General features: G+C 63.1%; 94 protein-coding genes and 1 riboswitch (1 of these 95 running past the window's edge). Of the genes, 43 read left to right on the top strand and 51 right to left on the bottom strand.

Annotated elements, in window-relative coordinates:
- The 14 genes from VWY34_RS07325 to ruvC form a co-directional block, all read right to left on the bottom strand.
- On the bottom strand, positions 1-413 hold the 5' portion of the coding sequence (locus VWY34_RS07325; protein ID WP_340544614.1) for an MOSC domain-containing protein. The gene continues 166 nt to the left of window position 1, outside the view; 413 of the gene's 579 nt are visible here — the first part of the coding sequence; it begins with the start codon at positions 411-413; its stop codon lies off the left edge, out of view.
- A 172-nt stretch (positions 414-585) separates the two neighbouring features.
- Entirely contained in the window at positions 586-2,499 is a 1,914-nt protein-coding gene (gene ftsH / locus VWY34_RS07320) for an ATP-dependent zinc metalloprotease FtsH (protein ID WP_340544613.1), read from the bottom strand.
- 77 nt (positions 2,500-2,576) lie between these two features.
- A complete protein-coding gene (gene tilS, locus VWY34_RS07315; protein WP_340546283.1) occupies positions 2,577-3,782 on the bottom strand; it encodes a tRNA lysidine(34) synthetase TilS in 1,206 nt (401 codons plus the stop codon).
- Between the two features lie 53 nt (positions 3,783-3,835).
- Positions 3,836-4,681 (bottom strand): tol-pal system protein YbgF, encoded by an 846-nt coding sequence (ybgF, locus tag VWY34_RS07310; RefSeq protein ID WP_340544611.1) that lies wholly within the window; start codon positions 4,679-4,681, stop codon positions 3,836-3,838.
- A 6-nt stretch (positions 4,682-4,687) separates the two neighbouring features.
- Positions 4,688-5,197, bottom strand: a complete 510-nt coding sequence (gene pal / locus VWY34_RS07305; protein ID WP_340544610.1) for a peptidoglycan-associated lipoprotein Pal — start codon at positions 5,195-5,197, stop codon at positions 4,688-4,690.
- Between the two features lie 121 nt (positions 5,198-5,318).
- A complete protein-coding gene (gene tolB, locus VWY34_RS07300) occupies positions 5,319-6,659 on the bottom strand; it encodes a Tol-Pal system beta propeller repeat protein TolB (protein ID WP_340544609.1) in 1,341 nt (446 codons plus the stop codon).
- Positions 6,656-7,807 (bottom strand): energy transducer TonB, encoded by a 1,152-nt coding sequence (locus tag VWY34_RS07295; protein ID WP_416544222.1) that lies wholly within the window; start codon positions 7,805-7,807, stop codon positions 6,656-6,658. Before VWY34_RS07295 ends, tolB begins: the two co-directional genes overlap by 4 nt.
- 13 nt (positions 7,808-7,820) lie before the next feature.
- Positions 7,821-8,309 carry a protein TolR gene (gene tolR, locus VWY34_RS07290; protein ID WP_260114293.1) on the bottom strand — a complete coding sequence of 163 codons (489 nt, stop codon included), beginning with the start codon at positions 8,307-8,309 and terminating at the stop codon, positions 7,821-7,823.
- Positions 8,310-8,312: 3 nt separating this feature from the next.
- A complete protein-coding gene (gene tolQ / locus VWY34_RS07285) occupies positions 8,313-9,008 on the bottom strand; it encodes a protein TolQ (protein ID WP_027247939.1) in 696 nt (231 codons plus the stop codon).
- Between the two features lie 114 nt (positions 9,009-9,122).
- Positions 9,123-9,509, bottom strand: coding sequence for a tol-pal system-associated acyl-CoA thioesterase (ybgC, locus tag VWY34_RS07280; RefSeq protein WP_340544603.1), 387 nt, complete (start codon positions 9,507-9,509; stop codon positions 9,123-9,125).
- 40 nt (positions 9,510-9,549) lie between these two features.
- Positions 9,550-10,218, bottom strand: coding sequence for a hypothetical protein (locus tag VWY34_RS07275; RefSeq protein ID WP_340544602.1), 669 nt, complete (start codon positions 10,216-10,218; stop codon positions 9,550-9,552).
- 307 nt (positions 10,219-10,525) lie between these two features.
- Positions 10,526-11,557 carry a Holliday junction branch migration DNA helicase RuvB gene (ruvB, locus tag VWY34_RS07270; protein WP_340544600.1) on the bottom strand — a complete coding sequence of 344 codons (1,032 nt, stop codon included), beginning with the start codon at positions 11,555-11,557 and terminating at the stop codon, positions 10,526-10,528.
- A gap of 111 nt (positions 11,558-11,668) precedes the next feature.
- The gene (gene ruvA / locus VWY34_RS07265; RefSeq protein WP_416544223.1) at positions 11,669-12,358 is read right to left on the bottom strand and encodes a Holliday junction branch migration protein RuvA; all 690 of its coding nucleotides are present in this window, start codon (positions 12,356-12,358) and stop codon (positions 11,669-11,671) included.
- Complete coding sequence (gene ruvC / locus VWY34_RS07260; protein ID WP_340544597.1) at positions 12,355-12,852, bottom strand: crossover junction endodeoxyribonuclease RuvC; 498 nt, start codon at positions 12,850-12,852, stop codon at positions 12,355-12,357. Before ruvC ends, ruvA begins: the two co-directional genes overlap by 4 nt.
- Before the next feature lie 361 nt (positions 12,853-13,213).
- Between ruvC and VWY34_RS07255 the strand changes: the two genes are divergently transcribed.
- Positions 13,214-13,432, top strand: a complete 219-nt coding sequence (locus VWY34_RS07255) for a DUF1127 domain-containing protein (RefSeq protein ID WP_340544595.1) — start codon at positions 13,214-13,216, stop codon at positions 13,430-13,432.
- Between the two features lie 206 nt (positions 13,433-13,638).
- On the opposite strand, the gene VWY34_RS07250 is transcribed toward VWY34_RS07255, so the two are convergent.
- The 3 genes from VWY34_RS07250 to VWY34_RS07240 all read right to left on the bottom strand — a co-directional run bounded on the left by VWY34_RS07250 (position 13,639) and on the right by VWY34_RS07240 (position 16,305).
- On the bottom strand, positions 13,639-13,983 hold the full coding sequence (locus tag VWY34_RS07250) for a hypothetical protein (RefSeq protein ID WP_260086218.1): 345 nt from the start codon (positions 13,981-13,983) through the stop codon (positions 13,639-13,641).
- A gap of 105 nt (positions 13,984-14,088) precedes the next feature.
- The gene (locus VWY34_RS07245; RefSeq protein WP_416544224.1) at positions 14,089-14,961 is read right to left on the bottom strand and encodes a 50S ribosomal protein L11 methyltransferase; all 873 of its coding nucleotides are present in this window, start codon (positions 14,959-14,961) and stop codon (positions 14,089-14,091) included.
- Between the two features lie 108 nt (positions 14,962-15,069).
- Positions 15,070-16,305, bottom strand: a complete 1,236-nt coding sequence (locus VWY34_RS07240) for an MFS transporter (RefSeq protein WP_340544592.1) — start codon at positions 16,303-16,305, stop codon at positions 15,070-15,072.
- 130 nt (positions 16,306-16,435) lie between these two features.
- Here VWY34_RS07240 and VWY34_RS07235 point away from each other — a divergent pair, with 130 nt between their 5' ends.
- Complete coding sequence (locus VWY34_RS07235) at positions 16,436-17,500, top strand: YeeE/YedE family protein (protein WP_416544225.1); 1,065 nt, start codon at positions 16,436-16,438, stop codon at positions 17,498-17,500.
- A 129-nt stretch (positions 17,501-17,629) separates the two neighbouring features.
- Here the strand turns inward: VWY34_RS07235 and VWY34_RS07230 are convergent, their stop codons facing one another.
- A complete protein-coding gene (locus VWY34_RS07230; RefSeq protein ID WP_416544226.1) occupies positions 17,630-19,825 on the bottom strand; it encodes a primosomal protein N' in 2,196 nt (731 codons plus the stop codon).
- A 192-nt stretch (positions 19,826-20,017) separates the two neighbouring features.
- Between VWY34_RS07230 and fsa the strand changes: the two genes are divergently transcribed.
- The 5 genes from fsa to VWY34_RS07205 all read left to right on the top strand — a co-directional run bounded on the left by fsa (position 20,018) and on the right by VWY34_RS07205 (position 23,848).
- Entirely contained in the window at positions 20,018-20,671 is a 654-nt protein-coding gene (gene fsa, locus VWY34_RS07225; protein WP_416544227.1) for a fructose-6-phosphate aldolase, read from the top strand.
- 233 nt (positions 20,672-20,904) lie between these two features.
- The gene (locus VWY34_RS07220) at positions 20,905-21,612 is read left to right on the top strand and encodes a DUF484 family protein (RefSeq protein ID WP_340544586.1); all 708 of its coding nucleotides are present in this window, start codon (positions 20,905-20,907) and stop codon (positions 21,610-21,612) included.
- A complete protein-coding gene (locus tag VWY34_RS07215; RefSeq protein ID WP_416537307.1) occupies positions 21,609-22,544 on the top strand; it encodes a tyrosine recombinase XerC in 936 nt (311 codons plus the stop codon). The genes VWY34_RS07220 and VWY34_RS07215 overlap by 4 nt, the downstream gene beginning before the upstream one ends.
- Positions 22,545-22,641: 97 nt before the next feature.
- A complete protein-coding gene (locus tag VWY34_RS07210) occupies positions 22,642-22,983 on the top strand; it encodes a hypothetical protein (protein ID WP_416540611.1) in 342 nt (113 codons plus the stop codon).
- 169 nt (positions 22,984-23,152) lie between these two features.
- Complete coding sequence (locus VWY34_RS07205; protein ID WP_340544582.1) at positions 23,153-23,848, top strand: CDP-alcohol phosphatidyltransferase family protein; 696 nt, start codon at positions 23,153-23,155, stop codon at positions 23,846-23,848.
- 60 nt (positions 23,849-23,908) lie between these two features.
- Here VWY34_RS07205 and VWY34_RS07200 read toward each other — a convergent pair whose 3' ends face one another.
- On the bottom strand, positions 23,909-24,403 hold the full coding sequence (locus VWY34_RS07200; RefSeq protein WP_416534711.1) for a methylated-DNA--[protein]-cysteine S-methyltransferase: 495 nt from the start codon (positions 24,401-24,403) through the stop codon (positions 23,909-23,911).
- 202 nt (positions 24,404-24,605) lie between these two features.
- Here VWY34_RS07200 and VWY34_RS07195 point away from each other — a divergent pair, with 202 nt between their 5' ends.
- Positions 24,606-25,001, top strand: a complete 396-nt coding sequence (locus VWY34_RS07195; protein ID WP_374015375.1) for a hypothetical protein — start codon at positions 24,606-24,608, stop codon at positions 24,999-25,001.
- A gap of 245 nt (positions 25,002-25,246) precedes the next feature.
- On the opposite strand, the gene ileS is transcribed toward VWY34_RS07195, so the two are convergent.
- The 3 genes from ileS to VWY34_RS07180 form a co-directional block, all read right to left on the bottom strand.
- Positions 25,247-28,177, bottom strand: a complete 2,931-nt coding sequence (gene ileS, locus VWY34_RS07190; protein WP_416544814.1) for an isoleucine--tRNA ligase — start codon at positions 28,175-28,177, stop codon at positions 25,247-25,249.
- Between the two features lie 269 nt (positions 28,178-28,446).
- A complete protein-coding gene (locus VWY34_RS07185; protein WP_416536338.1) occupies positions 28,447-28,935 on the bottom strand; it encodes a DUF2269 family protein in 489 nt (162 codons plus the stop codon).
- A gap of 1 nt (position 28,936) precedes the next feature.
- Entirely contained in the window at positions 28,937-30,244 is a 1,308-nt protein-coding gene (locus tag VWY34_RS07180; protein WP_416544813.1) for an SDR family oxidoreductase, read from the bottom strand.
- A 156-nt stretch (positions 30,245-30,400) separates the two neighbouring features.
- Here VWY34_RS07180 and VWY34_RS07175 point away from each other — a divergent pair, with 156 nt between their 5' ends.
- Complete coding sequence (locus VWY34_RS07175; RefSeq protein WP_416544812.1) at positions 30,401-30,823, top strand: group III truncated hemoglobin; 423 nt, start codon at positions 30,401-30,403, stop codon at positions 30,821-30,823.
- A gap of 107 nt (positions 30,824-30,930) precedes the next feature.
- Here the strand turns inward: VWY34_RS07175 and VWY34_RS07170 are convergent, their stop codons facing one another.
- Genes VWY34_RS07170 through VWY34_RS07160 form a run of 3 tightly spaced genes read right to left on the bottom strand, consistent with a single transcriptional unit; the run spans position 30,931 to position 33,922 of the window.
- Positions 30,931-31,968 (bottom strand): YcjF family protein, encoded by a 1,038-nt coding sequence (locus tag VWY34_RS07170; protein ID WP_416544811.1) that lies wholly within the window; start codon positions 31,966-31,968, stop codon positions 30,931-30,933.
- Positions 31,965-32,510, bottom strand: a complete 546-nt coding sequence (locus VWY34_RS07165) for a GNAT family N-acetyltransferase (RefSeq protein ID WP_340544574.1) — start codon at positions 32,508-32,510, stop codon at positions 31,965-31,967. The genes VWY34_RS07170 and VWY34_RS07165 overlap by 4 nt, the downstream gene beginning before the upstream one ends.
- Positions 32,507-33,922: a YcjX family protein gene (locus VWY34_RS07160; protein ID WP_340544573.1), complete on the bottom strand. Its 1,416-nt coding sequence runs from the start codon at positions 33,920-33,922 to the stop codon at positions 32,507-32,509. The genes VWY34_RS07165 and VWY34_RS07160 overlap by 4 nt, the downstream gene beginning before the upstream one ends.
- Positions 33,923-34,067: 145 nt before the next feature.
- Here VWY34_RS07160 and truA point away from each other — a divergent pair, with 145 nt between their 5' ends.
- Entirely contained in the window at positions 34,068-34,841 is a 774-nt protein-coding gene (gene truA / locus VWY34_RS07155) for a tRNA pseudouridine(38-40) synthase TruA (RefSeq protein WP_416544810.1), read from the top strand.
- A 172-nt stretch (positions 34,842-35,013) separates the two neighbouring features.
- The gene (locus tag VWY34_RS07150) at positions 35,014-35,685 is read left to right on the top strand and encodes a PAS domain-containing protein (RefSeq protein WP_340544569.1); all 672 of its coding nucleotides are present in this window, start codon (positions 35,014-35,016) and stop codon (positions 35,683-35,685) included.
- 55 nt (positions 35,686-35,740) lie between these two features.
- Here VWY34_RS07150 and queF read toward each other — a convergent pair whose 3' ends face one another.
- From queF to VWY34_RS07110, 8 genes are all read right to left on the bottom strand, one after another.
- On the bottom strand, positions 35,741-36,205 hold the full coding sequence (queF, locus tag VWY34_RS07145; protein WP_340544567.1) for a preQ(1) synthase: 465 nt from the start codon (positions 36,203-36,205) through the stop codon (positions 35,741-35,743).
- A gap of 26 nt (positions 36,206-36,231) precedes the next feature.
- Positions 36,232-36,939 carry a 7-carboxy-7-deazaguanine synthase QueE gene (queE, locus tag VWY34_RS07140; protein ID WP_340546281.1) on the bottom strand — a complete coding sequence of 236 codons (708 nt, stop codon included), beginning with the start codon at positions 36,937-36,939 and terminating at the stop codon, positions 36,232-36,234.
- Positions 36,936-37,289 carry a 6-carboxytetrahydropterin synthase QueD gene (gene queD / locus VWY34_RS07135; protein ID WP_260075073.1) on the bottom strand — a complete coding sequence of 118 codons (354 nt, stop codon included), beginning with the start codon at positions 37,287-37,289 and terminating at the stop codon, positions 36,936-36,938. The genes queE and queD overlap by 4 nt, the downstream gene beginning before the upstream one ends.
- A complete protein-coding gene (gene queC / locus VWY34_RS07130) occupies positions 37,289-37,987 on the bottom strand; it encodes a 7-cyano-7-deazaguanine synthase QueC (protein ID WP_416544809.1) in 699 nt (232 codons plus the stop codon). Before queC ends, queD begins: the two co-directional genes overlap by 1 nt.
- A gap of 278 nt (positions 37,988-38,265) precedes the next feature.
- Positions 38,266-39,504 carry an acyl-CoA dehydrogenase family protein gene (locus VWY34_RS07125; RefSeq protein ID WP_416544808.1) on the bottom strand — a complete coding sequence of 413 codons (1,239 nt, stop codon included), beginning with the start codon at positions 39,502-39,504 and terminating at the stop codon, positions 38,266-38,268.
- Between the two features lie 143 nt (positions 39,505-39,647).
- Positions 39,648-42,497, bottom strand: coding sequence for an aminomethyl-transferring glycine dehydrogenase (gene gcvP, locus VWY34_RS07120; protein ID WP_416544807.1), 2,850 nt, complete (start codon positions 42,495-42,497; stop codon positions 39,648-39,650).
- A 142-nt stretch (positions 42,498-42,639) separates the two neighbouring features.
- On the bottom strand, positions 42,640-43,002 hold the full coding sequence (gene gcvH, locus VWY34_RS07115) for a glycine cleavage system protein GcvH (protein ID WP_340544561.1): 363 nt from the start codon (positions 43,000-43,002) through the stop codon (positions 42,640-42,642).
- A 295-nt stretch (positions 43,003-43,297) separates the two neighbouring features.
- Positions 43,298-43,378: riboswitch (glycine riboswitch) on the bottom strand.
- Between the two features lie 223 nt (positions 43,379-43,601).
- Positions 43,602-45,053, bottom strand: a complete 1,452-nt coding sequence (locus VWY34_RS07110) for a glutamine synthetase family protein (protein ID WP_416540622.1) — start codon at positions 45,051-45,053, stop codon at positions 43,602-43,604.
- 406 nt (positions 45,054-45,459) lie between these two features.
- Here VWY34_RS07110 and VWY34_RS07105 point away from each other — a divergent pair, with 406 nt between their 5' ends.
- The 4 genes from VWY34_RS07105 (at position 45,460) to VWY34_RS07090 (ending at position 48,913) form a co-directional block, all read left to right on the top strand.
- Entirely contained in the window at positions 45,460-46,230 is a 771-nt protein-coding gene (locus VWY34_RS07105; RefSeq protein ID WP_340544559.1) for an IclR family transcriptional regulator, read from the top strand.
- Positions 46,231-46,344: 114 nt separating this feature from the next.
- Complete coding sequence (locus tag VWY34_RS07100; RefSeq protein WP_416540623.1) at positions 46,345-47,175, top strand: bifunctional allantoicase/(S)-ureidoglycine aminohydrolase; 831 nt, start codon at positions 46,345-46,347, stop codon at positions 47,173-47,175.
- Positions 47,176-47,292: 117 nt separating this feature from the next.
- The gene (locus VWY34_RS07095; protein ID WP_416544806.1) at positions 47,293-47,778 is read left to right on the top strand and encodes a hypothetical protein; all 486 of its coding nucleotides are present in this window, start codon (positions 47,293-47,295) and stop codon (positions 47,776-47,778) included.
- 145 nt (positions 47,779-47,923) lie between these two features.
- Positions 47,924-48,913 (top strand): type I glyceraldehyde-3-phosphate dehydrogenase, encoded by a 990-nt coding sequence (locus tag VWY34_RS07090; protein WP_416544805.1) that lies wholly within the window; start codon positions 47,924-47,926, stop codon positions 48,911-48,913.
- Between the two features lie 85 nt (positions 48,914-48,998).
- Here the strand turns inward: VWY34_RS07090 and VWY34_RS07085 are convergent, their stop codons facing one another.
- From VWY34_RS07085 to puuE, 3 genes are all read right to left on the bottom strand, one after another.
- Positions 48,999-50,426: a uracil-xanthine permease family protein gene (locus VWY34_RS07085; RefSeq protein WP_340544553.1), complete on the bottom strand. Its 1,428-nt coding sequence runs from the start codon at positions 50,424-50,426 to the stop codon at positions 48,999-49,001.
- A gap of 136 nt (positions 50,427-50,562) precedes the next feature.
- Positions 50,563-51,048, bottom strand: a complete 486-nt coding sequence (locus VWY34_RS07080) for an ureidoglycolate lyase (protein WP_340546280.1) — start codon at positions 51,046-51,048, stop codon at positions 50,563-50,565.
- Between the two features lie 28 nt (positions 51,049-51,076).
- Positions 51,077-52,492, bottom strand: coding sequence for an allantoinase PuuE (gene puuE, locus VWY34_RS07075; RefSeq protein WP_416544804.1), 1,416 nt, complete (start codon positions 52,490-52,492; stop codon positions 51,077-51,079).
- Between the two features lie 155 nt (positions 52,493-52,647).
- Here puuE and uraH point away from each other — a divergent pair, with 155 nt between their 5' ends.
- Positions 52,648-53,019: a hydroxyisourate hydrolase gene (uraH, locus tag VWY34_RS07070; RefSeq protein ID WP_340544551.1), complete on the top strand. Its 372-nt coding sequence runs from the start codon at positions 52,648-52,650 to the stop codon at positions 53,017-53,019.
- A gap of 87 nt (positions 53,020-53,106) precedes the next feature.
- On the opposite strand, the gene VWY34_RS07065 is transcribed toward uraH, so the two are convergent.
- Positions 53,107-54,084 carry a LysR family transcriptional regulator gene (locus VWY34_RS07065; RefSeq protein WP_416535528.1) on the bottom strand — a complete coding sequence of 326 codons (978 nt, stop codon included), beginning with the start codon at positions 54,082-54,084 and terminating at the stop codon, positions 53,107-53,109.
- A gap of 228 nt (positions 54,085-54,312) precedes the next feature.
- Here VWY34_RS07065 and VWY34_RS07060 point away from each other — a divergent pair, with 228 nt between their 5' ends.
- The 3 genes from VWY34_RS07060 (at position 54,313) to VWY34_RS07050 (ending at position 61,287) form a co-directional block, all read left to right on the top strand.
- Complete coding sequence (locus VWY34_RS07060; RefSeq protein ID WP_340544549.1) at positions 54,313-55,545, top strand: urate hydroxylase PuuD; 1,233 nt, start codon at positions 54,313-54,315, stop codon at positions 55,543-55,545.
- Between the two features lie 229 nt (positions 55,546-55,774).
- Positions 55,775-57,628 carry an autotransporter assembly complex protein TamA gene (locus VWY34_RS07055; RefSeq protein WP_416544803.1) on the top strand — a complete coding sequence of 618 codons (1,854 nt, stop codon included), beginning with the start codon at positions 55,775-55,777 and terminating at the stop codon, positions 57,626-57,628.
- Positions 57,625-61,287, top strand: coding sequence for a translocation/assembly module TamB domain-containing protein (locus tag VWY34_RS07050; RefSeq protein WP_416544802.1), 3,663 nt, complete (start codon positions 57,625-57,627; stop codon positions 61,285-61,287). Before VWY34_RS07055 ends, VWY34_RS07050 begins: the two co-directional genes overlap by 4 nt.
- A gap of 25 nt (positions 61,288-61,312) precedes the next feature.
- On the opposite strand, the gene VWY34_RS07045 is transcribed toward VWY34_RS07050, so the two are convergent.
- Entirely contained in the window at positions 61,313-62,263 is a 951-nt protein-coding gene (locus tag VWY34_RS07045; protein WP_416544801.1) for a glucokinase, read from the bottom strand.
- 161 nt (positions 62,264-62,424) lie between these two features.
- On the opposite strand from VWY34_RS07045, the gene VWY34_RS07040 reads away from it, so the two are divergent.
- Both VWY34_RS07040 and VWY34_RS07035 read left to right on the top strand, forming a co-directional pair.
- On the top strand, positions 62,425-63,540 hold the full coding sequence (locus VWY34_RS07040) for a glycosyltransferase family 2 protein (RefSeq protein WP_416544800.1): 1,116 nt from the start codon (positions 62,425-62,427) through the stop codon (positions 63,538-63,540).
- On the top strand, positions 63,537-64,523 hold the full coding sequence (locus tag VWY34_RS07035; RefSeq protein WP_416544799.1) for a glycosyltransferase: 987 nt from the start codon (positions 63,537-63,539) through the stop codon (positions 64,521-64,523). Before VWY34_RS07040 ends, VWY34_RS07035 begins: the two co-directional genes overlap by 4 nt.
- Positions 64,524-64,598: 75 nt before the next feature.
- Here VWY34_RS07035 and VWY34_RS07030 read toward each other — a convergent pair whose 3' ends face one another.
- Positions 64,599-65,351, bottom strand: a complete 753-nt coding sequence (locus VWY34_RS07030; protein ID WP_340544538.1) for a WecB/TagA/CpsF family glycosyltransferase — start codon at positions 65,349-65,351, stop codon at positions 64,599-64,601.
- 164 nt (positions 65,352-65,515) lie between these two features.
- Here VWY34_RS07030 and VWY34_RS07025 point away from each other — a divergent pair, with 164 nt between their 5' ends.
- The 8 genes from VWY34_RS07025 (at position 65,516) to VWY34_RS06990 (ending at position 84,465) form a co-directional block, all read left to right on the top strand.
- Positions 65,516-66,979 (top strand): hypothetical protein, encoded by a 1,464-nt coding sequence (locus VWY34_RS07025; RefSeq protein WP_416544798.1) that lies wholly within the window; start codon positions 65,516-65,518, stop codon positions 66,977-66,979.
- Positions 66,980-67,245: 266 nt separating this feature from the next.
- A complete protein-coding gene (locus tag VWY34_RS07020) occupies positions 67,246-73,737 on the top strand; it encodes a type I polyketide synthase (protein WP_416544797.1) in 6,492 nt (2,163 codons plus the stop codon).
- A 2-nt stretch (positions 73,738-73,739) separates the two neighbouring features.
- Positions 73,740-74,813 (top strand): glycosyltransferase family 2 protein, encoded by a 1,074-nt coding sequence (locus VWY34_RS07015; RefSeq protein WP_416544816.1) that lies wholly within the window; start codon positions 73,740-73,742, stop codon positions 74,811-74,813.
- Entirely contained in the window at positions 74,810-79,447 is a 4,638-nt protein-coding gene (locus VWY34_RS07010) for a MupA/Atu3671 family FMN-dependent luciferase-like monooxygenase (protein ID WP_416544796.1), read from the top strand. Before VWY34_RS07015 ends, VWY34_RS07010 begins: the two co-directional genes overlap by 4 nt.
- A complete protein-coding gene (locus VWY34_RS07005) occupies positions 79,444-80,157 on the top strand; it encodes a 4'-phosphopantetheinyl transferase family protein (protein WP_416537285.1) in 714 nt (237 codons plus the stop codon). Before VWY34_RS07010 ends, VWY34_RS07005 begins: the two co-directional genes overlap by 4 nt.
- A complete protein-coding gene (locus VWY34_RS07000; RefSeq protein WP_416544795.1) occupies positions 80,154-81,056 on the top strand; it encodes a hypothetical protein in 903 nt (300 codons plus the stop codon). The genes VWY34_RS07005 and VWY34_RS07000 overlap by 4 nt, the downstream gene beginning before the upstream one ends.
- Entirely contained in the window at positions 81,053-83,626 is a 2,574-nt protein-coding gene (locus VWY34_RS06995) for a hypothetical protein (RefSeq protein WP_416544794.1), read from the top strand. Before VWY34_RS07000 ends, VWY34_RS06995 begins: the two co-directional genes overlap by 4 nt.
- Positions 83,623-84,465: a glycosyltransferase gene (locus VWY34_RS06990; protein WP_416544793.1), complete on the top strand. Its 843-nt coding sequence runs from the start codon at positions 83,623-83,625 to the stop codon at positions 84,463-84,465. Before VWY34_RS06995 ends, VWY34_RS06990 begins: the two co-directional genes overlap by 4 nt.
- A gap of 18 nt (positions 84,466-84,483) precedes the next feature.
- Here VWY34_RS06990 and VWY34_RS06985 read toward each other — a convergent pair whose 3' ends face one another.
- On the bottom strand, positions 84,484-85,701 hold the full coding sequence (locus tag VWY34_RS06985; protein ID WP_416548957.1) for a glycosyltransferase: 1,218 nt from the start codon (positions 85,699-85,701) through the stop codon (positions 84,484-84,486).
- A gap of 144 nt (positions 85,702-85,845) precedes the next feature.
- Here VWY34_RS06985 and VWY34_RS06980 point away from each other — a divergent pair, with 144 nt between their 5' ends.
- Complete coding sequence (locus VWY34_RS06980) at positions 85,846-87,210, top strand: oligosaccharide flippase family protein (RefSeq protein ID WP_416544791.1); 1,365 nt, start codon at positions 85,846-85,848, stop codon at positions 87,208-87,210.
- 22 nt (positions 87,211-87,232) lie between these two features.
- Here the strand turns inward: VWY34_RS06980 and VWY34_RS06975 are convergent, their stop codons facing one another.
- The 3 genes from VWY34_RS06975 to VWY34_RS06965 form a co-directional block, all read right to left on the bottom strand.
- On the bottom strand, positions 87,233-88,519 hold the full coding sequence (locus VWY34_RS06975; RefSeq protein ID WP_340544519.1) for a DUF874 domain-containing protein: 1,287 nt from the start codon (positions 88,517-88,519) through the stop codon (positions 87,233-87,235).
- A 103-nt stretch (positions 88,520-88,622) separates the two neighbouring features.
- The gene (locus VWY34_RS06970; protein WP_416537279.1) at positions 88,623-89,681 is read right to left on the bottom strand and encodes a CpsD/CapB family tyrosine-protein kinase; all 1,059 of its coding nucleotides are present in this window, start codon (positions 89,679-89,681) and stop codon (positions 88,623-88,625) included.
- Positions 89,682-89,756: 75 nt separating this feature from the next.
- Positions 89,757-90,473, bottom strand: coding sequence for a sugar transferase (locus tag VWY34_RS06965; protein ID WP_416544815.1), 717 nt, complete (start codon positions 90,471-90,473; stop codon positions 89,757-89,759).
- Between the two features lie 873 nt (positions 90,474-91,346).
- Between VWY34_RS06965 and VWY34_RS06960 the strand changes: the two genes are divergently transcribed.
- Entirely contained in the window at positions 91,347-92,201 is an 855-nt protein-coding gene (locus VWY34_RS06960) for a 2-dehydro-3-deoxygalactonokinase (protein WP_416544790.1), read from the top strand.
- Positions 92,202-92,216: 15 nt separating this feature from the next.
- On the opposite strand, the gene VWY34_RS06955 is transcribed toward VWY34_RS06960, so the two are convergent.
- Positions 92,217-93,347 (bottom strand): THUMP domain-containing class I SAM-dependent RNA methyltransferase, encoded by a 1,131-nt coding sequence (locus VWY34_RS06955; RefSeq protein WP_416544789.1) that lies wholly within the window; start codon positions 93,345-93,347, stop codon positions 92,217-92,219.
- Between the two features lie 327 nt (positions 93,348-93,674).
- Here VWY34_RS06955 and VWY34_RS06950 point away from each other — a divergent pair, with 327 nt between their 5' ends.
- The 8 genes from VWY34_RS06950 to VWY34_RS06915 all read left to right on the top strand — a co-directional run bounded on the left by VWY34_RS06950 (position 93,675) and on the right by VWY34_RS06915 (position 101,398).
- The gene (locus VWY34_RS06950; RefSeq protein WP_340544511.1) at positions 93,675-95,408 is read left to right on the top strand and encodes an ABC transporter substrate-binding protein; all 1,734 of its coding nucleotides are present in this window, start codon (positions 93,675-93,677) and stop codon (positions 95,406-95,408) included.
- 153 nt (positions 95,409-95,561) lie between these two features.
- Entirely contained in the window at positions 95,562-96,638 is a 1,077-nt protein-coding gene (locus tag VWY34_RS06945; RefSeq protein ID WP_416544788.1) for an ABC transporter ATP-binding protein, read from the top strand.
- A gap of 7 nt (positions 96,639-96,645) precedes the next feature.
- Positions 96,646-97,749 (top strand): ABC transporter ATP-binding protein, encoded by a 1,104-nt coding sequence (locus VWY34_RS06940; RefSeq protein ID WP_340544505.1) that lies wholly within the window; start codon positions 96,646-96,648, stop codon positions 97,747-97,749.
- Positions 97,749-98,612 (top strand): carbohydrate ABC transporter permease, encoded by an 864-nt coding sequence (locus tag VWY34_RS06935; protein ID WP_340544503.1) that lies wholly within the window; start codon positions 97,749-97,751, stop codon positions 98,610-98,612. Before VWY34_RS06940 ends, VWY34_RS06935 begins: the two co-directional genes overlap by 1 nt.
- 12 nt (positions 98,613-98,624) lie before the next feature.
- The gene (locus VWY34_RS06930; protein WP_008561997.1) at positions 98,625-99,422 is read left to right on the top strand and encodes a carbohydrate ABC transporter permease; all 798 of its coding nucleotides are present in this window, start codon (positions 98,625-98,627) and stop codon (positions 99,420-99,422) included.
- Entirely contained in the window at positions 99,422-99,700 is a 279-nt protein-coding gene (locus VWY34_RS06925; protein ID WP_340544496.1) for a DUF2160 domain-containing protein, read from the top strand. The genes VWY34_RS06930 and VWY34_RS06925 overlap by 1 nt, the downstream gene beginning before the upstream one ends.
- 158 nt (positions 99,701-99,858) lie before the next feature.
- Positions 99,859-100,254 (top strand): BlaI/MecI/CopY family transcriptional regulator, encoded by a 396-nt coding sequence (locus VWY34_RS06920; protein WP_340544494.1) that lies wholly within the window; start codon positions 99,859-99,861, stop codon positions 100,252-100,254.
- Positions 100,244-101,398: a M56 family metallopeptidase gene (locus tag VWY34_RS06915; protein ID WP_416544787.1), complete on the top strand. Its 1,155-nt coding sequence runs from the start codon at positions 100,244-100,246 to the stop codon at positions 101,396-101,398. Before VWY34_RS06920 ends, VWY34_RS06915 begins: the two co-directional genes overlap by 11 nt.
- A 193-nt stretch (positions 101,399-101,591) precedes the next feature.
- Here VWY34_RS06915 and VWY34_RS06910 read toward each other — a convergent pair whose 3' ends face one another.
- From VWY34_RS06910 to VWY34_RS06890, 5 genes are all read right to left on the bottom strand, one after another.
- The gene (locus tag VWY34_RS06910) at positions 101,592-103,871 is read right to left on the bottom strand and encodes a methyl-accepting chemotaxis protein (protein ID WP_416544786.1); all 2,280 of its coding nucleotides are present in this window, start codon (positions 103,869-103,871) and stop codon (positions 101,592-101,594) included.
- 166 nt (positions 103,872-104,037) lie between these two features.
- Complete coding sequence (locus VWY34_RS06905) at positions 104,038-105,288, bottom strand: NAD(P)/FAD-dependent oxidoreductase (RefSeq protein ID WP_416544785.1); 1,251 nt, start codon at positions 105,286-105,288, stop codon at positions 104,038-104,040.
- Positions 105,289-105,344: 56 nt separating this feature from the next.
- Entirely contained in the window at positions 105,345-106,775 is a 1,431-nt protein-coding gene (locus VWY34_RS06900) for an aldehyde dehydrogenase family protein (RefSeq protein ID WP_416544784.1), read from the bottom strand.
- Positions 106,775-107,719: a proline racemase family protein gene (locus tag VWY34_RS06895; protein ID WP_416540647.1), complete on the bottom strand. Its 945-nt coding sequence runs from the start codon at positions 107,717-107,719 to the stop codon at positions 106,775-106,777. The genes VWY34_RS06900 and VWY34_RS06895 overlap by 1 nt, the downstream gene beginning before the upstream one ends.
- Positions 107,710-108,669, bottom strand: coding sequence for a dihydrodipicolinate synthase family protein (locus VWY34_RS06890; RefSeq protein ID WP_340544485.1), 960 nt, complete (start codon positions 108,667-108,669; stop codon positions 107,710-107,712). Before VWY34_RS06890 ends, VWY34_RS06895 begins: the two co-directional genes overlap by 10 nt.
- A gap of 158 nt (positions 108,670-108,827) precedes the next feature.
- On the opposite strand from VWY34_RS06890, the gene VWY34_RS06885 reads away from it, so the two are divergent.
- Positions 108,828-109,490, top strand: a complete 663-nt coding sequence (locus tag VWY34_RS06885; RefSeq protein ID WP_340544483.1) for a GntR family transcriptional regulator — start codon at positions 108,828-108,830, stop codon at positions 109,488-109,490.
- Between the two features lie 28 nt (positions 109,491-109,518).
- Here VWY34_RS06885 and VWY34_RS06880 read toward each other — a convergent pair whose 3' ends face one another.
- Positions 109,519-110,463: a glycosyltransferase gene (locus VWY34_RS06880; protein ID WP_416544783.1), complete on the bottom strand. Its 945-nt coding sequence runs from the start codon at positions 110,461-110,463 to the stop codon at positions 109,519-109,521.
- A gap of 412 nt (positions 110,464-110,875) precedes the next feature.
- Here VWY34_RS06880 and VWY34_RS06875 point away from each other — a divergent pair, with 412 nt between their 5' ends.
- The gene (locus VWY34_RS06875) at positions 110,876-111,286 is read left to right on the top strand and encodes a sugar 3,4-ketoisomerase (protein WP_416535556.1); all 411 of its coding nucleotides are present in this window, start codon (positions 110,876-110,878) and stop codon (positions 111,284-111,286) included.
- Positions 111,286-112,383: a DegT/DnrJ/EryC1/StrS family aminotransferase gene (locus VWY34_RS06870; RefSeq protein ID WP_340544480.1), complete on the top strand. Its 1,098-nt coding sequence runs from the start codon at positions 111,286-111,288 to the stop codon at positions 112,381-112,383. Before VWY34_RS06875 ends, VWY34_RS06870 begins: the two co-directional genes overlap by 1 nt.
- Positions 112,384-112,419: 36 nt before the next feature.
- On the opposite strand, the gene VWY34_RS06865 is transcribed toward VWY34_RS06870, so the two are convergent.
- The gene (locus tag VWY34_RS06865; protein ID WP_416544782.1) at positions 112,420-113,223 is read right to left on the bottom strand and encodes an SDR family NAD(P)-dependent oxidoreductase; all 804 of its coding nucleotides are present in this window, start codon (positions 113,221-113,223) and stop codon (positions 112,420-112,422) included.
- 248 nt (positions 113,224-113,471) lie between these two features.
- Between VWY34_RS06865 and VWY34_RS06860 the strand changes: the two genes are divergently transcribed.
- The coding region (locus VWY34_RS06860) for a calcium-binding protein (protein ID WP_416544781.1) at positions 113,472-115,343 on the top strand (1,872 nt) is incomplete at its 3' end.

Raw genomic sequence — 115,343 nt, 5'->3', positions numbered from 1 at the left:
AAAATGCAGGGCCGGTTCTCAAGATCGACCGTCAGCGTCACCCCGTCCGGCCCCTGCAAGCGGCTGGAGGGTGGCAGATGGCTAAGGTCGGGAATACCGCGCAGCACCAGCGTCGCGCCAAGGTGGACGGGATCAATCCGCTCCATCCCCATATCGGCGGCGATCAACGCCAGCTCTTCTTCCGACAGGATGCTGATCTGGCGCAGGTTTCGGATTTCCGTGCCCTCGGGATGCAGATTGCGCACCCGCACACAGGAGGCGCGCAACGCGCCCGCGTGGCGCTCGCCTTCGATGCCGTCAAACCCCAGCGTCAGCGCGTCCCGCGGCTCCGACCGCAGCCCACCGGTGGCAGCCGGAACATAGCCGATCCAGGTCACTTGTCCCTGAAACTCCGTTTCGCGCATCACTGGCATGGGGCATCTCCATCAGGCTCATTTCATTCAGGAATTTCCGCCACCATAGGGGCAGCATCCGGTTCTGGCCAGCCCCGCCGCTTGGCTTTTCGCGCGCAGTTCAGTCATCAAAAAACCCGGCCACCGCCAGGGTGACCGGGTCTGATATTACACGGTGTTCAGCGCCGCGCCGTCAGGACGACGGTTCCGGTGCCATGCCATCATCCGACGCAGGCTTCTTCGGCTTGGCCTTGGGGATCGCGGTGACCGAGGCGCTACCGGTATCGGTGTCATCATCCTCGTCCTCGCCTGCCTGCGGCGGCTCGCCATTCATAACGCGTTTTATCTCGTCACCGGTGAGGGTTTCAAATTCCAGCAGCCCCTGCGCCAGACGTTCCCATTCCTCGTTCTTGTCCTTGAGGATCTGCAACGCCTGTTCATAGCCCTGCTGGATAAAGCGCTTCACCTCATCCTCGATCAGCTCCTTGGTGTTGGCAGAGACCGAGAAGCCCGCCGTATTGCCGGAATAGCCTTCGTGCGCTTCGGCATAGTCGATGTTGCCGACCTTGTCCGACATGCCCCAGCGCAGCACCATGGCACGCGCCAGCTGGCTGGCCTGCTGGATGTCGCCGGCCGGACCGTTGGAGACATGGTCCTCGCCATACTTGATGACTTCTGCGGCCTTGCCCGCCATGGTCATCGCCAGTTTCTGCTGGCACTCATCGCGGTGGTAGTTCAGGCGGTCCATCTCAGGCAGCGACACCACCATCCCCAGCGCGCCGCCGCGCGGGATGATCGTCGCTTTGTAGACCGGATCGCACAGCGGCAGCGCCATGCCGACAACCGCGTGGCCGGCCTCGTGGTAGGCGGTCTTTTCCTTCTGGTCCTGGGTCAGCACCATCGAGCGGCGCTCTGCCCCCATCATCACCTTGTCCTTGGCGGATTCGAAATCCTCCATGGTGACAAAGCGGCGGCCGACGCGGGCGGCCATCAGCGCGGCCTCATTGACCAGGTTGGCCAGATCGGCGCCGGAGAACCCGGGGGTGCCGCGGGCGATGATGCGCAGGTCCACGTCAGGGCCAAGCGGCGTCTTGCGGGCATGAACGCCCAGGATTTTTTCGCGGCCCTTGATGTCGGGGTTGCCGACGGTCACGTTCCGGTCAAAACGGCCCGGACGCAGCAGCGCCGGGTCCAGCACGTCCTTGCGGTTGGTGGCGGCCAGAATGATGACGCCTTCATTGGCCTCAAAACCGTCCATCTCCACCAGCAGCTGGTTCAGCGTCTGTTCACGCTCATCATTGCCGCCGCCATAGCCGGCGCCACGATGGCGACCGACGGCGTCGATTTCGTCTATGAACACGATACAGGGCGCGTTTTTCTTCGCCTGTTCGAACATGTCGCGCACGCGGGAGGCACCGACGCCGACAAACATCTCGACAAAATCGGAACCGGAGATGGTGAAGAACGGCACGCCCGCCTCGCCTGCAATCGCACGCGCCAGCAGCGTCTTACCGGTACCCGGAGGGCCCACCAGCAGGGCGCCTTTGGGGATCTTGCCGCCGAGGCGCGAGAATTTCTGCGGGTTGCGCAGGAACTCGACGATCTCTTCCAGCTCTTCCTTGGCCTCGTCGATGCCAGCCACGTCGTCAAAGGTGACGCGGCCATGCTTCTCGGTCAGCATCTTCGCCTTCGACTTGCCAAAGCCCATGGCGCCGCCTTTGCCGCCGCCCTGCATCCGGTTCATGAAATAGATCCAGACACCGATCAGCAGCAGGAAGGGCAGCAGGGTCAGCAGGAACGACTGGAACCCGGACTGCTGCTGCTTCTCGGCGCGGACCGGAATGTTGTTGTCGATCAACAGGGCGGTCACCTCGGCATCGCCGGGTTTGATGGTCATGAAATTCTGCCCGTCCGACGTGGTGTAGCGAACCTGTTCACCATCCAGCGTCACGGTGCTGACATTGCCGTTTTCAACCGCGCTGACAAAATCAGAAAAAGTCTTCTCTCGGCTCTGCATCGTGCTGCCCGAACCACTGAACAAGTTGAACAGCGCCAAGACGAGCACAAACAGAACAACCCAAAAGGCGATATTGCGTACGTTGCCCAAGGAAAGTCTCCCAAAATGCGAGGCGCACCTGGCAGGCCGCCTTCGTTGCCTCTAAAATAGGGATACTTCAGTGAGGTTCAATGCGATAAAAGAGCTGTGAAGAACTCTTCGCTGTTCTGAACCAGTTCTGCGGACCATCCGTTGCCAAATCCTGCCAATGGGGCGGCAACCAGCTCACCCCCCCGCCACACGGCCGGCGTGGCATGAAGCACCTCGCCCGGAACCTCGGCACTGCGCCAGTCGGGACAGTGCTGCAGGCCGTCAGAGCCCAGGGCGCGCACCTCATGGTCCTTCACCTCGCCGCCAAAAACCCGCCAGCGCCCATCCCAGAGCCGACCGGGCCGGGTCATCTCATCGGCCACCGGGTTATATTCGCGGCAGACCCATGTGCGCTGTTTGCGGGTGATCATCCGGCAGCCCCCCAATGTGAAGGATCCGCCACGACGCACCGCCTCGCGGGCCTGCACCATCGGCTCACGCCGTGGCGGATGCACCGCCCCGCTGACCCATTGCACGGATCGCACCAGCAGCCGGTGGGCAATTTCGTCCGGCAGCGTGCGAAACTGGCGCTGGTCGATGACAATCGCGCCATCGCGCACCTCGGCCATGTCGCGGGCGGCCAGGAACGTATACCAGTCCAGGGCTTCGCGGGCGGCGCCCATATTGCGGGCAACGGCGGCCAGCCGCTGCACGGTCAGCCCCAGCGGCGCCAGAGCATCCATCGCCTGACGCACCCGCACCCGCTCGAAACGCAGATCCTCGTTGCTGGGGTCCTCAACCCACTGCCCTCCCCGCTCCCGCAGGTAGCCACGCAGCTCTTCGCGCGTCACCTCCAGAAGCGGCCGCAGCAGGGTGATCCCCTCGATCGCGCGGCTGCGCGGCATCGCAGCCAGACCGGACACCCCCGACGACCGCCCCAGCCGCATCAGCAGCGTTTCGGCCTGATCATCGGCCGTATGCCCCAATGCAACCACCGGAATGTCATTCAACTGCGCCCATGCGGTCAGCAGCGTATAGCGCGCGTTGCGGGCCTGCTCCTGAAGATTGCCCGCCTGCTGCGCAGAAGGCCGGTCAACCCATTGCAGGATATCATGCGCCAGACCCAGTTTGGCAGCCACATCCGCCACCATCTGCGCCTCCTCGCCCGAGCTCGCGCGCAGCCCGTGATCAACAGTTGCGACACAGATTTCCACACCCAGATCGGCAAAACACTCATGCAGCGCATACATCAGCGCCATCGAGTCGCCGCCGCCTGACACCGCAACGCCCAGCCGCGTGGGCAAGGCAGACCGGAACTGCTCCTGCACAATGGCGAGGATATCCCGGTCCCTGCGCGTCAATTGCAGGCCAGTTTTGCGCGTTCCGCCTCCGCTGCGGCGGTTTCGGCTGCACCGGGAAAGCGGCTGCCGACCTCTGCCAGGGTCACGCAGGCCTGGCTGGTCTGACCCAGCCGCCCCAGTGCCGCGCCCAGTTCGTACAATGCCTTCGGCGCGGTCTCTCCTGAGGAGTTGCCGGAGAATGACGCCAGATAGGCCCGCGCGGCCTCGCGGGTGTCACCCAGCCCGTCCAGCGCCTTCCCGCGGTTGTATTCCACCGCTGCGGCCAGCGGGCTGCCGGGATAAGCCAGGGTGAAGGCCGCGAATTTCTCCGCAGCCTCCTGATAGGCGCCGCTGTCCAGCGCGGCCTTGGCGGCGTCGAAATCCGTCTGCTCGCCCACCGCCAGCTCCGACGTCGTATCGACCGAAGTGCCCGGCGGCGTGGCGGGCAGCGCAGGTGCCCCGGCTGCGGGCAGCTCACCGCCGCCCAGCGTGCTGGTTTCCCCCAGTTTCGAGACATCGCCGCCTTCCAGTTCCACCAGACGGAACTCCAGGTCACCAATCCGGTTGGTGCCATCCTGCACCACCTGATCGACGCGGTAGGAGAGCTGTTCGGTCTGCGCGGTCAGCCGCTGCAGCTCCGCCTCGATGGCGCTGACGCGGTCCAGCACACTGTCGCCCGCGACATTGGTCTGCGGGCTGCCGGTGGTCGACATTTCCCGCTTCAGCCGCTGGATTTCGACGTGCAGCACGGTGAGTTCCTGCCGGATATCGGCAAGGGTCTGTTGATCCTGCGCCCGGACGGCAAGCGGCGGCACAGCCAGGGTCAGCGCAAGGGCGGCAATCGCAAGAGGACGCAGTCGCATGGTCACTTACCCCGTCAGCCCACCCGCCAGCACGGTGACCGCGCGACGGTTCTTGGTGTAGCAGGCCTCGTTCGAGCAGATCTCCAGCGGGCGCTCCTTGCCAAAGCTGACAACCTGCAGACGACCGCCCGCAACCCCTTGGGAAATCAGGTATTCGCGGGCAGCATTGGCCCGGCGCGCACCCAGTGCAAGGTTATATTCGCGGGTGCCCTGCTCATCGGCGTGGCCTTCGATTGTGACCACATAATCCGGGTTGGCCGTCAGCCAGCGCGCCTGCCCCTGCAGAACGCTCTGGGCGGCAGGTGACAGGGTCGATTGATCGACCGCAAACAGCACCCGGTCGCCGACCGTCTGCTGGAAGTAGGCCGGGCTGCTGGGATCCAGCTGCCCCGCAGCGCCCGCCCCGGCCCCTGCACCAGGCCCACCGGCCCCGGCTGCATCATCCCAGGGGTTGCCCGTACAGGCGCTCAGCCCCAACGCCGCTGCCACCAGCACTGCTTTTGTCAAACCGCTCATGATATCCGCCTCGTCCCATTTCCAATTGTTGCACCAGATTTACCACAGGCCCGATGCCGCTGCCACTTTGGTCTTTGTTAACAGGGCGCGCGCCGGACCATTATGGCAGGCGCGCGACACTTCAGTTCTGCAAGGGCGACCACGCCGGATCCGACGCGCCATCGGGGGTGCGGACCGGTTTCAGGTTGCGCCCCGATACATCCACAGAATAGAGCAGCGCCCGGCCGCTGGCCCCTTGGGTTTCACGGGTGAACATGATCACCCGGCCATTCGGGGACCAGGTCGGCCCCTCATCTAGGAAGGAGGCCGTCAGCAGGCGTTCCTCGCTGCCATCGGTCCGCATCACGCCGATATGGAACCGGCCCTTGTTCTGCTTGGTAAAGGCGATCATGTCACCGCGCGGCGACCACACCGGAGTGCCGTAGCGCCCCGCGCCAAAACTGATCCGCCGGGCCTCGCCGCCGGTTGCCGCCATCACATAGAGCTGCGGCGCGCCGGAACGGTCGCTTTCAAAGACGATCTGGCTGCCATCGGGGGAAAACGACGGGGCGGTTTCGATCGACGGCGCGCTGGTCAGCCGGGTCCGGGTGCCGGTGTCGATATCCATGGTGAAGATATCGGTATTGCCGCCCTGCGACTGCGAGTAGACCACGGTGCGCCCATCCGGCGCAAAGCGCGGCGCAAAGCTCATGATGCCATTGTCCGCCGACAGCACCCGACGCTGCACGCTGCCCACATCCAGCACATGGATCTGCGGAAAGCCGCTCTCGTAGCTGGTGTAGAGCACCCGGTCGCCGGTGGGTGAGAACCGCGGCGCCAGCACGATGGAGGCGCTGTTGGTCAGATATTGCACATTGGCGCCATCGTAATCCATCACCGCCAGCCGCTTGCGCCGGTCGTCCTTTGGCCCGCTTTCGGAAACAAACACCACCCGGCTGTCGAAATACCCGCTTTCGCCGGTGATGCGGCTGTAGATCACATCCGCCACCTTATGGGCCATACGCCGCCAGCCGTCGGTGGTGCCGGAAAACTGCAGACCGGTGCCCAGCTCCTTTTCGGCAAAGACGTCATAGCCCCGGAACCGCACCGTCAGCCGGTTGCCGTTCACGCTGAGGGCGCCGGTGATCAGCGCCTGTGCATTCACCGCTTTCCAGTCGGCATAGCCGATCGCCGCATCGAAATCGGTGACTTTGGCGATATGGGCCGAGGCCGGGACTTCACGAAACAGGCCGGTGCCGCTCAGATCCGCGGCAATCACCCGCGAAATCTCACGCGCCAGTTCGGCGGCGGCAGGGGTTTCCGGCACAAAGCCGGGCACCGCATAGGGCAAGGGTTCGATCACCCCGTCGGTGATTTCGATCCTCAGCGGGCCATCCTGTGCCTGCGCAGGCAAAACCGGTGCCATCACCGCCGCCCCCAGCAGGGTCGCGCCCATCACGAGCGTTGCCAGATATGTCCTCATTTGATCCGCATCCTTTCGGGATTGAAGGTCATTTCGATATTACGCCATTGCGCATATTTGTCAGACGGAAGTTGGAAACCACGCGCACCGCAGCGCAGAATCGCCCGCCGCGCCGCGCCAAAGGCCTGATTGGCCGCAGCCCCCGATCCGCCGGTGCTGGAGAGCATCCGAATACTGCCCTCCTCGGGCCGGCCGTCCGGTGTCAGCGCGACCGAGACCACCACGGTGGTGCGCAGCGCCTCCGATGACAGCGAGCCGACGTTCCAGCATTGCTGCACGGCCACCCGCAGCGCATCCTTTTCGCCACTGGTCAGCGGCGGGCCTGAGGGTTCCGGCGCTGCCACCTCACCACCACCGGCAAGGGCAGCGGCCAGCGCATCCTCCACCGCATCAGAGCGATCCGGCACGGGGTCAGGCTCGGCCGGCTCAGTCGTGGCAGGTTCCGGTTCGGGCTGTGCGACAGGCTCCGGCCGCGTCGGCCGCGCTGGCCGGGTCCGGGGCCGCAGTGACTGCGCAGGTGCAGCGCTGGCCACCTGTTCGGTCTGCGCCTCGACCTCCTCGGTCACGATCCGGTCGTTGGCCGCCGCCTCTGCCGTGGCCTGCTGGGACTCCTGGGCAGGCTCGGAACCAACCTCATCGGAGACCTCTGGCTGGGCCACATCATCAATCCGGGTGTCCGGCTCCGGTGGTGCCACCGGGGTCGGGGCGACGCGGTCCAGCGGGCGCAGCTGCGGGCGCTCGGCCACCTGCGGTGTCACCGTCGTCGTGTCCGGCACGTCGGGCGGCGCGGGCGCGGCCACCGGCGGTGTCGGCTCAACCGGCTGCGGCTCCGGGCGCTCGGCCAGTTCGGTGTCAGGCTCGGGCGGGGTCACCGGCTCAGGCTGGCTGATCTGCGGTTCGGGCTCCGGCTCCGGCGGTGGTGTGACCTGCGGTGCGGGTTCCGGCTCGGGCTGGGTCAGATCGCCGGCGGTATCGGCCACCACTGGCGCGGCGCGCTGCTGGCTCAGCCGGGCGAATTCCTCGGTCGAGATGATCGACACATCCTGCACCGCCATCGGCAGCGGCTCGGACGGGAACCAGGCGCCGAAAACGACCCAGCCCGCCAGCAGCGCATGGCCTGCAACAGAGATCTTGGTTCCGGTCTGCACACCCGTGCCCCGCCTATTGCCCGCTGTCTTCGACAGCCCGCCCATCAAGGGTTGGACCACCCACATCGGTCACCAGACCAACGCTGGAAAACCCACCGGCATTCAGCGCCCCCATCACCTGCATCACCGCCTCATAGGGGATAGCCCCATCCGCACGCAGGAACACCTGATCGGAGGTCCGCTCCGCCGCGATGGCGCGCAGTTTGGCGATCAGCTCATCCGGGGCCACGGCAGTGGTCTGGATCTGGATCTCGCCGCTGGCGGTCATGGTCACGGTCAGCGGCTCTTCCTCATCGCCGGGCAGCGCGCCTGCGGCGGTCTTTGGCAGCTCCACCGGCACGCCCACCGTCATCAGCGGGGCCGCCACCATAAAGATGATCAGCAGCACCAGCATCACATCGACAAAGGGCGTGACGTTGATTTCCGCCATCGGCCGCGCACGGCTGCGCCGCCGTCCCCGGCGGCGCCCGTTGGCGGCATTGGGTTGAACCGAGGCGCCCATGGATCAGGAATCCAGCTGGCGGCTGAGGATGGTGGAAAACTCATCGGCAAAGGCTTCGTAGCTGCCGATGATCCGGTCGCTATCCGCGCTCAGCTTGTTGTAGAAAATCACCGCAGGGATCGCAGCCAGCAGCCCCAGACCCGTCGCCATCAGCGCCTCGGCAATGCCCGGCGCCACAACGGCGAGGTTGGTGTTCTGCTGTTCCGCAATCTCGATAAAGGCAGTCATGATGCCCCAGACGGTGCCGAACAGCCCGACAAACGGTGCGGTGGAGCCAACGGTGGCCAGGATCGACAGACCACTCTGCACATGTTCGCTTTCCTTGGCGATCGCCACATCCATCGACCGCTCGATCCGTGCCTGCGCACCCGCAATCAGCGCCCCGTCGGTGCGATGACTGCGCCGCCATTCGGTCATGCCGGCGGCAAAGATCCGCTGCGACTGCCCCTTGGGCTGCGGGCCGATCTGGTCAAACAGACCATCCAGCGGCTCACCGGACCAGAAGGCACGGTCGAACTCCGCCGCCTCCCGACGGGCCAGACGATAGTTGATCAGTTTCTGCAGGATGATCGCCCAGGACCAAACGGAGGCGACAACCAGCATCAGCATCACCAATTTGACCGTCAGGGTCGCCCGCGCGAATAGCCCCCACATGGAGAAATCAATCTCCTGCGCCAACGCCAGAGTTTCTGCTTCCATGGACCTGCTCTATGTTTTTGGCCGTTTTCCAGCCGTTTTCCGGCTTTCATTTGGCAAAAGGCTATCGCAGTTCAAGGTCAAAAGCCAATGAAACAGCCGTGACAGCAGGAATTGTTACAGCAATGCGCGAATCTCTGCCGGCAGGCGGATCGGCGCGCCGGTCCCGGCATTGACGCAAACCACCGTAACGATGGCGCGAAACAGCTCCGTCTCGCCGCGAAACACCCGCTGCGACATGGTGAGCCGCGCAGGGGTGACCTTCTGCACCTCGGTCTCGATCCGCAGCTCTTCGTCGAATTTGGCAGGGGCGAGGTAATCCGCCTCGATCCGCCGCACCACCCAGATCAGCCCCGCCTCGCGCATGGCGTTCTGATCATTGCCAAGGTTGCGCACCCAGTCGCTGCGCGCCCGTTCGATAAACCGCAGGTAATTGGCGTGATAGACAATCCCGCCCATGTCGGTGTCTTCGTAATATACCCGAACCGGAAAGCGATGGATCATTCTGCCGGGCCTCCTGCCCTGTTTTGCGCTGGCGCGCGGCTCAGTGGCTGGCCTGACCAGAGGCGTCGGCCGAGGGCTCAATCGGTGCCTGCAGCCGGGCAAAGAGCCGCAGCGCATGGGCGCTGTCGGATGCCGCAAGCGGCATCATCCGATCATAGGCCGCCGCAATCACCCCGGCGATATCCGGGCGCAGGATGGTGGCGCCCGTCTCCGGCAGCACCGCCAGCGGCGAGGTCTTGGCAAAAGCGCTGTCGCCCCACATCAGGATCGCCTGCACCGCCTGCGTCAGGGCGAGCGTTTCGGCAGGCAGCTTTGCCATCGCGCCGCCCATGCGCAGAAAAACGAAACAGGCCTGAATGGCCCCCTGATCGTCAAAGCGGAAGGCGCGGTACTGGCTGGCATCCGCCGCCTTCAGCCGCTCAAGCAGCGGATCAAGCCCCGGGATCAGCCGGTCCAGATCCGGCACCCCCATCAGCTCGTCCCAGTCGCGAAAGAAAAACACCATGAGGTTGGAGCCCAGCTCGGGATCGGTCTCCGCCATCTGATGCCCGGCAAGGGTCACCACCGCCTCGATCGCGCCCTTGACGGTCGCCAGCGTGCTGTCCTCGACGCCAAAGACGATCGGCGCAATCGGCCGCCCCCAACGGGCAAAGGCATAAGAGCCATCGGCACGGGTAAACAGGGCTTCGATCTCGGCTGGGGTCATCATGCGGCTCTCTAGTCGGACTGCGGTCTTGAATGGGCTTAATGCCCGCTCACGGGATCAACGGCAAGGGTTGCGACCGGGTATCACTGTGCATCTTCTGGCCCACAATATCCCCGCCGGAGGCAGCGCCGCGTCTGGCGCGGCGCTTCATTCAGGCCTTGTCACTTAGGTCAGCAGGCGTGACCAAATGTTTCGCACGCGAAACATACGCTAAAATTGAGTCCAATTCTTCAAACCCATTTTAACACTTTCAGACTGTTTTGACGCCAATCCGCGACAGCACTGACGCGCCTGCGCGGCAGATGAGCCGCTATAGCAACAGGTCGCCCTGCCCCCGTGGCGGTGTCAGCCCAAGGTGGGTCCAGGCCTTATGCGCCAGCATCCGCCCGCGCGGCGTGCGCTGGATCAGACCCTGCTGCAACAGATAGGGCTCGATCACCTCCTCCAGCGCATCACGGCTTTCGCTCAGGGCCGCCGACATGGTCTCGATCCCGACCGGACCACCGCCATAATTCTCGGCAATCATCCGCAGATAGCGGCGATCCGCGCCATCCAGACCCAGCTGATCCACCCCCAGCCGCGTCAGCGCACCATCGGCAAGTTCCCGGGTGATGGTGCCATCGCCCTCGACAACCGCGAAGTCGACGACGCGGCGCAGGAGCCGGCCGGCGATCCTGGGGGTGCCGCGGGCGCGCCGCGCGATCTCACGGGCGCCGTCGTCATCTGCGGGGGCGCCCAGCTTGCGGGCGTTGCGGCTGACGATCTCAAAGAGCTCGTCGATGGTGTAGAATTGCAACCGGGTTGGAATGCCAAACCGGTCCCTGAGTGGTGTGGTCAACAGGCCCATGCGGGTGGTGGCGCCAACCAGGGTAAAGGGCTGGAGCTCGATCCGCACGGTGCGCGCCGCCGGGCCTTCGCCGATCACCAGATCCAGCTCGAAATCCTCCATCGCGGGGTAGAGCACCTCCTCCACCGCCGGGTTCAGCCGGTGGATTTCGTCGATGAACAGCACGTCGCGGGATTCCAGATTGGTCAGGATCGCTGCCAGATCGCCCGCCTTGGCCAGAACCGGCCCGGAGGTCATGCGGAAGTTGACGCCCAGTTCGCGGGCGACGATCTGCGCCAGGGTGGTCTTGCCCAAACCGGGGGGGCCATGAAACAGCGTGTGGTCCATCGCCTCGCCGCGACGGCGCGCACTTTCGATGAACACACGCAGATTGGCGCGGGCTTCGGCCTGACCGATGAATTCGCCAAGCCCCTGCGGGCGCAGGGCGCGGTCGTTTTCGGCGGCGCTGTCTTCGGGCAGAGGCGCGGGACGCAGGGTGGGATCGGCGTCAATCATTCTGATGACTCCAATCTGGTTTCTTTAAACCCTGCTCCGGTCGGCAGGCCGAACAATGCCCGTCCGCCCGCAGACGGGCACTGTCCTATTTTTTTCAATACTCTCACACCATCAGCCTTTCGGTGCCAGCAGCCGCAGGGCGGCGCGGATCAGCTCGGCCTCATTGGCGTCTGGATAGGTGGCGGCCGCCTCAGCCACGGCGGCAGCGGCATCGGAGGGACCATAGCCCAGATTGCCAAGCGCAGAGAGCGCCCCCGCAGAAGCAGCTGCGGCACCGGAGGGGGCCTTGGGTGGCGCTTTGCGTAGTTTCCTGGCCGTGCTCACCGGCTCGGCGGGTTCGACCACATCCAGCCCCGGCCCATCCATGGCGTCGACGACGGTGCCACCCATCGCCATGACACCCGGCGCCTTGTCTTTGAGATCCAGCACAATGCGCTGCGCGGTCTTGGGGCCGACCCCTTTGGCGGCCTTCACCGCCGCCCAATCCCCCAGCGCGATCGCGCGGCTGACCCCATCGGGGCCAAGCGCGCCGAGAATGGCCAGCGAGACTTTCGCCCCCACCCCCTGCACCGAGGTCAGCAGGCGATGCCATTCCTTTTCAACCAGCGAAGGGAAGCCATAGAGCTGCATCAGGTCCTCACGCACCACCATATCGGTATAGAGCGCGACCGCCTCGCCGACGCCCGGCAGCGCGGCCATGGTGCGGTCGGAGCAATAGACGATATAGCCGACGCCGCGCACGTCGATCAGCACGTGATCGCTGCTGCGGTACTCCAGACGCCCGGTGAGTTTTCCGATCACGCGCGCTTCTCCTTCAGCTGGCGTTGTTGCGTGCCCCCATAAAACGCATGACAGATGGCAATGGCCAGAGCATCTGCCGCATCGGCGTTCTTGGGCAGGCAGCCGGGCAGTTGCAGTTTCACCATATGCAGGATCTGTTCCTTGGCCGCATGACCCACGCCGACCACGGTTTTCTTCACCCGGTTCGGGGCATATTCACCCACCGGAAGACCGGCCTGCGCCAATGTCATCAGGGCGACGCCCCGCGCCTGGCCCAGTTTCAGCGTGCCGGCACCATCCTTGTTCACGAAGGTCTGTTCGATGGCGGCCTGATCGGGGCGGTAGGCCGCGATCACCTCGATGACCTGATTGTGGAGCGACAGCAGCCGTTCGCCCAGATCATCGCCATCGGAGGTGCAGACGCCGTTGGCGATATGGCTGAGACGGGTGCCGCGTGATTCGATCACCCCCCAACCGAGGTTTCGCAACCCCGGATCAATGCCCAATATTCGCATGTCTGCCCTATCCCTGCCCGGTGTGGAGGTCTGATTTTGCTCAGGATTAGCACAAAAGGCGAACATGTCCAATTGCTTTACAGGCCTGTGCGATGTGCCCTGCGGGGATGCCGCGCGGCACCTGTGGCGCAAAAACACGTGAATCCTGTTCCGAAAACGACCCTCTCCGGCGGGGAAACCGACATTCCTTTCCAAGAGGTAAAAACTCGGCCTTTTCCCTTGTTTTTATGGATCATAAGCCATGCAAAAAGCGCATATGACACATGCAATTTCAGCGATTGTCAGCCGTCATGCAGATGACTAAGTGCCGTCCATCGCCACAGGGCGAAGAGTTCAATTCAACCTCCGAAAGGACGAGGACATGGCTGCATTTGACACCACCCGCACCACCTATGGCACCAGCAGCCTGTTTGGCCGCTTCAGCGCCATGATCACCGGCCTTCTGGGCGCGGCTATCGACTGGAACGACGCGCGCGCCACCCGCCAGACCCTGGGTCAGCTGAGCGACCGCGAACTGGCCGATATCGGCCTGTCCCGCGCGGATATCGATCGCGTTGCCGAGGGCAAGCCGGTCTTCTGAGGTTGGCACCTCGGTCTGGATCATCCAGAGCCTATCATCCGAGAGACATGAAAAACGCCGCCTCCTGATGGAGTGCGGCGTTTTCTGGTTGCTTTGGTCTGCACGTCGATGCCGAGGCGTAACCCTGCTGCGTCGGACATGACCGCGCGGCCGGATTGTGTCGGATGCCCCCCAGCGCCCGACACATGGCCCGCCAGCCTGTCCCTCTACCGCAGCACAGGTCCGATCTTCTCGGCCAGGAACTGTGACACTGGATCCCGCTGCATGACAAATGCACCGGCTTTTTCCAGCCCCGTTCCCGCCCGCAGCTGGTCGACACGATAGTCGTAGCTGCCAAATCCCAGCGCTGCCATCAAGAAGCCCTTGAACAGCAGAAACGCCGCGACAAACAGGATCAATGATCGGCCGGAGATCCGCGACTGCACCCGTCGCGGCGCCACCACGATCAACCCATCCGCGCGCACTTTGGCAGTATAGCCGCGCGCCATGGCCCCGTGTTTGCGTTCCAGCCGGTCAAGCCGAGCATAGAAATTGTTACTGTGTTCACCCATAACCAAAACCCTGCAATGGCTCCCACCATCCACATATTAATGTTTAGGTAGGGAATGGGACCATTTTGGGGCGGGTCATTAAAATGCTCAACAAACTTGAACGATTCAGCCCTTTTTCTGCAAAAGCAGCGTCGTCCAGTCACCAATCTCGGTGCGTTCCACAAGATTGATGCCGTTCTGTGCATAAACGCCCTGCACCTCATCGGCCTGTTCGTTCAGCAAACCGGAGAGAATCGCATAGCCACCGTCGCGCAGATGGCCGGCCACATCCGGGGCCAATGCAACCAGAGGGCCTTTCAGGATATTGGCGAAGATGAGATCGTAAGGGGCCGCCTCGGCCAGTGCCGGGGCGTCGAAACCGGCGGCTTCAAGACATTGCACACAGCCTTCCATGTCATTGGCCTTCAGATTGGCCTCGGCAACGTCCACGGCGACCTGATCAATGTCGCTGGCCAGGATCTGCCCATCCCAGACGCGCGCCGCAGCCATCGCCAGCACCGCCGTGCCACAGCCGATATCGGCGACTTTCCCGGCGACGAAGCCGTCGTCGATCAGCTTGTCCAGCGCCTTCAGGCAGCCAAGGGTGGTGCCGTGATGGCCAGTGCCAAAGGCCATCGCCGCCTCAATCAGAAGCGGAATGCGATCAGCGGGCAGCTTGTCGGCATCATGGCTGCCGTAGACGAAGAAACGGCCCGCTTCCACCGGCGCCAGTTCGCGCCGCACATGGGCGACCCAATCGGTCTCGGGCAGTTCAGAGATCACAAAAGGCTGGGCATCGAACATGGTCGCCAGCAGCGCCAGACCGGCCTCATCCGGGGTCTCGGTGAAATAGCCGCCGACCTCCCACAGGCCGGAGCCGTCCTCGACCTCGAACACGCCCAGACCGGTGGGTTCCGGGATCAGGCGCTCCATCGCCTCGCCAAGCGCTTCGGCGGGGGCTTTTCCAGTCAGGGTGGTGAGGGCGGTAAAGGTGGGCATGGCGGTCTCCGGGCAATGGTTGCACAGCGCCTAGGCCCGTCGGCGGCGCAGGTCAAGAGCCGTGACCCTGCCCGCCCCGCTTTGGGACTGGGGCGCGGGCCGCGCGTGTCATTCTGCCGGGGCGGTGCCTTGCCACTTGGCAAAGATCGTCTCATTGCCGGGTTCGGGATGGCGCGGGATCAGCAGCGACAGCATCAGCGAGATCATCGCCATTCCGGCCGCCAGCGCAAAGACCGCAGCAGGAGACACCACCCAGAGCAACCCCAGCGTCACCGGCAGCACCACCGCGGCGATATGGTTGATGGTAAAGGCCACCGCAGCGGTTGGCGCAATATCTGACGGGTCGGCGATCTTCTGGAAATAGGTCTTCAGCGCCAGCGCCAGCCCAAACAGGATATGGTCTACAACGTAAAGCACCCCCGCCAGAACCACGCCCCAGCTGAACCAGTAGAGCCCGCCATAGGCGGCAAAGACCAGCGCCAGCCCGGTGTATTCAAAAATCAGCGTGCGGCGCTCGCCGAAGCGGGCGACAGCGCGCCCCAGCAGCGGTGCCGCAATCATATTGACCACCAGGTTGATCAGATAGAGGCTGGTCAGCTCATGCACGGCAAAGCCGAATTTCTCCACCATCATGAAGCCGGCAAAAACCACAAAGATCTGCCGCCGCGCCCCGGCCATGAACTGCAACGCATAGTAGAGCCAGTAGCGGCGGCGCAGGATCAGGCGTTTGGTCTGCGGATGCGGCGCGTCGAATTGCGGATAGGCCAGCAGGCAGAACAGCGCCATCGCGGTGGTGGTGCCCCCCGCCAGCAGGAAGACGATATTATAGGTCAGACCCAGCGGCTCCCACAGCAGGGCAATCAGGCTGTAGACCACCAGCGTTGCCGCGGATCCCGCCGCCACCAGCCAGCCCAGGATCTGTGGCGCCCGCAGCTTGGGCAGCCATTGCAACTGTAGCGACTGATTCACCGTCTCATAGTAATGAAACCCGATCGAGCTGAGCAGCGTGATGGTCAGCAGCCCGCCAAGGCTGGGAAACCACGCCGTGACGGCGGTCGCCAGCCCCAGCATCATCAACGAGACCAGCCCCAGCACCTGTTCGCGCACAAACAGGATCACTGCGATCACCCCGATGGCGAGAAACCCCGGAATCTCGCGCACCGTATGCAGCAGGCCGATGTCAGCCCCGTCGAAATTCGCGGCCTCGATCACAAAGTTGTTGAGCAGCGCGCTCCAGGTGTTGAAGGCAATCGGCATGGTCAGCGCCATCACAAACAGCAAGGTCGTGGGGCGGCGCCAGAGCGGCAGGGACGCCGCAGCTTCGGTGGGGACAGGTTTGAACATGCCCACGGCTCTACGCCGATCGGCCGCCGCTGGCGAGAAAAAAAGCCACCCGCACATCTGATCTGCATCAATGCACAAGGGTATCGGAAATCATATTCACAAAGCGGAATTTCATGAAAGGTGGCTGCAGGTGGACGGATTTATCGGATTTGTCGAATGGGTTGGCGAACCCGGCGCGGCGGCCCTGCTCGGGGCTTTGACCGGTGGCATCTTTGGCGTGGCGGCGCAGCGCTCACGGTTCTGCCTGCGGGCCGCCACGGTGGAATTTGCCCGGGGCCGGATGGGGGACCGGGTAGCGGTCTGGCTGCTGACGTTTTCGACCGCGCTGGTCTGGGTGCAGGCCGGTCGGCTGCTGGGCTGGATCAATACCGATGAGGCGCGGATGATGGCGGTGCCGGGCAGCTGGTCCGGCGCCATCATCGGCGGGCTGATCTTTGGCATCGGCATGGTGCTGGCGCGGGGCTGTTCGGGTCGGCTGCTGGTGCTGGCCGCGAGCGGAAACCTGCGCTCGGTGGTGTCGGGGCTGATCTTTGCCGTGACCGCCCAGATGAGCCTTTCCGGGCATCTGGCGCCCCTGAGGGATTATCTGGCCGGGCTGTGGATCACCTCCGGCGGGCGCAATCTGGATCTGCTGACCGCAGCCGGTCTGCCGGAGTGGTCCGGGCTGGTCATCGGCCTGCTAACGGCACTCCTTGCGCTGGGTTTGTCCGCACAGAACCGCATCGGCGCGGGTCGGCTGATCTTTGCATCTGGCGTCGGCTTTGCGGTGGCGCTTGGCTGGGCGCTGACCTCGGCGCTGGCACAGGTGACCTTTGATCCGGTGCAGATCGAAAGCGTGACCTTCACCGGCCCCTCGGCACGGATGCTGATGTTTTTCCTCGATCGCGCCTCGGTTCTGGAGTTCGATATCGGGCTGGTTGCAGGGGTCTTTGGCGGCGCGATGCTGGCGGCTGCCGTTGGTGGAGAGATGCGCCTGCAGGCGTTTGACGACGCTGCCACGATGCGCCGGGCGATGATTGGCGCGGCCCTGATGGGCTTTGGCGGCATGTTGGCGGGTGGCTGCGCCATCGGTGCGGGTGTCACCGGCGGATCGATCTTTGCGGGCACCGCCTGGCTTGCGCTGTTTTCCATGTGGGTCGGGGCGGTGCTGACCGATGTGCTGACCGATCAGCGGCGGATGTCGGCGCTGGCCTGACCACATGCGAGGCGCTGCCTCGCGCTCCGGGATATTTGACGCCAGAAGATGACAAGCCGCAGATATCTTCTGGCCGGAAATATCTCGGGGGAGGCCGAGAGGCCGGGGGCAGCGCCCCCATGGGTTTCCTCAGAAGAAATTCTGCGGGTCGATATCGACGGAGAGACGCAGATCCGCCTTGAGACGTATCGGACCAATCCAGCGGGCGATTGCATCCTGTAACGGCGTCCCCTTGTCGGCCTTCACAAGCAGGCGCACCCGGTGGCGGCCACGGATCCGCGCTATGGGCGCCGGTGCCGGACCAAAAACCTGCGCACCGATTTGGCGCAGTGGCATGTCATTGCGCGCCAGTGTCAGGCCAAGATCCATCACCGCAGGCAGATCCGGCCCCGACAGGATGATGCCCGCCATCCGCCCATAAGGCGGTACGCCTGCGGCGTGACGTTCGGCGGCTTCGGCCTTCCAGAAGGCTTCCTCATCGCCGGAGAGGATCGCGCGGATGACCGGGTGTTCGGGCTGGAAGGTCTGCATCAGCGCCTCGCCCGGCCTGTCGGCGCGCCCGGCCCGCCCTGCGACCTGCCGCATCAGCTGGAACGTTCGCTCCGCCGCGCGCAGATCCGACCCTTGCAGGCCAAGATCCGCGTCAATCACGCCAACCAGTGTGAGCAGCGGGAAGTTATGCCCCTTGGCCACCAGTTGGGTGCCGAGGATGATATCGGCCTCCCCTGCGGCGATCTCCTCGATCCGTTGCTTCAGGGCGCGGGCGGAGGCGAAGAGATCGGAGGACAGGACCGCGATCCGGGCCTCTGGGAACAGCGCGGCGGTTTCTTCGCCCAGCCGCTCGATACCTGGGCCGACGGGGGCCATCTTGCCCTCGACCTGGCAGGTTGGGCAGGCGTCCGGTACGGGTTTGGTCTCGCCGCATTGGTGGCACATCAGCCGCTTCATGAAACGGTGTTCGACCATGCGGGAATCGCAATGGTCGCAGGTCACATGGCCGCCGCAGGCGCGGCAGATGGTGACCGGCGCAAAGCCACGGCGGTTGAGGAACAGGAGCGATTGTTCGCCGCGTTCCATGCGGGCTGTCATTGCCTGTTTCAGTGTTGGTGAGATCCAGGTCGAGGCGGGCAGTTTTTCCGCCCTCATGTCGATCGCGCGCATCTCTGGCAGGACGGCTGACCCAAATCGTGCTGCGAGATCCAGACGGCTGTATTTGCCTGCCTCGGCATTGGCCCAGGTCTCCAGCGAGGGCGTGGCCGACGCGAGCACCACCTGCGCCGAACACATGGCCGCGCGCAGCACCGCCATGTCGCGGGCATTATAACAGACCCCTTCGTCCTGTTTGTAAGAGGTGTCATGTTCCTCATCCACAATGATGAGGCCGAGGTTTTGATAGGGCAGAAACAGCGCCGAGCGCGCGCCGATCACCAGCTGCGCCTTGCCCTGCCCGACCATGCGCCAGACCCGGCGACGTTCGGTCATCGTCGCGCCCGAGTGCCATTCGGCGGGCGTCGCACCAAAGCGCTGCTCGACCCGTTTCAGAAATTCTGCCGTCAGGGCGATTTCCGGCAAGAGCACCAGCGCCTGGCGCCCTGCGCGCAAGGTTGCGGCGACCGCCTCCAGATAGACCTCGGTCTTGCCGGAGCCGGTGACGCCCTTCAGCAGCGTGGTGCCGTAGCGGCCACTGGCGACCCCCTCGCCAAGTGTGGCGGCGGCGGCGGCCTGATCGTCGGTCAGGGTCTTGCCGGGCAGGTCCGGGTCGAGGCGCGGATAGGGCAGATCACGCGGCGCGTCCTCTTCGCGCAGGGCGCCCTGTTTCACCAGCCCCTTGACCACCGAGGTTGTGACCCCGGCAAGATCCGCGAGTTCCTTCGCCGTGAAGGCCAGGCCGCCGTATTCCGCCACCGCCGAGAGCACCCGTTCGCGGGCATCGGTCATGCGGTCGGGCATCTGGCCGGTGGGGCGCAGCACCTTGCGCATGGAAACGGGATCCGAGAGGCCCGGTGCGCGGGTCGCAAGCCGCAGCATCGCGGGCAGCGGCGTCAGCGTGTAATCGGCGGATCTGGCGAGGAACTGGCGCATCTCATCGCGCATCGGGGCCACATCCAGCACCCTATTCACCGGGCGCAGCTTGGCCGAATCGAAATCGCCCGCCCCCGGCCCCCAGATCACCCCGAGCACACGGCGCGGGCCGAGCGGCACCTCGACATAGGCGCCGAGATGGCAGCCGCCCTCGGGCGCGCGATAGTCAAGGACGCGGTCCAGCGGCTGTGTCGTCAGGACGCCAACCCGGTCGCCTTGGTGAAAAAATGCCTGCTCCTGCACGCGTTTCTGCCTCTTCTGCCCATCCGCCGGGGCCGGGTGTTTCCCCGCCCTGCTGGTTCTGCCCCGGCCTTGGTGCCTGAGCCCGGGCCTGCTGCTCAGGTCGATCCGGGCGTTACGGGGGGTTTTTAAAGCCCGCCCCATCAGGTAAAGGCTAGCGCAATCAAGGCCAACCCATCCAGAGGACCCTAGCCGATGAAATTCTTCGTAGACACCGCTGAAATCGACGCCATTGCCGAGCTGAATGATCTGGGCATGGTGGATGGTGTGACCACCAACCCCTCGCTGATCAAGAAATCCGGTCGTGACATCATCGAAGTGACCAAGGAAATCTGTGATCTGGTCGATGGTCCGGTCTCTGCCGAGGTGACCGCAACAGATGCCGAGAACATGATCGCCGAAGGCCGCAAGCTGGTTGAGATCGCCGAAAACATCGCTGTGAAAGTGCCGCTGACCTGGGACGGTCTGAAGGCCTGCAAAACCCTGACCGACGATGGCCATATGGTGAATGTGACCCTGTGCTTCTCGGCCAATCAGGCGCTGCTGGCGGCCAAGGCTGGCGCGACCTTCATCTCGCCCTTCATCGGCCGTCTGGACGATATCAACCTCGATGGCATGGATCTGATCGCGGATATCCGCACCATCTATGACAACTACGGCTTTGAGACCGAGATCCTCGCGGCCTCCATCCGCAGCGCCAACCACGTGCTGGAAAGCGCGCGCATCGGCGCCGATGTGATCACCGCACCGCCCGCCGTGATCAAGGGCATGATCAACCATCCGCTGACTGACAAGGGTCTGGATGCCTTCCTCGCCGATATCAAGGCTGCGAACATCAAGATCCTGTAAGGCCGGGGACCGTCGATAGACGGCCACGACACGTTAGAGACAGCAAGGGGCGGCCTGACGGGCGGCCCCTTTTTCTTTGTGCCGCTGGCCTGTGCGGGCGATCGCAGGGCGACCGGTATCTGAGGCGTTCCATCGGCAGGGTTTTGCAAAGGGTGTCCAAAATTTTGCCACCCCTGGGTGAAACCCGTGTTATAACACCGGCAAAACCCATCAGAGGTCAAAAAGAGCAGAGCATGAGCACGACGGCAGAACTGGAAGACACCCTGCGCCAGGCGATCCTGGCCAAACCCGACGCCCTGTTGGAGGACCAAAGCGTGATGAGCGCGCTGGTCAGCGCCAATGAGCGCGCGATGGGGTCCAATATCGTGGACCTGCGCGGCATTGCAATGGAGCGGATGGAGGCCCGGCTGGACCGGCTGGAGGACACCCATCGGTCGGTGATTGCGGCGGCTTATGAGAACCTTGCCGGGACCAATCAGATCCACCGTGCCGTCCTGCGCCTGCTGGATCCGACGGATTTTGAAAGCTACCTCGGCAATCTTGGCGGTGAGCTGGCGGAAATCCTGCGGGTGGATTCGATCACCCTGGTGCTGGAATCGCCGCAGCCGGAACAGGATGCCGCCGTGCAGCGCATGGATCAGGTTCTGAAAGTGGTCGAGCCGGGGTTTGTCGAACAGTATATCAACCCGCAGCGGAGCGGGCCGGACCGTCAGGTCACGCTGCGCCAGATGCAATCCGGCAATCCCCGCACCCATGGGGCAAAGGCCGAGTTCATCCGCTCGGAGGCCTGTCTGAAACTGGAACTGGGCGCAGGCCGCCTGCCCGGCCTGCTGGTGCTGGGAGCCGAGGATCCGCACCAGTTCACCCCGCAGCATGGTACTGACCTGCTGGCGTTTTTTGCCGGCGTTTTTGAGCGCTCGATGCGCCACTGGCTGTCGTGACGCCAGCGGCCACAGTGCTGATCTCTCCGGCCTGCCGCGATGCGCTGGAACACTGGCTGGCCGGTCTGGCGGCGCTACAGGGGGCGGCGGCGAATACCATCACCGCCTATCGCGGCGATGTGGTCGAATTCCTCGCCTTCATGACACAGCATTTTGGTGGCCCGCAGGGGCTGGGGGCGCTGGCGGAGATTTCCACCGGCGACATGCGCGCCTGGATGGCGGCCACCCGCGCCACCGGGACCGGGGCACGGTCACTGGCGCGCAAGCTCTCGGCGGTCAAGAGTTTCTACACCTGGCTGGCTGAACGGCAGGGGTTTGAACCGACCGCCGTGCTGTCCGCCCGCAGTCCGAAATTCCAGAAGAAACTGCCCCGCCCGCTGGCGCAGGAGGCCGCCCGCGCGGTGATCGAGACCGTGGAACATCAATCCACCACCGATTGGGTCGCCGCCCGCGATGTGGCGGTGGTGACGCTGCTTTATGGCTGCGGGCTGCGGATTTCGGAGGCGCTGGGTCTGACAGGTGCAGACGCGCCGCTGCCTGCGGTGCTGCGGATCACCGGCAAGGGCGGCAAGGAGCGGATCGTGCCGGTATTGCCCGTGGCGCGGGATGCGGTGGATCGCTATCTGCGACTTTGCCCGCATCCGCAGGAGCGCGCGGGACCGCTGTTTCGCGGGGTACGCGGCGGCGCGCTGAACGCACGTATCATCCGCAGCGCCATGGCACAGGCCCGCGCGCAGCTGGGTCTGCCTGCCAGCGCCACGCCACATGCGCTGCGCCACAGCTTTGCCACCCATCTGCTGGAGGCCGGTGGCGATCTGCGTGCGATTCAGGAACTGCTGGGCCATGCCTCGCTGTCGACAACACAGGCCTATACGGCCGTGGATACGGCACATTTGATGGATGTCTACAACCGCGCCCACCCCAAAGCGTAAGACCTGCGCAAAAGGTGCATCTGCGTAAGCAGCCTTAACTCCGCGGTAACGGCCATGGGAGAAATTACTGGCGTCAAATCCAGAAGGACCCCCAGTGATGAGTATCGTATCCCAAAGCCATACCTCCGAAAGCGCACCGCTTGGCGCGCCGTATAATCCCGCAAACCGCAGTGCCGCCCATGCCACGACCTCCGATATCGGTGATGTGGATTTCAGCCAGTTCTATGAACAGCTGCTGGCGGATCTGGACAGCGATGGCGACCGCCAGATCTCCGATCAGGAATGGGCCGCCTACCGCGCCGGGAAAGCCGCCCGTGGCGAATATGTCGCCAGCCCCGGACCATCGGAGGCCAGTGCCTACCCGCAGCTGGTGGACAGCCGCAACCTGACCGAGACGCTGTTTCGCAAGGCGCTGATGGAAAACCCGGACCACGAGTGACGCCAATTGCGGTGCCGCGACAGCAGGACGCCAGCCAGCGATGGACGCCGAACCGATCCGTGGCAGCAGGTGGCACCGAGGACACCAAAGGCCTGAATTTCCGCCTATGGATGCAGCGTTTTCCCATTGACCACTTGCGAGATAACGGGAAATTCGCCATCAGGGGCAGATGACACCTCAGTTTCGCGCCCTCTCCGTTCACCTGCTCACCGCCACCGGTGCGGTGTTTGCAATCCTCGCCATGCTGGCTGCGGCTGATGCCAAGTGGAGCCTGATGTTTGTCTGGCTCGTCGTGGCCTTTGCCGTGGATGGTATTGATGGGCCGCTGGCCCGCCACTATGAGGTGAAACGCTATGCGCCGGAGTTTGACGGCGTGCTGCTCGATCTGATCATCGACTATCTCACCTATGTGTTCATTCCGGCCTTTGCCCTGTTCAAATCCGGCCTGATGGCAGGCTGGACCGGCTGGATGGCGCTGATCGTGATCACCTTTGCCAGTGCCTTGTATTTTGCCGACACCCGGATGAAGACCAAGGACAACTCCTTTTCCGGTTTTCCGGGATGCTGGAACATGCTGGTGCTGGTCATCTTTGCGCTGGAGCCGAGCCATTGGACCAGCCTGGTTCTGGTCACCCTCCTGGCGATTGCCATGTTCCTGCCGCTGAAGTTCATTCACCCGGTCCGCACCGAACGCTGGCGCAAGGTGTCGCTGCCGGTGGCGCTGGCCTGGACCTTCTTTGCCGGTTGGGCCGCCTGGGTGGATTTCCACCCGCAGAGCTGGGCACATTGGGGGCTGGTGCTGACTTCGATCTATCTGATCTTTGTCGGTATCGCGCAGCAGATCGTGCCGGAGCGCGAGGCCTGAGCCTCAGCCGCTGACGGGGGCATGCCGCCCTGCGATATTTGCAAAAAATGACCGCTGTGGTCAGATCAGCAGGCCGGCCGCGCCTTCGTGGCGCAGCAGGGCCACCTTTGTTTCCACACCGCCCGCACCGGAAAACCCGCCCAGTCCGCCCGCGCCCAGAACCCGGTGGCAGGGGATGATCACCGGGATCGGATTGGCTCCGCAGGCATTGCCCACCGGCTGCGCGGCGGCGCCAAGCTCCCGCGCGATTTCACCATAGGTGCGGGTCTCTCCCAGAGGAATCGCCGACATGGCAGCACAGACCCGGCGCTGAAAATCGCTGCCCGCCACCGCCAGCGGCAGGTCGAATTCAGTCAGCTCATGGGCAAAATAGGCGCGCAGCTGGGCAAGCGCCCGCTCCGTCAGCGCCGAAGCCGACGCTCCGGCGGGCGCCGTTGACCAGTCCAACCGGACAATGGCCCCGTCCCGCTCGGTCACACAAAGCCAACCGACCGGCGTGTCGAGACCGGCCTGAGCGATATGCTGTGTCGCGGTTGCAGAGAGCTGCCCGGTCACGATGATCCCTTATTGCTGCGGCGGCACGCCTCAACGTCGCTGGCCGCCCGGATCGCAGCACCAGGGGCTGCTGATCCCATCCGCCGACTCTCTGCGCGACGGCCGCCGCCGTCAAGGCAATGCCCGATCCGGGGCCGTCAGGATCCTAACCTTTTGGATAGGAACCTATGCCTTCGGCGCTGTCCGCTACCCACAGGAGCGCATGCAATTTCGCCAAATTTTAGTAAAGATGGGTCTCAAGTTGTTAAGAAGGTCAGTCACCATGCAGATCACCGGTCAATCAAATGTCAGCGTGTACCGTATGCTGAGCGGACATATGAATGGGCAGCAGGCCGCGCAGGCGGGCCAGCCCGGTGAGCAGACGGGTGGCCTGGAGAGTGTCGCATCGGTCGCCAAGAAAGCGGCAGCCACATCGACACAGGCAGCGTTGACCGGACCGAGCGAAGGAGCAAGCATGATGGCAGGCACCCAGTATCTACGTTCAGTGGTTCAACAGAAACTGCAGGATCTGCAGTCGGGCTACCACGCCGGGCCGCTTCCGGTCAGCGAGGTGATCGCCCAGAACCAGTATCGTGCCGCCCAGCGGGTGATCGGCTGAGGCATCCGGGAGGTTCACCCCGGCAGGCCACGCCCCGCCGCGCCGACTGCGGAACAGCAGCACAAAGAGATTTCATAGAAACCCCCGGCGTTTGTTGACAGGGGCCCCTGTCGCGGACGTCCAAAAGAAGCGCGCCGCCCGCCCCATCTAGGAGCGGGCGGCGCGCAGATCCCTGACGGGATCTGTGATCACCACAGGCGAGACGGGCGGACATCAAACCCGCCCGCGCCCAGTCTTAGCGCGGCTCAGCCAAGCGCCGCATCACAGCGGCCGCAGACGCCCGCATGGCTGTGGTTGCCCACATCCGGCAGGATTTTCCAGCAGCGCTGGCACTTATCACCATCGGCCTTCTCGAACACCACCGACACGCCGTCCACCTCGGGCATGCGGAAGGCTTCGGCCGGGGCCGGATCACCGCTGAGCACGATATCGGAGGTGATGCAGACATCGGCGAAATTCACCGATTTCAGCGCTGCCAGAACCTCAGCGTCGCGCACATGCACCACCGGCGCGGCCTCCAGTGAGGCGCCGATCACCTTGTCGACGCGCTGCACCTCAAGAGCGGCGGTAACGACGCGGCGGGCCTGACGGACCTTGGCCCATTTCGCAGCCAGCGGCTCATTCAGCCAATCGGCCGGGGTTGTCGGGATATCCTGAAGATGCAGCGAGCTGTCATCGCCAGGGAACCGCTCCAGCCAGACCTCTTCCATGGTGAAGACCAGGATCGGGGCCAGCCATGTGGTCAGCCGGTGGAACAGGATATCCAGCACCGTGCGGGCCGCACGGGCGTTCAGCGTGTCGCCGTCACAGTAGAGCGCGTCCTTGCGGATATCGAAATAGAAGGCCGACAGATCCACGGTGGCAAAGTTGAACACCGCCGAGAACACACCCTGGAAATCAAAGGCCTGATAGCCGGTGCGGACCTTGTGATCCAGCTCCGCCAGACGGTGCAGAACCCATTGTTCCAGCTCGGGCATATCGGCCGGATCCACGCGCTGATCTTCGGAGAAATCCGCAAGGCTGCCGAGCATGTAGCGCATGGTATTGCGCAGGCGGCGATAGCTGTCGGCGACACCTTTGAGGATTTCCGCCCCGATCCGCTGGTCGGCGGTGTAGTCGGTCTGTGCCACCCAGAGACGCAGGATATCGGCGCCATACTGCTGGACGATCTTCTCGGGCACAATGGTGTTACCGAGCGATTTGGACATCTTGTTGCCCTTCTCGTCCAGTGTGAATCCATGGGTGACCACGTTGCGATAGGGCGCGCGGCCCTTGGTGCCGCAGGCCTGCAAGAGGGAAGAGTGGAACCAGCCGCGATGCTGGTCGGTGCCTTCCATATAGACGTCCGCGATACCGTCCTCGGTGCCGTCCTCGCGGTCGCGCAGCACAAAGGCGTGGGTGGAGCCACTGTCGAACCAGACGTCGAGCACGTCAAAGACCTGATCGTAATCCTCAGGGTTCGCGATGCCGTCGAGCATCTTCTCCTTGAAGCCATCCGTGTACCAGATATCGGCGCCATGTTCCTCAAACGCGGCCACGATGCGGGTGTTCAGCTGGTCATTGCGCAGGAGGAAATCGGGATCTGTCGGCAGCACGTCCTTCTTCACGAAGCAGGTGAGCGGCACGCCCCAGGCGCGCTGGCGCGACAGCACCCAGTCCGGGCGGCTTTCGATCATCGAATAGAGGCGGTTCCGGCCGGTCTGCGGGGTCCAGTGCACCAGCTGGTCGATGGAATTCAGCGCGCGGGTGCGGATGGTATCGCCCATCTCGCCCATGCCGTCGTCCAGCTCGCGGTCCACGGAGGCAAACCACTGCGGGGTGTTGCGGAACACGATCGGTGCCTTGGAGCGCCAGGAATGCGGGTAGCTGTGGGTGATGCGGCCACGGGCGATGATGCCGCCGGCCTCGACCAGCTTGGCGATCACGGCGGTGTTGGCCTTGCCTTCCTTGCCCTTCTTGTCAAAGATCTGAAGCCCGGCAAAGAACGGCACATGCGACAGGAATTCGGATTCCTCGCCCACGTTGTGGGTCATCCGGTCGATCCAGTTGCGCGCGACGAAACACTCATAGTCATCCGCACCATGGCTGGGCGCGGTATGCACAAAGCCGGTGCCCGCATCATCGGTGACATGGTCGCCGTCGATCATCGGCACGTCATAGTCCCAGAAGCCATCTGCTCCGTCGATGCCATTGAAGGGGTGTTTACAGATCAGCCCTGCAAATTCGGAGGCCTCAACATCGCGGACCTTGGTGAATTCGGTGACGCGGGATTTCTCCAGCGCATCCTCGGCCAGCGCGTTTGCAAAGAGATAGAGATCACCGGGGTTGGTCCAGCTTTCCTCTTCGGTGGCGTCCACACGATAGAGGCCGTAAGCGACCTTCGGATTGAAGGCGACGGCCTTGTTCGACGGGATCGTCCAGGGGGTGGTGGTCCAGATCACCACGCGGGCATCGGCCAGATCGCCGGTCGCATTGGCAAAGCCGAAGGGCACCCAGATGGTGTGCGATTTATGGTCGTGATACTCGATCTCGGCCTCGGCCAGCGCGGTTTTCTCAACCGGCGACCACATCACGGGTTTGGAGCCCTGATAGAGCGTGCCGTTCATCAGGAACTTCATGAATTCATCCGCGATCACCGCTTCGGCGTGGAAATCCATGGTGATATAGGGATCAGCCCAGTTGCCGGTGATGCCAAGGCGTTTGAATTCCTCGCGCTGGATATCAATCCAGCCTTCGGCGAACTTGCGGCATTCCTGACGGAAATCGACGACGTTCACCTCGTCCTTGTTCTTGCCCTTCTTGCGGTACTGCTCTTCGATCTTCCATTCGATCGGCAGGCCGTGGCAATCCCAGCCCGGCACGTAGCGCGCGTCAAAGCCCATCATCTGGTGCGAGCGGACGATCATGTCCTTGATCGTCTTGTTCAGCGCGTGGCCGATATGCAGGTGACCGTTGGCGTAAGGGGGGCCGTCATGCAGGGTGAAGGGCTTGCGCTCGGCATCGGTGCCCTTGGCGGCGGCGGCCTTTTCGCGAAGTTTGTCATAGACGCCAATCTGCGCCCAACGCTCCAGCCAGCCCGGCTCACGCTTGGGCAGGCCCGCGCGCATCGGGAAATCGGTTTTGGGCAGATTGAGGGTGTCTTTGTACTCAGGCGTCTGAGGCGTGTCGGCACACATGTGCAGCGTCCTTTGGATGATCTGGTCGTATTTTGGGATATTCGGTTCGGTGCGATGGCTCAAGCACCTTTGCCCGGCGGCTCACGTGGTCAGAGCGCCGGGGATATAATTCGAATAATGATGGCCGCAACATGGGACATGAGGGCCTTATAGGCAGGAGCGGCAGGCGGGTAAAGCGGCAGTTGTGCCGCACTGCGATGAGGGCTGTGCCCGTTCCGCACGGGGTGGGACGGGCGCTGCCCGGCCTGCGGCCAGGCAATAAGTAAGAACTAACGTACCAGCCAGATACCCAGATCCGGACGCGCCAGCATCAGCCAGAGGATCATCAGCACCGCAGCAAAGGCGGGAATGCCGCAAGCAAACCAGATAGCGAACAGCCGGTGATAGCGCGCTGGCAGCGCCTCTCCCGCCGCGGCTGCCGCCCGCGCCAGATTGCGCAGCCGCAGCTGGATCCAGACCACCGGCAGCCAGAACAGCCCGGTCAGCAAATAAAGCCCCAGCGACAGCGCCAGCCAGCCGGCGCTCAGCGGCCAGCCCAACCGCCAGGCCAGAAGCCCGCCGGTGATTGGCTGCGCAATCACGGCTGTGGCGGTGAACAGCAGGTCAGCCAGCACCACCACGCTGGCGGTGTGGGCAATCAGTGCGGCATCCCGTGTCCGGTGTGCCATCAGCATGAAAAAGGCGATGCCCGCGCCGGTACCCAGCAGCACGCAGGCGCCGATCACATGCAGCCAGCGCAAGGCAAGGTCCAGGTCCATCTCAGCGCTCCTGCAGCAGCTGATGGGTGATCAGCGCCAGCAGCAGCCCCGGTAGCACCTTGACCAGCGGCCCCAGCGGATCCGCCCACATCTGCGGGGTGACCACCGTGGCTGCAGTCAGGTAGATCAGCGAAACCGCTGCCATACCCAGGCAGGCCCGCGCCGCCCAGGGCCGCCACAGGATGGCCAGCCCCAGGGCGATGTCGGCAAGCGACCAGAAGGCGACGCTGGCTTTCGCCGGCGGGCTGCCCCAGCCTGCATCCGCCAGCACCTTGGCGGCAGCCTCCAGCTGCCAAAGGCCGACCACGCCCGAGGCCAGCCAGAACAGGCTCAGCACCGCGACGGCGGCCGGCATCAGCAGCGCCATCCGCGCGTCCAGCCGCTGGGCGCGTCCCGAAGGCAGCGGCTGATAGATGGCCTTGAGCGAGGCAATCCCCTGCCCCATGGCGGCCCGGTACGGTGCGGGATCGCCGCGCACACCGCTCCGGATTTCGGCCATTGCGGTGGATCGCAGCGGGGAACGCCAGCCCAGCCGCCCCAATGCGTCAGCACATCCCGCCACCGGCGGCAGCAGCCAGTCCGGCAAACGCAGCAGCCAGCCCGCCGGGGCAAACCCCAGCCACGCCCGGGTCTCTGCCAGCACCTCCGCCAGGGTTTGCGGCTGATCCTCCACCAGATCAAAGGTGCCTTGCGGCAGCTCCCCCCGCAGCGCGGCAACCACCGCCGCGGCCAGATCGGCCATGCCGATGCATTGCACCGGCGCGTCTGCCAGCGCCACGGGCTGCACCAAGGGCACCGCCGCCAGCATCCGCAGCAGACCCGTGCCGCCATAGGCATTTTGCCCGATCACCAGCCCCGGCTTCAGGATCCTCAGCGGCACACCAGCGGCCTGCAAGGCGGCATCCCCGCGCCCCTTGCTGCGCATGAACTCTGTCCCGGCATCCGGACCTGCACCGGCCGCTGAAATCTGCACCACGGCGATGTTCCGCTCTGCACAAGCCACCCCCAGGGCAGCAATGGCCGTGTGATGCACGGCCTCCAGCTCGCCCGGCGCCATATCTTGCAGAATGCCAGCGCAGTTGACCACAGCGTCCGCGCCCTGCAGCAGCGGCACCCACTCTTCGGGCTGCAAAAGCTGCAGCAAGTCACCCTGCACAAACGGCACACCCGGCAGCACCCGGGCAGCCTGCACGGCGCTGCGGCCCAGGCCGGTCACATGCATTCCAGCGGCCCGCAGGGCGCGTACCACCTCAGCCCCGATAAACCCGCAGGCGCCCAGAACCAGCACCCGCTTTGCGCTCCCTGCCATCAATGAATGCCTTTTTCTGAAACATCTCCCGCTCACCATAACGGCAGCAGCCGCAGGCGCCAGCAGAGGCTTGAACAAGCGCTGCGTCAGAGACGCCCCCTTCCGTTGGTCTCTGCTTCAGCATATCTAGCGGCAGATGGCAGGCCGGAGCAGACAATGACCGACACCGGAACACAATACCCGCTGGCGCGGTTCGAGATCACCGCAGAGGAGATTTCCCGCGTGGTCGCGGTGTTTTACATGCAGGTGCGTGCGGACGACGTGCTCGGCCCGGTGTTTGCCGCCCATGTCGAGGATTGGCCCGAGCATGAGGAGAAGATCAGCCGGTTCTGGCGCAATGCGATCCTGCGGGAGAAATGCTATAGCGGCAATCCGATGCGGGTGCATGTCAGCAGGCCGGATGTGAAGGCGGAGCATTTCCCGCTCTGGCTGGGGCTGTTTCACGAGGTGTTGCAGGCGGAGCTGCCGGAACGGACAGCGCTGCAATGGGGCGCGCTGGCGGATCGGATTGGCGAGGGGTTTCGTACCGGGATCGTCGCCATGCGCCAGCCCAAAGATGCGCCACCGAAGCTGTTCTGATCCCGGAGGACGGTGGCTCTCCCGCCTCTGCGGCGGCGCTCTGGCGGGGCCAGAGCCACCTGGCAGCCTTGGGCGTGGCTCATGCTGCGCATGAGCCTCAGGCCTGCCTATTGATCCTTGGAGAACAGGCCGGTCAGGGCGCGCTGGATGACCTTGCGGGTGCTTGGCTTCTGCGCCTTTGAGAAGGCCATCGGGCGGCAGACCTCCATCGCGGCGATGCCGACGCGGGCGGAGAGCGCGCCGTTCACCAGCCCTTCGCCAAAGCGGCGCGAGAGTTTCGACAACAACGATCCGCCCAGCACCGGCTCCAGCAGGTCATCGCCAACGGCCACGGCGCCGGTGGCGACCAGATGGGACAGCACAGCGCGGGTGAGCCGCCAGGAGCCGAGAAAACCGGACCGGCCGCCGTAAATATCGGCAATGCGGCGGATCATCCGCAATGAGGTCACAAGCGCGGTCATCACATCGGCCAGCGCCAGCGGCACCAGTGCGGTGACCGTAGCGACCTGACGTGCGCCACCTTCGACTACGCGCAGGGCGCGGGCATCCAGCGGCGCCAGCAGCTCCGCCTCGGCCAGTTGCAGCAGCGCGTCGGCATCCATGATATCGACCTTGCGCTCGCTAAGCCGGGCCAGCCCCCAGGCGAGATCCTTGCGGCCGCGATAAAACCGTTCCAGTCCGGAGACATAGCTGCGCGCGGCCTTGAGATCGGCGGTGGCATCGGCGGTCCGGGCATCCGCCGCCAGCAGGGGCTGCGCAGCGCGCAGGCTTTCGACCCGGCGCAGGCGCGACAGCGCGGCCAGTTCGCGCAGACCCATCAGTAGCGCCAGCAGCAGGGCGATGGCAAAGCCTGCGCTGATGGCCCATCCCAGAAGCGGCAGGCGGTCGATCAGCCCGGTGGTGAAATCCCAGGCCGCGACGGAGATGACGGCACCGATGAGGGCCGTCAGACAGGCCCAGAACCAGCGCGCCAGCCGGGAGGGGCGACGGCTGGCCAGCTCCGCCGCCTGTGCCAGCGCGGGCTGTGGCAGGTTGCTGCTGGCGCCATCCAGATCGGGCACCGGTGGTGCGGCGGCCACATCCGGTGCGGCATCTGCCGTGGCGCTGTCGGAGAGGTCAAAAAGAACGGCGTCCTTGCGGGTCATGCTCTGTCCTTTGATGTGGCGGACGGTGATGTGGCGGACGGCCGGGCCTGCGCTGCCGGTCGGGGACCAGCGGCGGGCTGCGGCGTCGGCCAGAGATACTGGATATCCGGCAGGCGCTCATCATTGGTGGCCCCATCGCTGCGCGACTGCTCCCCGAAGCCTTCGCGCCGGTAGAACCGCTGCGCCCCCTCATTGGCCTGATGGGTCCAGAGCTGAAGCGGCGACTGCACCGATTTGGCATAGTCCAGCAGCAGGCGTCCCAGCCCCTGCCCGCGTGCACGCTGCCGGATGTAGAGCGCACAGATCGTGGCGCCGTCCCGCGCCAGAAAGCCTTCGATCCGGCCGCCGATCTGCACCACGGTGACCCAGCCGCGATCAATCATGATCCCGCAGAAGCCAATCGCCTCGGCACCGGTATGGCGTTTGGGCATCCATGGCGTGTCGACTTCGAACCCGTGCAGGATTTCGGCAATCTTGCCTGCGTCGGTGCTGCGGGCCGGGCGCAGCGCGGGCGGTGGATCAGACTGTGCGACACAGGTCAAAGGCGGTCTCCGATCAGGAATTCTGCCGCCCGGTCGAGGCGGATGTGAGGTGGGCCGTCGCCCGGACGCAGGGTGAGCGGAGCCGGGGCGAAGGCCATGGCCTGATAATCGCCGTCGAGCCAGGTCTCGGCGCCCTGCCGGGCCGGGGTCAGCAGATGCGAGGGATCCTGCGGCAATGCGCCGGGATAAAAGGCCGCAGGCTTGCCGCTGTCCAGAAGCGTGCCACGCACGCAGGGCAGCTCGATCCCGTTGTGATGGCGCAGCTCCTCCGTCGTGGCGCGCAGGGCGGCAAGCGACAGCGCCGCCGTCTCGGCCCCGGCGAAGCGGGCCCGGTCGCGGGCATCGCGGGTCAGCGCCTCGATGATGGCGGTCAGCTGCGGATGCTGCTGGTGATGCAGGTGATCGGCCTTGGTCGCCGCGAACAGGATCTTTTCCACCCGCTTGCCGCGCAGGATCTGGCGCAGAAACCCGTTGCGACCGGGACGGAAGGCGGCAAGGATATCAGTCATCGCGTGGCGCAGATCCTCGACCGCGCGGGGGCCGGAATGGATCGCGCTGAGGGCATCGACCAGCACAACCTGCCGGTCGATGCGGGCGAAATGATCGCGGAAGAAGGGTTTCACGACCTTTGACTTATAGGCCTCAAACCGGCGTTCCATCTCGCGGTGAAGCGACCGGCGCGGGGCGCTATCGCAAAGCGGGACCGGCGCGAAGGTCAGCACCGGCGACCCGGCCAGATCCCCTGGCAACAGGAAGCGCCCCGGTGTGCAGTCATAGTAGCCGGCGGCACGGGCCGCCTGCAGATAGGCGGCAAAGGCCGCGGCCAGATCCTGCGCCAGCGGTTCGTCATGGGGAGCTGTGGCGTCAACCTTCTGCGCCAGATCCAGAAACGCCGCCGCCTGCGACCGACTGCGGATGCGGGTCAGCACCTCATCGCACCACTGGGCGTATGTCTTGTCCAGCAGCGCCAGATCCAGGAGCCATTCACCGGGATAATCGACAATGTCCAGATGCAGGGTGCGTGGTCCCTGAAAGCCCGACAGCAGACCGTTTGGCTGCACCTTCAGACTGAGGCGCAGTTCAGAGACGGCCCGCGTGCTGTCGGGCCAGAAGGGGCGCGGCCCGGTCAGGGCGCCAAGGTGGTTTTCGTAGTCAAATCGGGGCACGGTGTCATCGGGCTGGGGTTGCAGAAACGCCGTCTCGACCCGCCCTTCGCGCACCGCCGAGAGCTGCACCATCCGCCCCCGGTTCATCAGGTTGGCCACCAGTGAGGTGATGAACACGGTCTTGCCGGCGCGGGCAAGACCCGTGACGCCAAGGCGGATCGACGGTTCAAACAGGCTCTCCGAAAGGGCGGCGCCCGCCCCTTCGACGCTGCGCAAGACCCCGTCTGCCAGTGATGATAATCCCAAAGGTTTGCCCCGTCTTGCCGACCCTTTGCGGGGTCAGATCCTTGTTCGATTTGATCAAGATAAGGGCTGACCGGGTATGATACCACCCCGGCAGGCCGCCATCCGGGACTTGTGCCGCCGCGATTGCCGCGTTACTTGCCCGCTCATGCCGCGTTTTGCTTTGAAAGTCGAATATCACGGCGCACCCTTTGCCGGGTGGCAGCGCCAGAAGGATCAACCCTCGGTTCAGGGGGCGATCGAGGATGCGCTTGCGCGGCTCGAACCCGGCCCCCATACCATTGCCGCAGCAGGCCGCACCGATACCGGGGTGCATGGTCTGGGTCAGGTGGCCCATTGCGACATGGAAAAGGACTGGGATCCCTTCCGCCTGTCCGAGGCGCTGAATTACCATCTGAAGCCTGCGCCAGTGGCGATTGTGAATTGCGCCCGTGTGGACGACGATTGGCACGCGCGGTTCTCGGCCATTGAGCGGCAGTATCTGTTCCGCATCCTGATCCGCCGCGCGCCTGCCACCCATGACGCCGGACAGGTCTGGCAGCTGAGCCATGATCTGGATGCAGACGCCATGCAGGAGGCCGCGCACCATCTGATCGGCCAGCATGATTTCACCACGTTTCGCTCCTCGATCTGCCAGGCGGCCAGCCCGCTCAAGACGCTGGACGAGCTGCGCGTCGAGCGGGTTCAGGGCTTTTCGGGGCCGGAGATCCATTTCCATGTGCGGGCGCGGTCGTTCCTGCACAATCAGGTGCGCAGTTTTGTCGGCACGCTGGAGCGGGTCGGCGCCGGAGCCTGGTCGCCTGAGGATGTGAAATCTGCGCTTGAGGCGACGGACAGGGCCGCCTGTGGACCGGTCTGCCCGGGGCATGGGCTCTATCTTGCGCGGGTCGGATATCCTGACGACCCCTTCTCCGCAACCTGACAAACTGCTGTAAAAGTATCAGAAATCACCTTTCACGGCAGCGGCGGTCCGCTGTTGCGGAGGGCGGCGTATTTTTTCAGTTTTTTTGGCGCCCTACGGGAACCAACCGTTCGGTTACGCGTTTCGTCACAGATCATATGCTTAATCGGTGGGTGATGACGTGGAAAAAGAGATGGAACTTCTTGGTACTTTGCTGCGGCATTCCACGTTGCCGCTGTCGCTGATCAATCCCGAAGCCGAGGAGCTGGAGCTGGTTTTTGTCAACCGGGCCTTTGAACAGGCAACGGGTTACCGGGCGCAGGATGTGATCGACCGGCCGTGTCCGCTGTTCCAGGGCCCTGCGGTTCAGGAAAGTTCGGTGAGCCTGCTGAAACACGCCCGCGATATGTGCAGACGCGGGTCGCAAACGCTGTGGAACTACAATGCCGAGGGCGAGCCCTTTGAATGTCTGACCTATATCGACCCGATCACCGTTTCACCGGGCAATGTGGTCCTGCTGGGCTGTCACTTTCCGCTGTCGCCGCAGCTGTCATCATCACCGCCGCCGACGGCCAACCGCGAGGATGCTGGCGCGCCGCAAGCTGAGGCAGAGAGAGCCGCCGATGGTGGATCGAACCGGGCCGAGGAAGTGATTGGCCTTCAGGATCAGAAAGATGAGCTGCTGGACTATGCCCGCAAGGCGCTGATGCGCTGTCTGGAGATGCGCCGCAACACGCTCTACAGCCGGATTGATCTCTACTTCAATCGCCGTCGCGGCAATCTTCTGGGAGCGGAGCCGCAGGATGTCGATGCCGCCGCCATGGCCCGCGATCCGTTGCTGGGACCACGGGCGAGCCAGGCCTGACGACCCGGCCCGCATTCAGTGATCAGGCCGTCGGCTGACGGCCAGAGCGACGTTTTCAGCCGCGACCGCGATAGGGCGGCACGCCCTGATCCGGGATCCAGACGCCCTCCGGCAGCGGTCCGGTCTGCCAGAAGACATCAATCGGAATGCCGCCACGCGGGTACCAATAGCCGCCGATCCGCAGCCACTGCGGCTCAAGGTAATCGGCCAGCCGACGCGCAATGGACACGGTGCAATCTTCGTGGAAGGCGCCGTGGTTGCGGAAGGAGCCCAGAAACAGCTTGAGCGATTTGCTCTCGACCAGCCATTTGCCCGGCACGTAGTCGATGACCAGATGGGCAAAATCGGGCTGGCCGGTCATCGGGCAGAGTGATGTGAACTCCGGCGCGGTGAAGCGCACGTTGTAGGCGACGTCGGCCTGCGGGTTCTGCACCCGCTCCAGCTCTGCTTCGTCGGGGTTGCTGGGCATTACGGTCGCGCCGCCCAGCTGTTTCAGATCCTTGTAGATATCGTCACTCATCTTCTTTTCTCCTCAGGTCTCTCGGCCTAGACACCGCGTTTGTTGCCCCAGACCAGCACATGAAGCTGTGGCAGCACACGGGGGGTAAACCAGCGGTCTCCGGTTACCTTTTCAATCAGCCATTGCAGACGTTCTGTGGCGGCAGTCAGATCCACCGGTTTATCCGGGTCCACCTCCGGGTTGCCGGGTTGCAGGTAGAGCGGCAGGTCCGGCAGGCGTTTTGCAACGGCCCGCGCCCAGTCATAATCCCGGTCGTCGAAGATCACGATCTTCACCACGGTTTGCCCGCACCCCTTTGCAGCCTGAAGGCAGTGGTCAAATTTCTGCCAATCCACCTTATGGCCGCTGGAGGGCGGTTTCGGGCTGAGCACCAGCGTGTCCAGCTGGGCAAACCAGGGCTGGTTGATCGAGCCCTGCGTCTCGCAGGCAAAGCGATAGCCCTCGGCCTTTCCCCGTGCGATCAGCTCGGCAAAGTCCTGAATGGCCGGGTTGCCACCCGAGAGCGAGACGGTCAGCGGCTGGCCGCCGCTGAGCTGCGTGACCTCTGCCCAGACATCGCTGGTGGTCATCGGGATCCAGGTCTCGCGGTATTTGCTGTCAACCGCGTGGAGACTGTCGCACCAGCTGCATCGGTAATCGCAGCCGCCAGTGCGGACAAAGACGGTTGGCTCCCCGATCAGGGCGCCTTCTCCCTGGATCGTGGGTCCGAAGATTTCGGCAATGCGCAGGCTCATGGTCGGTACTCGGCCCATGTTTTCGGCGTCTCCGATACCCGCACCGCAGCGGTTTCGGGCCAGCGCGCGACACACCATTCGTAGAAATGACGGGCCATGTTCTCGGCGGTCGAGGGGCCGTCCATCACATCGTTCAGATGGCGATGATCAAAGCTGCCGTCGATGTAATTCTTCAGCGGTGCCAGCTCGTGATAATCGCGGACAAAACCGTCGCTGTTCAGCTTGGCGCCGGCCAGTTCGACCACGACGATGTAATTATGCCCATGCAGCCGCGCGCATTGGTGATCGGCTGGAAGATGGGTCAGCTGATGTGAAGCGGAGAAGTGGAACTCCTTGGTAATGCGGAACATCAGGCGGCCCCTTCCTTGATGGCTGTGCGCCAGAAATCGGGGTCCGCGTAGACTGTCGGATCCTCAACGCCTGCCAGATCGAAGGCCTCACGGCGTTCAACGCAGGTGCCGCAGCGCCCGCAATGATGTTCGCCACCCTTGTAGCAGGACCAGGTCTCGGCAAAGGGCGTGTTCACCGCCGCACCTGCGGTGACGATGTCGCCTTTGGAGCGATGCACGAACGGTGTCACCAGCGCCACATCTGCATAGCCGTCCAGCGCCATGCGCTGCATCGCGTCAAAAGCATCGGTGAAGGCCGGGCGGCAGTCCGGGTAAATGAAGTGATCGCCGCCATGCACCGCCGTTGCCACAGCCGTGTCGCCCTTGGCGGCGGCAATCCCGTAGGCAATGGTTAGCATGATGGCATTGCGGTTGGGCACCACCGTAACCTTCATGGTCTCTTCGGCGTAGTGGCCGTCCGGCACATCAATATCGTCCGTCAGGGCAGAGCCGCTGAGCGCGGCACCGATCGAACGCATATCAATGATCTCGTGGGGAACCCCGAGCCGCTCTGCGCAGGCGGCAGCATAGTCGAGTTCCTTGCGATGGCGCTGTCCGTAGTCGAACGAGACCAGGCGCGACAGCTGCCCTTCGGCAGCGAGTACATGGGCGAGGGATACCGAATCCAATCCGCCCGAGCAGATGACAAGTGTTTTCAAGTTTTCAGTCCTTGTTTTGATATCCGGGTAGGCTGCGACCGGAAAGGCGTGCGTATAGCGACTGCCGTTAACTACGGCAAGATATCCACAGTATTTTTCCGCGACGTCAGATCAGCCGATGATCTGACCGGTTCACGCGGTGAAATCTCATTCTTTCAACGGATTGGGCTTAACATGAGAAAGGCGCCCTCCACCGGGAGCGCGCCTGACTATTTCTGGAGGCCTATTTTTTTTCGGTCGGAGCCTCGCCGCTCAGCCCGGATTGGGGGGGGCAAGCGTTAACCCAGATTCTCCTGACTGTAGGCTTTCAGCTCGGCGCGGGCGACCTGCCTGCGGTGCACCGCATCCGGCCCATCGGCAAGGCGCAGGGTGCGCACATGGGTCCAGGCCTGCGCCAGCGGCGTGTCCTGGCTGATGCCCTGCCCTCCGTGCATCTGCACCGCCTCGTCGATCACCTTCAACGCGACACGGGGGGCAACCACCTTGATCTGGCTGATCCAGGGTGCTGCGGCGCGTGCATCGCCCTGATCCATGTACCATGCCGCCTTGAGACAGAGGAGCCGGGCCATTTCGATCTCCATCCGGCATTCGGCGATGATATCGTAGTTGGCGCCAAGCTGGGCCAGCGGCTTGCCAAAAGCCTCGCGGCGCAGCGAGCGGCGGCAGAGCTGTTCCAGCGCGCTTTCGGCCTGGCCGATGGCGCGCATACAATGGTGAATGCGCCCCGGCCCAAGACGGCCCTGCGCGATTTCAAATCCGCGCCCCTCGCCCAGCAGCATGTTTTCAGCAGGCACACGCACGTCTGAGAAGCGGATATGCATATGGCCGTGGGGGGCGTCATCGTGACCGTAGACCTCCATCGGGCGCAGCACCTCGATCCCCGGTGCATCCGCAGGCACCACGATCATCGACTGGCGCTTGTGTTTGGGCAGCTCGTCGCCGCCGGTGCGCACCATGACGATATAGACCTTGCAGCGCGGATCCCCTGCCCCTGAGGCCCACCATTTTTCGCCGTTCAGCACATAGTCATCGCCGTCGCGCAGGCACGACATGGCGATATTGGTGGCGTCCGAGCTGGCGACATCCGGCTCCGTCATCAGATAGGCCGAGCGGATCTCGCCCTGAAGGAGCGGCGCCAGCCATTGCTGTTTCATCGCCTCGGTGCCGTAGCGCTCAAACACTTCCATATTGCCGGTGTCGGGCGCGGAGCAGTTGAAGACCTCTGCCCCCAGCGGGGTTTTTCCCATTTCCTCAGCAAAGTAAGCATATTCGACGGTCGAAAGGCCAAAGCCCTTGTCACTGTCGGTGAGCCAGAAATTCCACAGGCCGTCGGCCTTGGCCTTGGCTTTCAGGCCTTCGAGGATTTCGGCCTGCCGGTCGGTGTATTGCCAGCGATCCCCCTTGCCGATCTCGGCGTGATACTCGGCCTCCATCGGTATGATCTCGTCGCGGATCATCGCCGCCACCCGATCCAGAAGCGCGCGGTTTTCGCTGCGCATACCCAAGTTCATGTCCATCCCGGCGCCTCTTTGTGTTGTTTCCCTTGGCGGCAGCATGGCGCGGGGGTTGTGCCGCTGTCCAGCCGCGTGACGGGACGTCACAGATGGATAGGCATCGCAGGACAGAAAAACGGGCCCCGAAGGGCCCGTTTCGCAAGTGGTTACTCTGCCGCCTCGGCGTAGTCTTCCATCGGTGGGCAGGTGCAGACCAGATGGCGGTCACCGTAAGCATTGTCGACGCGGTTGACCGGCGGCCAGTATTTGTCGACCCGGAACGCGCCCGGAGGGAAGCAGCCCTGTTCGCGGGAATAGGGGCGATCCCAGTCCTTAACGAGATCTTCCATCGTGTGAGGCGCGTTTTTCAATGCGTTATTCTCCGCATCCATTTCGCCTGCCTCAACTGCGCGGATTTCCTCGCGGATCGACAGCATGGCCTCGCAGAAGCGGTCCAGCTCGGCCTTGGTCTCGGACTCGGTGGGTTCCACCATCAGGGTGCCCGCGACGGGCCAGGACATGGTGGGTGCGTGGAAACCGCTGTCGATCAGTCGCTTGGCCACATCGTCCACGGTCACGTTCGCGCTGGCCTCAAACGGGCGGGTGTCCAGAATACACTCATGCGCAACGCGGCCTGTCGGCCCCTTGTAGAGTACGTCATAGGCGCCTTCGAGACGTTTGGCGATGTAGTTGGCGTTGAGGATCGCCACCTTTGTCGCCTGCGTCAGGCCCGCACCACCCATCATCAGGCAATAGGCCCAGCTGATGGTCAGGATAGAGGCCGACCCGAAAGGCGCAGCCGAGACCGGCCCTTCCTGACCGCCGGTTTCTGGGTGGCCGGGCAGATGCGGTTGCAGATGCGCCTTCACGCCAATCGGTCCCATGCCGGGGCCACCACCACCGTGGGGAATGGCAAAGGTCTTGTGCAGGTTCAGGTGGCTCACATCGCCGCCCAGATCGCCGGGACGGGACAGGCCCACCATGGCGTTCATATTGGCACCGTCGATATAAACCTGACCGCCGTGATCATGGGTAATTTTGCAGACCTCATGCACGGTTTCCTCGAACACGCCGTGGGTCGAGGGGTAGGTGATCATGCAGCCTGCAAGGTTTTCGGCGTGTTTCTCCGCCTTTTCGCGGAAATCCTCGAGGTCGATATCGCCGTTATCTGCGGATTTCACCACGACAACCTTCCACCCCACCATCTGGGCAGAGGCCGGGTTGGTGCCATGGGCCGACATCGGGATCAGACAGATGTTGCGGTGGCCCTGACCGTTGGCACGGTGATAGGCCGCAATGGACAGAAGGCCCGCGTATTCCCCCTGCGCGCCAGAGTTGGGCTGCATGGAGATCGCATCATAGCCGGTGATCTGGCACAGTTTCTCGGACAGATCGCGCACCATCTCTGCATAGCCCTGCATCTGATCGGCAGGGGCAAAGGGGTGGATATTGGCGAACTCCGGCCAGCTGAGCGGCATCATCTCGGCGGCGGCATTGAGCTTCATCGTGCAGGAGCCAAGCGGGATCATCGCCCGGTCCAGCGCCAGATCGCGATCCGCGAGGCGGCGCATGTAGCGCATCATCTCGGTTTCGGCCCGGTTCATGTGGAAGATCGGATGCGTCAGATAGTCAGACGTGCGGTGCATGTTTTCCGGCACGCGGTATTCATGGGTGAAGTCTTCGTCCTTGCGTCGGATGCCAAAGGCGCGCCAGACCGCTTCGATGGTCTCAGAACGGGTGACCTCATCCAATGTGATACCAACGCGGGTTTCGCCAACGCGGCGCAGGTTCAGCCCCTCGTCCACCGCCGATTTCAGCACCGCCGATTGCAGCGGCCCCACATCAACGGTGATCGTGTCGAAGAAGGATCGGGGATCAACGCTGAACCCTGCCCCTTCCAGTCCACGGGCCAGACGCACGGTCTTGCGATGGATGCGCTGCGCGATGGCTTTCAGCCCCTTGGGGCCGTGGAAGACCGCGTACATCGACGCCATCACCGCCAGCAGAGCCTGTGCAGTACAGACGTTGGAGGTCGCCTTTTCGCGGCGGATGTGCTGTTCACGGGTCTGTAGCGACAGGCGATAGGCGCGGTTGCCATGAGCATCAACCGAGACACCGACAATCCGGCCGGGGATCGAGCGTTTGTAAGCATCCTTGGTCGCCATATAGGCCGCATGCGGACCGCCTGCGCCCACCGGCACGCCAAAGCGCTGGGTCGAGCCGACAGCGATATCGGCACCCATGGCGCCCGGCTCTTTCAGCAGGGTCAGCGACAGCGGGTCGGCTGCAACGATGCCGATGGCCTTATGCGCGTGCAGCTGCGCGATGTGGTCGGTGAAATCGCGCACATGACCGTAGGTGCCGGGGTATTGGAAGATAGCGCCAAAGACCTTATCCGCCTCCAGCTTGTCAGGGTTGCCGACGATGACCTCGATCCCCAGCGGCTCGGCGCGGGTCTGGATCACGGCAATGTTCTGCGGGTGACAATCGCGGTCGACAAAAAACGCCTTGGCCTTCGATTTGGCGACCCGCTGCGCGACGGTCATTGCCTCAGCGCAGGCTGTGGCCTCGTCCAGAAGCGAGGCATTGGCGATTTCCAGGCCGGTCAGATCCGAGATCATGGTCTGGAAGTTCAACAGCGCCTCAAGACGGCCCTGCGAGATTTCGGGCTGATAGGGCGTGTAGGCGGTGTACCAGGCCGGATTTTCCAGAATATTGCGCTGAATGGCGGGTGGGGTCACGGTGCCGTGGTAGCCCTGCCCGATCAGCGAGGTTTTCAGAACGTTCTTGCCTGCGACCTCACGCATGTGATGCAGCAGCTCGCGTTCCGACAGAGGACGGCCATACTCCAGCGCGGCGGCCTGACGGATGGTGGCAGGCACCGTTTCGTCAATCAGCGCATCCAGGCTCTCGGCGCCAACCACGGCAAGCATGTCGTCCATCTCTTCGGGAGACGGGCCGATATGGCGGCGGTTGGCAAAGTCATACGGCAGATAGTCCGTGGGTTCAAAAGACATGTGTCGCCCTCTTCAGCAACAGGAGGTTAAGGCAGCGGAATGCTGCGGGCTGGCCCGGTGGTGCGGATTGGCACCGCGATAGGTGCGGGAACACCGATCAAAAAACCCCGCCGCGCGGAAGGGCGCAGGCGGGGTGAAAGGATCAGCCGATGAAGTCCTTGTAGCCGGCTTCATCCATGTAATCGTCCATCGGGGACAGATCGGACGGCTTGATCTTGAAGAACCAGGCGTCGCCCTGAGGGTCTTCGTTGATCTTGCCGGGGTTGTCGATCAGGGCGTCGTTCACCTCGACGATCTCGCCGTCCAGCGGCGCCAGGATATCGGAGGCTGCCTTTACGGATTCGATGACCACGATTTCATCATCCTTGGAGACTTCGGTGCCGACCTCGGGCAGTTCCACAAAGACCACATCGCCCAGCTGCTCTGCCGCGTGGGTTGTGATGCCCACCGTGATCAGATCATCGCTCTCGGCCAGCAGCCATTCGTGTTCTTCGGTGTATTTCATCAGTCTCTTCCTTTGGAGATCGCGCCGATCTCAGCGCTTATGGCAGCGCGCCCTGGTGGACGGCTGCGGTTTGGGTGTCAAAATCTGCGGCATCACGGGCATGGCACGAGCCGCCGGAGCCAAGCACCGCCCGCAGGGAACTGCCCCGGCCAGCCCGACTGGCGCCGGTATCGTTCCTATTTGCCTGGTCTCAGCAGTCATGCCGATCCATCCCATGAGTTCAGGGCCGGTCCGATCAGGAATGATGGCATGGTCCCGGCATCCAATCGTCACGCAGGCAGAACCTGCGCAATGTGATGCCCCCTCTGTCCCTTTGCCTGAGATCGTTATCCCTTCGGCGCCCTGGTGTGATCAGGGTCTCTCCAGAGTACGTCACGTTTACGGTCCCTTTGGCCTGAGAGTTTCCGGGGCGGTTGCTCCTTCGGCACCAGTGTCGGCAGGCAATTCCTGCTGCAATGGTTCTCCCGCATACGCCTGTATACGGTACCAATAACGGATGTCTCGTTCAAGCTGCAATCGCGGTATCGAACGCATTTGAACCGCCGCAATCAGGCACCACCGGCCGACCGCGCTACGGCCCTGCCGGAACCGGGCAAACATCAGTAAAGGTTAAAGTATTCAGCCTGCTCCCATTCGCTGACGGTATCGAGATAGCGGGACCATTCGACCTCTTTCAGATGGGCGAGATAGTCGACCACATCGCCTCCCAGAGCGACGCGAAACAGGTCGGATCCGCTGAAGGCCTGCAACGCCTGTCCAAGCGAGCGCGGCAGCTTTTGCGCGTCGTCGGAATAGGGCGATGCCGTGGGCGGCGGCGCGCGTCGCCCGGAGGCCAGCCCCTCGCTGCCCGCGATGATCTGCGCGGCCAGCGCGAAATAAGGATTGGCACTGCTGTCGGGCGCGCGATTCTCGATCCGGCTGGAGAGGTCGCCGGGGCGCATCAGGCCGCGCAGCATAGCGCCGCGATTGTCCTCTCCCCATTGTATCCGGTTGGGCGCCAGCTGGTATGGCAGATACCTTTTGTAGCTATTGACCGTAGGGGCAACCAGCAGCGAGGCCGCCTCGGCATGGGCGAGCAGCCCGGCGATCCAGCCACTGGCCTCTTCCGTCAGCTCGCCCTCAACCTCGGGCATGAACAGATTGCGCCCGGTGCTGGGATCTATCAGCGACTGATGGATGTGCCAGCCATTGGCCATCGCGTGATCCTGCCGCGGCTTGGCCATGAAACTGGCGTGTAACCCCTGAGCGGCACAGACTTCCTTGACCATGGTGCGGAACATCACCATCGCGTCCGCCTGCGTCATCGGATCGGCCGGATCGAAGGTGAACTCGAACTGGCTCGGACCCATCTCGATCTCGACAGTGCGCACCGGCAGGCCAAGCGCCTGCGCATTGCGTCGCAACCTGTCCAGAATCGCCTCGGCCTCGCCGTAGCGGGTTTCGGTGAGATACTGGTAGCCCTGAATGAGGTTCCGGGTTTCGATCGGAGCCCCGGGCATCCCCTGCTGCGCATGGCCCAGCGCCGGGTCCACACGTTCGAAGATCTGGAATTCAACCTCCAGCCCGACCACGGTCTTCAGCCCCTGTTCTGCCAATGTCTCCACCGCCCGTTCCAGCACATAGGCCGATCCGAATGGGACGACGTCGCCATCGTGGAACGCGACATGACAGAAGATCCAGGCCGAATGTGGGGACCATGGCAGCACGCGAAAGGTCTCCGGGCGCGGCACCAGCAGCACATCGCTGGCGCCCTGCATCGGCGTCACAACCTCCTCGGGGTTTTCGCTCCACACCGGGAAGGCGGTGCGATGGGCGGTATCCTTCAGCAACAGTGTCGACGGCACCGCGATTCCCTGCTCAAACAGCGACCTCAGACCGGCGGCGACCAGCGTCTTACCCCGCAGAATGCCGTGTTGATCGGCAAAGAGGACGCGCACGGTTTCCACGCGCGCCGCTTCGCATTGCGCCAGCACCGCCTCGCCCGCGTGACAGGCCTGCTCTGTCAGCAACCCCTTGCGCGCAAGCGCCCCCTTGATGAGTGACGTCGTCATCTTGTGATCTGACCTTCTTCTGTCCACGCCTTCGATATGTGCTCCGCCGCTCATGACGTTGCGTCGGTCTTCCCCATATCACACCCTTTGCAATGTTTTTGTTATGCAACTGGATAATTTAAGCTTGAACTAAAAAACTAGTTCAGGTCCAGTCTCTTATCAGAGGCGAGGCACATAAAGCTGCGAATTGAACGCAGGGCACAGCGCAGGGCCGAAGACTGAAACTGACAGACAACCCAGGGTGACGGAGGCAGGGGCACCGACAGAACACCGATGATGTCTCAGACCGATGCGGACACGGGCCGTACCTTGTTCGATCTGCGGTCGGTGCTACCGGGATACGATCCATTTGATCCCCTCCCCCGGTGCAAGCAGGCGCGCTGACAAGTATTTTTTGGATGAGAAGATGAGTGAACAAGACCGTAATATTTCCTCAAGCTTTGCCAAGGGGCTGGCTGTTCTGGCGGCGTTTGACGCGGCTACTCCGACGCTGACGCTGGCAGATATCGCACGGCGCACCGGTCAGGATCGTGCCACGGCGCGACGCGGGGCGCTGACGCTTGTACAGGCCGGGTATCTGCGCCAGCAGGGCCGGGTCCTGTCGCTGACGCCGCAGGTGCTGGCGCTGTCCGGCGGGTTTCTTCAGGCCAATCAGTTTGGCCGCAAGGTGCAGCCGGTGCTGAACCGTCATGCCCGCAGCCTTGGCGCTGAGATTACGCTTGCGACGCTGGATCAGGGGCGGGTGTTGCTGCTGGCGCAATCCACGGTCGAACATGCACCGGTCACCTATGGGTTTACCGCCGGCGCTCATATCCCGCTGGTCCATACCAGCCTGGGGCGGATGCTGATGGGCTGCCTGTCGGACGACGCGGCTGCCGAAACGTTGGCGACGGCGGATATCCCCCGCCACACCGAGCAATCCCTGACCGAGGTGGATCAAATCCTCGACCGGGTGCGCACCGCGCGGCAGCGGGGCTATGCGGTGACCGACAGTGAGTTCGAAACCGGGATCATCGGTTACGCCGTGCCGGTCTCGCGCCCCGATCAACGGCCTATCGTGGTTGGCAGTTCGTCCCCGCGGGGGATGAACCCGGCACAGGACACCGAAATCTCGCTGCGCGCGTTGCAGCTCTGCGCGGCGGAGCTGCGCCAGAGCCAGGCGCTGGCAGATCTGTAACGCTGCCCGCATCCGATATTCAAAATTTCGCGAAGGATGTTATCCGCAGCGCCCCTCTTGGACCCCCATCGGCAAGCCCGCATAAATACGGCACCCATCACGAAAGGATCGCCGATGACCGCGCCGCGTTATTTCACCCCCAAGGGAGGCCACCCCGGTCAGGAGCAGCTGCTGACCGACCGCGCCATGTTCACCGATGCCTATGCCGTCATCCCCAAGGGAACAATGCGCGATATCACCACCTCATATCTGCCGGGCTGGCAGGGGATGCGGATGTGGGTCATCGCCCGCCCCCTGAGTGGCTTTGCCGAGACGTTCTCGCAATATATCGTTGAGCTGCAACCGGGTGGCGGCTCCGACAGCCCCGAACATGACAGCGCCGCGCAATCCGTGCTGTTCGTGACGGAGGGCAAGCTGGATCTGACCGTCGATGGCGTCGCGCATCACCTGGAACCGGGCGGCTATGCCTATATCCCGGCCGGGGCGGCCTGGACCCTGCACAACAGCAGCGACAGCACAGCAGGGTTTCACTGGATCCGCAAACGCTGGGAACCGGCGCCCGGCGTCGAGAAACCCGCAGTTCTGGTCACCAACGAGCGCGACATTGCCCCCAGCGTCATGCCCGACACCGAGGGTCGCTGGGCCACCACCCGTTTTGTCGATCCGGCAGATCTGTCGCATGACATGCATGTCACTATCGTGACCTTTGAACCGGGCGGCGTCATCCCTTTCCCCGAGACCCATGTGATGGAACACGGGCTCTATGTTCTGGAGGGCAAGGCCGTCTACCGCCTTAACCAGGATTGGGTCGAAGTTGAGGCCGGTGATTTCATGTGGCTGCGCGCCTTCTGCCCGCAGGCCTGCTATGCCGGGGGACCGGGACGCTTCCGTTACCTGCTATACAAGGACGTCAACCGGCACATGCCACTAAGCCCGCCGCGCTAACCAAGGCGGCGCATCGCCATTGCCAGAACGCACAGCTGCGCTAAGGTAGGTGACATGTTGCAAGACAGTCTCGCGGGTCGATCTCGCCCCGCGAGGTCAGCCATGGAGCCTGCGCCAATGTCGATCATATCTATCGTGTTCACAGGTCTTGCGCTGGGGCTGATGAGCCTGCTGGCGGTGCTGAGCACCCGTGCGGGTCGTCCGGCAACCATCGCCGCCGCTGCCGCCCCGCGCAGGGCCGCTGGCCGCAAGATGACTGGCATCGCCTTTGCCGTGGTGACGGGACCGTTGCTGCTCACCCTGCCGGGTCCGGCTGATGCTGGCACCGAATCGGAGGCACAGGTGACCGTGGTCAATGTGCTGGGGCGCAGCTGGCATGTGGCCCCGGAGGTGACAGACACAGGTCGCAACACTGGCAGCGCGACGGGACGCTACATGGCGCAGCGCCAGAACGCGGAGCTACAGCCGTTTCGCCCGCCTGCGGTACTGACAGCGCGGCAGGCCGTGCGCGCCTTTCACGCTGCAACCGGGTGCCGGGCCCGGGTCGAGACGATGGTGCGCTCCATCAATGGGACGTATTTCGCACAGTTGGCCTGCCCCTAGACGCACTCCGCCGTGGTTCGCGTGGCCCCGCCCCGCGGCACAGGCGTCGATTTGAAACACCGCGCGGGAAATTGTGACCGAAACCGGAGCAGGATTGCCGCTCTAGCGGATTGAGCCGCGCGCCGCGCCCTGTCATAGCTTGGCCATGAAACTTGCAATCAACGGATTCGGCCGCATCGGCCGCGCTATTCTGCGCCAGATCCTGACGACGCCGCGCGGTGCCGGGATTGAGCTGGTCTGCATCAACGATATCGCACCCTTGGACATGTGCGCCTATCTGTTTCAATACGATAGCACCTTTGGCCCCTATCCCGATGCGGTTGCGATCGAGGGCAACAACCTGCGGATTGCCGACCGGGTGATCCGGTTCCACCAGACAGCCGACCTCAGCACGCTGGATCTGACAGGCGTCGATGTGGTGCTGGAATGCACCGGCATCGCGCGAACATCGGATGTGGCGGGACGGGGGCTGACGGCCGGGGCGCGCAAGGTGCTGATCTCCGGCCCCTCGCCCGCCGCCGAACGCACGATTGTGCTGGGCGCAAACGAGGCCGATCTGGGCGATGGCGCGATCATCTCCAATGCCTCCTGCACCACCAACGGGCTGGCTCCGCTGGTCAAGCTGCTGGACATGCTGCTGGGCATCGACAGCGCCCATATGACCACGATCCACTGCTACACCAATTCGCAGCCGATGGTGGACGCACCGCGCGGCGATTTTGCCCGCTCCCGTGCCGGGGCGCTGTCGATGGTGCCGACCACGACCTCTGCCACCCATCTGATCGACGAGGTACTGCCGCATCTGGCTGGTCGCATCAGTGGTGCTGCGGTGCGGGTGCCAACCGCCAGCGTGTCTGCGGTGGATCTGGTGGTCAGGACCAGCCGCCCGATGGCGGCAGACTTCGCCGATGCCACCCTGCGCACTGCGATCGAGGCTTCGCAGGTTCTGGGATGGACCGAGCAGCCACTGGTCTCATCCGATCTGCGTGCCCGAGCTGAATCGCTGGTCCTGGCCGGGCCGGAAACCCGTCGGATCGGCAATCACCAGCTGCGGGTGTTTGGCTGGTATGACAATGAATGGGGATTTTCCGCGCGAATGCTGGATATGGCCGCGCTGATGGCAGGGCAGAGCTGAAAAGAGGCGACTGTCTGCGACCATGAACAAAGGGGCCGCGCATATCTGCTGCGGCCCCTGTTCGTTGCACACTCAAGAGCTGCGGTTACTCGCCCGGCAGGCTACCGCGCCCCTGTCCTGACAGGCCGCCAGAGACCTCTTCCGTGGCCTCGCTGGCAAGCTCCTGCGGCAGCACCAGATTGAGCACAACCGCAATGAGCGCCGCCGGCAGCAAGCCCGAGGTCATCAGGACCCGCAGCGTATCCGGCAGGTGCTGCACCGCACCCGGTTCCAGCTGCAGCCCCAATCCGATGGAGAGGGAAATGGCAAAGATCACCATATTGCGGCGGTTCCAGTCGACATCCGACAGCATCGAAATACCAGCAGCCACCACCATGCCGAACATGACGATGACACCGCCTCCCAGCACCTCAATCGGAATGGTGCGGATGATCGCGCCAACCTTCGGGACCAGCCCGCAGAGGATCAGGAACAGCGCGCCGATGGTGACCACATGACGGCTCATGACGCCGGTCATGGCGATCAGGCCCACGTTCTGGCTGAAGGAGGTATTGGGCAACCCGCCAAACACGCCCGCCAGCGCCGAGCCGAAACCGTCCGCATAGGTGGCACCGGAGATCTCCTTGTCGGTGGCTTCCCGGCCTGCACCGCCACGGGCGATACCGCTGACATCGCCCACGGTTTCAACCGCCGATACCAGCCCCATCAGGCAAAACCCGACAATCGCGGCAAAGGAAAACTCGATCCCGTATTTGAACGGCATCGGCAGCGCAAAGGCGCTGGCGCGCGACCAGCTGGTGCCAATGGCCTCGACCGTGACCATGCCCATCATCATCGCATAGAGATAGCCGACAATCAGCCCGAGCAGCACCGCCGAGATCGACAGCATCCCGCGGGCAAAGAACTTCAGACCCAGGGTGACGATGATCACCACCAGCGCTGCCGACCAGTTCAGCAGCGAGCCATATTCCGGTGTCCCGATCGCTGGCACGCCTCCGGCGGCATATTGAATGCCGACCTTGACCAGCGCCAGACCGATCATCGTGACCACCAGCCCGGTGACCAGCGGCGGCAGGGCAAAGCGGATACGCCCGATCACCAGCCCCAATGCGGCATGAAACAGCCCGCCGATCAGCACCCCGCCGAATAGCGCCGCCAGCGCATCAACCCCCTTGCCCGCGACCAGCGGGATCATGATCGGCAAGAAGGCAAAACTGGTGCCCTGCACAATCGGCAGCGCCGCACCAATCGGCCCGATGGTCAGTGTCTGCAGCAGCGTCGCCGCCCCGGCAAACAGCATCGACATCTGGATCAGATAGAGCAGTTCGGGAAAATCGGGGGAATTAGAGCCAAAGCCAAATCCCGCCGCCCCGGCCACGATGATCGCCGGGGTGACATTTGAGACAAACATGGCCAGCACATGCTGGATGCCCAGTGGCACAGCCTTTGCCAGCGGTGGAGTGTAATTGGGATCGCGCAGCTGCGCCGGCGTTCCGATTGAGCCATCGGCCATGGATCTGGTCCTCTCTGTTGTTGCTTATTCTGTTGGTCTTGGTCGGTGTTGTGATGACACTCTCATTTGGCGGAGTGCCTGTTGCGAAAGAAAAAGGCGCAAGACCCGCTGGGTCGCTGCGCCTTTGATTGTCAGATCAGGGTCGGATCACCTGATAGGGGCTTTCAAACCAGTGTTCTTCCAGATTGGCGCCCTCTCCGATCCGATCCACCACGGCAAACAGGCCCGGCGCCGTCAGGGGCGTCAGCACCCCGTGCCAAGTGCCCCGGTGGAAGTTGATCGCCTGTCCGGGTTGCGTTTCAAAGGCAAGCGGCAGTCCCGGCACACCACCGCGATCCGGGGCGACGATCACCAGAAATCCGGTTTCACTCATCGGGATGAAGGCCTGACTGCCGTCCGGGTGGCGCTCGACCATCCGCAGTGGCATCGGCAGTTCACGCGGCTCGGCGTTGAACAGGCTGAGACCCGCACGACCGGCGCTGAACTCCATGGTGGCCCGATCGTGATACCGTCCGCAGAGCCCCTGGTTGATGATCTTGTCCGGCGCTCCGGTGCAGTCGATCAGATCGCCAAAGGGGGCAAAGCCCTCGGCTGTGATCGGCTGGATCTCAAGCATCTTCATCGCGGTCTCCGGCATAGCTGGCAGTCCCTCACGGCAGCACATCCCGCAGGCGGAACTCGGCGATACGTTCGACCTGCCGACAGGCTTCGGCAAATTCGCTGTCGCGATCATTGGCGATACGCCGTTCAAATGCTGCAAGAATCGACGTCTTATCGTGGTCGCGCACCGCAATGATGAAGGGAAAGCCGTGTTTTTCCACATAGGCGCTGTTCAATTGCGTAAACCGTGTGCGTTCCGCATCAGTCAGCGCATCCAGCCCGGCGGAGGCCTGCTCGCTGGTGCTCTCCGCCGTGAGACGTTTGGCGGCGGCCAGCTTGCCTGCGAGATCCGGGTGCGCTGTCAGCACGCCCAACCGCTCCGCCTCGCTGGCAGAGCGGAACATCCGGCACAGCGCATTATGCAGCCCTGCCGCGCGGTCATGGGCTGGTCCCAGTTCCAGACCATGCGCCCGTTCGGCAATCCAGGGGGAGTGTTCAAAGATCCCGCCATAGGCCTCGACAAATCGCGCGCGGCTCATCTGGCTGGGGCGTTCACGGCGCTGATGTGGATGGGTTTTCGCCCAATGATCCGCGATATCAATGCGGCGCGGACACCAGACCCCGTCGACCCCCCGGATATAGTCGATAAACCGTTTCAGCCCCGCTGCCTTGCCGGGGCGGCCGATCAGGCGGCAATGCAGCCCGATCGACATCATTTTCGGCGCACCTTCTTCACCCTCGGCATAGAGCAGGTCAAAGGCGTCCTTGAGATACTGATAAAACTGTTCGCCAGTGATGTAGCCGGGTGCGGTGGCAAAGCGCATGTCGTTGGCTTCCAGCGTATAGGGGATGATCAGCTGATCGCGTTCGCCGACCTCCAGCCAATAGGGCAGATCATCGTCGTAGGTGTCCGAGATATAGTCAAAACCGCCCTCCTCCGCCACCAGACGCACGGTGTTCTCACTGCACCGGCCAGTGTACCAGCCACGCGGACGCTCTCCGACCACCTCGGTATGCAGGCGGATCGCCTCGGCAATGGCGGCGCGTTCGTCGGCCTCTGCCATATCCTTGTGTTCGACCCATTTCAGCCCGTGTGACGCGATCTCCCACTGCGCAGCCTTCATCGCCGCGACCTGTTCGGGAGAGCGCGCCAATGCGCTGGCAACACCATAGATGGTGACCGGGATATCCGCAGCGGTGAACATGCGATGCAGCCGCCAGAACCCGGTGCGGGCGCCGTAATCGTAGATCGATTCCATGTTCCAGTGCCGCTGTCCTGGCCAGGGCGCCGCCCCGGCGATGTCAGACAGAAACGCCTCCGATCCCGCATCGCCATGCAGGATATTATTCTCCCCGCCCTCTTCATAGTTCAACACGAACTGCACCGCGACCTTGGCATTGCCGGGCCAGGCTGCATCGGGCGGCGTCGCGCCATATCCGATCATGTTGCGGGGGTATCTGTTCATTGCCGGGGGCCTCTTTTCAAACAACTCCAGGTCATTACTATGGCAGAAGATCACGGCTATCTTTCAAATTTTCCCGAATACACTATCAGATTGCACAGGTTTGCAGGCCCCGCCGCCATCAGGCAGAGGTAGCCCCATAGCAGGAGGACTTAAGAATGAGCACAAGGACAGAGCCCGGGTATCTCACCACACATGTGCTGGACACCGCGCGCGGCTGCCCCGCCGCCGGACTGCCGATCCGGCTGTACCGGCTGGATGCAGGCGGGCGCACCGAGATCGCGCAGATGCTGACAAATGCCGATGGGCGGACCGACAGTCCGATCCTGCCGAAGAAGGATTTTGTGACCGGTCTCTACGAGCTGGTGTTCGAGGCCGGGGAATACCTGCGCACCAACGGCCAGGCCTCCGGCGAGATGCTGTTTCTGGACGAAATTCCGATCCGCTTTGGCATCACCGATGAGAGCGCGCATTACCACGTGCCCCTGCTGCTGTCGCCTTTCGGCTATTCCACCTATCGCGGCAGCTGAGCGCCGCCGCGCCCTGGCGCGGCCATGCCCAACGGACACGGCGCTCCGACAGGAGCGCCGGGGCGGGCGGGAGCTGCTGCGGGTCGCTCAGGTCTCGGGCGTTCCTGCCTGCGCGGGGTCGGCAGCACGCCCCGGTTGCGCGCCATCGACACGCAGCCCATCGACACGCAGCACTGAGGCCAGCCGCGCGGTCATATATTCCATGAACAATCTGGTCTTCGGATCCTGATGGCGGCGATGGGTATAAAGACAGGCCAGCTGGACGGGCACCGGTGGTGTGGCCTCGGCGACCGGCACCAGACGTCCTGCCGCCAGATGCTCGGCAACCTCGAAGAGGGGTTTCAGGATCACGCCCTCCCCTGCCAGCGCCCAATCGGTCAGCACATCGCCATCATCGCATTCGTAGCGCCCGCTCACCGCAAAACGGCGCGGGCCATCGCCGGTCTGCAACAGCCACTGAAACTCGCTGGCGCCGGGGTAGCGCAGGTTCAGACAATTATGCCCATCCCGCAGCAGCGCGTCACCATCTGCGGGCAACCCGCGCCGCGCGACATAGGCGGGCGCGGCGCAGAGCACCCGCTGGCAATCCGCAATCTTGCGAATGCGCAGGTTGCTGTCCTCTGGCTGGCCCAGGAAGAATGCCAGATCCAGCCCCTCGCTGGTCAGATCCACCGCACGGTCCGACAGCCGCAGACGCAGGTTGATCTCCGGGTAGGTGGCCAGGAATTCCGGCGTCTGCGGCGCCAGCAGCCGCCGCCCCAGCCCCAGAGGTGCCGCCACAAACAGGGTGCCGCGCGGGGTATCGGTCAGATGCATCACCCTGGCCTCCGCCAGATCCACCGCATCCAAAACCGCAACCGCCCCGTCATAGAAGGCACGCCCCTGCTCGGTTGCGGTCAGATTGCGGGTGGTGCGCTGGAACAGCCGCACGCCGAGGTATTCCTCCAGCTGCGAGATCCGCGCCGAGGTGACTGCAGGCGACACCCTGAGGTCGCGCCCTGCGGCCGACATCGAGCCCAGTTCATAGACCCGAACGAAGGTGCGGATATTGTCGAGGTAAGACATGACAGAGGCCTGCGATTGTTCCAGATTTTTTGATACAGTTTGGCAGTATATGGGAATACCGAAGAAACCCCGCTTTGCCTAGTGTGGCGGGGCTGCGCTAGGCCAGATTGCGCCCCGCCCGGCCCGAACCACCGGGCGGCATCGGCGCCCGCAGGACGCGCAGCGACTGACTGTTAACCCAGCCCCGGCCGCAGCAATGCGCATTGGGCGACAAAGGACCGGATCTGAATGTTTGAGCTGTTGATGATGTGGGATTGGCTGGGCTTTGCCATCCGCTGGCTGCATGTGATCACCGCCATCGCCTGGATCGGCTCCTCCTTCTATTTCATCGCGCTGGATCTGGGGCTGCGCAAGGCACCGGATCTGCCGGTGGGCGCCCATGGCGAGGAATGGCAGGTCCATGGTGGCGGTTTTTATCACATCCGCAAATATCTGGTCGCTCCCGCCGAGATGCCTGACCATCTGACCTGGTTCAAATGGGAAAGCTATATGACATGGCTTTCGGGTTTTGCGCTGTTGATGGTGGTCTATTGGGTCGGCGGCGAGCTGTATCTCATCGACCAGTCGAAGGCGGATCTGGCGCTGTGGCAGGGGATCCTGATTTCAGCCGCGACGCTCTCGGTGGGCTGGCTGGTCTATGACCGTCTGTGCAAATCCGGTCTGGCTGAGCGCCCGACCCTGCTAATGGTGCTGTTGTTCGTGATGCTCGTAGCCATGGGCTGGGGTCTCAATCAGGTGTTCACCGGTCGCGCCATGATGCTGCATCTCGGTGCCTTTACCGCCACCATCATGACGGCGAATGTGTTTTTCATCATCATGCCCAACCAGCGCATCGTGGTGAAGGATCTGCAGGAAGGCCGCGCGCCGGACGCCAAATATGGCAAGATCGCCAAGCTGCGCTCGACCCATAACAACTATCTGACGCTGCCGGTGGTGTTTCTGATGCTGTCGAACCACTACCCGCTGGCATTTGCCAGCGAATACAACTGGCTGATCGCGGCGCTGGTGTTCCTGATGGGGGTGACCATCCGGCATTATTTCAACACACGCCACGCCCGTGCCGGTGATCCGACCTGGACCTGGCTGGCGACGGCGCTGTTGTTCCTGGGCGTGATCATCCTGTCGTCGCTGGGGCTTGAGCATGAGGGCGACGATGCCCCGGAGGAGGCGGCGCTGAGCGGCACCGCGCTGACCATGGCCCAGACCGAAGGCTTTGCCGAGGTGCATGAAATCGTTCTGGGCCGATGCAGCATGTGCCATGCCCGCGAACCCTTCTGGGACGGGATCCGCACCGCCCCCAAGGGTGTATTGCTGGAGACCGAAGCGGATGTGGCCCGCCGCGCCGGTGAGATTTACCTGCAGGCGGGTGTGACCCATGCGATGCCACCTGCCAATATCACCTATATGGCGCCCGAGGATCGCGCTGCGATCCGGGCCTGGTTCCGCGCCGCGCAGATGTAGCCGGTCGTCAGCCCGTCAGCTCCAACCCGGGGCGCGCATCAGCGCCGATCTGTCGCCGATCTGTCAGAGGCTTGATCACGAATTGGCGCGGGAACCTATCACGCGAGATTGACGTTACACACCGGGTTTGCCCTATGTTAGGTCTGATCCCGGTCCACATGTCTCGGTGGCGTCAGCGCCGATCCGCCCGAGACCGGGGACCGATCTTGTAGCCTGTCCGGAGCGTCCCATGTTCTATCGCCGATCCTTCCGCCGCTCCCTTTGCCATGTCACTCAACCTCGGGGTTTTGCTCAGCTGGGCCGCAAGGCCGCCCTGGCAACGGCCTTGTTCTTTGGCGGCACATTGGCGCTGTCTGCGGCGGACGCCCGGCTGGTCGCGCCGGGGTCGGACGGCGATTTGCGCGACCTCCTGCAGGATGCTTCTGCCACGCTGGCGACCAGCGCACGCGGCGAGACCGGCGTGCAGCCGCTGATGGCGGCGGCGCTCTCGGATTATCGCACGCTGGTGCAGGTGCTTTACGATCAGGGATATTTCTCACCGGTGGTGCAGATTAGCGTCGATGGGCGCGAGGCGGCCCGGATCCAGCCCCTGAACCTTCCGCGTGAGATCAAGAAGATAGATATCACCGTCAAGGCAGGTCCGAAATTCACCTTTGGCACCGCTGAGATTGCCCCCCTCCCACAGCGGCGAGCGGTTGAGATCCCCGAAGAATTTGCCACCGGTCGCACCGCCACCACCGCAGTCCTGCGCGATGCCGCAAACGCGGGTGTGGAAAACTGGCGCTATGCCGGTCACCCGCAGGCCAAGGTCGGCGCGCAGTCGATCACCGCCAACCATGTGGCCGCCAGACTGAATGCGAGTCTGCGCCTGGCGCCGGGACCGCAGCTGCGTTTTGGTCGTTTGAAACTGGCCACACCCTCGAACGTGCGGGCAGAGGCGATACAGCTGATCGCAGGCTTCCCGACAGGCGAGGTGTTTCACCCCGATCTTCTGTCGCGGTCCGTGACACGGTTGCGCCGCACCGGGGCTTTTGCCGCTGTCACCATTCGCCCTGCCGAACGCGCCAATCCCGACGGTACGCTGGATTATGTCGCCCGAATCGAGGATCAGCCGCCCCGGCGATTTACCTTTGGGGCTGAGCTCAGCTCCTCTGACGGGCTGGAGGTGAGTGGTTCCTGGATGCACCGCAATCTCTTTGGCGGTGCGGAGCGCCTGCGATTTGAGGCCCGGTTGTCGGGCATTGGCAGTGCAAATGATCTGGACGGGCGCGTGGCGCTGCGGCTGGACCGGCCTGCCGCTTTTGGTCCCGACGACAGCCAGTTCTACCTGCTTGAGGCCGAGAGGCTGGACGAAGAACATTACACCGCCACCCGTGGACTGGGCGCGGTCGGTCTGCGCCGGGTCTATTCCGACCAGCTTTTTGCCGAGGCCTCCGTTGGCTTTGAAAGCGTGCTCGCCGAAGACGTCTTCGGCAAGCGACGTTTCAAATATCTGGTCGGGCAGCTGCGGGCGGAATACGACGGGCGCGACAGCAGCCTGAGCGCCACCAGCGGATATTATCTGGATGCCCGCGCCCTGCCCTTTGTCGGCATTGATGGCAGCAAATCCGGGCTTCAGCTGAAATTCGACGGACGCGCCTATAAGGCGCTTGGCAGCAGTGACCGCATCGTACTGGCCGGGCGGTTGCAGATGGGATCGGTGATCGGCCCCTCGCTGTCTGATGTTTCGCCCACCCTGCTGTTTTACTCCGGCGGCGCAGGATCGGTGCGCGGTCAGGAGTTCCAGTCGCTGGGCGTGCCTGCGGCGGGCGGGATCTCCGGCGGGCGCGGCTATCTGGCCCTATCGGGCGAGGTACGCGGGCGGATCGGCGAGAAATTCACCCTTGTCGGCTTTTACGATGTCGGGCTGGTGGATGCGGAGAGTTTTGTCTCCTCGGACTCGGCCCGACATGCCGGCGCCGGGTTCGGGCTGCGCTACGACGTGGCCGGGATCGGCGCTATCCGTCTGGATCTGGCCTATCCGGTAGACGGTGGCAGCGACGACGGCTTGCAATTCTACATCGGGATAGGACAGGCATTTTGAAACATCTTCTCGCAGCCCTCCGCCCTGCCACCCTGTTCTCGCCGCTGCTCGTGGCTGTGGCGCTGACAATGGCCCCTCTTGAAACACCCGCGCAGGAGCGCCAAGAGAGCGGTGGCCTGCTGGTTGATTTTCTCGAAGACACGCTCTCGGGCGAGAGCCGCGCGATCCGCGTTACCGGCCTGGAGGGAGCGCTGTCCTCTCAGGCTACGCTGCAAAAGCTGACCGTGGCAGATAGCGAAGGCATCTGGCTGACCATTGAGGGCGCAGAACTGGACTGGAACCGCCTAGGCCTGCTGCGCGGTGATTTCTCCATCAACACGCTAAAGGCGGATCGCATTCATATCGAACGCGCACCCGCTGCGCCGCTGGACGACCCCAACCTGCCAACCCCCGAGGCGGCGCCGTTCCAGCTGCCGGAGCTGCCGGTGTCGATCAATATCGGTGAAATCAAGGTTGGGCGGCTGACACTTGGGCAGGATCTGGTCGGGGTGGCGGCGGTGCTGACCCTTGATGGTGCGATGAGCCTTGCCAATGGCGCGCTCGACAGCGCCTTACAGATCACCCGGTTGGACCGCGACAGTGATCAGCTCACCCTGGAGGCGGGTTTTGCCAATGACACCGGCAATATCACGGTTGATATGGTGTTGCAGGAGGAAGACGGCGGGCTTGTGTCCACCGCGCTTGGCCTGCCAGGCGGCCCCGATATCCGTCTCGCCCTGCAAGGACGCGGACCGGTTGAGGATTTCAGCGCCGAACTGGCACTGGATACCGACGGCACCCGACGCCTCGGCGGTACTGTTGTTCTGTCGCCTGCCGGCGACGCCCCGGCGGATCCCAGCGCGGGCAGCCGCCCCATTGGCTTTCGTGCGGATCTGAACGGCGATATCACCGCGCTGGTCGATCCGGTCTATCAGCCGTTCTTCGGCCCAGACATGCGCGCCCGGCTGCGCGGCCAGACCCGCGCCATGGGCGGGGTGATGATCGACGATCTGGCGCTTTCGACACAGGCGCTGGAGGTTTCCGGTTTTGTTGAAATGGCCGCCGGTGGCGAACTTGAAAGCGCCGATCTGAGCGCTGCGGTCACCCCTCCGCCGGGACAGGAAGCGGTGGTCCTGCCGGTGGCAGGCGGTTCGACCACGGTCACCGACCTTGCGCTCCATGCACGGAAACCCGCTGGCCGCGACTGGACCGTGACCGCACGGATGAAACGGCTGGCCAACCCCGCGCTGCGCATTGCCCGTGCCGAGTTGGAGATGACCGGCACCCTGGACCAGAGCAGCGGTCTGGCGCTGGATGGGCAGATCGCCGCCGCGCTGACCGGGCTGCGCCCCACCGCCCCTGCATTGGCCGAGGCCCTGGGGGCGGCAATCACCTTTGACGGGCAGGTCACCACAGATGGACCCGGCGCGCTGCGTATCACCAATATGCTGCTGTTGGGCGCGGATTACGGTGCGACCGGCGCGGTCACCATCGACGGTCTGGAAAGCGGGCTGCGCATCTCCGCCGATATTGACGCCAACGCCCAGAATCTTGCGCGTTTCTCCAGCCTTGCGGGACAATCTCTGGACGGGCGGATGACGGCAAAGGCCGTCGGCTCCACCACCCCGCTGTCTGGGGCCTTTGACATTGACCTCGCAGTTCGGGGTCAGGACCTCTCGGCGGGATTGCGGCCTGTCGATGACCTGATCGGCGGCACTACCACCATTGCGCTCAAGGCCGGCCGGGACGAGGCCGGGCTCAGCATCGACAGCTTCGCGCTGGAGGCCAAAGGGCTGACCGCGCGGGCCAATGGGCAACTGGGCAGCACCAGCGGCAACCTGTCCCTCGGCGCCACGCTGAAGCAGCTGGAGAAGGTCCTGCCGCAGGCCCCCGGAGCGCTGCAATTCAGCGCGGATATCACCCGCGAGAACCAGACGTTTTCTGGCATTGCGGAGCTGCAAGGCCCGAAATCCTCCCGCGCGGAGCTGACCGGCCAGATCAATATCAACGGCGATGGCGATCTGGAGTTCGACGCCGCGATCAACGCGCTTGAACGTTTTGTACCGACCCTCGCCGGATCATTGAGCGCCAAGGGCACTGCCAGCCGCCGCGCCGGGGTCTGGACCTTTGACGGCGCGGCCGAAGGACCGGCGGGGCTGTCGGCTGATCTCGATGGTACGGTCTCCGAAAACAAAGGGGACGCCGATATCACCTTTGACGCGCTGGTGGCCGAGGTACAGCGCTTCGTTCCCGGGCTGCCGGGGCGGCTGACCGCCGAAGGCACCGCCCGTCGCCGCGATGGGGTCTGGCAGATCGATAGCCGCGCGATTGGCCCGGCTGGCGTCACCAGCACCGTTGCGGGCAGCTGGGACGAGGTGCAGGGCCGTGCCGATATTGATGCCAGGGGACAGCTGCGTTTGGAGGGGCTGAACCCCTTCATGTCACCCAATCTGATCCGTGGCCCCGCCCAGTTCGATCTCTCGCTGGAAGGGGAGCCATCGCTGGCCAACCTCAGCGGGCAGATCCGTACCAGTGGGACGTCGCTGGCAATTCCGGCTGCCGCCCAGCGGATAGATGACATCACCGCCACCGTCTCTATTGCGCGGTCCAGAGCCGATCTTCAGCTGACGGCGCAGCCCCGCGATGGCGGCCAGCTGCGGGTCAGCGGACCCATCGGGCTGATCGCGCCCTTTGATGCGCAGTTGCAGATCGCGCTCACCAATGTCGGTCTCAGCGATCAGCTGTCCTATGACACGCAACTCTCTGGTGCGCTGTCTCTGACCGGGGGGCTGATCGGAACCAAAAGCCTGTCAGGGCGGATTGATGTGGGCGAGACCAATATCAACCTTGCGACCGCAGGCGGCTCCGTCACCGCAGCGCCGATCCCGGATATCCGCCATCAGGGTGAGCCTGCCGAGGTGCGCCGCACGCGCGCCCGTGCCGGGCTGATCAACACCGGCGGCGGCGGTGGCGGGGCTGGCCGAACCCTGCTTGACGTGCTGATCAGCGCGCCCAATCGCATCAACGCCCGTGGGCGCGGCGTTCGTGCCGAGCTGGGCGGCCAGATCCAGCTGCGCGGCAGCACCGCGAACCTGGCGCCATCAGGCCAGATCAGCCTGATCCGTGGCACCTTTGACATTCTTGGACGACGGCTGGCGCTTGATGAGGGGCAGATCACCTTGCAAGGCGACCTGCGCCCCTATCTGCTCTTGCGCTCCTCGGCAGCGACCTCCGAAGGCACCGCGACGCTCGAACTCTCCGGGCTGATCGACAGCCCCTCGATCAAGGTGACCTCCGAGCCGGAACGCCCAAGCGAGGAGGCATTGGCGCTATTGCTGTTTGGCGACAATATTCAGGACCTCTCCCCGCTGGCGCTGGCACGGCTGGCGAGCTCCGTGGCCACGCTCAGCGGGCGCGGCGGCAGCAATCGGGCCGAGAGCAAACTGCGCGATGAAACCGGCGCCAGCAATGTTGAGCTGGGTCTCGACAATATCGGCGCGGGCCTTCTGGATATCGGCGGCTATGTATCGGAGAACGTCTATACCGATTTCAATGTCAACACCCGCGGCGACAGTGAGCTGAGCATCAATCTGGATGTGAGCAAGAGCCTCACCGTCACCGGCAAGGTGGATGGCGAAGGCGAGACCGGGATCGGCCTCTTCTTCAAACGCGACTATTGATCTGCGCCCCAGCTATGGGCGCGGTTCAGCGACTGCGGCCGGCCATTTCGATTGCAAAACGCGCCGCCCCGCTGACGCCTGCGGCATCGTCGGTGATCAACCACAGCGGCGTGGTTTCACACCGGCTCTGCACGCCGGTCGCAGGTTGCAGGAAGCTTTTGAGGAATATCTCGCAGGCCGGGGTGCCGAGCACGCCCCGTGCCACGCTGCCGGCAAAAAAGATCCCCTGTCCCGGCATATAGGTCGGCACCAATTCGCGGGCAAAATCCCCCAGCAGCCGCGCCCAGCTGGTCACCGTCTCGGCGGCAGGGCTGTCGGCATCGGCAAGATAATCCGCGACGATCTGCGCGCCGCCCTCTGCCGCGACGCCATGCAGCGCCTGATGATAGCGCACCAGCCCGCGCCCCGAGAATAGATCCTCATTGGTTGCAAAACCGGCAGCTCGCTCTCCAAGCCGTTCGACCAGACCACGCGCGACAGGCGCCGACAGGCTGGTATGGCCCATCTCGGCCTCGGCAGTGTGGCCATCCACCGACAAGGACACGTTGAAGCCGGTGCCGATGCCAGCCACCAGCGCCTGCTGTCCGCGCTGGTGTCCCGCCCGCAGCGACGACAGCTGGCCGGGGATCAGTGCGGGCAGCGAATGCCCGAGCGCGGCCAGATCGTTGATCACGTCAACCCGCGCGCCCTCGCCTAGCTGCAACTGTCGGCCCAGGTCCTCTGCCGTCCCCTGCCAGTTGCGGTTGGTCAGCTGATATTCGTTGCCATAGACAGGCCCCGCCACCGCGATGCAGGCACCGGCCAAAGGCGGCAGATCGGGCTGCGAGCAATAGGCTGCAAGCACGTCATCGAGACTGGAAAAGCTATCATTAGCAAAGCTTTGCAGCGCCGTGACGCCGATTTCAGGACCGGCAAGGGCCAGCCGCGTATTGCTGCCGCCCACGTCGCCAACCAGCACTGTCATGTCCGAGCCCATGTGCTCTGTCCCTCTGCATGTCCGATTTTTGCGAGACACTGCCGTATTCAGCGTCGAAATGCAATTCTGCGACGGTCATAGTTTTAGCGCTAACATAATGCAATATACTTGCCACGGATCGATGTTTTTGCACAGTTGGAACTGTCCGACCAGGAGCCACGATGACCGGCACAGATGATCCTCCCAGCCCCGCCGCGCCGAAAGCGCCCGATGGGCTGACCCGCCGGTTTCGTGCCCGTCTTGCGGATCGGTTCGACAGCAGGATCGTCATGCCATTTGATCGCCTGCGGTTTCGTGCAACGCTCCGGCACCTGTCTGGGCCGCGCCAAATTCATCAACCGCGCGAAGCAGTTACCGTGGTCGCGCTGGTGCGGGACGGAGCCTATTACCTTGATGTTTTTCTCGCCCATTACCGCGCGCTTGGAGCGGCGCATTTCGTCTTCTGCGACACCGGCTCCAGCGACGATACGCTGGCCCGGCTGGCGGCAGAACCGGATGTCACGGTGCTGCAATCCCGCCTGCCCTGGGGCCGCTTTGAAAATATCTTTCGCGGGTATGCGGCGCGGAAGTTTTGCGCCGGTCGCTGGTGTCTTTTCGCCGATATGGACGAAATCCTTGAATTCGAGGGGCAGGCGCAGCTCGGCCTGACCGGGCTGGTGCGCTATCTGGATCGGCATGGGTATAGCGCGATGATGGCGCAGATGCTGGAAATGTTTCCCAAGGCGCCGCTGCAATCGGTCGCGCAGCACGCCTACCCGGAGGTGCAGCAGAGCTTCTGCCACTACGACATCAGCGCGGTGCGCGCCCTGCCCTATCATGATCCGGCTACCGGGCTGGGGTTTTTCCTGTCCCAGAACCGGCTGCCAGATGCGCCCGCGCCTGCACCCAGAATGCAGTTCGGTGGCATTCGCGGCGCCGTCTTCGGAGAGAACTGTTGCCTCAGCAAACACCCGTTGGTTTTTGTCGGTGCAGACGTCGGCCCGGCGGTGCATCCGCATCTGTCGACCGGTGTGCAGGTCGCCGACACGATGGCAGTTCTGAAACACTATAAATTTGCCAATGATCCGATGGCGCGGGATCAGGCCTCCCTGTCCCGCGCGGCTATCTCCCATGGCGAGGATGCGCTGCGTGTTGCGGGCTTTGCCACGACGCCGGATCTCAGCCTATGGTCCGAAAAGGCTCAGCGCTATGACGGGCCGGAAACCGGGCCGCAACAGCTGCGCGAGGCCGGTTTCCTGCAGGTTTCCCCGCGTTATCTGGCGGAGAGCGCAGCATGACCCGAGATGTGCAGGATCCGCCGGTCGCCGCCCAGACGCCGCCGATTGTCGATGCTGTCGTCATCGGCCGCAACGAAGGGGCGCGGCTGCTGGCCTGCCTGCGCAGCCTGCAAGGTCAGCTGCGTCAGGTGATCTACGTCGACAGCGGGTCGACGGATGGGTCGGTCGCCGCGGCCGAGGCGCTGGGGGTAAAGGTTGTCAGCCTCGATATGAGCGAGCGGTTCACCGCTGCCCGCGCCCGCAATGCAGGTCTGGCCCATCTCGACGGCGACTGTACCTATGTGCAGCTGGTGGATGGCGATTGCGAGGTGGTGCCGGGCTGGATCGCCAGCGCAACCGCGCGGCTGGAGGCTGATCCCCGGCTGGCGGTGGTCTGTGGGCGGCGGCGCGAACGTCACCCCGACAGCTCGATCTACAACCAGCTCTGCGATCACGAATGGGACACTCCGGTCGGCCCGGCGAAGGCCTGTGGCGGCGACGCCCTGATGCGGCTTCGCGCCCTGCAGGAGGTTGGCGGCTATCGCAACGACCTGATCGCGGGCGAAGAGCCTGAGCTGTGCCTGCGTCTGGCACGCGCGGGGTGGTCAATCTGGCGGCTGGATGCCGAGATGACATTGCACGATGCCCAGATGCTCCGGTTTTCGCAGTGGTGGCAGCGCAGCCGCCGTGCGGGTTTCGCCTTTGCCGAGGGGGCGGCGCTGCATGGCGCCGGTCCCGAACGCCATTGGGTTGCGGAAACCCGGCGGGCGCTGATCTGGGGCGCCGGGATCCCGGCCCTCATCCTGATGCTGCTGCCGTTTTCCGGTTGGGCGCTGCTATTGTTGCTGGTCTACCCGGTGCAGTTCCTGCGGCTGGCTACCCGGATGGGCCGTCGTCGCGCATTCTATTCCATTCTCGGCAAATTTGCCGAGGCACAGGGCGCGATGGAATATCACTGGCTGCGACTGCGGGGGCGCAAACGCGGATTGATGGAATACAAATAACTGCCGCCACCCCGGTCAGGTCAGATCCGGTCGGGCCAAATCCGGTCAGGCCAGATCCGGTCAGGCCAGTTTCCGTCAGGGGTGGCGCAGCCTGAGCGCGTGAAGCAGCTGACCCGGCAGGATTGCCAGACAGCGCAGATAGCGCGGACCCAGGCGGCGCGGGCTGCTCAGCGCCCGCCACAGCCATTCCAGGGCCAATCGGCGCACCCAGGCGGGCGCTCTTTTCTGATGGCCGCCCAGAAAATCAAGCCCCGCGCCAACTGAGGCAAAGCCGACCTCGGGCGCAAGAGCGCGACCACGGGCGGCCATGATCTCCTGTTTGGGGGCGCCAAGCGCCAGAAAACACAGGCCAATCTGCTTGCGCGCAAGCTCGCGCAGGATCTGCTCCGCAGCCTCGCTGCCGGGATCAAAGCCCGTCGGCGGCGCGTGGCACCAGGCGATTTCAAGCCCCGGCACCTCAGCTTTCAATGCCGCGGAGGCATCCTGAAGCGCGGCTTCGGTGCTGCCCACAAGAGCAACAGGCACCCCGGCGCGCGCGGCCCAACGACAAAGCGGCAGCACCATGTCAGAGCCCGGCATCAGCGCCACCGGTCGTTGTGCCAGCCGCGACAGCCAGACAATGGGCCGCCCATCAGCCACCACGAAATCCTGTGCGGCATAGGCTTTCAGAAAGGCAGGCGAGCTGTGCATTTTCACCAGGTGATCCAAATTCACCGTCGCCAGCGCAAAGCCACGACGGGTCTGGAAATGCCCCATCACCGCCTGTTCCAGCCGCGCCGGATCGGCAATGTTCACATCAATCCGTGTGTCCCGAATATCAAAATACACCCGCATCCCCCCTCATGCGCCAGAAGCGACGCCCCTCTTCGATCACATGGCCTTGCATCTGTTTCAAGAGTTTACCTCAGAATACGAATGCGGGCGACAGCGCAGACATCTGGGGCTAAACTCATGGTCACGGGGGCAAATACAGGAGCGCAGGGCCGCACGCGATGCCAAATGCTTTGGCCTATCTTATGCTGATCGCCTGGCCGGTGATCGCATACAAACTGTTTCGGCGTCTGCCGTTGCAGCAGGCTATTCTTTGGTGCGTCATCGGCGGATATCTGTTCCTGCCACCGCTTGCGGTGTTCGACTTGCCATTGGTCCCGGATATGGACAAGGATTCCATTCCGGCCGTCGTCGCTTTTGTGATCTGTGTCTATATCCTGCGTAAGCGGGTGGAGATCTGGCCCCGCCATCCGGTGATGCGGGCGCTTGTTGCTCTATTCCTCGGTTCGGTCATTGCAACCGTGCTGACCAATGGTGACCCGATCGTGTTCCGCGTTCTTGAAAACGCCGAACCCATCGTCTTTCCGACCTATGCCCTGCCCGGGCTGCGCTGGCGCGACCTCGGATCGGTGATGATCAACCAGTTGATCGTCTTGCTGCCATTCTTTCTGGCGCGCCGCTACCTCTCACATCCCGACCAGCAGCGGCAGCTGGTGATGGTGCTGATGGTGGCCGGGCTGATCTATTCGATACCCTCGCTGTTCGAAGTCCGGTTCAGCCCGCAGATAAACACCTGGGTTTATGGGTTCTTTCAGCATGATTTCAGCCAGACCATGCGTCAGGGCGGGTTCCGACCGATTGTATTCCTGCCCCATAGTCTGTGGCTGGCGCTGTTCGTGCTGATGTCAGTGCTGGCCGCAACATCGCTGGCCCGCAGTGCCGAAGGCCCGGACAAGCGACGCTATACCATGGCGGCGATTTACCTTTTTGCGGTGCTGATCCTGTGCAAGAGCATCGCCTCGCTGGTCTATGGCCTGATCTTCACACCCTTTGTGGCGATGGCTTCCTACCGGATGCAGATGCGGCTGGCGCTGGCATTGGGGGTGGTGGCGATTGTCTATCCGATGCTGCGCAACCTTGGGCTGGTGCCCGTGGATGCCATCCTTGCGCAGGCCCAGGCCTTCAGTCCCGAACGGGCGCAATCGCTGGGCTTTCGGTTCACCAATGAGGCGCTGATGCTGGATCGCGCCGCCGACAAACCCTGGTTCGGCTGGGGCGGCTGGGGGCGTAATCTGGTACGCAACCTCGAAAGCGGAGAGATCGAATCGATCCCGGACGGTCGCTGGATCCTTGTCTTTGGCACCTTTGGCTGGGTTGGCTATATCGCCGAGATGGGCCTTCTGGCCGGGCCCTTGGTGCTGCTGTGGCAACAGATGCGCCGCCATGCGGCTGCAACGCTGTCGCCCTTTGCCGCGCCTCTGGCGCTGATGCTGGCGGCGACGCTGGTCGATATGCTGCTGAACGCGACGCTGACCCCGGTGACATGGCTCTGTGCCGGGTCGGTGCTTGGCTATGCTGAGCGCCTGCTATACCCCGGCCTGTTCACGCCAAAGCGGCAGCTGTTCGACGGCCATCAGGCGCTCGCCACCGCGCCGCTGGCCAAGGCACGGCGCAGTGTGCTGTGATGCCGCATTCTCTTCGCAATTCAGGCCGAATTGGACACAATCTGTCCCTATCGATACCGTATATCTTTTGCAGGGTTCACACTGCGCACAGGGTAATCCGTCGGCTTGGGGGCCAGCGGGCGCACGCCCTGTTCACAGATTGGGGACCAATTCGTGCCACTGTTGCAAGACCTTTGCGCTCGCAGGGTCAGTGTTGTTGATTGGTTAGGGTTACGTTCGGGCAAGGCTCTTGTTTCGGACACATGGGTTGAGGACGATTGGGGCAATTGAAAACATCCGCGAAAACCACAGATCGCACTCCGTTTGACGCGTCACGCTACAGCGGCGATATCGCCATTGTCGGCATGTCGCTCTGCGTACCGGGAGCGCAGTCGCCGCAAGCGTTCTGGCAAAACCTGCGTGACGGTGTGGAATCGATCAAACCCGTCAGCGAGCAGGATCTGCTGGCCGCAGGCGAAGACCCGGAAACGCTGTCCGACCCCAATTACGTCGCCGCTACCGCTGCGCTGGACGGCTACGCCGAATTTGACGCCGAGTTCTTTGGCTTCAGCCCAAAAGAGGCGGCCATTCTCGACCCTCAGCACCGCAAATTCCTCGAAGTCGCCTGGGGCGCGATGGAGGATGCAGGTCACCCGCCCGAAAGCCTGAACGGCCCCATCGGGGTTTATGCGGGCTGCGGCATGGGCAGCTATTTCTACTTCAACATCTGCTCCAATAAACCGCTGGTGGATGACGTGGGCATGTTCCTGCTGCGCCATACCGGCAACGACAAGGATTTCCTGTCGACCCGCGTCAGCCATGTCTTTGATCTGAAGGGACCATCGGTCAACATTCAGACGGCCTGCTCCACCTCGCTGGTGGCGGTGCATTATGCCAGCAAGGCCCTGCGCGAGGGCGACTGCGACATGGCTCTTGCCGGTGGCGTCACCATCGAACTGCCACAGGGCCGCGGCTACCTGTTCAAGGAAAACGAGATCCTGTCACCCGACGGCCACTGCCACGCCTTTGACCACCGCGCACAGGGCACGGTCTTTGGCTCCGGTGCCGGTGCGGTTGCCCTGCGCAGGCTGGAAGATGCGCTGGCCGATGGCGATCATATCTGGGCGGTGATCAAAGGCTCTGCGATCAACAATGATGGCGCCGACAAGGCCGGCTATCTGGCCCCCTCGGTCGAGGGGCAAGCCAGCGCCGTACGACAAGCGCTGCGCGCCGCCAAGACCCCGCCGGACACCATCGACTATGTCGAATGCCACGGCACTGGCACCTATCTTGGTGACCCGATCGAGGTCACCGCGCTGACCGAAGCCTACCGCGAAACCACCGCCGCCGTGGGTTACTGCCGTATCGGATCGGTCAAGACCAATATCGGCCATCTGGATACCGCCGCCGGCGTCGCCGGGCTGATCAAGACCGCCTTGTCGCTGCATCATGGTCAGATCCCGCCCAGCCTCGGCTATGAGGCACCCAATCCGGCGATTGATTTTGAAACCGCGCCTTTTGTGGTCAATGACCGGTTGCGAGACTGGACCTCGGCCAAGGGACCGCGCCGCGCTGCGGTCAACGCCCTCGGGGTGGGCGGCACCAATGCCCATGTCGTGCTGGAACAGGCCGCACCCCGCCCCGCACCGCAGGACAGCGATTTTCCGTTTCAGGTGCTCTGCCTCTCGGGCCATTCTAAGGCCGCGCTGAATGCCAATGCCAGTGCCCTGGCCGCGCATCTGCGCGCCAACCCGGATCTGCCTCTGGCCGATGTGGCCTATACGCTGAAGGAGGGCCGCCGCAGCTTTGCCAAGCGTCGCACCCTGGTGGCCGAAACCGCCGAGGAGGCCGCCGCGCTGCTTGAGGCGGGCGACCCCAGACGCGTGTTTGACCACGACAGCGCCGACCGTCCGCCGGAGGTGGTTTTCATGTTCCCCGGCGGCGGCGCGCAATATGCGGGTATGGCGCGGGATCTCTACGAAACCGAGCCTGTCTTTGCCGATTGGATGGACCGGGGCCTCGACCACCTTCAGACGCAGCTGGACTATGACATCCGCGCGCTGTGGCTGCCGGAACCGGGGGAAGAAGACGCCGCCAATGCCCGGCTGCAACAGCCGTCGGTGCAATTGCCGCTGATCATGATCGTGGAATTTGCGCTGGCGCAGCTCTGGATCAGCTGGGGCATCCGCCCTGCCGCGCTGGTGGGACATTCGATGGGTGAAAACGCCGCCGCCTGTCTGGCCGGTGTGCTGTCGTTTGAGGATTGCATCGATCTGGTGCTGCTGCGCGGACGGCTGTTCGACAAGGTGCCTGCCGGCGGGATGCTGTCGATTTCCCTTCCACTGGATGAGGTTGAGGCCCGGCTTTCGCCGGATCTGGACATCGCCAGCGTCAATGCCCCACGCCTCACTGCCGTGTCCGGCCCGCAGGAGGCGCTGGATGCGCTTGCGGCTCAGCTCACCGCCGATGAGGTGGATCACCAGCGGATCCAGATTGATATTGCCGCCCATAGCCGGATGCTGGAGGGCATTCTGGATGAATACCGCCAGTTCCTGCGCGGGTTGACCCTGACAGCACCGGGACGCCCGATCCTGTCGAACCGCAGCGGCCAGATCCTGACCGACGCCGAGGCCACCGATCCCGAATACTGGGTTGCCCAGCTGCGCAATACCGTCATGTTCGCCGCCTGTCTTGATACGCTGGCTGACGTGCCGAACCGCATCTATCTGGAGGTCGGCCCCGGTAAGGCGCTGTCCTCGCTGGCGCAGATGGCGCCGAAGATCAAACCCGGTCAGGTGCTCAGCTCATTGCGCCATCCCGAGCAGATGATGGCGGATGATGCCTATTTCTTTGGGGTGATCGGACGGCTCTGGGCCTGCGGGCTGGACGCCGATTGGGATCAGATCTGGGGCGATGCACGGCGTCAGCGCCTGCCGCTGCCAACCTATGCGTTTCAGCGCAGCCGCTATTTCATCGAGCCCGCGGCCCCGGCCCGCGCCGAGGCTGCCATCATCACCCCGGCCCGCCACGACCAGCTGTCGCACTGGGGATCGCGCCCCAGCTGGCGGCCCGCATTGGCAAGCTGCGACCTGGACGTCACCGGCGAACTGGATCAGCAGCCCGAAACCTGGCTGCTGTTTGAAGACGACGCCGGACTCTGCTCTGAACTGGCCGCAAGGCTGGATCAGGCAGGCCACCGGGTGGTGCGGGTGCGCCCCGGCGACACCTATGCGCAACTGAGCGAGACCCGCTATATGCTGGCGCCCGAACAGGGGCGCGCGGGCTACGATGCGCTGCTTGCCGATCTGGCGCTGGCCGATCTTCTGCCCAGCCGTATCGGCCATTTCTGGCTGGTGACCGAGGGCGAGACCTTCCGGCCCGGCGCCTCCTTCTTTGATCGCAATCTGGAGATGGGATTTTATGCGCTGACCGCGCTGGGGCAGGCTCTGGCCCAGATCGACCTACCGCAGCCACTGCATATGACAGTGTTTACCACTGGCGCGGCCCAGCTGCGCGACGAACCGCTGCCCTACCCCGAAAAGGCGATGATCGCCGGCCCTGCCGGTGTGCTGCCGCGCGAAATTCCCGGCCTCACCTGCGCCACGGTCGATATCGAACTGCCGCGCCGCCCCGGTGGGCTGCGGCGCTGGCTGGCGGAGGACCAGCCCGCGTCGATTGCGGATCGCTTGCTGGAGGAGCTGCTGGCGGAGCCTGCAAATGACACCGCACTCTGGCGTGGTGACAAGCGCTACACCCTGCGGTGGCGCCCGGTGGAGCTGTCGGAGGAGGATCAGATCACATCGCCACTCCCCGGCTTCCGCGAGGGTGGCACCTATCTGATCACCGGCGGCTACGGCGGCATCGGACGCACCATCGCCGCGGATCTGATGCAGAGCTATGGCGCCAATGTGGTGCTGATCTCGCGCGGTGGCCTGCCCCCGCGTGACCAGTGGGACAGCTATCTGAACCGCCACAGCCCGGCCAATACAACCGCCCAGCGCATCCGCGCCGTGATGGCATTGGACGCCATTGGCAGGGGCCGGGTCTTGCCGCTGGCAGCCGATGTCTGCAACAGCGAACAGATGCGCGCCGCTGTCGCCAAGGCCGAGACCGCCTTTGGCCCCATCACCGGTGTCATCCATGGCGCAGGCCAGATCAATGACGCGCCGGTTCTGGCCAAGACCGAGGACGACATTTCCCAGGTGCTCGCCCCGAAAGTCAGCGGGTTGCGGGTACTGGACGCCATTTTCGGCACCGACACGCTGGAGCTGATGGTGCTGTTCTCCTCCTCCTCGACGGTGACGCGCCCGATCGGCCAGGTCGATTACGTCGCCGCGAATGAATATCTCAACGCCTTTGCCAAGCACCGCACCGCTGCCGGGGCTGCGGGCAACACAACCCGTGTCGTTGCCGTCGATTGGGGGGTCTGGGCAGATGTCGGCATGGCGGCAGATGCCATTGGCGCCCGCCAGCAGGAGGCCGGTGATGATCCGATCCCCTGTGATCAGCCGTTGTTTGACAGCCGCCAGTTTGCCCCGGATGGCGGGGTGCTGTTTCATCGTCGGCTGAGCAGCGACCAGTGGATCCTTGATGAACACCGCACCAAGGATGGCACTGCATTGATCCCCGGCACCGGCTATATCGAATATGCCGCCGAGGCACTTGCCGAACTGGGGCATGAGGCGCCTTTTGCCCTGCGTGATCTCTATTTTCTGCGCCCGCTCGTGGTCTCGGAGACAGCCCCCTGCGATATGGTCGTGCGGCTGCTGCCGGTCGAGCGCGGTTATGAGTTTGCCGTCTACAGCCGCACGGCGGAGGGCTATGCCCTGCATGTTCAGGCGCTGCTGGAGACGGATATCGCGGCGCGGCAGCCCGGTCGGCACCCCCTGCCCGATCTGCTACCGGTGGCCACCGAAACGTCACCCTGTACCAAGCGCGAACGGCTACGGACACCACAGGAGGCGCATCTGAAGTTCGGCCCGCGCTGGCATGTCCTGCAACAGATGCGACAGGGGACGGGCGAAGGCATTGCCCGGCTGCAACTGCCGGCCATCGCCGCCAAGGACGGCACGCTGCTGCCACCCGGCCTGATGGATCTTGCCACCGGATGGGCGATTGACCTGATTCCCGCCTATCGCGGTGCCGCGCTCTGGGTGCCGGTGTCCTATGACGGTATCGAGGTCTTTGCTCCGCTGCCCTGCGACGTGCTCAGCCATATGCGGCTGATGGACAGCGATGCGACCAGTGCCCGGTTCGACATCACCCTGACCACCGAAGATGGCACCGTGCTGGTTGAGGTCCGGGGCTTTCAGATGCAGCAGCTGCCCGGTGCAACCAAACTGGCCCCGGCAGAGGGAGCAGACGCCAGCGGCGCGGATCTGGGGCTGGCCGCATCGCCGGGCGCACAGCCGCTGTCGCCCGAGGAACGCCGACTGCATCGCAATATCAGCCAGGGCATCCGCGCCGAAGAAGGCCCGGACGCGCTGCGCCGGGCGCTGGCGACTGGCCTGTCGCAGGTGGTGGTATCCTCCCTCGCGCTGCCGGATCTGATGGCACAGGCCGATCAGCCTCCGCAGCAGGCGCGCGAGGACAGCCAGAGCTTTGAACGGCCACAGCTCGACACCGACTACCTCGCCCCGCGCAACGCGGTCGAGGAGGAGATCGCGGCGCAGTTTGCCCGGCTGCTTGGGGTGGCGCAGGTCGGGGTCGACGACAGCTTCTTCGACCTTGGCGGCCATTCCCTTGTCGCGGTCCGGCTCTTTGCACAGATCAAGCGCAGCTTTGGAGTCGATCTGGCGATTTCCACCCTGTTTGAGGCCCCCTCCGTCGCGAGGCTCGCCGAACTGGTGATCGCCCGCACCGGCGGCGGCCTCACCACCGAAACCTCCGCCGACCACACAGGCACGCCCCAGGCCGAGACGCCGGCATATACCCATCTGGTGCAGCTCCACCCCGGCGATGGCACCGGGCGACGGCCTTTCTTTCTGGTGGCCGGCATGTTCGGCAACGTTCTGAACCTGCGCCATCTGGCGCTGATGGTTGGCAAGGACCGCCCGGTCTACGGGCTGCAGGCCCGTGGCCTGATCGGCGACGACGCCCCGCATGACCGGCTTGACGCGGCAGCCCGCGACTATCTCGCCGAAATCCGCAGCATCCAGCCGGAGGGGCCTTATCTATTGGGCGGGTTTTCCGGCGGCGGGCTGACCGCCTATGAAATGGCCCAGCAATTGCGCGCCAGCGGCGAAGACACCGCCGCGCTGATCCTGCTGGACACACCGTTGCCGATGCGACCTGAGCTGAACCACCGCGACAAGGCGCTGATCAAATGGGCCGAGCTGCGCCGCAAGGGCATCGGGTATCTGGGCGAATGGATCGGCAATCGCATCGCCTGGGAGATCGAAAAACGCCGGTATACCGCAAGCGAAGACAGCAGCGCACCGGTGTTCAACAACCGCAAGGTCGAACTGGCCTTCCGCGCCGCCTTGCCCGCCTATGAGCTGCGCCCGTGGAGCGGACCTCTCACATTGTTCCGCCCGCCGCTTGATCGCCATTGGCAGGTCTCGGCAGGGAACTGGGTCAGCCGCGAGCGCGAATATGTCTATGACGACAACGACTGGACCCGCTGGGCGCCAGCGATCGAGGTCGTCGAGGTGCCGGGTGATCACGACAGCATGGTGCTGGTGCCCAACGTCAGCGTGCTGGCAGGCGAGGTCAAGGCGCGGCTTGATGCAGCCGACGCCGCCGCGCTGCGCCAAAGCGCGCCAAAGACGGCAGAATGACCATGACCGACAGCCCCGCCCCACAGCAGACGGAGACCTGCGCGCGCCCGGCAGCCGGGGCCGAACAGGCGCGTATTCTGACCATCATCCTGAACTACAAGACGCCGGAAATGACGCTGGACTGTGCCGCCGCCGCGCTGGAGCAGATGAACGCGCTGCAAGGTGAGGTGGTGATCATAGACAACGGCTCTGGCGATGGGTCCTATGACAAATTGCTGACGGCGGTGCAGGAGCGTGGCTGGCTGGACAGCGGCCGCCTGCGCCTGATCGCCAGCGACCGCAACGGCGGGTTTGGGGCGGGCATGAACATCGGCTTTCGCCTCGGCCTCGCCGATGGCAGCGCGCCTGAGTTTTATTATCTGCTGAACTCGGATGCCTTTGTGCAGCCGGGAGCGATCCGCGCATTGCGGGATTTCTTGCAGGCCACACCAACCGCCGGGCTGGTCGGCTCTTATGTGCGGGGCACCGATGGGACGCCCCATTGCACCGCCTTCCGGTTCCCGACCATTGCGGGGGAATTCGAATCCTCGGTGCGGACCGGCATCGTGACCCGCCTGCTGAAAGATGCCGTGGTGCCCATGGAGATCCCGACCGAGCCAACTCAGCTGGATTGGACCGCTGGTGCCAGCCTGATGATCCGACGCGAGGTGATCGAGGCGGTTGGAGGTTTTGACGAGACCTTCTTTCTCTATTTCGAGGAAACCGAATTGTGCCACCGTGCCGCCCGCGCCGGATGGAGCACGCATTATCTGCCGGAAAGCGAGGTGGCCCATGTGGGATCCGCCTCAACCGGGATGAAGGATTGGCAGCGCACACCGCAATACTGGTTCGACAGCAGGCTGCATTACTTTCTCAGCACCCATGGACGCGCCTATACGGTCGGGGCCACATTGGCGCTGATCACGGGCAGCCTGCTCTATGGGCTGCGGCGGCTGGTGTCGGACAAACCCGCCTCGGATCCGCCCTATTTTCTGCGGGACCTGATCGTTCATCATAGCCGCGCGATCTTTCGCCGCCGCCAAACCCAGCCTATGGAAACGCGCCAGACCCCGTTTCAACCGGAGGAGCAGAAATGACCCCATTCTCCTGTATCGTGCTTGGCAATGAATCGCTGCTTGTCGCCTGCGCCGACACCCTGATGGCCCGTGGCCACAGCATCGCCGCCGTGGTGACCAAAGACGCCGAAATCCGCCAGTGGGCCGCTGACAAGGGGCTGAGCGTGCTGGAGGATGCGCGCGACTTTGGCGGATCGGTGGACTGGCTGCTGTCGATTGCCAATCTCGAAATCATCCCCGACAGCGTGCTGACCCGCGCGACCAAGGGCGGCGTCAATTTCCATGATGGACCGTTGCCGCGCTATGCCGGTCTCAATACGCCGAACTGGGCCCTGATCGAAGGGGCGACGGAATACGGTATCACCTGGCATATGATCGAGGGCGGTGTGGATGAGGGCGACATCCTCGCCCAGCGCCTGTTTGAGATTGCCGGGGATGAGACGGCCTATAGTCTCAACGCCAAATGCTACGCCGCGGCGATGGACAGCTTCGGCGATGTGCTGAGCCAGCTGGAAACCGACACGCTGGCGCGGCAGGCGCAGGATTTCAGCACCCGCAAGCTCTATACCCGCGCTGATCGGCCCGAAGCCGGCGCCCTGCTGGACCTGTCGCAGCCCGCGGCTGATGTGCACCGGCTGATCCGCGCGCTTGATTTCAACGGCTATTGGAACCCGCTCTGCGCGGCCAAGCTACATCTGGGCACGGAGGACAGCGCGCCGGTGGTGCTGATCGGCTCTGCCGAGGTGGTGCCGGGATCGGCGGCACCGGGCACCGTGCTAGCCGTCGACGACACCAGCGTCACGCTGGCCTGCGGCGACCGCGCGCTGCGGCTGCTGGGGTTGCACCATAGCGATGGTCGCCTGATCCGCGCCGGCACCCATGTCCAAACCGGGGATGTGCTGCGGCAGCTGGATGCGGAGACGCGCCGCGATCTGACAGGGCGGCTGGCCGCAACACAGGCAAGCGAAGCCAGATGGCGCGCGGCCCTCGCCGCGCTGCCTGCCACGGATCTGCCGCTTGCCAGACCCGCGGGCGATGCCAGAGCCGATATCACCAGCCACGCGCTGAACCTGCCCGACGGCCATGCCATGACGGAAGCCGATGCGGTGACCACGGCGCTTGCCCTGGCGCTGTGCAGTTCAGGGTCCGAGGCTGCGGGGATCGCGCTTAGCAATGATGCGCTGCAACAGGCGGCGGTCACAGGGATGATCTGTGACTGGGTGCCGATGCAATCCAGCCGCGACAGCTACCTGGCAGACCTGCAAACCCGCCTGCGCGAGGATCTCGACAGCATCCGCAACAGCGGCGGATTCGCATCCGATCTGATCGCCCGCGCGCCAGAGCTGCGGCAGACCGCAGGCAGCGGCCTTTGCCCCGACATCGGCTGCAATCTGGGGAGCAACCGGCCCATTGCGGGATGTGCGGCGACGCTTTGCCTGACGGATGGCAGGCTGACTCTGGAGGCTGATAGCACACGCCTTGATGCGCAGGCCGTCGACCTGCTGATCGCTCGGATCAACATGCTGGTAGCAGCGCGCGACGCAGCGGCCGAGGGGACTTTTGCCGATCTGCCCGTGCTGCCAGAGACCGAACGGCAACAGATGCTGGTGGCCTGGAATGAAACCGCTCTGACCGGGACGCAGGACACCACCATCCCGGCAGAATTTGCAGCCCAGGTGGCGCGGACCCCGGAGGCCACAGCGCTTGTCTACGAAAATCAAAGCCTGACCTACGCGGAGCTATCTGAGGAGGTCGAACAACTGGTGGCGCTGCTGCGCCACCGGGGTGTTGCGCCGGGCAGCCATGTCGGCATCTATCTGGGGCGGAGCCCTGCGCTGGTCATCGCGGCGCTGGCGACCATGGCCGCGGGCGGGGCCTATGTGCCGCTTGATCCGGCCTATCCGGCGGATCGGATCGCGCATTTCATCACCGACAGCGCGGCCAGTGTGATCCTGACCGACAGCCGTCTGCGCGACCAGCTGCCCGGCACCGCATCTGCCGATGTTCTCTGTCTGGATGATCTGCCGGAGACACCCGCAGGCAGCGGTGGGCCGACCACCCAGCCGGGACCGCAGGATCTGGCTTATCTGATCTATACCTCCGGCTCTACCGGCACCCCAAAGGGGGTGATGGTGCGCCATGGCAATGTGGCAAATTTCTTTGCCGCGATGGACCAGCGGGTTCCGCATCAGCCGGGCGATTGCTGGCTGGCAGTGACCAGCCTGTCGTTTGATATCTCCGTGCTTGAGCTGTTCTGGACCCTGTCGCGCGGCTTCAAGCTGGTGCTGTCCAGTGATGAGGCACGGTTGCAGCTGTCCAATGGCCCCATCGCAACCAGCGACCGGGGCATGGACTTCAACCTGTTCTACTGGGGCAATGACGACGGCCCCGGTCCGCGCAAATATGAACTGCTGTTGGAGGGCGCGAAATTCGCCGATCAGCACGGGTTCAACGCGGTCTGGACACCGGAGCGGCATTTCCACGCCTTTGGTGGCCCCTATCCGAACCCGGCGGTAACCGGCGCGGCGGTGGCTGCGGTGACGAAGAATATCGGTGTGCGCGCGGGCTCCTGCGTGGCGCCGCTGCACCACCCGGCCCGCATTGCTGAGGAATGGTCGGTGATCGACAATCTGACCGGCGGCCGCGCCGGTATTGGCTTTGCCTCGGGCTGGCAGCCGGATGATTTCATCCTGCGCCCCGAAAACACCCCCCCCGCCAACAAGCCTGCGCTGTTTGAGGCGATCGAGACCGTGCGCAAGCTCTGGCGCGGCGAGGAGGTTGCCTTCCCGCGCAAGGATGGCGGCGACCACGCGGTGCTGACCCAGCCGCGCCCGGTGTCAAAGGAACTGCCGGTCTGGGTGACAACGGCCGGCAACCCCGAGACCTGGCGCGAAGCTGGCAGCATCGGGGCCAATGTGCTGACCCATCTGCTGGGCCAGAGCATCGACGAAGTCGCGGGCAAGATCGCCATATACCACGACGCCCTGCGCGCGGCTGGTCACGATCCGCGCGATCACAAGGTCACGTTGATGCTACACAGCTATCTTGCCGATACCCGCGAGGACGCCCGCGCCACGGCCCGTGAACCGATGAAGGATTACCTGCGCGCAGCAGCCGGTCTGATCAAGCAATACGCCTGGGCCTTCCCCGCGTTCAAGAAACCCGAGGGGGTGAAAAACCCGTTTGAAATGGATCTCGGGATGCTCTCGACAGAGGAGCTGGAGGCCATTCTGGACTTCGCCTTTGAACGGTATTTCGAAGACTCCGGCCTGTTTGGAACCATTGCCGATGCCATGCAGCGGGTCGAACAGCTGAAGCGGATTGGCGTTGATGAAATCGCCTGTCTGATCGACTACGGCATCGCGCCCGAGGTGGTGCTGGAGGGGCTGAAACCCCTTGCGGAGGTGCTGCGTCTTGCCAATGCCCCGCAGGAACTTGCGGCGGAGGATGTCTCGCTGGCGGCGCAGATCCTGCGCCATGGCGTCACCCATATGCAATGCACCCCGTCGATGGCGCGGATGATCACCGCGGATGCCGATGCGCGCCCGGTGCTGGGGCGGCTGTCGCACCTGCTGATCGGCGGGGAGGCGCTGCCGGGAGATCTGGTCGCGGATCTGCGCGGGGCGACCAGCGCAGAGATCCACAATATGTACGGACCGACGGAGACGACGATCTGGTCAACCATGCAGACCCTATCCGGCGTGCCCGCCGGGACCGCCCAAATCGGGGCGCCGATTGCCAATACCACTGTTTATGTCGTCAAGGAGGATCTGTCCCCGCAGCCGGTCGGAGTGCCGGGGGAGCTGCTGATCGGCGGCGCAGGCGTCACCGCCGGGTATTGGCAGCGCCCCGAGCTGACTGCGGAACGGTTTATTCCCGATCCCTTTAGCGATGCGGGCGCCGGGGTGACCTCGACCCGTCTGTATCGCACCGGCGATCTGGTCCGCTGGCGCGGCGATGGCCAGCTGGAATTCCTCGGCCGTAGTGACCATCAGGTCAAGATCCGGGGCCAGCGGATCGAGCTGGGCGAAATCGAGGCCGCGCTTGCTGCCATGGACGGGATAACCGGCGCGGTTGTGGTGGCGCGCGACAGCGGGGCAGACACCCGGCTGGTTGCCTATGTCACCGGCGCACTGCCCCCGGATCAGGCAGCGCTCAAGGCCGCGCTGGCGCAGCAGCTCGCTGCCGTCATGGTGCCAAGCCATATCGAACATCTCGCCGCCTTCCCGCTGACGCCGAACAAGAAGATCGACCGCAAGGCCCTGCCGGACCCGAAACCGGTGCGGATCACTGCTCCCATCTCCGACACCCCGCTCAGCGCCGGAGCGCAGAGCAAGATTGCCGAGATCTGGGCCGGGATCCTTGGGGTCAGCGGTATCGGGGCAGAGGACAATTTCTTCACCCTCGGCGGTCATTCCTTGCTGGCCGTGCAGGCCCATCGCGACATTCGCGGCGCTCTGGATGTGCCGAAGCTCTCGATCACGGATATCTTCCGGTTTCCGACGCTGTCGGGGCTGGCCAGCCATATCGACACGCTGACCGGAGCGGCCCCGGCAGAGGACACCGCCGCCCCCGCGGTCGATGCGGCGGCAAAATCCGATATGATGTCGAAACGCCGCGCGATGCGGGCCAACCGCAAGGCCCGCAGCGGATGAGCCTTGCCGATCCGCTCTCACGCAGCGCCCGGCACAAGGCGCTGATCCGCCGGTTGTTTGACGCCTGTGTCGTGGTGGAAACCTGCGATCCGCAGGACGATCCGCCTCCGCCCTTCCCTGAGGAGGCCGCCTGCCTGTCGCCAAATGCCGTCGAGAAGCGGCGGCGCGAATTTGCGGCGGGCCGCGCTGCCGCGCATCGCGCGATGGCAACGCTGGGCCTGACACCAAGCGCGATTCCCGTCGGCCCCAAACGCGCGCCGGTCTGGCCGCCTGAGGTTGTCGGCTCGATCAGCCATTGTCACAGCGCCGCCGTCGCCGTTATGGCCCTGCCCCAACAGATGCGCGGGCTCGGGGTCGACGTGGAGGAGGACACGCCTCTGGCGAATGACCTGATCCCGCAGATCTGCCGCCCGGCCGAGCGTGACTGGCTCGCACAACAAAACAGCCCCGGCCAGCTCGCCAAAGTGATATTCTCGGCCAAGGAAGCGGCTTATAAATGTCAGTACCGCCTGAGCGAGCGGTTCTTTGGCTTTGACGGGATGGAAGTTGAGATGGATTTGGCGCAGGGCACCGATCAGATCAGCGGGACGTTTTGCGCGCGGTTCACAGCGGATCAGCTGCCGTTTCGAAAAGGCGACGCCATTGACGGGCGTTTTGTTATCGGGGAGGGGCTGATCGCAACCGCCGCGCAGCTGCCAGAGGTGCAATGATCGGCCGTCGCGGATTTCTCGCCCTCTTGTCGCTGCTGCCACTGCGCGCGCAGGCCAGCCCCTTTGCCCTGCCCTTGCTGAAGGCCCCGACAGGCCCGATGCGGGTGTTCCACCTTGGCCATTCGCTGGTTGGTCGCGATATGCCGCATATGGTGCGGCAGCTGGCACCGGAAGGGCACAGCTACAACAGCCAGCTGGGGTCGGGCACCCCGTTGCAGGATCACTGGGAGCCGGATCTGGATATCCTGCATTTCGATCAGGTCAATCACCCTCCGGTCTGGCGGGATGCACGCGAGGCGGTTGGCTCCGGTGATTATGACGCCGTGATCCTGACGGAGATGGTCGAACTGCGCGACGCGCTGCGCTATTTCAAAGGCGCGCGATATTTTCGCCGCTGGGCTGATCTGGCCCGGGCGGGGTCGGATCGGACGCGGATATACCTCTATGAAACCTGGCACCCGCTGGATACGCCGGATGGCTGGCTGAAGCGGATCGACGGTGATCTGGAACAGCTCTGGCTGGGCGGGCTGGCCGGATCTGACAGCCGCCGCAATCCGAGACGTCCCGCCTATCTGATCCCCGCAGGACAGGTGATGGCCGCCGTCGTGCGCGCCGCCGAGGACGGCCAGATCGACGGGATGACTCATCGCGAGGCGCTTTTTGCCCGCACATCCGAGGGGGCACTGGACCCGATCCATATCAACGATCTGGGCGCCTATGTCGTAGCGCTGACCCATGTCAGCGTGCTTTATCACAAAAGCCCGGTTGGCCTGCCGCATCAGCTGCAACGCGCCGATGGCTCGCCTGCGGATGCTTTCAGCGCCAAAGCCGCGCGGCAGGTGCAGGAGATCGTCTGGCAGGTGATCACGCGCCACCCCCGCACTGGTGTTTCCCCATGACGCTGGCAGATCTGGTGGCCAGTGTCGTCATGGTCGGGCATTCCCTGTTCGGACCCGACAATCCGGTGATGCTGGACCAGCTCCTGGCCCGGCAACCGGCCGCGACTGCCGGACAGATCGCCGAAGAGGTCAGGGTCGAGGCGCAGATCATCAACGGCGCGCCGCTCAGCTACAATTGGACACATGCCGATCAGGCCGAGGGGATCAATGCCCGCACCCGTCTGGCCGAAGGCGTGGATGCGCTGATCGTGACCGAGGCGATCCCCCTCGCCAACCACCTGAAGTGGAGCGATACCGAGGGGGCGCTGACGCAGTTCTACAACCTTGCCCACACCGCCAACCCTGAGGTTGAGGTCTATCTGCAGGAAACCTGGCACAGCCTGAACAGCGGAACCGGGGTTGAGGTGCCTTTTGATCCGGGGGCGACAATGCAATGGCGCGACCGGCTGGCCGCGGATCTGCCGCGCTGGCAAAAGGTCGTCGACACGGTCAACAAAAAGACCGGCGGAGAGATCAGGCTGCTCAAGGCCGGTCAGGCGATGGCGCGACTGGATGACGCCATACAGGCAGGTACGGTGCCGGGCCTTGCGCGGATCGAAGATGTCTTTGCCGATGATATCCACCCCAATGATCTTGGGTTTTATTTTCTGTCCGCGCTGCAATACGCGGTGCTGACCGGTCAGTCTCCGGTGGGGCTGCCGCACCAGCTGCGCTCCAAATGGGGCGGTCGCTACGAGGCGCCCGCGCCGGACCTGGCGCGACGACTGCAGGAGATCGCCTGGGATGCCGCTCAGGACCGAACGCAGCGGGCAGCCCTGCCTGCCGATCCGCCGCCGCTGCCCGACGACCCGATGCTGCCTGCGCTGAACCGAGTGGTTCCGGCCAGCCAGACCAGCGCGCCGCGCGACATCGCCGCAGCGCAGGGGCTACCCCAGGGCGCCGAGGTGCCGCATCAGCCGATTGCGATGAACCTGGCCTCGATTGCCGATTGGAGCCCGCAGGCTCCGTTTCTCGACCATTTCAAAACTGCCCGTCCGTGGATTGGTCATCTGGCCGGGCAATGGGGGGGCGCGGATTATGCCGATCTTGCAGCAGCGGGATATCTGGACCCTGATGGCTGGCCGACCGCAATTCCACCGGAGCTTGGCTCGGTCGGGACGCTGATCCTCACCGATTTGCCTGCGGAGGCCGCCAGCCTCGCTGGGCGCTATGTCCTGCTGTTTGACGGCGACGGGATTGTCGAGGTGACGGGGCGGGCCAAGAACATCCGCTACGGCAAGAGCGAAATCCGCTTTGACTATACGCCCGGTCCCGGCGCGGTCGAAATCCGCATTCAGCGCAGCGACCGGCAGGGAACCGGTGACTATATCCGCAACATCGCGGTGGTGATGGAAAAACACCTGCCGGACTGGCAGGCCGGCGCCATCTTCAATCCGGATTTCATGGCGCGGATGCGTGGGTTTGCAGCGCTGCGATTCATGGACTGGATGGCCACCAACGACAGCACGCAGGTTGGCTGGGAGGATCGCCCAAGGGTGCAGGACTACAGCTGGGCGGCCAAAGGTGCGCCAGCGGAGGTGCTGGTGGCGCTGGCCAATCAGCTTGGCACCGCGCCCTGGTTCACCCTGCCCCATATGGCCGACGACAGCTATGTCCGTAACTACGCGCGGCTGGTGCGGGAGCAGCTGGACCCCGCGCTGACCGCCTATGTGGAATATTCCAACGAGGTCTGGAACTGGCAATTCGAACAGGCGGTCTGGGCTGATGATCAGGCCCGCGCCCGCTGGGGTGGCCAGGATCTGTGGATGCAGTTCTACGGTGGCCGCGCTGCCGAGGTTGCCGCGATCTGGACGGAGGTTTTTGGCGCGGCGGCCGATGACCGGCTGGTGCGCGTTATCTCTACCCAGACGGGGTGGCTGGGGCTGGAGGAACAGGTGCTGACCGCGCCGCTCTGGGTTGCCGAAGATGCCACGCGCCGACCGCCGGCCCGCGCTTTTGACGCCTATGCGGTGACCGGCTATTTCGGCGGCGTTCTCGGCCTGCCGGAACGCGCGCCAATTCTGCGCGCCTGGATTGCCCAGAGCCGCGAGCAGGCTGAGGCCGCCGCCAGGGCCAAGGGTCTCAGCGGAACCGCCGCAGCCGATTTTGTCGAGGCGCATCAATATGATGCCGCCAGCGCATTGGCCGCGGCAGAATTGCAGGACGGGCTGGTCTCCGGCAGTTCCGACGACACGATCAGCGATCTTCTGGGCCGGGTTCTGCCCTATCATGCCAAAGTTGCAGAGGCCCACGGGCTCGACCTGATCATGTATGAGGGCGGCAGCCATGTGGTTGGCTTGGGTTCGATGGTCGATGACGACATGCTGACCGGTTTTTTCAGCCATTTCAATTACACCGAGGAGATGGGCGGCCTGTATCGCAGCCTGTTGCAGGGCTGGCCCGCCTTGGGCGGAAGTCTGTTCACCGCCTATTCGGATGTTTCGGCACCCGGAAAATGGGGCAGCTGGGGCAGCCTGCGCTATCTGACCGACGACAACCCGCGCTGGCGCGCTGTGGAGGCGGCGAAATGAAACCGCTGTTGAGCGTGCTGATCCCCGCACATAATGAGGCGGGCTATATCGGGTCCTGTCTGTCGGCGCTGTTTGCCAGTGATCCGCTGCCGGATGGTGCCACCGCCGAGGTCTTGGTGATCGCCAACGGTTGCACTGACACCACGGTCGCGGCGGCGCAGGCGGTGACGGTGCCGCCCGGGTGGGATTGCAGGGTGATTGATCGGCGCGAGGGCGGCAAGATCGGGGCTCTTCAACAGGGAGAAGCGCAGGCCACCGGTGGCATCTTGGTGTATCTTGACGCCGATGTGTGTGTCGCCCCACCGCTGATGGCGCAGATATGCCACGCGCTGGATTGCACCGCGCCGCGCTATGCCAGCGGGTCGCCCCGGCTGGCTCCGGCCGAGAGCCTGATCAGCCGCCTTTACGGGCGGTTCTGGGAAACACTGCCCTTTGTCCAGCAGGGGGTGCCGGGGTTTGGCCTCTTTGCGATGAACCGGGCCGGGCGCGGGCGCTGGGAAGACTGGCCGGACATAATCGCCGACGATATCTACGCGCGCCTCAGCTTTGCGCCGCACGAGCGGCTCCGGCTAGAGGCAAGCTACCAATGGCCGCTGATCGAGGGGTTTCGCAATCTGGTGCGCGTGCGCAGACGCCAGAATGCCGGGGTTGCAGAGATTACCGCGCGGTTCCCCGCACTGCTGGCCAATGAGGACGTCACCCGCCCTGGCCCCGCAGCAATTGTCGCGCGGGCGCTGCGCGACCCGGCGGGATTTATGTCCTATGCGGCTGTTGCCATCGCGGTGAAGTCGCCGCTGTTTCGCGGCCGACAGGAAACCCGCTGGACGCGGGGCCGCTAGGCGGGCCATTGCGCTGGCCTAGCTGGACTGCCCAGCAATCGCCGATCGGAAATGCGCCGCCAGCTTTGCAGCCTCTGTGTCGCTGTCGTGCCGCTCGATAACCCGGGCGCGCCCGGCCTGCCCCATGGCAACCCGTTTGGAATGGGGCGTCGCTGCCAGATCCCGGATGGCCTGCGCCAGAGCAGCAGGATCACCCGCAGGCACCAGCCAGCCGGTCTCTCCCGGCAGCACCAGTTCAGGCGTACCCGCGATATAGGTGGCAATAACCGGACGTGCGGCTGCCATGGCCTCCATCACCACCATGGGCAGACCTTCGGCAAAGGAGGGCATCACCAGCGCCTGCGCGCGGGCCAGTTCGGCCCTGACATCAGCCTCGGAGAGCCAGCCGGTCAGCGTGACATGATCACCAAGCCGGTGCTTCGCTATGGCGGCCTCCAGATCGGGGCGCATCTCACCATCGCCGATCAGCGCAAGATGCAGATCGGGATAATCCGCGACCAGATGCGCCATGGCCTCGATCAGCATCATCTGGCCTTTCTGCTCCACAAAGCGACCGATGGCGGCAATCCGCAAAGCGCCTTCCGGCAATGGCGCGGGATCTGCAAAACGTGCAGGCTCGATCCCGCAATGCACCACCTTCAACCGCTCCCAGCTGCCAAAGGCCGCCCATCGGCTCAGTTGACTGCGGCCAAAACTGCTGATGGCTACCGCAAATCTGGCGCGGTTCAGTTTCTCCCCCAGGGACAAGGGTTGCGGCGCGTCGAATTCCTCTGGCCCGTGGGTGGTGAAACTATAGCCCGGCCCGCCCAGTTCAGAGGCCAGAAGTGCAACGGTGGTTGCATTGGTGCCGAAATGCGCGTGCAGGTGGGCGATCTCCTGCTGCGCGGCATAATCGGCGACGTAGGCAGCCTCGGCCAGATAGATCAGATGACGCAGACGCCCCGCCTGCGACGCCGCCCCCAGGCGCCAGGCCATGCGGAGCGCGCCGATCAGACGTCGCGGCGTCCTGCGAGCAGACCGCATCAGCGCCTGGAGCAGACCGATTGCACCCCGGTCAAGGACGTAGATGGTGCGCGCCTGCTCGGCCTGGTCGCCGGGATCCACCAGAGGGGCACTGCTGCGCCGCATGGCGATCCGATGGATCACGTGACCCTGGCGCTCCAGCGCCTGTACCTCGCGCCGGATGAAACTATGCGACGGCTGCGGATAGGTATTGAGAATATACGCTATTTTCACGAGGACGATGGCCCATTTTATGCAAGACTTGTCGCAGGCTATCGTCAGTTGTCACACTTGCCCAGCATTGCCGCGATCATGCCGCGGAATTGACGCCTTTTGGGATCAGTATCGCAAGTGTATCGCAAAACCTCGAGGATATTGATGCCGCAGGTCCTGTCGCTTTTCCAAGGAGAACGCCTCGCCGCCCGCGTGTTGCGCTCGGCCTCCTGGCTGATGATCGGCTATGGCGGCAGTCAGGCGCTGCGGCTGGCGGCGAATCTGGTGATGACGCGGCTGCTGTTCCCCGAAGCCTTTGGCCTGATGGCGCTGGTCAGCGTTGTGGTCACCGGGCTGGCGCTGTTTTCCGATATGGGGATCGGTCCGTCCATTGCCCAGAGCAAGCGCGGTGACGATCCGGATTTCCTCGACACGGCCTGGAGCGTACAGGTGGTGCGTGGATTTGTCCTGTGGGGGCTGACCCTGCTGCTGGCCTGGCCTGTTTCGCAATTTTATGGCGCGCCGGAATTGCTGTGGTACCTGCCCATTGCCGGTATTGCGCTGGTGCTTAACGGATTTGACCCGATCCGCGTGGAGACGGCGCATCGCCATTTGCTGGTCGGTCGACTAACGGCGCTGGAGCTGATCAGCCAGGCTATTGGTATTGGCGCCATGGTTCTGCTGGCCTGGTGGACGCAATCGGTTCTGGCCCTGGTCCTGGGCAGTGTCCTGCAGGCAGGCGTATTCCTGCTGAGCGTGCATCTGGGACTGCCGGGACGGCCCAGCCGGTTTCGATGGGAGCCGACGGCGCTGCGTGAATTGCTGCATTTCGGCAAATGGATTTTCCTGTCGACCGCCTTCTGGTTTCTGACCTCGCAGGGCGATCGGGCCATTCTGGGCAAGTTCGTCCCGCTGGACGTGCTTGGTATCTACAATATCGGATTTTTCCTGGCGAGCTTCCCGATGGCACTCGGCCATGCGGTGAACCAGCGGCTGATGATCCCGGTTTACCGCGACAAGCCTGCCCATGCCGCACCGGAGTACCGGCGCAAACAGCGCCAGCTGCGCGCCGGGCTGAGCATGATGATCCTGTCGATCCTGCTGACGATGGCCTGGCTTGGCCCTTGGCTTGTCGATCTGCTCTATGATGCGCGATATGGCGATGCCGGTCCGATGGTGGTTCTGATCGCGCTTGCCATGGCTCCGGCTGTGATCACCATGACCTATGATCAGGCCGCGTTGGCCGCCGGGGACAGCCGGTCATTCTTTGTTTTTACGGCGGCGCGAGGGATTGCGCAGACGGTGCTGTTTCTGGCCGGGGTGATGCTGTTTGGCCTGACAGGCGGGATCGCCGCGCTGGGGCTGGCGATGGTAATGGCCTATCCGGTGATGATCTGGCTGGCCTGCAAACACCATGTCTGGGATCCGCTGCATGACCTGCTGTTTATGGTTCTGGCTCTGATGGTTGGCCTGTCCGCGATCTGGTGGCACTGGGACAGGCTGACGGCGATGATCGCCGCGGTTGGCTAAGAACCAGGACCGAACGCCTCTTTCAGCCGCTTGCTTCGGCCCCCGGCGGGCGCCGCCTGTTGAAGCCTCTGCGCAGCCGCGCGAGGAAGCCGCGCCGCCGGGGTGCCGTGTCCAGATAGGGGATCGCAACAACCGGTGTCAGGCCGGTCTCCCGCTCCATCTGCGCCACGCTGCGCAGCACCGGGTGCCGCAGCTCAAGCAGGAAGGCGATGCCAAGGGCCAGTCCGATACTGGCAACACCGCCCATCAGTGCCTTTTTCTTGCGCCCGCCTGTTGCCGGATAGTCCGGAAGCGGCGCGGATTCGATGATATTCAAGCGCTCCGACTGGCGCGAGGCTTCCAGACGAAAGCCCACTTCCGCCTCGGTCCGGCGCTGAGAAATCGCATCCAGCTCGCTTTGCAGCTGGCTCATCCTGCGCTCATAGACGCCGAGCTGGCGCTCCACCTCCGGTGTGGTTTCCAGCGATCGCTCAAGCGTCGACCTGCGGTTCAGCAGCAGTTCGCGCTGCGCGTCCAGCGTGGCCAGTTTCTCCTCAAAGACTTCAAGCATGCGACGGGCCGTGGCCTGACGCTGGTTCGATGTGGTCTGATCCGCCTGTCTGCGCAGCTCGATCTGCTCGCGCTCGATCTCCAGCAAGCCGGTATTGAGCGATGAAATCTCCTCGCGGCGCATCTCGATCCCGCCGGGAAGTGCAACGTTATTGGCGTTGCGATAGGCGGTGATCTCATTCTCGAGCTCGGCCACCTCGCCGATGAGCGCGGCTTCCTTGTCGGCAAAAAAGGTCAGGGTTTCCCGGGCCTGTTCGATGCGCGAGCTCTGGCTCAGTTCAATCGTGCGGGTGGCGAATTCACTGGCAACGGCCTGTGCCTGTTCCGGCGTCGGCATCAGCGCCGAGATGGTCAGCACCGAAATCGTGCCGTCATCGGCAAACCCCTCCCGCGCGGCAGCAACCCCGGTCAGCGAGACGGAGTCGCGCAGCAGCGCCACCTTTTCAGAGGGGACAAGGCCTGGCAGTTCCTTGTAGAGACCGTATTTCTCGATGATTTCCAGGACCGAACCACGCGCCATCAGACGCTGCTCGATCAGTTGCAGCCGCCGCGCCGAAGATCCGTCAACGGTGGATTTGGCAAGTTCGTCGGCGATCTTCGGCCGGGTGATCTGCAGGACCGCCGAGCTTTCGTAGAAATGCTGCTGCTTTGCCGCGACCCATAGCGACACCATGGCACCCAGCAGGACAACCCAAAGGATCACCGACGCGCGCCGTCGCAGCATATCCAAAATGTCATCCAGAGTGCGGATCGGTCCCATGTGTCGGCTCGTTTGATGGTTGGTTGCGGTTGGTCGTCGGTTCAGAAACGGCGCGCGCGCCGGGAGGCGGGATCAGGGACCTCGGCGAGGTCCCCGGTCGGATCTATTGGCCAAATTGCAGCAAACCGGCGCCCCGCGCGCGGTTCAGGCTGACGCCCAGCAACTGGGTTTGACCATCAAAGAGTTTTTCACAGGCCGCGAGATGTGCCGCCGTGGTACGGGTGCCGTCGGCAATCAGCAGAACGCCATCGACCTGCGGCAGAAAGGCGGCGGTATCGTCATGTTCCAGAACCGGCGGCAGATCGAACAATGTCACATCCGCGCCCGTGCTTAGCACCATGTCGTCGATCACGCTGGCGCACCGCCCGTCATGCAGGATTTCGGCGGCGTTGCGGTCCGGGGCTGCGGTCAGCCCGACGGCCAGAGACGCGGCGGGGCGGATCAGATGCTCTGCCAGTGTCAGCTCCCCTGATAGAAAGCCCGGCATATCGCCGGCCGGTGGCAGTTTCAGCGCGGAGGCGACACCGGGTCTGCGAAAATTCAGATCCATCAGAACCGTGCGTGTCCCCGGAACCCGCGCCATGCTGAGCGCGAGGTTGACGGCAGAGAACGTGGCCCCGCACCCGGCTGTCGGCGCCGCAATGGCAACCCGCTTCCAGCCCTGTGCCTTCAGACTGTGAAGCAGGCGGGTGCGCAGCAGGTCAAAGGCGTTTGCGGTGGGGGAGTTGCGAAAGAAATTCACCAGCGGCGAGCGCGCCACCTGATGACCGCGAATGTCCAGTGGGACGCGGTGGAGACGCTCCCACATCTCGGGCAGGGTCGCGGGCAGGCGCTGCGGCTTTGGATCCGTATCTGAGATTCCTTCGAGCGGCCTGTTTCTGCTGCTCTCAGGGCGCCGGGCAAAACGTCTGCCTTCATCGGCCTGCGCGCTGCGCGCGGCAGCCGCCATTTCTCGGGCACTTTCACCGCCCTGTTGTGGCGCGTTCGGCGCAGACTGAGGCTGCCCGGTCAGAGCCGTGTCATGCTCTGGGTCCGAGGAGTTGCGCCCCTTGCGGCGGCGAAATCTCTTAAAGCCTTGTTGCGTCATTGCAATGGGGTCGTCCCACTCCAGTTTCTGTCCACAGGTGCCAGGGGCCTCCGCGTCGTTGATCGCATCTTTCATGAAACCCCCTCGCAGTTCTACCACGTTAGGCAAGATGCGCCTATAGTCCGGCCCATCACAGTTAGATGCGATCGGTTAATATCCCGTGCCTCGCAGAACGACACCCACCGTCCGCAGCAAAAGATCGACATCCGTGCGCAGGCACAGGTCGCCGTGATAGCTGGTATCGGCGCGGGCGCGGGTGGCAAATCCACTCTCATTACGCACCGAGACCTGCCAGAGACCGGTAATCCCGGGTTTGAGATCGAAATAGGCGGTGGCATCGCCGTAGAGCGACAGTTGATCGGGCATCATCGGACGCGGGCCAACCAGGCTCATCTCACCGATCAGAACATTCCACAGCTGTGGCAGCTCATCCAGTGACGTGGTGCGCAGGAAGCGGCCGACCGGCGTGATGCGCGGATCTGCCTTCAGCTTCTGCGTCTCGTCCCATTCGCGCCGCATGGCCGGATTGCTGGCGAGATAACGCTCCAGCAGCTTGTCGGCATCGCGCACCATGGTGCGCAGCTTCAGGATCGAGAATACCCGCCCGCGCTGGCCAAGGCGATCCTGCGTGTAGAAGGGATTGCCCCCTTCCAGCCAAAGCGCAAGCGCGGCCATCAGGATCAAGGGCAGGCTGATCGGCAGTGTGAGCAGAACCAGCGTGATATCGAGCATACGTTTGCCGAAAACGGCATAACCCTGACGAGACATTTTCGAGGACTGGGCCTGAACGTCGTCGCGCAGTCCGGTCAGGTGACTGTCGAGCGCCCGGCGCGGCGAAGATGATCGCGCCGAAAGCTCTGCATTCATATTGGCAACGGACTTGGCGACAGACACAAAACGCGCCTCCCTGACCAATGCCACAGGATAGCCGTTTCCGACCAACGGCCAGCGCGACCATGTCGCGCGACCGGCCGCAACACCAGGCGGGCGAGCAGCCCCCTCTTGCACGAAATCCTTCATTTCCAACCCCAATCTAGGACCGCCCCCGCGATCCTCACCCGTGCGCTGAAACAACAGCGACATTGCCCCGCCAAAGCGGGCGTACTCGCACCAATCTGAGTATCCCGGCACGACAGCGCCCCGGGTCCCAAGTCCAATAAGATCGATGGTTCTTCTCCAGCCGCACCCCCATGAGGCTGGCACCTTCGTCCCAATCAGGCGGCCCGTTCAGGTCGCCCTCCGAACCGCAATTGCGGCCATTTCTTAATAAAGCAATTTTACGCAAATCTCAGTAAAATCGGAGATAGGGCAGTATTCGCTCAATTTTCAGTAAATCAGGGCGCCAACTGAGAAACAATTCCTCTAAAGGATAGGAACTATCTCCGCAGCCTACCCAAAAGTATAAGGAATCAACCAAGACTCATGGCTAAATTCGAGTCCACGCCCGGCTTATCCAATGAGGAATGTTAACCTTCTTTATCCGGTGGCTGGATCTGTTAACCATTTCCCCGCCATTGCCGAAACAAAAATAGCGCCAATCCGGGCCCGATTGTCGCCTGAAGCCAAATGGCGCCAAATCCGGGGCTGACGTTGATCATTGACCCGGAACTTGGCAAGGAGGGGACTGGTGCCGGAAACCGCCGTCACCGCATTCCCGTTTCGGGATCTGGGCAAAAGGACATCGACATGTGCGCTGCATATTCTGAGCCATCCTCTGCATCAACCGCCGGGGCCGCCCCGATGAAATCTGCCAACTGGGTGGCTGCGGATCACGCAGACGGTCGCTTGATGGTCTGGCTGATGAACGAAGGGGACGCCGTGCAACATGTCTCCGCCAGCACCGGCGCCGATTTGATGGCGGATCTGGCCAGGCTGGTTGGCACGCTGCATGGCTGCGCCCCGGAGACGCCGATCCTGCTCAATGATGACAGCCTGCGGGGCGGCACGACGGGCACGATCGCGGTGCCTGCCAAGGTCACGGAGCTGCCGATGGGAGAGGCGATGCTGGGGACGCATCCGCTGCGGTTGCTTGGCGGGCTGTCACAAAGCGCCCCTGTTGGAGTGATGCGCGGTGCCGTCAATCGCATTGCGGGGTTCCTCAGCCTCAACCCCGACTGGGACGGCGTGATCTGCATTGCCGGGATGACGACCCATTGGGCACTGATCAGCGCAGAGGAAGTGGTCAGTTTTCAGAGCTTTCTGACACCCGGACTGTGGCGCAGCCTGGCGCCGGGATTGGGCATTGAGAGGGGCGCAGAATTTCAGAGTGCCGAGCGCACCGCTCTGACAGCGGCGATGGAAACCATCCAGTCCAAACCTGAAGCCCTGGCCGCGCGTTTGGCCGAGCTTCAGGTTCTGCGGGACGGATCAGACAGCGAAACCTCTGCGCGTCTTTGGGGGCTGCTCCTTGGTGCAGAGCTGTCGGCGGCGCGCCCCTATTGGTTAGGGCAGAATGTTGCCCTGATCGCAGCTGCGCCGCTGGATGTGCCCTATTGTCTTGCGCTCAATCACCAGGGCGTGCCGGTTACCCGTACCGACGCCGATCGCATGGCTCTGGCCGGTCTGGTCCGGGCCTGGCGGGGCATCACATCCTAGGATCTGCCAGAGCGCCTATGGCAGCGGATTGGTCTGGAACAGCCGGATCTTCAAACCGCCATGCGCCACCGGCGGACCAAAGGGTTTGAAGGGCAAATTCGTCGCCTTGGCCAAGGAGGTCTCGCTGGTAACGATGCCGACGCGCCAACCACTGAAACGGGCCATCAGCGTTTCCCCAAGCGCCGCATAAAGCGCGTAGAGCAGCTTCTTGTTGCCGATCCGCGCGCCATAAGGCGGGTTCACGATCACCAGACCCGGTTTGCCCTCCGGACCCAGATCCGGTGGCGTCAGGTCGCTGACCGCCTGCTGAACAATGGTCACCAGATCGCCGACCCCTGCCCTTTCGGCATTGGCGGTGGCCATGTCAACCGCGCCATCATTGCGGTCGGATCCGTAGCAGCGTGCGCTGGTCTGGCGCGGGTTCTGCTCAGCACGCAGGGCCTGCCAGGCATCGGGATCAAAGCTGGCCATCTGTTCAAACGCAAAACTGCGGCTGCGGCCGGGAAACAGCCCTCTGGCGATCTCGGCCGCCTCGATCACAAAGGTGCCGGAGCCGCACATCGGATCCACCACGGGCTCCTGCCCGTCATACCCGCAGTCCCGCAGGAACAGAGCGGCGAGGTTCTCGCGCATCGGCGCCTTGCCCACGGCTGTCTTGTGACCGCGCTTGTGCAGCCCCTCGCCGGAGGTATCGACGCTGAAGGTGCAGAGATTATCCTCGATCCGCAGTTTCACCGTGATGGGGGCATCGGCGCTGATCTCGGCGCCAAGCTCCTCCGTGATCGCACGTTCGATACGCTGGGTGGCCGCACCTGCGTGGTAGATCTTGGATTTCTTGTTGGTTGTGGTCTCCACGCGGACCGGGACATCCGCGCGCAGCACATCCGACCAGGGAAATTTGCGTGCGCGCTTGTCGAGCTGCGCGAGGTGAAACGCACGGAAAGAACCGATACGGGCCAGCACGCGCGCGGCACCGCGCAATTGCAGATTGGCGCGCCAGACATCGGGCCAGCCGCCTTCAAAGGTGACGCCACCGGGTACCGTTTTGGCACCAGCAAAGCCAGCCTCCGTCGCTTCGCGCTGCAGGGTCTGCTCCATCCCCGGAGGGGCGGTCAGGAAGATCTCGAATGTATCACATGTATCCATGACCTCTCCTTAGCGGCAAAACCCCCTGTCAGCGACGGCAAATTTCGCCATTCGGCGCGGCGGCGATGGCCGCTACCATTGCCGTGCACGCAAGTGCGGATCGCGCACAGTGGGATTCCCGCGACGATTGCCGCGATGCAGCACCGCAGAGCCCATCCGCACGGTCAGATCACTCGCCTCAAGGTGGATTTCCTTATCTTTAAAATTCAGTATCTTACGACAAACTAAAAAATTAGTTTGACAAGATAGACTGCGGTATGGAACCTGTTTGTCAGCCGGGTGCCACGGGGCATCTTTGGCCACAATAAATCACTAGGGAGGAGAAAGATGCGGAAGTATCTTTTGTCCGCAGCCGCGGTTATTGCCGTGGTCGCGGGACAGGCAGCCTATGCCGATGAGGCCGCTGCCAAGAAATGGATCGACGAAGAGTTCCAGCCCTCGGTTCTGACCAAGGATGAACAGCTCTCGGAGATGCAATGGTTCATCAAGGCGTCCGAGCCGTTCAAGGGCATGGAAATCAACGTCCTGTCCGAAGGCATTCCGACGCATAGCTACGAATCCGAGGTGCTGACCAAGGCGTTCGAGGAAATCACCGGCATCAAGGTGAATCACCAGATCCTCGGCGAGGGTGAAGTGGTTCAGGCCGTGCAGACGCAAATGCAGACCAAGCGGAATCTGTATGACGCCTATGTCAACGATTCCGACCTGATCGGCACCCACTCGCGCCTGCAACTGGCCTATAACCTGACCGACATGATGGAAGGCGACTTCTTCGACGTCACCAACCCCGGTCTGGATCTCGGCGATTTCATGGGCACCCAGTTCACCACGGGCCCCGATGGCGATCTCTACCAGCTGCCCGATCAGCAGTTTGCGAACCTCTACTGGTTCCGCAAGGACTGGTTTGACCGCGAAGATCTGCAGGCCGCGTTCAAAGAAAAATACGGCTATGATCTGGGGGTTCCGGTCAACTGGTCCGCATATGAAGACATCGCCGAATTCTTCAGCGAAGACGTCAAGGAAATCGACGGGACCACAATCTTTGGTCACATGGACTACGGCAAGCGCGCGCCTGACCTTGGCTGGCGGATGACCGACGCCTGGCTGTCGATGGCCGGTGCCGGTTCGAAAGGTGAGCCGAACGGTGTGCCGATCGACGAATGGGGCATCCGCATGGAAGCGGATTCCTGCAACCCTGCCGGTGCAAGCGTGACCCGCGGTGGTGCTGCCAATGGTCCGGCTGCGGTCTATGCGATCCGCAAGTGGGACGAATGGCTGCGCAAATACGCCCCTCCGGGTGCTGCATCCTATGACTTCTACCAGTCGCTGCCCGCTCTGGCACAGGGCAACGTAGCCCAGCAGATCTTCTGGTACACCGCCTTCACCGCCGACATGGTGAAGCCGAAGTCCGAAGGCAACAACACCGTTGACGACGAGGGCAACCCGCTGTGGCGGATGGCGCCCAGCCCGCATGGTCCCTACTGGGAAGAAGGCCAGAAGGTTGGCTATCAGGACGTGGGTTCCTGGACCTTCCTGAAATCCACCCCGGTTGATCGCGCCAAGGCGGCCTGGCTCTATGCTCAGTTTGTTGTGTCCAAGACCGTTGACGTGAAAAAATCCCACGTTGGTCTGACCTTCATTCGAGACTCTTCCGTGAACCACGAGAGCTTCACCGAGCGTGCGCCCAAGCTGGGTGGTCTGGTCGAATTCTACCGTTCGCCCGACCGCGTTGCATGGTCCCCGACCGGCGTGAACGTGCCTGACTATCCGAAGCTGGCCCAGATCTGGTGGCAGCAGATCGGTGACGTGAACTCCGGCGCCTTCACCCCGCAGGAAGCCATGGACCGTCTGGCCGAGGAAATGGACATCACCATGGCCCGTATGCAGCGTGCAGACGAGCAGGCGAATGTCTATGGCGGCTGCGGCCCGCGTCTGAACGAAGAGAAAGACGCCGAGTGGTGGTATGCCAATGGCGGCGCCAAGCCGAAACTGGAGAATGAGAAGCCGCAGGGCCAGACCGTCAACTATGACGAGCTGGTTGCCCGCTGGGCATCTGAGTAACCCCCTCCTCCCCGTGGGGAGCGCGCGGATCTATCCGCTGCGCTCCCCGCTTTCGCCCCGGAGCGTGGCTGGCCCTCTCCGGGGCAATTTTTTCCCAAAATTAGATCGCGCATGCCGCGCGCAACAGGCCGTCCGCCGGAAAGTCAAAGCAAGATGGCACTCGAACTCAGAAACGTGACCAAACGCGTCGGCGCCCAGCTGCATATCAAGGAAACCTCCCTTGTGCTGGAGCCAGGTCACTTCAACGTCCTTCTGGGCGCCACCGGGTCAGGCAAGACCTCTCTTATCAAGATGATGGCGGGTCTTGACCCGATTGCCAGCGGAAAGGTGCTGATGGATGGTCAGGATGTGACCTCGCTCAGCACTCAGAAGCGCAATATCAGCCTGGTGCACCAGTTTTTCATCAACTACCCCCATATGACCGTCTACGAGAACATCGCCTCGCCGCTGAAGGTGGCTGGTATGGCGAAGTCCGAGATCGAAGGCCGCGTCGAAGAAGCCGCAGACATCCTGCAGCTGCGCCCGATGCTGCACCGTCGCCCGCATGAGCTGTCCGGTGGTCAGCAGCAGCGAACCGCGCTGGCCCGCGCAATTGCCAAGGAAAGCCGTGCGGTGTTCCTGGATGAGCCGCTGGCGAACCTCGACTACAAGCTGCGCGAAGAGCTGCGCGATCAGCTGCCCGAGCTGTTTGCTGGTCGTGGCGCCGTTGTGGTCTATGCAACCTCCGAACCGGAAGAGGCGCTGCTGCTGGGTGGGAAGACCGCGCTGATGCAGGATGGCCGCGTCACCCAGTTCGGCACCACTGCCGATATCTATCGCAACCCAGATAATGTTGCAGCGGCGCGCGTATTCTCCGATCCGCCGATCAACACCGCCCCAATCGTGAAGCAGGGCAGCACAGCGCGCCTGGGCAATGACGTCAGCTGGTCGCTGACCGGCGCGGCGGCAGATCTGGCAGATGGCCCCTACACCATCGCGATCCGCCCCTACCACGTTCTGCCGATCGCCAGCCCCGCGACCACGGTGCAGCTGTCGGGCCGGGTGCAGGTGACGGAGCTGTCCGGCTCTGAAAGCAGTGCCCATTTCGACATGGGCTTGGATGCAGATCACGGCAGCTGGGTCTCCCTTGCTGCGGGGGTTCACCCCTATGAGGTCGGCGAACTGCATGATTTTTATATGGATCCCTCGGCGGCATATGTCTTTGCCCCTGATGGCTCCCGCGTGGCGTGAGGCGCAAATGGCAAAAATTACACTCTCAAAACTGCGGCACAGCTATGTGCCGACCCCCTCAAGCGAATCCGACTACGCCCTGAAGGAAATCGACCTCGACTGGACCGATGGCGGTGCCTATGCGCTGCTTGGTCCTTCGGGTTGCGGCAAGTCCACGCTGCTGAACATCATATCCGGCCTGTTGGTGCCCTCCGAAGGGCAGATCCTCTTTGACGGCAAGGATGTCACCAAACTGCCCCCAGATCAGCGCAACATTGCGCAGGTGTTCCAGTTTCCGGTGATCTACGACACCATGACCGTTTACGACAACCTCGCCTTTCCGCTGCGCAACCGCGGCCGTGACGAGGCGACGGTCAAAGAGCGCGTGATGGCCATTGCCGAGATGCTGGAAGTGACTGATCTGCTCAACACCCGCGCCGCAGGGTTGAGCCCGGACAACAAGCAGAAGATCTCCATGGGCCGGGGCCTGGTGCGCGAGGATGTGAACGTCGTCATGTTCGACGAGCCGCTAACCGTGATCGACCCGCATCTGAAGTGGAAACTGCGCTCGAAGCTGAAAGAACTGCATCAGCGCGTGAAGGCCACGATGATCTATGTGACCCATGACCAGACAGAGGCGCTGACCTTTGCCGATCAGGTGGTGGTGATGCAGGATGGTCTGGTGGTACAGATCGGCACCCCGGTTGAGCTGTTCGAACGCCCCGCACATACGTTTGTTGGCCATTTCATCGGCTCACCTGGCATGAACGTGCTGCCTTGCGACCTGCGCGCAGGCCAGCCCTATATCGGCACCCAGCCGATTGCACTGGAAGGCCCGATTTTGGGTGACGCCAAAGGCAAGACCGAGGTCGGCATCCGGCCCGAGTTTGTCACGCTCGCCGCGAACGGCCTGCCTGCAACTGTGACCAAGGTTTCGGATGTCGGGCGGCACACCGTTGTCGAATGTGAAGCTGAAGGCCAGCGGATCAATGCCGTGATCGAAGGTGCAGGCCCCGCCAAGGGCGAGGCGGTCCACCTGTCCTTCCGTCAGGACCAGACCCGGCTTTATGTCGATGGCTGGATCGCGACAGAAGCTGCCCAATCTGCCACCGCGACCGAGGAGCAGGCATAATGAAAACCGAAAACCAAAAGGCGTGGTTCTTTGTCCTGCCTGTCCTTCTGCTCGTTGCCTTCAACGCGCTGATCCCGATGATGACCGTCGTCAACTACTCCGTTCAGGAGACATTCGGCGACAACGTGTTCTTCTGGCAGGGGCTCGACTGGTTCCAGCAGATCCTGCGCTCTGACCGGTTCCATGCCGCGCTGGGACGCCAGTTCCTGTTCACCTTCCTGATCCTGATCATCGAGGTGCCGCTGGGCATCGCCATTGCGCTGTCGATGCCACGCAAAGGGTTCTGGGTGCCGGTCTGTCTGGTGACCATGGCGCTGCCGATGCTGATCCCGTGGAATGTGGTCGGCGCGATGTGGAACATCTTCACCCTGCCGGATATCGGCCTCCTGGGGTATTTCCTGAACCACGTGCTGGGCATCAACTATGATATGACACAGGACCCGATTGCGGCCTGGGTGACCATCGTGACCATGGATGTCTGGCACTGGACCTCGCTGGTGGTACTGCTGAGCTATGCCGGTCTCGTGTCGATCCCCGACGCCTATTATCAGGCGGCCAAGATCGACGGCGCCTCCAACTGGGCCGTGTTCCGGTTCATCCAGCTGCCGAAGATGAAGACGGTGCTGACCATCGCGATCCTGTTGCGGTTCATGGACAGCTTCAACATCTACACCGAGCCGTTTGTTCTGACCGGCGGCGGACCCGGCAATTCCACCACGCTGTTGTCGATTGACCTGGTGAAGATCGCCCTTGGTCAGTTCGACCTAGGCCCGGCTGCCGCCATGTCGCTCATCTATTTCGCAATCACACTTCTGGTCAGCTGGCTGTTTTACACGCTGATGACCAAAGACGACCAGAATTGAGGATCTGATACGATGCAAAAACGTACCATCGTCCCCATCGTCTATATCCTGTTCCTCATGCTGCCGATCTACTGGCTGGTGGCGATGAGCTTCAAGACGACGAATGAAATCCTGTCCGGGTTCTCGCTGTTCCCGCAAACCTTTACGCTTGAGAACTATGCAACGATCTTTACCGATCCGAGCTGGTACTGGGGCTACATCAACTCGATCATCTATGTGTCGATCAATACGGTGATCTCCGTCGCTGTTGCCCTGCCTGCGGCCTATGCGTTCTCGCGCTACCGTTTTCTTGGCGACAAGCAGCTGTTCTTCTGGCTGCTGACCAACCGGATGGCGCCGGCCGCGGTGTTTGCGCTGCCGTTCTTCCAGCTTTATTCTGCTGTCGGCCTGTTCGACACCCATCTCGCGGTGGCTCTGGCGCACTGCCTGTTCAACATTCCACTGGCGGTCTGGATCCTTGAAGGGTTCATGGGCGGCATCCCCAAAGAGCTGGATGAAACCGCCTATGTGGACGGCTATTCCTTCCCGCGCTTCTTTGCCACGATCTTCATCCCGTCGATCAAGGCAGGCGTCGGCGTGGCGGCTTTCTTCTGCTTCATGTTCTCTTGGGTGGAACTGCTGCTGGCCAAGACATTGACCGCCGTTGCCGCAAAACCCATCGCGGCCACCATGACCAAAACCGCCTCAAGTGCCGGGTATGAGCTGGGCCTGCTGGCGGCCGCGGGCACATTGACAATCATTCCGGGCGCGATCGTGATCTATTTCGTCCGCAACTACATCGCAAAAGGCTTTGCGATGGGGAGGGTATAATGCTGAGTTGGATGGCCTGGACCTGGCCCACCGCCCTTGTGTTCATCGGGATCTTTTCGGCCATCGGCCTGATGATCGTTCTGGAAATCCGTCAACCCGGAGGCGACACCCGCAAAGGCGCGCTGGGGCTGGTGACAACCCGTGGCGACCGGCTGTTCATCAGCCTGCTGGGCACCTCCTACATCTTCCTGGCCTGGCTGGGTCTGGTGGGGATGCCGCTGTGGTGGCCGCTGGGGCTCTCGATCGGCTGGTTTGTCTTCACCTTCTGGAAGGTCTGACCGCAGTTCATTGGCAAAGGGCCCCTTGGCGGGCCCTTTGTCGCAAGACCATCACCGTGTTTTTCGCTGTCTCGGGACCACTCTCTTAAAAAAGTAGTTTTCAAACCTCCCCCCAATCCCCTAGCATGATCAAAGCCCAGGACAACCGGACAGACATGATGCGAAAGAAACAGGACAACCCGCTTTTGACAGAGGTTGAACTCGAATTCATGACTGTTGTCTGGGAAACCGGCGGCGGCACGGTGCGCGATATCCTGGCCGAACTGAACAAAAGCCAGGAACGGGCCTACACATCGGTCGCGACTGTGCTGAAGATTATGGAACAAAAAGGGTTTCTGAGCAGCGAACGAGCTGACAGATCCTTGGTCTACCGTCCTGCGGTGCCCAAGGCGGATTATCAGAAAACCACTCTCAAGAACCTTTCGAGCAAGCTCTTCAACGGCGCCCCGGCGGCCCTCGTCGCCCGCCTGGTGGATGACGAGGATGTCACCGACGAGATGCTCGTGGAGATACGGGCCTTGCTGAATGAAAGGTTGGGGGACGATGAACGCTGAGAGTTTTCTGAACGCCTATATTGACCTGAATTTACTGCTCCTTGCCGGCACCGTTCTTTGGCTGGCGCTGCGGGCGATGCTGGCACGCAGTCGGCTGGGCCCGGCGTTTCGCCCACAGCTCAGGCTGCTGAACGGCATGACGCTTTTGCTGACGGTGTCACCGATACTGGTGGTTGCTCTGACCACCTATGTCGTCTCCCAGCCGCCCACCCTGTCGGACATGCTGGTGGCGCAGTATCTGCAGGGCAATGTCAACATGAGCGCCACACGGTTTGAGAGCATCCTTGGCCTGCGCGAAGATCTGGTGAGGGCGTTGATGGCGCAGACCAGCCTCTGGGCGCAGCTTGCGGTTGCCGCGCTCGTTGTCGGTGCCCTCCTTTCCCTCGCGCAGCTGGGCTTGGCCGTGCTGCGGCTGCGGTCGGGATTGCGACAGGCCTATATCTGGAAGCGGCTTGGCCGTATCGAAATCCGCATCAGCGACCGGAGCACAGTCGCCTTCTCCACGCGCGGCCTGTTTACCCGCTATGTTGTGCTGCCCTCCGCGCTGGTCACAAACCCATCGGATCTGCGGTTGAGCGTTGCCCATGAATTGCAGCATTTCCGCCAGTGGGATGTGGAATGCGAATTCCTGCTGGAGGCACTGCGCCCCTTCCTGTTCTGGAACCCCGCCTATCACCTCTGGCGTCGTGAAGTGCAGATGCTGCGGGAATTTGCCTGTGACCAGGCGCTGATGACGCGCGGGCAGCGGGATATCCGCGCCTATTGCGAATGTCTGATCCGGGCCTGCACCCTGGCGGCGCGGGATCCGATCCGCTTCGTGCAGCGCAGCCCCTCGGTCGCATTGGTAGATCGGCGCGAACTGCGCCGTGGGGCCACGCTGGCCCGGCGCATTGATGTGGTCACCGCAGCGCAGCAGCCCCAAGATCCCCATATGTTTGGCTGGATGCTGGTTTCGACGATGCTGGCGACCGGGGTGATTGCCACCGCGCTCCTGATGCAGCGGCCCGGCGACTGGAGCCATGACCGGATCATGTTGTCGACCATCGTCAATCTCGAGCGGATGGCCCACCGCAACGCTGTGACCGATACCAATCAGACGGCTGTCACTGCCTTGCAGGGTGGGTTCATGACGCTCACCAAATAACCCTGTTCGGTGGTTCACGACCTGCGACGGCTGTCAGAACTGCATCCATTTCTGCTGATCGAGACATCCTCTAGGGCGTACCGGTGAGTTTGCGCAGCTGCGGTGTCGATCCCGGAAAAACAAACACCCGATCACAAAAAATCGCCCGATCTGAAAATCAGACCGGGCGATTCTGTCTCATGTCTTGATGCGGTCAGCCGTAGGCTGAGTGAGCGCCAGCAGCCCCATCCGCCGCCCAGTCACCTGAGCCTGCGCTGGCTGCGCCATTGCCGAGCTGGAACCGCGAAACCACGCCGGTCAGCGCCTGTGCTTCATGTTGCAGCAGCTGGCTGGCGGCAGAGGCTTCCTCGGACATTGCGGCGTTTTGCTGAGTGGTGCCATCCAGACGCCCCATAGCGCCGTTGATGTTCTCCAACCCTTTGGATTGTTTCTGCACGCCATCTGCGATTTCAGTGATGAGGTCGGATACATTCGTGACCTTTTCGATGATCCCGCTGAGCGCATCCCCCGCACGCCCCACCATGGCCACCCCGTTTGCCACATGTTCCTCGCTTGCCGACGTCAGCCCCTTGATCTGCCCAGCAGCTTTGGAGGCCCGCATTGCGAGGGCACGCACCTCAGAGGCGACAACTGCAAAACCAGCACCGGCCTCACCGGCCCGTGCCGCCTCGACGCCTGCGTTCAGTGCCAGAAGATTGGTCTGGAAGGCGATATCGTCAATCATGTTGATAATCTGCGAAATCTGCTCGGAGGCATCCTGAATCTGGTCCATCGCCTGGACCGCAGACGTCACGATATGGTTGCTGTGTTCGGCCTCGTCGCGTGTACCGCGCATGGTCTCATCGACCTGCCCGGCCCGGTCGGCGGTCACTCGAATGCTATTGGTCAGGTCCTGCAGCGCTGCTGCGGTTTCCTCCAAAGTGCCGGCCTGCGCTTCGGTCCGATGCGCCATTTCCTCGGCGGAGGCGCGCTGCTCTTCGGAAAACTTGTCAACGTTATGAGCCGCATCCACCACCTCAGACAGTGAATCGCGCAGGTTGACCAGGCTGCGATTGAAATTCTCGCGCAGCGTTTCGTAGTGCTCCGCAAAAGGTTGTTGGATGTCGCAGGCCAGGTTGCCGCGCTGCAACTCGGCCAGGGCGCCGCTCATCTCCTCGACAACCGCAGCGGTCTGTTTTGCGGCTTCTTCTTCGCGCTCGGCGGCCTCATCCGCGATCAGCAGCTTGTCGCGGAACATATCCAGACTCCGGGCCAGATCGCCCAGCTCATCACCACGGCCACGACCGCTGATTTCACTTGCGTAATCTTCGGCAGCCAGCGCATTCGTAGCCTCGCGCAGCGCCAGAATCGGGCGGGTGACATGGCGTGCCGCGACGAAAGACACCACGATAGCAATCAGGACCGAAACCCCGATCATCAGCATCGCCACAAGCCGGATGTCGCGAACCTTTGCAAAAGCTGCCTGTTCTTCGGTCTGTAGCACCAAAGACCAGTCAAAGCCCGCAATGTCCAATGGCCGCACCATGGCAATGATGGGTTTACCAGAGATGGATGTGGCGCCCTCAAACAGACCGCTATCGCCCGCCGCGGCCGCCTTGGTTACGGCGTTCTCCGGCAGGGCATCGCCAATGGCAAACTCCCCTTCGATCACCGAAGTACTGCGTGCGGTGCCGTCGCTGCCAACCAGGAAGATGTTCTGATGCCCATCGACGTCCATGTTGGATGTCAGCGCGGCCACGACCGCAGCGCTTGAAATCTGAACCGCCATCACGCCGATGACTTCTTTTTTCTTGTTGAATACTGGCACCGCCATAAAGGCACCTGCACCGCCGCCGCCCGGCGCGTAGGTCGCAAAATCAGCGGTCACAACCTGACCTTCCTCGGCGTTGAGCGCTGCGCTGAACACTTTGCCTAGGCCGCTTTCGGCATTCTCGCCCGAACCGAATTGCTGAATGAAGTCTTCGCGTTTCTTTACCGAATACATCAGCTGGCCCGATGCGTTCAGAAGATAGAGATCCTCATAGCCGTTGACCTCCAGCGACTGCAGGAAAGTCGGGTGATAGGTCGCATGGGACTGGCTGTAATAGGAGCCATCGCCCGGATCGCTCAGCAGATGACGTTCGTTCGCCGCGTTGGGGTTTTCCTCGATGTAGTGACGCCGCAGGAACCCAACCGGCTCTTCTTCGATCATCGTGTAGACGCGGTCGAAGTTGCTGATGGCCCGGAATACCGTTGGCTGCGACGCGTTGATCGACAAGTCGCGGCGCGCGGCCTCCATCATGAAGCTCAACGCCTGCTCACCGGAACGGGCGGTGGTCGCTTTCGACGCATAAACGAAATCGCGAATGCTCTTCTCCGCCATCGAATAGACGAGGAATGAGACTGTCACCAGAAACGTTGCCGTCAAGGCCACCATAATCAGGGGCAATTTCAGCTTGAGCGAGAGTTTCGGGGCCTTGGGCATGACGCGCATGTCTCCTCTTAAAAGTGCCGATTCTGTCGCAAGGCGACCGAATAGCCTAAGAGATAGCCAGACAATTCCTTCTATTTCGTTCACGTTCGGTTTGCGAACAACTGTGGAAAAAACAACGCCGCGCCTTTCGGCACGGCGAAAACGACAATAGATGCAGACGGTTGTGTCAGAAGCGATCCGCTGCAAAGGCAGAGAGGTCGATGGCGGGCCGACGCGCCTCGACCAGATCCGCGACCAGCTCGGCCGTGGCCGCCGATTGTGTCAGGCCGACATGGCCATGGCCAAAGGCATAGATCACGCGCGTGTCACGGGTGGCGGTACCGATCACTGGCAGGCTATCGGGCAATGAGGGGCGATAACCCATCCACTGGGTGCCATTGGCCGTGTCCAGTTCGGGCATGAACTGCGCGGCCTTTGCCAGGAGCGTGTCCGCGCGTTTGAAGTTCGCAGGCAGTTTCAGCCCGCCCAGTTCGACCGCACCGCCGACACGGACTCCCCCGCGAATCCGGCTCACCACAAAGCCATGTCGGCTGAAGGTAATATGCGTGCGCAGATCAAAACACCCCGCCGGCAGGGTCGTATTATAGCCGCGCTCGGTTTCCAGCGGCAGCCGGTCCCCCAGCCTGCGTGCCAGGTGATGTGACCAGGCACCGGCGGCTATCACGACATGATCCGCCAAGAGCGGCTCGCCCTCGGTCATTATGCGAATGCCATCGTCGCCGGTCTCCAGATCGCGCACATCGCCCTTGCGAAACTGGCCACCGCGCGCTGTGAAGGCCTGAAACAGATGCTCAACCCAGGCCTTGGGGTCGCAGGTGTTCATCCAGTCGGGCGTAAACCCTGCATGGGTAAACCGGGAGCTGAGACCGGGTTGGATCTCGGCGATTTCATCCGAGCTGTGGAGCAGAGAAAACCGGATGCCGTGATCACGGCGCAGCTGCCAGCCGTATTGGCTGGCCACGAACTCGGCCTCGGATTCATATAGCTGCAGGGCGCCTTCGCGCTGGATCATCGCTTCGCCGCCGGTATCGGAGATCTGGCGTTCCGTCGCGGCCTTGGCAAGGTGCATCAGAGCGGCCTGGGCCTTTACCACGGCCTGATAACGATCCCGCCAGCTGGCCCGCCAGAAGCGGATCAACCAGGGCGTCAGCTGCAGCGCGTAGGCAGGCGGCACAGACAGCGGGCCAAGCGGATCAAGGAGCCAGCCCGGCGCCTTTTTCATGATGCCGGGCGTCGCAAGCGGCTCAACATCGGTGAAGGCAAAGGCCCCGGCGTTGCCAGCGGAGGTTTCCTCGGCCACGCCCTTGCGATCCAGCAGGACAACCTGCCCGCCGCTGGCTGCAAGCTCGCTTTGCAACCGCAGAGCCGTGCTGACACCCACGACACCTGCACCGATAACCACAACCGTCTTTGTCATCTGCCCCCCATTCGTGACTGTGGCGAGGCCCCCGCCCCGCCACCTGCTAACCGGCGTTACGCCAAGGTATAGGCAGTTTTGACTTTTGTATAAAAGTCTTTCGCATGGCTGCCCTGCTCGCGGGCGCCAAAACTGGACCCTTTGGTGCCGCCAAATGCAACGTGATAATCCACCCCGGCGGTCGGAAGATTCACCATCGCCATGCCGGCCTCGACATTGGCCTTGAAATGCGTCGCATATTTAAGCGATCCGGTGCAAATCCCTGCGCTGAGACCAAACGGTGTGTCATTGGCAACCATCAGCGCCTCGTCATAGTCGGCAACGCGAATAACCGATGCCAGCGGGCCAAAGACCTCTTCCTGATTGATGCGCATCTCGTTCGAGGTCTCGGTCACCAGAGCAGGCGAAAGATAAAATCCCTTGGTGCTGCGCTGAAGCGTCTGGCCTCCGAGCACCCGCCCGCCTTCGCTGGCGGCGACATCTATATAGTAAAGATCCTTCTCCAGCTGCCGCTCATCCACAACCGGACCAATCTGGGTCTCCTGATCCAGCGCATTGCCAACCCGAAGATCTGTCATCCGCTGGCCCAGAGCCGCGACAAAACGGTCGTGGATGCCTTCGGTCACGATCAGCCGCGAAGAGGCCGTGCAGCGCTGACCGGTGGAGAAGAACGCGCCATTGAGGCTGGCCTCGACCGCGGTCTCCAGATCGGCATCATCCAGCACCACCATTGGGTTTTTGCCACCCATTTCCAGCTGCAGCTTCTTGCGCTGCGCGCCGCAGGCAGCCGCGATGGCGCTGCCGGTCTCGACCGAACCGGTAAAGGAGACAGCATCAACATCACGGCTGTCCACAAGCCGCTGACCAACGGTGCTGCCGGTGCCAAAGACGATGTTGAAGACACCATCGGGCAGACCGGAGCGGTTGATGATCTCGGCCAGCGCATGGGCGCAACCCGGTGTCAGTTCGGCCGGTTTCAGAACAACCGCATTGCCATAGGCCAGTGCCGGGGCGACTTTCCAGGCCGGGATGGCGATGGGGAAGTTCCAGGGCGTGATGAGGCCGACAACCCCGACCGGAGAGCGGGTCACCTCGACACCGACGCCGGGGCGAACCGAGGCAAGTATCTCACCCGCCTGGCGCAGGGTTTCACCCGCGAAGAACTTGAAAATCTGCCCGGCCCGCGCCGCCTCGCCGATGCCTTCGGGCAGCGTCTTGCCTTCTTCGCGCGACAGCAGCCGACCCAGTTCGGCCTTGCGGGCCAGGATTTCGGTGCCGATGGCGTCCAATACATCAAATCGCTGTTGCGGCGTGCTGGCGGCCCAGCTCGGGGCGGCGGCCTTCGCCGCGGCAATCGCGCGATCCATGTCTTCGGCCTGGCTGTTGGCGGCGTAGCCCAACATGTCCTGCGTGTCGGACGGGTTGATATTGGCGCTGGCGGCGGCGGTCTCCGACCAGTCGCCGGCGATCAGGTTGCGATAGTCCATCAAAATACCTCTTGGGTGGTGATCCCCGCCCGATAGGGGTCTGCGGGATCAAAGTTCAAAACTGTGTCTCCGGTCACAAAGGCCGTGCCGGTTATGGTCGCAATCACTCCGCCGCTGGAGCCTCTGCGGTATTGCAGCGAATAGGTGCTGCCGATCACGCTTTCCTGAATCCAGGTCACGCCGGGCGCAAGATCGCCATCAGCAGCAAGGCAGGCCAGTTTCGCCGCCGAACCGGTGCCACAGGGCGAGCGGTCATAGGCTGTTCCCGGGCAAAGCACGAAGTTGCGTGCATGCCCTTCGGAGGTCAGCGGTGGCGCGACATACTCGACGTGGTCGATCATGGCGCCGTCGCGCCCGGTGATCCCCTGCTCGGCCAAGGCAAGCCGCAAGTCAACGGCCCGCGCGGTCAGCTGGTCGATATGGGCCAAAGTGAGCGGTGCCGGTGCATCGGAGGTCAGGAAGAACCAGTTTCCACCCCAGGCGATATCGCCCGTGACGGGGCCTTGATCTGGCACCTCGACCACGACGTTGGCGCGATAGCGGTAGCTCTCGACATTTTCGACAGCGGCGCGATTGGCGGACTGCAAATGGACGCCGACGGTCCCAACCGGCGTTTCGATATGGTGTCGGCCCAGATCAAGGCGCCCGAGATGATGCAGGCTCACTGCGGTTCCTATGGTGGCATGGCCACACATGCCCAAGGGCCCGACCGGGTTGAAATAGATGACACCGACGGCGCAGCCGGGATCTGTCGGCGGCACCAGCAGGGCACCAACGATGGCGTCGTGACCACGTGGCTCCGACAGCACCGATGTGCAAAAGCTCCGATGCTCGCGGAACAGGCGCTCGGCCCGCTCCGCCAGTGATCCACTGCCAAGGTCCGGCCCGCCCGAGAGGATCAGACGGGTCGGCTCTCCAGCGGTATGGCTGTCGATTACCCGCATAGCGCCGCAACATCGGGTTGCTGGCTCCAGTCGGCGTACCAGCTGCGGAAGAGGTCATATTGCGCTTCGACATAGGCTTTCTGGCTGGCGCTGAGCCGGTCGCTTTCGTTGAAGTGCAGCTGGTATTCGCTGTCGCCGTTCAGCACCATCAGGTGCTTGTAGTAGAGAACCAGATCCGCACCTTCGTCGAAGGAGGACAGCACCGCCAGTGCAGCTTCCAGTTCAAGCGCCTGCCGACGGGCTGTTGCATTGCCCTTGGCCGCCAACTGGCAAAGCGAAACAAGATGCAGCACCTCAGCAGGCAGCGCATTGCCGATTCCGGTGATCGCGCCCCCGGCCCCACAGTTCACATAGCCGTGGAACACGGTGGTATCGACGCCGATCATCAGGGTAACGCTGCTGTCCTGCGAGGTGATGTTCTCGGCTGCATACCGCAGGTCCTCAGCGCCGCCGAATTCCTTGAATCCGATCAGGTTCGGATGGTCACGACGCAGGTCAAAGAACAGATCAGCGCGCGTAGCGAACCCATAATAGGGGCTGTTGTAGATCACCGCAGGCAGCGTGGGTGCGGCAGAGAGCACGGCCGCGAAATGGTCGCGCTGCGCAGCCACGGAACTGCCGCGCGACAGAACGCGCGGGATCACCATCAGACCGGCGGCCCCGACCTCGGCGGCATGAGCGGCATGGGCAGCGGCCTGCGCCGTATTGACAGCGCCAGTACCGACGATAGTCGGCACGCCAGCGGCAACCAATCGGGCAACGCCTTCCATCCGCTCGGCATCGCTGATCAGTGGCCAGTCTCCCATCGATCCGCAATAGACCACCGCCGACATGCCCTTCGAAATCAGCTCCTGCCCCTTTTTGACCAGCGCATCGAAGTCCGGTCGGCGGTCGGCGGTGCAGGGGGTCATCAGGGCCGGGATACAGCCGGAGAATACGGGGTGTGTCATTGTTGGATCCTCTTCAATGGATATGAACCCGAGGGTGCTGGCTCTCGGCGCTATGCTTTATTGCATAATACATATTGGATCCAATATTCAATATGATATTTATCTGCACTTTCCCCGCAATGACGATCAAGGGTATAAACCGGACAAGGAGCGAAGATATGAAGTTGAAATCCGTTGATATATCCAAGACCGCGTCTGCCTCGACGATCGTCTTTGACGCCCTGCGCAAGGCGATTATCGAAGGAGACCTGAAGGAAGGTGAGCCGCTGCGGCAGGATGAGATTGCCCAGATGTTCAACACCAGCCGAATCCCCGTGCGCGAAGCGATTTCCAGACTTGAGGAACAGGGCCTGGTCAAAACCCAGCGCTACAAGGGCGCTGTCGTCTCAGGCCTGTCGGCGCAGGAAGCCAAGGAGATTTTCGATTTCCGAGCGGTTCTGGAATCGGAGGTGATCCGCCGTGCTGTCCCGCGGATGTCGCCTTTGGCGCTGGCCAATGCCAAGGCCTGCCTGGAAGCGTTCTCGCAGTCGGAAGATCCGATGACCTGGGGCGAGTTGAACCGGGATTTCCACTCCACACTCTATCGAGAGAGCGGGTTGCAATACCACATGGATGTGATCGACAATGCGATGGACCGCGTTGACAGCTACCTGAGGGCGCAGCTGGTGCTGACCAATGGTAACGAACGGGCCAATCGTGAGCACATCGCTATCTGGGAGGCCTGTGTTGCAGGCGACGCTGACCTTGCAGCGGCGCTCACACGTGACCACATCACCGGCTCCTGCGAAACGCTGCTGCAACGATTGGAGGATTTCGGCTAAGCGCCCGGAGCCGCCGCCGCAATCTCCCTTAAGACGTCTTGAGCGCCTTCTTGCGACGCCGCCGCTCGGATAAAATGAAGCCCAGCACCGACCAGGGATGCTTCAAGGCCGATTTGTCCAGTTTCCGCAACCCGCCCTTCAGATAGGTGCGGCGAAGTTGCCGTTCCTCAAGTCGGCTGCGGATGGCCTCGAGAATCGGGTCACCTTCGGTCAGACCGAAAACCTGCGCATCGGACAGGCGCTGGCGCAAAAGCGAAACCTCGCGGCCGACCTCTGCCAGACGTTTTTTTCGAAAAGCCTCGGCATCTGCGATGGATTGCTGCGTGCTGGTCTGCCCCATACCGACCCGATAGATGATAAGATCTTCGTCGATGAATGCGACGCGCCCCTCCAGCGCAGCACGGAACCCAAGCACAAGGTCCTCGTAGCAGTCTGCATATTGGATCGGACCATACTTGCGGAAGAGATCCTTGTGCCAGGCACAGGTCGCCCCAAGGAACAACTGCATTGAACAGGCCGCGGACATGGCATCGGTCCGGGTGTAGAATGTCGCCTTGGCATAGGTTCTGGGCATCGGTTTGCCGTCCAATGTCTCGACCTGGCCGTGCGAGAAGACCAGAAGCGGATCGTCACGCTCAAAGACTTCAATGGTCCGTGCCACGCGCCCCGGAAGAGAGATATCATCGCCGGACGCGGCAATGATGACATCACCTGTACTCAGGTTGAAGCATCGTTCGATATGTTTGTTGACGCCCAGGTTCTGCGGGTTCTTGTTAAGCACAACGGAATGTGGCCCGGAGTAATCGGCGACCAGCGCCTCCATCGCCTCAAAGGTGCCATCCTGCGAACAATCGTCCGACAGCAGAATCTCGATAGGATCGCAGTCTTGTGCCAGCACGGCCTCAACCGCCTCTTTCACATAGTCCCGCTGATTGTAGGTAAGAAGCACAACTGAGTAGCTGTATCTGTTCATTTCAACCCAATCCAACCTGCACGCACGCGCAGAAAATCCATTGCTGTTGCCCCTGCGGGTCTCAGGCCTGTCTGACCACCTGGACGCCGACGCCGTTAGACCACCAATACTGCAGTTTGCAAGAAGGAGCCATGCCCGACAGCTGCGGTTGCCCGTGTGCGCAGCCAATGAAACTGCCTGCCCGCTGGCACCGCAATCGAGTGATCCCGGCGGTCTTCTGGCGGTCACAGCCACGTAGGCCAAGTTCCGCAATGCAGGCGCGGCATGCGCCAATTCGATTGATCGGAGGTGACAATATGGTAGACAGCTGTCCCAATAGACCAGACTGGATCGCTCTTTTTCGATGATAGATCCGACGTTTGCTCCGATCAGCTGCCAAAGCCGGTCGTTGCCACAAGACCGGAGTACGGATTTGCCACTCAGCGATTGCAAATTTATTGACCTGCCCAAGATCGAAGACGCACGCGGCAACCTGACATTTGTCGAAGGGATGAACCACATCCCGTTTGATATCAAACGCGTCTATTACCTCTACGATGTGCCGGGCGGATCGGATCGCGGCGCGCATGCGCACAAGGGTCTGCACCAATTCATGATCGCGATGTCCGGCAGCTTTGACGTTGTTCTGGATGACGGGTTCGACAAGAAACGCTTTCATCTGAACCGCTCATATTTCGGCATCTACATCTGCCCGATGATGTGGCGATATCTCGATAACTTCTCCTCCGGTGCGGTCTGCATGGTGATGGCATCCGCGCCTTATGACGAAAGCGATTATATTCGCGACTACACCGACTTCCGGCAGGCTGTGGGGGCAACGTGATGCAGGTTCCGTTTCTCGATCTGAAAGCGGCCTATGATGAGCTGGCAGAGCGCAGCGAACCCCGGATGCTGGAGAGCCTGCGCTCCGGCTGGTATATCCTCGGCCCGGATGTTGCCGGGTTCGAGCAGGCGTTTGCCCGCTACTGCGGCGTCTCACATGCGCTTGGTGTTGCGAACGGGCTGGATGCCTTGCGCCTGGCACTTGTGGCGCTGGAAATCGGGCCGGGAGATCGGGTGCTGGTTCCCTCCAACACCTATATCGCCACCTGGCTGGCAGTATCGCAATGTGGCGCGATCCCGGTACCGGTGGAGCCTGATCCGGCAACCCATAATATCACGGCTGACGGCATACGCGCCGCCATGGTGCCCGGCGCCAAGGCGGTTATTCCCGTTCACCTATATGGCCAGCCCGCAGACATGACCGCGATCATGGCGGTTGCCCGTGAACTGGGGCTGAAGGTGATCGAGGACGCCGCGCAGGCGCATGGCGCGCGCTGGGACGGACGCTCCATCGGCGGAACCGGTGATATCGTCTGCTGGAGTTTTTATCCGGGAAAGAACCTCGGGGCATTGGGAGACGGCGGCGCGGTCACCACCAATGACGATGCACTGGCCGACCGGCTATCGCTGCTGCGAAATTACGGGTCTCACGAAAAATACCGCAATGAGGTTGCAGGGTTCAACAGCCGCCTCGATCCGGTTCAGGCCAGCTTCCTGACCGTGAAGCTGGCGGTGCTGGACGACTGGAACGCACGGCGGGCGCAGATCGCCGCGCGCTACCTGTCGGAATTGTGCGATCTTGGCATTGCGCTGCCCAATGTCGCGGCCAAGGCCGATCCCGTCTGGCATCTGTTTGTGGTGCGGCACCCGGACCGGGACCGGCTGGCGAAAGATCTGGCCGATGTCGGCGTCCAGACCCTGGTGCATTATCCGATCCCGCCACATGCGCAGGCGGCTTATGCTTCCTTGGGTCTGACGGATTCGATGCTGCCACTGGCAACGCAGCTGGCCCGGGAGGTGATCAGCCTGCCCATCGGCCCGCATCAAAGCCACGCGCAGACCGATCATGTGATCAGCTGCCTCAGGCGGCTGGCCTGACCCCTGCACCCCTGCCCAGGTCAGAGCATGGTGCCATCAGGGATTTATCGGCTGGAAAGCATTGTCGAGATGATCGACCACCTCAACCCTTGCCGGGCTGCGTAGGAGCTTTGCGTATTTGTATTTGAAGGCACCGCTGGACAGTTCCACAATCCGCCCGGCCACCCAGCCGGGGTCAAGCATGGTCGATGTGTCTTCCGTGGTGCCGTCCCAGAAATTCGTACGTATCGCTGACGGAGCGACGACCAGCACCTTGCCGATCCCCTCGCCGCGCACCAGCGCCGCCCCCAACATGCCAAGACCGGCCTTGGTCGCGCAGTAGGCAGGCATTTCGGCCTGCGGTTTACACTGTGAGCTTGAGGTGATCAGCATCAGTTTGAGCGGTCCGGATGCCTGCCGGACCAGTCGCTGGATCAGCATCATAGGCCCCAGCAATCCGACATTGGTCATCTGCGCAAGCGCGGCATCCTCTAGCGAGGCAATCGTCCCCTGCTGCAAAAAGCCCGCGCAATAGATCAGGGTCTGCACATCTCCGACCTGCCGCGCCAACCGATCCAGTTCCGTGATCAGATCGCTGGAATCCTCAGTCACCGAAAGTGCATGAAACCGTGCGCCGCTGAAGCCCGGATCGGCCCGTCCGGTGATGGTGACCCGGTGTCCCTCGGCAACGTAGTGCCGCGCCAGTGCTAGACCGACGCCAGAGCTTCCGCCGACAATCAGAATGTTCTTCTTCACAGTCACCTCGCCCCCGCATCCACGAGGCAACTGATAGCCCTGCCCAGGAGCATCCGCAACATCGCCTGCGACGCCGTCGCCGATCGACACAGAGGCAGGATTCAAGGCGGATCCCAGCCCGCAACCGCTTGCGATGAACATCTGCCGGAGCCGCGGAAACCATCGTCAGGCAGCGGCCAAATCCACGCTGGAGGCTGTACTCCCTGCCACTTGGAGCGGCGGTTTGGGCCCGATTTGGCCGTTTCAACTAAACTTTAAGCACCATCTTCTAATTTAGTCGCTCAGATCTGGACGACTCCAGCACCGGTACAAACAACGCGTCTTGCGTATTGTACAGTAACCCGAGGTGAAAATTGGTAACTAGAACAATCGAATCGTTTTACCTCGGAACGTTTTCCGATCTGGATCCAAACGAAGCCAACTTTGCATCTGAAAACTCCTCCATCCTGGTTGGCGCCACGTTCGGCAGCTCGGGCGCGCCGCTTTATGACAACATCGACAGCCTCACAGTAAACGACCTCAACAGTGACGGGCAGCTCCTTGAGAACGACAACGGACAAAGCGCCGATCAGCTGATCTATGGCGGAATATCCTCCGATATCGACAGCGCCATCGACTACAATGTCCTTGTCACCTATTCCGATGGCACAACGGCTACGACGCAGATGCTGATCCTGCAGGATACATCAGGTCGGGTGTTCCTTAGCCCCTACAGAGAGGGTGACCCTGCCAACAACGTTCTCGACGACAAGCCGATCGAATCCATTCAGCTCACGTCAGTCATCGGTGACAACTACTCCTTTGCCTTTGCCGACCTCGAACAGGATGCCTTTATCGACGGCACGGTCGACGGCACCGCAGGTAATGACAGCATCGGCGCCAGCTATATCGATGCCGACGGCACCCAGATGAACGCCTATGGCGGCGACGATACCGTGGATGCTGGAGCGGGCGACGATACAATCTATGCCGTAGCCGGCAACGACAGCATCGTCGCGGGCGCGGGCAACGATATCGTCTACGGCGGAAGCGGCAGCGATACCCTGATCGGCGGAGACGGCAAAGACACGATCTACGGCGGAACCGAGGCCGACCTGATGACTGGCGGCGCAGGCGACGACGTCTTTGTCACAGGTGCTGGCGATACAGCACAGGGCGGGACCGGCGACGATACCTTCTATAACTATGCACCAGAAGGCATAGGCGGCACGATCAGCATCATCGGTGGCGAAGGGGACGAAGACGGGAATGGCGACTGGCTACGACTGACGTTTGAGGACGGCGGCGCCTGGGAAAACGATCCGCTTACCGTCACGCTAACCAGTAGCGAGGCCGGTTCCGTGACCGGTGGCAGTTCGACCATCAATTTCTCCGAGATTGAATTCATCTCCACAGGCCTTGGAAACGACACCATCGACCTGTCGAGTGGCAGCACCGGTATGCGGATTGATGCCTCATCTGGGGATGACAGCGTGACCGGCGGCACCGGCGCCGACACAATTGATGGCGGTAGCGGCAACGACGTTCTGGGCGGCGGTGCCGGGGCCGACACAATCGATGGCGGTACAGGCGACGACGTGCTGGACGGCGGCGGCGGCGCCGACACAATCGATGGCGGCAGCGGCAATGATACGCTTCTGGCCAATTTCGGCGCCGACACCTTTATCGGAGGTGCCGGGATTGATACCTACGATATCGTCAATTCTGATGCGTCGTATGTCAACTTCAACATCGATCTCACGACCGGTACGGACCAGCACGGCAACACCTATAGCGGGATCGAGAACATTCTCGGCGGCACAGCCAATGACAGCCTGACAGGCGACGGCGCCAACAACCTGCTGGACGGCGGCGCGGGCGCGGACACGATTTCGGGCGGTACTGGCGCTGATAGCCTGTCAGGCGGGGACGATGCCGACACGTTTGTGGTCGAGGACGGCTTTGGCGCGGACACGATCATCGGCGGCGAAGGGGTCACCACCGGCACGGATTACGACACCATCGACCTGTCCGCCGTCACTATCCCGGTCACAGTAACCTTTACCGGTACCGGCGCGGGCACGATCAGCGACGGCACCAGTACGCTCACCTTCTCCGAAATCGAGCGCGTAATCCTGGGCGATTCAGCCGATGTGGTGGACGCCACCAACGACGCAGGCGGGATCGAGATTATCGCAGGCGGCGGCAACGACACCGTGACCGGCGGATCCGGGAACGATACAATC

This window comes from Phaeobacter sp. JH20_02, assembly GCF_048056915.1.
In the GTDB taxonomy this organism is placed as follows: Bacteria; Pseudomonadota; Alphaproteobacteria; order Rhodobacterales; family Rhodobacteraceae; genus Phaeobacter; species Phaeobacter bryozoorum.
Note: the sequence above shows the minus strand (reverse complement) of the source record. Positions and strands in the feature narration are given on the sequence as shown.

Bases quoted from the DNA above. Each gene is read 5' to 3' on its own strand.
- ybgF (WP_340544611.1), bottom strand. From the start codon at position 4,681: ATGCGACTGCGTCCTCTTGCGATTGCCGCCCTTGCGCTGACCCTGGCT.
- pal (WP_340544610.1), bottom strand. From the start codon at position 5,197: ATGAGCGGTTTGACAAAAGCAGTGCTGGTGGCAGCGGCGTTGGGGCTG.
- tolB (WP_340544609.1), bottom strand. From the start codon at position 6,659: ATGAGGACATATCTGGCAACGCTCGTGATGGGCGCGACCCTGCTGGGG.
- tolR (WP_260114293.1), bottom strand. From the start codon at position 8,309: ATGGGCGCCTCGGTTCAACCCAATGCCGCCAACGGGCGCCGCCGGGGA.
- tolQ (WP_027247939.1), bottom strand. From the start codon at position 9,008: ATGGAAGCAGAAACTCTGGCGTTGGCGCAGGAGATTGATTTCTCCATG.
- ybgC (WP_340544603.1), bottom strand. From the start codon at position 9,509: ATGATCCATCGCTTTCCGGTTCGGGTATATTACGAAGACACCGACATG.
- VWY34_RS07275 (WP_340544602.1), bottom strand. From the start codon at position 10,218: ATGATGACCCCAGCCGAGATCGAAGCCCTGTTTACCCGTGCCGATGGC.
- ruvB (WP_340544600.1), bottom strand. From the start codon at position 11,557: ATGATTGACGCCGATCCCACCCTGCGTCCCGCGCCTCTGCCCGAAGAC.
- ruvC (WP_340544597.1), bottom strand. From the start codon at position 12,852: ATGCGAATATTGGGCATTGATCCGGGGTTGCGAAACCTCGGTTGGGGG.
- VWY34_RS07255 (WP_340544595.1), top strand. From the start codon at position 13,214: ATGGCTGCATTTGACACCACCCGCACCACCTATGGCACCAGCAGCCTG.
- VWY34_RS07250 (WP_260086218.1), bottom strand. From the start codon at position 13,983: ATGGGTGAACACAGTAACAATTTCTATGCTCGGCTTGACCGGCTGGAA.
- VWY34_RS07245 (WP_416544224.1), bottom strand. From the start codon at position 14,961: ATGCCCACCTTTACCGCCCTCACCACCCTGACTGGAAAAGCCCCCGCC.
- VWY34_RS07240 (WP_340544592.1), bottom strand. From the start codon at position 16,305: ATGTTCAAACCTGTCCCCACCGAAGCTGCGGCGTCCCTGCCGCTCTGG.
- fsa (WP_416544227.1), top strand. From the start codon at position 20,018: ATGAAATTCTTCGTAGACACCGCTGAAATCGACGCCATTGCCGAGCTG.
- VWY34_RS07220 (WP_340544586.1), top strand. From the start codon at position 20,905: ATGAGCACGACGGCAGAACTGGAAGACACCCTGCGCCAGGCGATCCTG.
- VWY34_RS07210 (WP_416540611.1), top strand. From the start codon at position 22,642: ATGAGTATCGTATCCCAAAGCCATACCTCCGAAAGCGCACCGCTTGGC.
- VWY34_RS07205 (WP_340544582.1), top strand. From the start codon at position 23,153: ATGACACCTCAGTTTCGCGCCCTCTCCGTTCACCTGCTCACCGCCACC.
- VWY34_RS07195 (WP_374015375.1), top strand. From the start codon at position 24,606: ATGCAATTTCGCCAAATTTTAGTAAAGATGGGTCTCAAGTTGTTAAGA.
- ileS (WP_416544814.1), bottom strand. From the start codon at position 28,177: ATGTGTGCCGACACGCCTCAGACGCCTGAGTACAAAGACACCCTCAAT.
- VWY34_RS07185 (WP_416536338.1), bottom strand. From the start codon at position 28,935: ATGGACCTGGACCTTGCCTTGCGCTGGCTGCATGTGATCGGCGCCTGC.
- VWY34_RS07180 (WP_416544813.1), bottom strand. From the start codon at position 30,244: ATGGCAGGGAGCGCAAAGCGGGTGCTGGTTCTGGGCGCCTGCGGGTTT.
- VWY34_RS07175 (WP_416544812.1), top strand. From the start codon at position 30,401: ATGACCGACACCGGAACACAATACCCGCTGGCGCGGTTCGAGATCACC.
- VWY34_RS07170 (WP_416544811.1), bottom strand. From the start codon at position 31,968: ATGACCCGCAAGGACGCCGTTCTTTTTGACCTCTCCGACAGCGCCACG.
- truA (WP_416544810.1), top strand. From the start codon at position 34,068: ATGCCGCGTTTTGCTTTGAAAGTCGAATATCACGGCGCACCCTTTGCC.
- VWY34_RS07150 (WP_340544569.1), top strand. From the start codon at position 35,014: ATGGAACTTCTTGGTACTTTGCTGCGGCATTCCACGTTGCCGCTGTCG.
- queF (WP_340544567.1), bottom strand. From the start codon at position 36,205: ATGAGTGACGATATCTACAAGGATCTGAAACAGCTGGGCGGCGCGACC.
- queE (WP_340546281.1), bottom strand. From the start codon at position 36,939: ATGAGCCTGCGCATTGCCGAAATCTTCGGACCCACGATCCAGGGAGAA.
- queD (WP_260075073.1), bottom strand. From the start codon at position 37,289: ATGTTCCGCATTACCAAGGAGTTCCACTTCTCCGCTTCACATCAGCTG.
- VWY34_RS07125 (WP_416544808.1), bottom strand. From the start codon at position 39,504: ATGGACATGAACTTGGGTATGCGCAGCGAAAACCGCGCGCTTCTGGAT.
- gcvP (WP_416544807.1), bottom strand. From the start codon at position 42,497: ATGTCTTTTGAACCCACGGACTATCTGCCGTATGACTTTGCCAACCGC.
- gcvH (WP_340544561.1), bottom strand. From the start codon at position 43,002: ATGAAATACACCGAAGAACACGAATGGCTGCTGGCCGAGAGCGATGAT.
- VWY34_RS07110 (WP_416540622.1), bottom strand. From the start codon at position 45,053: ATGACGACGTCACTCATCAAGGGGGCGCTTGCGCGCAAGGGGTTGCTG.
- VWY34_RS07105 (WP_340544559.1), top strand. From the start codon at position 45,460: ATGAGTGAACAAGACCGTAATATTTCCTCAAGCTTTGCCAAGGGGCTG.
- VWY34_RS07100 (WP_416540623.1), top strand. From the start codon at position 46,345: ATGACCGCGCCGCGTTATTTCACCCCCAAGGGAGGCCACCCCGGTCAG.
- VWY34_RS07095 (WP_416544806.1), top strand. From the start codon at position 47,293: ATGTCGATCATATCTATCGTGTTCACAGGTCTTGCGCTGGGGCTGATG.
- VWY34_RS07090 (WP_416544805.1), top strand. From the start codon at position 47,924: ATGAAACTTGCAATCAACGGATTCGGCCGCATCGGCCGCGCTATTCTG.
- VWY34_RS07085 (WP_340544553.1), bottom strand. From the start codon at position 50,426: ATGGCCGATGGCTCAATCGGAACGCCGGCGCAGCTGCGCGATCCCAAT.
- VWY34_RS07080 (WP_340546280.1), bottom strand. From the start codon at position 51,048: ATGAAGATGCTTGAGATCCAGCCGATCACAGCCGAGGGCTTTGCCCCC.
- puuE (WP_416544804.1), bottom strand. From the start codon at position 52,492: ATGAACAGATACCCCCGCAACATGATCGGATATGGCGCGACGCCGCCC.
- uraH (WP_340544551.1), top strand. From the start codon at position 52,648: ATGAGCACAAGGACAGAGCCCGGGTATCTCACCACACATGTGCTGGAC.
- VWY34_RS07065 (WP_416535528.1), bottom strand. From the start codon at position 54,084: ATGTCTTACCTCGACAATATCCGCACCTTCGTTCGGGTCTATGAACTG.
- VWY34_RS07060 (WP_340544549.1), top strand. From the start codon at position 54,313: ATGTTTGAGCTGTTGATGATGTGGGATTGGCTGGGCTTTGCCATCCGC.
- VWY34_RS07055 (WP_416544803.1), top strand. From the start codon at position 55,775: ATGTTCTATCGCCGATCCTTCCGCCGCTCCCTTTGCCATGTCACTCAA.
- VWY34_RS07045 (WP_416544801.1), bottom strand. From the start codon at position 62,263: ATGGGCTCGGACATGACAGTGCTGGTTGGCGACGTGGGCGGCAGCAAT.
- VWY34_RS07040 (WP_416544800.1), top strand. From the start codon at position 62,425: ATGACCGGCACAGATGATCCTCCCAGCCCCGCCGCGCCGAAAGCGCCC.
- VWY34_RS07035 (WP_416544799.1), top strand. From the start codon at position 63,537: ATGACCCGAGATGTGCAGGATCCGCCGGTCGCCGCCCAGACGCCGCCG.
- VWY34_RS07025 (WP_416544798.1), top strand. From the start codon at position 65,516: ATGCCAAATGCTTTGGCCTATCTTATGCTGATCGCCTGGCCGGTGATC.
- VWY34_RS07015 (WP_416544816.1), top strand. From the start codon at position 73,740: ATGACCGACAGCCCCGCCCCACAGCAGACGGAGACCTGCGCGCGCCCG.
- VWY34_RS07010 (WP_416544796.1), top strand. From the start codon at position 74,810: ATGACCCCATTCTCCTGTATCGTGCTTGGCAATGAATCGCTGCTTGTC.
- VWY34_RS07005 (WP_416537285.1), top strand. From the start codon at position 79,444: ATGAGCCTTGCCGATCCGCTCTCACGCAGCGCCCGGCACAAGGCGCTG.
- VWY34_RS07000 (WP_416544795.1), top strand. From the start codon at position 80,154: ATGATCGGCCGTCGCGGATTTCTCGCCCTCTTGTCGCTGCTGCCACTG.
- VWY34_RS06995 (WP_416544794.1), top strand. From the start codon at position 81,053: ATGACGCTGGCAGATCTGGTGGCCAGTGTCGTCATGGTCGGGCATTCC.
- VWY34_RS06990 (WP_416544793.1), top strand. From the start codon at position 83,623: ATGAAACCGCTGTTGAGCGTGCTGATCCCCGCACATAATGAGGCGGGC.
- VWY34_RS06980 (WP_416544791.1), top strand. From the start codon at position 85,846: ATGCCGCAGGTCCTGTCGCTTTTCCAAGGAGAACGCCTCGCCGCCCGC.
- VWY34_RS06975 (WP_340544519.1), bottom strand. From the start codon at position 88,519: ATGGGACCGATCCGCACTCTGGATGACATTTTGGATATGCTGCGACGG.
- VWY34_RS06970 (WP_416537279.1), bottom strand. From the start codon at position 89,681: ATGAAAGATGCGATCAACGACGCGGAGGCCCCTGGCACCTGTGGACAG.
- VWY34_RS06965 (WP_416544815.1), bottom strand. From the start codon at position 90,473: ATGAATGCAGAGCTTTCGGCGCGATCATCTTCGCCGCGCCGGGCGCTC.
- VWY34_RS06960 (WP_416544790.1), top strand. From the start codon at position 91,347: ATGAAATCTGCCAACTGGGTGGCTGCGGATCACGCAGACGGTCGCTTG.
- VWY34_RS06955 (WP_416544789.1), bottom strand. From the start codon at position 93,347: ATGGATACATGTGATACATTCGAGATCTTCCTGACCGCCCCTCCGGGG.
- VWY34_RS06950 (WP_340544511.1), top strand. From the start codon at position 93,675: ATGCGGAAGTATCTTTTGTCCGCAGCCGCGGTTATTGCCGTGGTCGCG.
- VWY34_RS06945 (WP_416544788.1), top strand. From the start codon at position 95,562: ATGGCACTCGAACTCAGAAACGTGACCAAACGCGTCGGCGCCCAGCTG.
- VWY34_RS06940 (WP_340544505.1), top strand. From the start codon at position 96,646: ATGGCAAAAATTACACTCTCAAAACTGCGGCACAGCTATGTGCCGACC.
- VWY34_RS06935 (WP_340544503.1), top strand. From the start codon at position 97,749: ATGAAAACCGAAAACCAAAAGGCGTGGTTCTTTGTCCTGCCTGTCCTT.
- VWY34_RS06930 (WP_008561997.1), top strand. From the start codon at position 98,625: ATGCAAAAACGTACCATCGTCCCCATCGTCTATATCCTGTTCCTCATG.
- VWY34_RS06925 (WP_340544496.1), top strand. From the start codon at position 99,422: ATGCTGAGTTGGATGGCCTGGACCTGGCCCACCGCCCTTGTGTTCATC.
- VWY34_RS06920 (WP_340544494.1), top strand. From the start codon at position 99,859: ATGCGAAAGAAACAGGACAACCCGCTTTTGACAGAGGTTGAACTCGAA.
- VWY34_RS06915 (WP_416544787.1), top strand. From the start codon at position 100,244: ATGAACGCTGAGAGTTTTCTGAACGCCTATATTGACCTGAATTTACTG.
- VWY34_RS06910 (WP_416544786.1), bottom strand. From the start codon at position 103,871: ATGCGCGTCATGCCCAAGGCCCCGAAACTCTCGCTCAAGCTGAAATTG.
- VWY34_RS06905 (WP_416544785.1), bottom strand. From the start codon at position 105,288: ATGACAAAGACGGTTGTGGTTATCGGTGCAGGTGTCGTGGGTGTCAGC.
- VWY34_RS06900 (WP_416544784.1), bottom strand. From the start codon at position 106,775: ATGGACTATCGCAACCTGATCGCCGGCGACTGGTCGGAGACCGCCGCC.
- VWY34_RS06895 (WP_416540647.1), bottom strand. From the start codon at position 107,719: ATGCGGGTAATCGACAGCCATACCGCTGGAGAGCCGACCCGTCTGATC.
- VWY34_RS06890 (WP_340544485.1), bottom strand. From the start codon at position 108,669: ATGACACACCCCGTATTCTCCGGCTGTATCCCGGCCCTGATGACCCCC.
- VWY34_RS06885 (WP_340544483.1), top strand. From the start codon at position 108,828: ATGAAGTTGAAATCCGTTGATATATCCAAGACCGCGTCTGCCTCGACG.
- VWY34_RS06880 (WP_416544783.1), bottom strand. From the start codon at position 110,463: ATGAACAGATACAGCTACTCAGTTGTGCTTCTTACCTACAATCAGCGG.
- VWY34_RS06870 (WP_340544480.1), top strand. From the start codon at position 111,286: ATGCAGGTTCCGTTTCTCGATCTGAAAGCGGCCTATGATGAGCTGGCA.